Source organism: Allobosea sp. 67-29 (genome assembly GCF_001898115.1).
Classification (GTDB): Bacteria; Pseudomonadota; Alphaproteobacteria; order Rhizobiales; family Beijerinckiaceae; genus Allobosea.
The window spans coordinates 1-110,847 of sequence record NZ_MKSQ01000015.1 but is presented as its reverse complement, the minus strand read 5'-3'; the positions used below and the strand labels follow the sequence as shown (position 1 = coordinate 110,847).

The 110,847-nt window shown below is 68.7% G+C and carries 102 protein-coding genes and 1 pseudogene (1 of these 103 only partly in view); 56 read left to right on the top strand and 47 right to left on the bottom strand.

Annotation, left to right across the window (positions count from 1 at the left end):
• A protein-coding gene (locus BGO20_RS13600) for a histone deacetylase family protein (protein ID WP_291664086.1) crosses the window boundary here: on the top strand, positions 1–459 show its 3' end. The gene continues 585 nt to the left of window position 1, outside the view; the window shows 459 of its 1,044 coding nt (coding positions 586–1,044); the start codon falls outside the window, past its left edge; the stop codon is at positions 457–459.
• Between the two features lie 50 nt (positions 460–509).
• Here the strand turns inward: BGO20_RS13600 and BGO20_RS13595 are convergent, their stop codons facing one another.
• Entirely contained in the window at positions 510–2,066 is a 1,557-nt protein-coding gene (locus BGO20_RS13595; protein ID WP_291664087.1) for an acetolactate synthase large subunit, read from the bottom strand.
• 247 nt (positions 2,067–2,313) lie between these two features.
• Here BGO20_RS13595 and BGO20_RS13590 point away from each other — a divergent pair, with 247 nt between their 5' ends.
• The 5 genes from BGO20_RS13590 (at position 2,314) to BGO20_RS13570 (ending at position 6,770) form a co-directional block, all read left to right on the top strand.
• A complete protein-coding gene (locus tag BGO20_RS13590) occupies positions 2,314–3,273 on the top strand; it encodes an ABC transporter substrate-binding protein (RefSeq protein WP_291664088.1) in 960 nt (319 codons plus the stop codon).
• 10 nt (positions 3,274–3,283) lie between these two features.
• On the top strand, positions 3,284–3,799 hold the full coding sequence (locus BGO20_RS13585; RefSeq protein ID WP_291664089.1) for a mismatch-specific DNA-glycosylase: 516 nt from the start codon (positions 3,284–3,286) through the stop codon (positions 3,797–3,799).
• Complete coding sequence (locus tag BGO20_RS13580) at positions 3,796–4,569, top strand: ABC transporter permease (protein WP_291664090.1); 774 nt, start codon at positions 3,796–3,798, stop codon at positions 4,567–4,569. The genes BGO20_RS13585 and BGO20_RS13580 overlap by 4 nt, the downstream gene beginning before the upstream one ends.
• Positions 4,566–5,345, top strand: coding sequence for an ABC transporter ATP-binding protein (locus BGO20_RS13575; RefSeq protein ID WP_291664091.1), 780 nt, complete (start codon positions 4,566–4,568; stop codon positions 5,343–5,345). The genes BGO20_RS13580 and BGO20_RS13575 overlap by 4 nt, the downstream gene beginning before the upstream one ends.
• Positions 5,346–5,519: 174 nt before the next feature.
• Positions 5,520–6,770, top strand: coding sequence for an SAM-dependent methyltransferase (locus BGO20_RS13570; RefSeq protein ID WP_299858104.1), 1,251 nt, complete (start codon positions 5,520–5,522; stop codon positions 6,768–6,770).
• Here BGO20_RS13570 and BGO20_RS13565 read toward each other — a convergent pair.
• Positions 6,767–7,918, bottom strand: a complete 1,152-nt coding sequence (locus BGO20_RS13565; RefSeq protein WP_291664093.1) for a citrate synthase family protein — start codon at positions 7,916–7,918, stop codon at positions 6,767–6,769. The two genes, BGO20_RS13570 and BGO20_RS13565, sit on opposite strands and share 4 nt — an antisense overlap.
• Positions 7,919–7,994: 76 nt before the next feature.
• Between BGO20_RS13565 and BGO20_RS13560 the strand changes: the two genes are divergently transcribed.
• The gene (locus BGO20_RS13560; RefSeq protein ID WP_291664094.1) at positions 7,995–9,074 is read left to right on the top strand and encodes a citrate synthase/methylcitrate synthase; all 1,080 of its coding nucleotides are present in this window, start codon (positions 7,995–7,997) and stop codon (positions 9,072–9,074) included.
• A 58-nt stretch (positions 9,075–9,132) separates the two neighbouring features.
• On the opposite strand, the gene BGO20_RS13555 is transcribed toward BGO20_RS13560, so the two are convergent.
• From BGO20_RS13555 to hutI, 4 genes are all read right to left on the bottom strand, one after another.
• Positions 9,133–9,693 (bottom strand): HutD/Ves family protein, encoded by a 561-nt coding sequence (locus BGO20_RS13555; RefSeq protein WP_291664095.1) that lies wholly within the window; start codon positions 9,691–9,693, stop codon positions 9,133–9,135.
• A gap of 133 nt (positions 9,694–9,826) precedes the next feature.
• Positions 9,827–11,494 carry a urocanate hydratase gene (gene hutU, locus BGO20_RS13550; protein ID WP_291664096.1) on the bottom strand — a complete coding sequence of 556 codons (1,668 nt, stop codon included), beginning with the start codon at positions 11,492–11,494 and terminating at the stop codon, positions 9,827–9,829.
• A 130-nt stretch (positions 11,495–11,624) separates the two neighbouring features.
• Positions 11,625–13,157 carry a histidine ammonia-lyase gene (gene hutH / locus BGO20_RS13545; protein WP_291664097.1) on the bottom strand — a complete coding sequence of 511 codons (1,533 nt, stop codon included), beginning with the start codon at positions 13,155–13,157 and terminating at the stop codon, positions 11,625–11,627.
• Positions 13,154–14,320, bottom strand: coding sequence for an imidazolonepropionase (gene hutI / locus BGO20_RS13540; RefSeq protein WP_291664187.1), 1,167 nt, complete (start codon positions 14,318–14,320; stop codon positions 13,154–13,156). The genes hutH and hutI overlap by 4 nt, the downstream gene beginning before the upstream one ends.
• 182 nt (positions 14,321–14,502) lie before the next feature.
• Here hutI and BGO20_RS13535 point away from each other — a divergent pair, with 182 nt between their 5' ends.
• Positions 14,503–15,870 (top strand): formimidoylglutamate deiminase, encoded by a 1,368-nt coding sequence (locus BGO20_RS13535; protein WP_291664098.1) that lies wholly within the window; start codon positions 14,503–14,505, stop codon positions 15,868–15,870.
• Between the two features lie 22 nt (positions 15,871–15,892).
• Entirely contained in the window at positions 15,893–16,642 is a 750-nt protein-coding gene (gene hutC, locus BGO20_RS13530) for a histidine utilization repressor (RefSeq protein WP_291664099.1), read from the top strand.
• Positions 16,643–16,722: 80 nt separating this feature from the next.
• Here hutC and BGO20_RS13525 read toward each other — a convergent pair whose 3' ends face one another.
• The gene (locus tag BGO20_RS13525) at positions 16,723–16,989 is read right to left on the bottom strand and encodes a glycine zipper domain-containing protein (RefSeq protein ID WP_291664100.1); all 267 of its coding nucleotides are present in this window, start codon (positions 16,987–16,989) and stop codon (positions 16,723–16,725) included.
• A 280-nt stretch (positions 16,990–17,269) separates the two neighbouring features.
• On the opposite strand from BGO20_RS13525, the gene BGO20_RS13520 reads away from it, so the two are divergent.
• The 4 genes from BGO20_RS13520 to BGO20_RS13505 all read left to right on the top strand — a co-directional run bounded on the left by BGO20_RS13520 (position 17,270) and on the right by BGO20_RS13505 (position 20,410).
• Positions 17,270–17,647 carry a PRC-barrel domain-containing protein gene (locus BGO20_RS13520; protein ID WP_291664101.1) on the top strand — a complete coding sequence of 126 codons (378 nt, stop codon included), beginning with the start codon at positions 17,270–17,272 and terminating at the stop codon, positions 17,645–17,647.
• A gap of 216 nt (positions 17,648–17,863) precedes the next feature.
• Positions 17,864–18,751: a transglutaminase-like domain-containing protein gene (locus tag BGO20_RS13515; RefSeq protein ID WP_291664102.1), complete on the top strand. Its 888-nt coding sequence runs from the start codon at positions 17,864–17,866 to the stop codon at positions 18,749–18,751.
• Between the two features lie 61 nt (positions 18,752–18,812).
• Complete coding sequence (locus BGO20_RS13510) at positions 18,813–19,712, top strand: diacylglycerol/lipid kinase family protein (RefSeq protein ID WP_291664103.1); 900 nt, start codon at positions 18,813–18,815, stop codon at positions 19,710–19,712.
• A gap of 14 nt (positions 19,713–19,726) precedes the next feature.
• Positions 19,727–20,410 (top strand): phosphatase PAP2 family protein, encoded by a 684-nt coding sequence (locus tag BGO20_RS13505; RefSeq protein ID WP_291664104.1) that lies wholly within the window; start codon positions 19,727–19,729, stop codon positions 20,408–20,410.
• 14 nt (positions 20,411–20,424) lie between these two features.
• Here BGO20_RS13505 and BGO20_RS13500 read toward each other — a convergent pair whose 3' ends face one another.
• On the bottom strand, positions 20,425–20,913 hold the full coding sequence (locus tag BGO20_RS13500; RefSeq protein ID WP_291664105.1) for a pyridoxamine 5'-phosphate oxidase family protein: 489 nt from the start codon (positions 20,911–20,913) through the stop codon (positions 20,425–20,427).
• 147 nt (positions 20,914–21,060) lie between these two features.
• Between BGO20_RS13500 and BGO20_RS13495 the strand changes: the two genes are divergently transcribed.
• A complete protein-coding gene (locus BGO20_RS13495) occupies positions 21,061–21,213 on the top strand; it encodes a hypothetical protein (RefSeq protein WP_291664106.1) in 153 nt (50 codons plus the stop codon).
• Positions 21,214–21,327: 114 nt separating this feature from the next.
• A complete protein-coding gene (locus BGO20_RS13490) occupies positions 21,328–22,773 on the top strand; it encodes an aldehyde dehydrogenase family protein (protein WP_291664107.1) in 1,446 nt (481 codons plus the stop codon).
• 86 nt (positions 22,774–22,859) lie between these two features.
• On the opposite strand, the gene BGO20_RS13485 is transcribed toward BGO20_RS13490, so the two are convergent.
• From BGO20_RS13485 to BGO20_RS13475, 3 genes are read right to left on the bottom strand one after another with little or no spacing between them, the layout of a single operon-like run.
• The gene (locus tag BGO20_RS13485) at positions 22,860–23,738 is read right to left on the bottom strand and encodes a transglutaminase family protein (protein WP_291664108.1); all 879 of its coding nucleotides are present in this window, start codon (positions 23,736–23,738) and stop codon (positions 22,860–22,862) included.
• Positions 23,735–26,248 (bottom strand): circularly permuted type 2 ATP-grasp protein, encoded by a 2,514-nt coding sequence (locus BGO20_RS13480; RefSeq protein ID WP_291664188.1) that lies wholly within the window; start codon positions 26,246–26,248, stop codon positions 23,735–23,737. The genes BGO20_RS13485 and BGO20_RS13480 overlap by 4 nt, the downstream gene beginning before the upstream one ends.
• A gap of 11 nt (positions 26,249–26,259) precedes the next feature.
• Positions 26,260–29,661, bottom strand: coding sequence for a transglutaminase family protein (locus tag BGO20_RS13475; RefSeq protein WP_291664109.1), 3,402 nt, complete (start codon positions 29,659–29,661; stop codon positions 26,260–26,262).
• 280 nt (positions 29,662–29,941) lie between these two features.
• On the opposite strand from BGO20_RS13475, the gene zwf reads away from it, so the two are divergent.
• Genes zwf through eda form a run of 3 tightly spaced genes read left to right on the top strand, consistent with a single transcriptional unit; the run spans position 29,942 to position 32,815 of the window.
• On the top strand, positions 29,942–31,444 hold the full coding sequence (gene zwf, locus BGO20_RS13470) for a glucose-6-phosphate dehydrogenase (protein WP_291664110.1): 1,503 nt from the start codon (positions 29,942–29,944) through the stop codon (positions 31,442–31,444).
• Positions 31,444–32,130 (top strand): 6-phosphogluconolactonase, encoded by a 687-nt coding sequence (pgl, locus tag BGO20_RS13465; RefSeq protein ID WP_291664111.1) that lies wholly within the window; start codon positions 31,444–31,446, stop codon positions 32,128–32,130. Before zwf ends, pgl begins: the two co-directional genes overlap by 1 nt.
• A 40-nt stretch (positions 32,131–32,170) precedes the next feature.
• Complete coding sequence (gene eda / locus BGO20_RS13460; protein WP_291664112.1) at positions 32,171–32,815, top strand: bifunctional 4-hydroxy-2-oxoglutarate aldolase/2-dehydro-3-deoxy-phosphogluconate aldolase; 645 nt, start codon at positions 32,171–32,173, stop codon at positions 32,813–32,815.
• A 6-nt stretch (positions 32,816–32,821) separates the two neighbouring features.
• On the opposite strand, the gene BGO20_RS13455 is transcribed toward eda, so the two are convergent.
• Positions 32,822–33,928 (bottom strand): NAD(P)/FAD-dependent oxidoreductase, encoded by a 1,107-nt coding sequence (locus BGO20_RS13455; protein WP_291664113.1) that lies wholly within the window; start codon positions 33,926–33,928, stop codon positions 32,822–32,824.
• Positions 33,929–33,941: 13 nt separating this feature from the next.
• Positions 33,942–35,114, bottom strand: coding sequence for a M20 aminoacylase family protein (locus BGO20_RS13450; RefSeq protein ID WP_291664114.1), 1,173 nt, complete (start codon positions 35,112–35,114; stop codon positions 33,942–33,944).
• A gap of 354 nt (positions 35,115–35,468) precedes the next feature.
• Between BGO20_RS13450 and BGO20_RS13445 the strand changes: the two genes are divergently transcribed.
• Positions 35,469–35,876, top strand: coding sequence for a DUF882 domain-containing protein (locus tag BGO20_RS13445; protein ID WP_291664115.1), 408 nt, complete (start codon positions 35,469–35,471; stop codon positions 35,874–35,876).
• A gap of 10 nt (positions 35,877–35,886) precedes the next feature.
• On the opposite strand, the gene BGO20_RS13440 is transcribed toward BGO20_RS13445, so the two are convergent.
• Positions 35,887–36,855 carry a threonine ammonia-lyase gene (locus BGO20_RS13440; protein ID WP_291664116.1) on the bottom strand — a complete coding sequence of 323 codons (969 nt, stop codon included), beginning with the start codon at positions 36,853–36,855 and terminating at the stop codon, positions 35,887–35,889.
• 218 nt (positions 36,856–37,073) lie between these two features.
• Here BGO20_RS13440 and argE point away from each other — a divergent pair, with 218 nt between their 5' ends.
• Together argE and BGO20_RS13430 are read left to right on the top strand one after the other, a co-directional pair.
• A complete protein-coding gene (gene argE / locus BGO20_RS13435; RefSeq protein WP_291664189.1) occupies positions 37,074–38,219 on the top strand; it encodes an acetylornithine deacetylase in 1,146 nt (381 codons plus the stop codon).
• A gap of 69 nt (positions 38,220–38,288) precedes the next feature.
• On the top strand, positions 38,289–39,875 hold the full coding sequence (locus BGO20_RS13430; RefSeq protein WP_291664117.1) for an ABC transporter substrate-binding protein: 1,587 nt from the start codon (positions 38,289–38,291) through the stop codon (positions 39,873–39,875).
• 37 nt (positions 39,876–39,912) lie between these two features.
• On the opposite strand, the gene BGO20_RS13425 is transcribed toward BGO20_RS13430, so the two are convergent.
• A complete protein-coding gene (locus BGO20_RS13425) occupies positions 39,913–41,172 on the bottom strand; it encodes a peptide ABC transporter permease (RefSeq protein ID WP_291664118.1) in 1,260 nt (419 codons plus the stop codon).
• 182 nt (positions 41,173–41,354) lie between these two features.
• Here BGO20_RS13425 and BGO20_RS13420 point away from each other — a divergent pair, with 182 nt between their 5' ends.
• Positions 41,355–41,870, top strand: a complete 516-nt coding sequence (locus tag BGO20_RS13420; RefSeq protein WP_291664119.1) for a DUF2478 domain-containing protein — start codon at positions 41,355–41,357, stop codon at positions 41,868–41,870.
• 31 nt (positions 41,871–41,901) lie between these two features.
• On the top strand, positions 41,902–42,528 hold the full coding sequence (gene mobA, locus BGO20_RS13415; protein WP_291664120.1) for a molybdenum cofactor guanylyltransferase MobA: 627 nt from the start codon (positions 41,902–41,904) through the stop codon (positions 42,526–42,528).
• A gap of 99 nt (positions 42,529–42,627) precedes the next feature.
• On the opposite strand, the gene BGO20_RS13410 is transcribed toward mobA, so the two are convergent.
• From BGO20_RS13410 to BGO20_RS13400, 3 genes are all read right to left on the bottom strand, one after another.
• Positions 42,628–43,038 (bottom strand): SRPBCC domain-containing protein, encoded by a 411-nt coding sequence (locus BGO20_RS13410; protein WP_291664121.1) that lies wholly within the window; start codon positions 43,036–43,038, stop codon positions 42,628–42,630.
• Between the two features lie 85 nt (positions 43,039–43,123).
• Complete coding sequence (locus BGO20_RS13405; protein WP_291664122.1) at positions 43,124–44,242, bottom strand: Mrp/NBP35 family ATP-binding protein; 1,119 nt, start codon at positions 44,240–44,242, stop codon at positions 43,124–43,126.
• A gap of 31 nt (positions 44,243–44,273) precedes the next feature.
• On the bottom strand, positions 44,274–44,528 hold the full coding sequence (locus BGO20_RS13400) for a sulfurtransferase TusA family protein (RefSeq protein ID WP_362889889.1): 255 nt from the start codon (positions 44,526–44,528) through the stop codon (positions 44,274–44,276).
• Positions 44,529–44,735: 207 nt separating this feature from the next.
• Here BGO20_RS13400 and BGO20_RS13395 point away from each other — a divergent pair, with 207 nt between their 5' ends.
• Positions 44,736–45,935: a molybdopterin molybdotransferase MoeA gene (locus tag BGO20_RS13395; protein ID WP_465246036.1), complete on the top strand. Its 1,200-nt coding sequence runs from the start codon at positions 44,736–44,738 to the stop codon at positions 45,933–45,935.
• A gap of 12 nt (positions 45,936–45,947) precedes the next feature.
• Here the strand turns inward: BGO20_RS13395 and BGO20_RS13390 are convergent, their stop codons facing one another.
• The 3 genes from BGO20_RS13390 to BGO20_RS13380 form a co-directional block, all read right to left on the bottom strand.
• Positions 45,948–46,730: a TIGR02186 family protein gene (locus BGO20_RS13390; RefSeq protein ID WP_291664124.1), complete on the bottom strand. Its 783-nt coding sequence runs from the start codon at positions 46,728–46,730 to the stop codon at positions 45,948–45,950.
• Positions 46,727–47,656 (bottom strand): sulfite exporter TauE/SafE family protein, encoded by a 930-nt coding sequence (locus BGO20_RS13385; RefSeq protein ID WP_291664125.1) that lies wholly within the window; start codon positions 47,654–47,656, stop codon positions 46,727–46,729. Before BGO20_RS13385 ends, BGO20_RS13390 begins: the two co-directional genes overlap by 4 nt.
• Positions 47,657–47,829: 173 nt before the next feature.
• Positions 47,830–51,153, bottom strand: coding sequence for an SEL1-like repeat protein (locus tag BGO20_RS13380; RefSeq protein WP_291664126.1), 3,324 nt, complete (start codon positions 51,151–51,153; stop codon positions 47,830–47,832).
• Between the two features lie 252 nt (positions 51,154–51,405).
• Between BGO20_RS13380 and BGO20_RS13375 the strand changes: the two genes are divergently transcribed.
• The 4 genes from BGO20_RS13375 (at position 51,406) to BGO20_RS13360 (ending at position 57,523) form a co-directional block, all read left to right on the top strand.
• Positions 51,406–51,972, top strand: a complete 567-nt coding sequence (locus BGO20_RS13375; protein ID WP_291664127.1) for a MerR family transcriptional regulator — start codon at positions 51,406–51,408, stop codon at positions 51,970–51,972.
• Positions 51,973–52,163: 191 nt separating this feature from the next.
• Positions 52,164–53,951, top strand: a complete 1,788-nt coding sequence (locus BGO20_RS13370; protein ID WP_291664128.1) for an acyl-CoA dehydrogenase C-terminal domain-containing protein — start codon at positions 52,164–52,166, stop codon at positions 53,949–53,951.
• A 138-nt stretch (positions 53,952–54,089) separates the two neighbouring features.
• Positions 54,090–55,298 carry an acetyl-CoA C-acetyltransferase gene (locus BGO20_RS13365; RefSeq protein ID WP_291664129.1) on the top strand — a complete coding sequence of 403 codons (1,209 nt, stop codon included), beginning with the start codon at positions 54,090–54,092 and terminating at the stop codon, positions 55,296–55,298.
• Positions 55,299–55,321: 23 nt separating this feature from the next.
• Positions 55,322–57,523 (top strand): 3-hydroxyacyl-CoA dehydrogenase NAD-binding domain-containing protein, encoded by a 2,202-nt coding sequence (locus tag BGO20_RS13360; RefSeq protein WP_291664130.1) that lies wholly within the window; start codon positions 55,322–55,324, stop codon positions 57,521–57,523.
• Between the two features lie 110 nt (positions 57,524–57,633).
• Here the strand turns inward: BGO20_RS13360 and BGO20_RS13355 are convergent, their stop codons facing one another.
• The gene (locus BGO20_RS13355; protein WP_291664131.1) at positions 57,634–58,536 is read right to left on the bottom strand and encodes a LysR family transcriptional regulator; all 903 of its coding nucleotides are present in this window, start codon (positions 58,534–58,536) and stop codon (positions 57,634–57,636) included.
• 116 nt (positions 58,537–58,652) lie between these two features.
• Between BGO20_RS13355 and BGO20_RS13350 the strand changes: the two genes are divergently transcribed.
• Both BGO20_RS13350 and BGO20_RS13345 read left to right on the top strand, forming a co-directional pair.
• The gene (locus BGO20_RS13350; protein WP_291664132.1) at positions 58,653–59,426 is read left to right on the top strand and encodes an SDR family oxidoreductase; all 774 of its coding nucleotides are present in this window, start codon (positions 58,653–58,655) and stop codon (positions 59,424–59,426) included.
• Positions 59,427–59,579: 153 nt separating this feature from the next.
• Positions 59,580–60,074: a peptide deformylase gene (locus BGO20_RS13345; RefSeq protein WP_291664133.1), complete on the top strand. Its 495-nt coding sequence runs from the start codon at positions 59,580–59,582 to the stop codon at positions 60,072–60,074.
• A gap of 270 nt (positions 60,075–60,344) precedes the next feature.
• Here the strand turns inward: BGO20_RS13345 and aptA are convergent, their stop codons facing one another.
• Entirely contained in the window at positions 60,345–61,682 is a 1,338-nt protein-coding gene (gene aptA / locus BGO20_RS13340) for an omega-aminotransferase AptA (protein ID WP_291664134.1), read from the bottom strand.
• Between the two features lie 224 nt (positions 61,683–61,906).
• Between aptA and BGO20_RS13335 the strand changes: the two genes are divergently transcribed.
• The 3 genes from BGO20_RS13335 to BGO20_RS13325 all read left to right on the top strand — a co-directional run bounded on the left by BGO20_RS13335 (position 61,907) and on the right by BGO20_RS13325 (position 66,211).
• Positions 61,907–63,592 carry a tetratricopeptide repeat protein gene (locus BGO20_RS13335; RefSeq protein ID WP_291664135.1) on the top strand — a complete coding sequence of 562 codons (1,686 nt, stop codon included), beginning with the start codon at positions 61,907–61,909 and terminating at the stop codon, positions 63,590–63,592.
• Between the two features lie 192 nt (positions 63,593–63,784).
• Positions 63,785–65,239, top strand: a complete 1,455-nt coding sequence (locus BGO20_RS13330) for an EAL domain-containing protein (protein WP_291664191.1) — start codon at positions 63,785–63,787, stop codon at positions 65,237–65,239.
• A gap of 102 nt (positions 65,240–65,341) precedes the next feature.
• The gene (locus BGO20_RS13325; protein ID WP_291664136.1) at positions 65,342–66,211 is read left to right on the top strand and encodes a TIGR01459 family HAD-type hydrolase; all 870 of its coding nucleotides are present in this window, start codon (positions 65,342–65,344) and stop codon (positions 66,209–66,211) included.
• 66 nt (positions 66,212–66,277) lie between these two features.
• Here BGO20_RS13325 and BGO20_RS13320 read toward each other — a convergent pair whose 3' ends face one another.
• Positions 66,278–66,661, bottom strand: coding sequence for a response regulator (locus BGO20_RS13320; protein ID WP_291664137.1), 384 nt, complete (start codon positions 66,659–66,661; stop codon positions 66,278–66,280).
• A gap of 245 nt (positions 66,662–66,906) precedes the next feature.
• Here BGO20_RS13320 and BGO20_RS13315 point away from each other — a divergent pair, with 245 nt between their 5' ends.
• From BGO20_RS13315 to BGO20_RS13270, 10 genes are all read left to right on the top strand, one after another.
• Positions 66,907–67,362 (top strand): MaoC family dehydratase, encoded by a 456-nt coding sequence (locus BGO20_RS13315; protein ID WP_291664138.1) that lies wholly within the window; start codon positions 66,907–66,909, stop codon positions 67,360–67,362.
• A 95-nt stretch (positions 67,363–67,457) separates the two neighbouring features.
• Positions 67,458–68,441 carry a bifunctional riboflavin kinase/FAD synthetase gene (locus tag BGO20_RS13310; RefSeq protein WP_291664139.1) on the top strand — a complete coding sequence of 328 codons (984 nt, stop codon included), beginning with the start codon at positions 67,458–67,460 and terminating at the stop codon, positions 68,439–68,441.
• Positions 68,442–68,647: 206 nt separating this feature from the next.
• A complete protein-coding gene (gene ileS, locus BGO20_RS13305) occupies positions 68,648–71,656 on the top strand; it encodes an isoleucine--tRNA ligase (RefSeq protein ID WP_291664140.1) in 3,009 nt (1,002 codons plus the stop codon).
• Positions 71,656–72,138 (top strand): signal peptidase II, encoded by a 483-nt coding sequence (lspA, locus tag BGO20_RS13300; protein ID WP_291664141.1) that lies wholly within the window; start codon positions 71,656–71,658, stop codon positions 72,136–72,138. The genes ileS and lspA overlap by 1 nt, the downstream gene beginning before the upstream one ends.
• Before the next feature lie 73 nt (positions 72,139–72,211).
• The gene (locus tag BGO20_RS13295; protein ID WP_291664142.1) at positions 72,212–72,862 is read left to right on the top strand and encodes a hypothetical protein; all 651 of its coding nucleotides are present in this window, start codon (positions 72,212–72,214) and stop codon (positions 72,860–72,862) included.
• 120 nt (positions 72,863–72,982) lie between these two features.
• Positions 72,983–74,272 carry a M16 family metallopeptidase gene (locus tag BGO20_RS13290; RefSeq protein WP_291664143.1) on the top strand — a complete coding sequence of 430 codons (1,290 nt, stop codon included), beginning with the start codon at positions 72,983–72,985 and terminating at the stop codon, positions 74,270–74,272.
• Between the two features lie 56 nt (positions 74,273–74,328).
• A complete protein-coding gene (locus BGO20_RS13285; RefSeq protein WP_291664144.1) occupies positions 74,329–75,624 on the top strand; it encodes a M16 family metallopeptidase in 1,296 nt (431 codons plus the stop codon).
• 47 nt (positions 75,625–75,671) lie between these two features.
• Positions 75,672–77,486 (top strand): DNA mismatch repair endonuclease MutL, encoded by a 1,815-nt coding sequence (gene mutL, locus BGO20_RS13280; RefSeq protein ID WP_291664145.1) that lies wholly within the window; start codon positions 75,672–75,674, stop codon positions 77,484–77,486.
• A gap of 188 nt (positions 77,487–77,674) precedes the next feature.
• Positions 77,675–77,962: a hypothetical protein gene (locus BGO20_RS13275; RefSeq protein WP_291664146.1), complete on the top strand. Its 288-nt coding sequence runs from the start codon at positions 77,675–77,677 to the stop codon at positions 77,960–77,962.
• A gap of 160 nt (positions 77,963–78,122) precedes the next feature.
• Positions 78,123–78,602 (top strand): VOC family protein, encoded by a 480-nt coding sequence (locus tag BGO20_RS13270; protein WP_291664147.1) that lies wholly within the window; start codon positions 78,123–78,125, stop codon positions 78,600–78,602.
• 3 nt (positions 78,603–78,605) lie between these two features.
• On the opposite strand, the gene BGO20_RS13265 is transcribed toward BGO20_RS13270, so the two are convergent.
• The 4 genes from BGO20_RS13265 to BGO20_RS13250 all read right to left on the bottom strand — a co-directional run bounded on the left by BGO20_RS13265 (position 78,606) and on the right by BGO20_RS13250 (position 82,445).
• On the bottom strand, positions 78,606–78,977 hold the full coding sequence (locus BGO20_RS13265) for a DUF2019 domain-containing protein (protein WP_291664148.1): 372 nt from the start codon (positions 78,975–78,977) through the stop codon (positions 78,606–78,608).
• Positions 78,974–79,624, bottom strand: a complete 651-nt coding sequence (locus BGO20_RS13260) for a hypothetical protein (RefSeq protein WP_291664149.1) — start codon at positions 79,622–79,624, stop codon at positions 78,974–78,976. The genes BGO20_RS13265 and BGO20_RS13260 overlap by 4 nt, the downstream gene beginning before the upstream one ends.
• A 184-nt stretch (positions 79,625–79,808) precedes the next feature.
• Positions 79,809–80,369 (bottom strand): 16S rRNA (guanine(966)-N(2))-methyltransferase RsmD, encoded by a 561-nt coding sequence (rsmD, locus tag BGO20_RS13255; RefSeq protein WP_291664150.1) that lies wholly within the window; start codon positions 80,367–80,369, stop codon positions 79,809–79,811.
• 3 nt (positions 80,370–80,372) lie between these two features.
• Positions 80,373–82,445 (bottom strand): pseudouridine synthase, encoded by a 2,073-nt coding sequence (locus tag BGO20_RS13250; protein WP_291664151.1) that lies wholly within the window; start codon positions 82,443–82,445, stop codon positions 80,373–80,375.
• A 123-nt stretch (positions 82,446–82,568) separates the two neighbouring features.
• Here BGO20_RS13250 and BGO20_RS13245 point away from each other — a divergent pair, with 123 nt between their 5' ends.
• Positions 82,569–83,033, top strand: coding sequence for a nucleoside deaminase (locus BGO20_RS13245; protein ID WP_291664152.1), 465 nt, complete (start codon positions 82,569–82,571; stop codon positions 83,031–83,033).
• 3 nt (positions 83,034–83,036) lie between these two features.
• Here the strand turns inward: BGO20_RS13245 and BGO20_RS13240 are convergent, their stop codons facing one another.
• The gene (locus BGO20_RS13240) at positions 83,037–83,288 is read right to left on the bottom strand and encodes a hypothetical protein (RefSeq protein ID WP_291664153.1); all 252 of its coding nucleotides are present in this window, start codon (positions 83,286–83,288) and stop codon (positions 83,037–83,039) included.
• Positions 83,289–83,389: 101 nt separating this feature from the next.
• On the bottom strand, positions 83,390–84,133 hold the full coding sequence (locus tag BGO20_RS13235) for a sulfite exporter TauE/SafE family protein (RefSeq protein ID WP_291664154.1): 744 nt from the start codon (positions 84,131–84,133) through the stop codon (positions 83,390–83,392).
• A gap of 105 nt (positions 84,134–84,238) precedes the next feature.
• Between BGO20_RS13235 and BGO20_RS13230 the strand changes: the two genes are divergently transcribed.
• Positions 84,239–85,000, top strand: a complete 762-nt coding sequence (locus BGO20_RS13230) for an ArsR/SmtB family transcription factor (protein ID WP_291664155.1) — start codon at positions 84,239–84,241, stop codon at positions 84,998–85,000.
• On the opposite strand, the gene BGO20_RS13225 is transcribed toward BGO20_RS13230, so the two are convergent.
• The 3 genes from BGO20_RS13225 to purD are packed head-to-tail and all read right to left on the bottom strand — an operon-like array spanning position 84,960 to position 88,090.
• Entirely contained in the window at positions 84,960–85,838 is an 879-nt protein-coding gene (locus BGO20_RS13225; RefSeq protein WP_291664156.1) for a patatin-like phospholipase family protein, read from the bottom strand. The genes BGO20_RS13230 and BGO20_RS13225 overlap by 41 nt on opposite strands.
• Before the next feature lie 27 nt (positions 85,839–85,865).
• On the bottom strand, positions 85,866–86,780 hold the full coding sequence (locus BGO20_RS13220; protein WP_291664157.1) for an alpha/beta fold hydrolase: 915 nt from the start codon (positions 86,778–86,780) through the stop codon (positions 85,866–85,868).
• A gap of 32 nt (positions 86,781–86,812) precedes the next feature.
• On the bottom strand, positions 86,813–88,090 hold the full coding sequence (gene purD / locus BGO20_RS13215; protein WP_291664158.1) for a phosphoribosylamine--glycine ligase: 1,278 nt from the start codon (positions 88,088–88,090) through the stop codon (positions 86,813–86,815).
• Positions 88,091–88,183: 93 nt separating this feature from the next.
• On the opposite strand from purD, the gene xseA reads away from it, so the two are divergent.
• The gene (xseA, locus tag BGO20_RS13210; RefSeq protein ID WP_291664159.1) at positions 88,184–89,776 is read left to right on the top strand and encodes an exodeoxyribonuclease VII large subunit; all 1,593 of its coding nucleotides are present in this window, start codon (positions 88,184–88,186) and stop codon (positions 89,774–89,776) included.
• A 37-nt stretch (positions 89,777–89,813) separates the two neighbouring features.
• Here the strand turns inward: xseA and BGO20_RS13205 are convergent, their stop codons facing one another.
• Entirely contained in the window at positions 89,814–90,626 is an 813-nt protein-coding gene (locus BGO20_RS13205; protein WP_291664160.1) for a dienelactone hydrolase family protein, read from the bottom strand.
• Positions 90,627–90,735: 109 nt separating this feature from the next.
• On the opposite strand from BGO20_RS13205, the gene BGO20_RS13200 reads away from it, so the two are divergent.
• A complete protein-coding gene (locus tag BGO20_RS13200) occupies positions 90,736–90,957 on the top strand; it encodes a DUF2093 domain-containing protein (protein WP_291664161.1) in 222 nt (73 codons plus the stop codon).
• On the opposite strand, the gene lpxK is transcribed toward BGO20_RS13200, so the two are convergent.
• From lpxK to BGO20_RS13175, 5 genes are all read right to left on the bottom strand, one after another.
• Positions 90,928–91,947 carry a tetraacyldisaccharide 4'-kinase gene (gene lpxK, locus BGO20_RS13195; protein WP_291664162.1) on the bottom strand — a complete coding sequence of 340 codons (1,020 nt, stop codon included), beginning with the start codon at positions 91,945–91,947 and terminating at the stop codon, positions 90,928–90,930. The genes BGO20_RS13200 and lpxK overlap by 30 nt on opposite strands.
• Positions 91,947–93,251, bottom strand: a complete 1,305-nt coding sequence (locus BGO20_RS13190) for a 3-deoxy-D-manno-octulosonic acid transferase (RefSeq protein ID WP_291664163.1) — start codon at positions 93,249–93,251, stop codon at positions 91,947–91,949. The genes lpxK and BGO20_RS13190 overlap by 1 nt, the downstream gene beginning before the upstream one ends.
• Positions 93,248–93,994: a lysophospholipid acyltransferase family protein gene (locus BGO20_RS13185; RefSeq protein ID WP_291664164.1), complete on the bottom strand. Its 747-nt coding sequence runs from the start codon at positions 93,992–93,994 to the stop codon at positions 93,248–93,250. The genes BGO20_RS13190 and BGO20_RS13185 overlap by 4 nt, the downstream gene beginning before the upstream one ends.
• Before the next feature lie 142 nt (positions 93,995–94,136).
• Positions 94,137–94,379 (bottom strand): DUF4170 domain-containing protein, encoded by a 243-nt coding sequence (locus tag BGO20_RS13180; RefSeq protein WP_291664165.1) that lies wholly within the window; start codon positions 94,377–94,379, stop codon positions 94,137–94,139.
• Between the two features lie 86 nt (positions 94,380–94,465).
• Positions 94,466–95,290 carry a 3'(2'),5'-bisphosphate nucleotidase CysQ gene (locus BGO20_RS13175; RefSeq protein WP_291664166.1) on the bottom strand — a complete coding sequence of 275 codons (825 nt, stop codon included), beginning with the start codon at positions 95,288–95,290 and terminating at the stop codon, positions 94,466–94,468.
• Between the two features lie 248 nt (positions 95,291–95,538).
• Here BGO20_RS13175 and BGO20_RS13170 point away from each other — a divergent pair, with 248 nt between their 5' ends.
• Positions 95,539–96,060, top strand: a complete 522-nt coding sequence (locus BGO20_RS13170; protein WP_291664167.1) for a DUF6101 family protein — start codon at positions 95,539–95,541, stop codon at positions 96,058–96,060.
• Here BGO20_RS13170 and ubiA read toward each other — a convergent pair.
• Together ubiA and BGO20_RS13160 are read right to left on the bottom strand one after the other, a co-directional pair.
• Positions 96,057–97,025 (bottom strand): 4-hydroxybenzoate octaprenyltransferase, encoded by a 969-nt coding sequence (gene ubiA, locus BGO20_RS13165; RefSeq protein ID WP_291664168.1) that lies wholly within the window; start codon positions 97,023–97,025, stop codon positions 96,057–96,059. The two genes, BGO20_RS13170 and ubiA, sit on opposite strands and share 4 nt — an antisense overlap.
• 18 nt (positions 97,026–97,043) lie before the next feature.
• On the bottom strand, positions 97,044–97,523 hold the full coding sequence (locus tag BGO20_RS13160) for a hypothetical protein (RefSeq protein ID WP_291664169.1): 480 nt from the start codon (positions 97,521–97,523) through the stop codon (positions 97,044–97,046).
• Between the two features lie 192 nt (positions 97,524–97,715).
• Between BGO20_RS13160 and BGO20_RS13155 the strand changes: the two genes are divergently transcribed.
• The 3 genes from BGO20_RS13155 to BGO20_RS13145 all read left to right on the top strand — a co-directional run bounded on the left by BGO20_RS13155 (position 97,716) and on the right by BGO20_RS13145 (position 100,279).
• Positions 97,716–98,462: a 16S rRNA (uracil(1498)-N(3))-methyltransferase gene (locus tag BGO20_RS13155; RefSeq protein ID WP_291664170.1), complete on the top strand. Its 747-nt coding sequence runs from the start codon at positions 97,716–97,718 to the stop codon at positions 98,460–98,462.
• 171 nt (positions 98,463–98,633) lie between these two features.
• Positions 98,634–100,013: a glutamate--cysteine ligase gene (locus BGO20_RS13150; RefSeq protein WP_291664171.1), complete on the top strand. Its 1,380-nt coding sequence runs from the start codon at positions 98,634–98,636 to the stop codon at positions 100,011–100,013.
• 89 nt (positions 100,014–100,102) lie between these two features.
• On the top strand, positions 100,103–100,279 hold the full coding sequence (locus BGO20_RS13145; protein ID WP_291664172.1) for a Flp family type IVb pilin: 177 nt from the start codon (positions 100,103–100,105) through the stop codon (positions 100,277–100,279).
• A 61-nt stretch (positions 100,280–100,340) separates the two neighbouring features.
• Here BGO20_RS13145 and BGO20_RS13140 read toward each other — a convergent pair whose 3' ends face one another.
• Positions 100,341–101,222, bottom strand: coding sequence for a LysR substrate-binding domain-containing protein (locus BGO20_RS13140; RefSeq protein WP_291664192.1), 882 nt, complete (start codon positions 101,220–101,222; stop codon positions 100,341–100,343).
• Positions 101,223–101,396: 174 nt separating this feature from the next.
• Here BGO20_RS13140 and BGO20_RS13135 point away from each other — a divergent pair, with 174 nt between their 5' ends.
• Positions 101,397–101,771, top strand: a complete 375-nt coding sequence (locus BGO20_RS13135) for a YjiS-like domain-containing protein (RefSeq protein WP_291664173.1) — start codon at positions 101,397–101,399, stop codon at positions 101,769–101,771.
• Between the two features lie 159 nt (positions 101,772–101,930).
• On the top strand, positions 101,931–103,826 hold the full coding sequence (locus BGO20_RS13130) for a methyl-accepting chemotaxis protein (RefSeq protein WP_291664174.1): 1,896 nt from the start codon (positions 101,931–101,933) through the stop codon (positions 103,824–103,826).
• 36 nt (positions 103,827–103,862) lie between these two features.
• Here BGO20_RS13130 and BGO20_RS13125 read toward each other — a convergent pair whose 3' ends face one another.
• The 4 genes from BGO20_RS13125 to BGO20_RS13110 all read right to left on the bottom strand — a co-directional run bounded on the left by BGO20_RS13125 (position 103,863) and on the right by BGO20_RS13110 (position 108,003).
• On the bottom strand, positions 103,863–104,738 hold the full coding sequence (locus tag BGO20_RS13125; RefSeq protein WP_291664175.1) for a DUF937 domain-containing protein: 876 nt from the start codon (positions 104,736–104,738) through the stop codon (positions 103,863–103,865).
• Positions 104,739–104,870: 132 nt separating this feature from the next.
• Positions 104,871–106,733: a monovalent cation:proton antiporter-2 (CPA2) family protein gene (locus BGO20_RS13120; protein ID WP_291664176.1), complete on the bottom strand. Its 1,863-nt coding sequence runs from the start codon at positions 106,731–106,733 to the stop codon at positions 104,871–104,873.
• A 125-nt stretch (positions 106,734–106,858) separates the two neighbouring features.
• Positions 106,859–107,509 carry a glutathione S-transferase family protein gene (locus BGO20_RS13115; RefSeq protein ID WP_291664177.1) on the bottom strand — a complete coding sequence of 217 codons (651 nt, stop codon included), beginning with the start codon at positions 107,507–107,509 and terminating at the stop codon, positions 106,859–106,861.
• Positions 107,506–108,003, bottom strand: a complete 498-nt coding sequence (locus BGO20_RS13110) for a MarR family winged helix-turn-helix transcriptional regulator (protein WP_291664178.1) — start codon at positions 108,001–108,003, stop codon at positions 107,506–107,508. Before BGO20_RS13110 ends, BGO20_RS13115 begins: the two co-directional genes overlap by 4 nt.
• Positions 108,004–108,114: 111 nt before the next feature.
• Here BGO20_RS13110 and ispH point away from each other — a divergent pair, with 111 nt between their 5' ends.
• Genes ispH through rnhA form a run of 3 tightly spaced genes read left to right on the top strand, consistent with a single transcriptional unit; the run spans position 108,115 to position 110,516 of the window.
• Positions 108,115–109,086, top strand: coding sequence for a 4-hydroxy-3-methylbut-2-enyl diphosphate reductase (gene ispH / locus BGO20_RS13105; RefSeq protein WP_291664179.1), 972 nt, complete (start codon positions 108,115–108,117; stop codon positions 109,084–109,086).
• Positions 109,087–109,107: 21 nt separating this feature from the next.
• Positions 109,108–110,073 carry a homoserine kinase gene (locus BGO20_RS13100; protein WP_291664180.1) on the top strand — a complete coding sequence of 322 codons (966 nt, stop codon included), beginning with the start codon at positions 109,108–109,110 and terminating at the stop codon, positions 110,071–110,073.
• Positions 110,070–110,516: a ribonuclease HI gene (rnhA, locus tag BGO20_RS13095; RefSeq protein WP_291664181.1), complete on the top strand. Its 447-nt coding sequence runs from the start codon at positions 110,070–110,072 to the stop codon at positions 110,514–110,516. Before BGO20_RS13100 ends, rnhA begins: the two co-directional genes overlap by 4 nt.
• A gap of 89 nt (positions 110,517–110,605) precedes the next feature.
• On the opposite strand, the pseudogene BGO20_RS13090 reads toward rnhA, so the two are convergent.
• Positions 110,606–110,847, bottom strand: a pseudogene (locus BGO20_RS13090) (hypothetical protein); the annotation flags it as partial.

The following is a 110,847-nucleotide window of genomic DNA, read 5'->3' as shown; positions in this document are numbered from 1 at the left end:
ATCGCGATCCTCGACGTCGATGCCCATCACGGCGACGGCACGCAGCAGATCTTCTATCGTCGTGACGATGTGCTGACGATCTCGGTCCATGCCGATCCGACGAACTATTATCCGTTCTATACCGGCTATGACGACGAGCGCGGCAACGGGCCGGGCGAGGGCTTCAATCTCAACCTGCCGCTCGCTCCGGGTGCGGGCGGCGCGGAAATGCAGGCGGCCGTCGATCGTGCCGGCAAGGCGATCCGCGAATTCGGCGCCGAGGCGCTGGTCGTGGCGCTCGGCTACGACGCCCACAAGGACGATCCGATCGGCGTTCTCAAGCTGGAGGCCAGCGATTTCGGCACGATAGGCCGGCAGGTGAAGGGGCTCGGCCTGCCGACGCTGGTGGTGCAGGAGGGCGGCTATGCGATCGAGGCGATCGGCGATTGCCTCGATGCGTTCCTGGGTGGGTTCAAATAAACAAGTAATGACAGTCACCCCGCGCATTGCGGCGCGCGGGGTGATGCAACTTAGATCGCCGCCTCGATCAGGAACGGCCCCTTTTTCGCCAGCGCCGCCTTGAACAGGCTCGCGAACTCCTCGGCCGTCGTCGCCCGAGCCGCCTCCACGCCCATGCCCCTGGCCATCGAGACCCAGTCGAGGGCCGGCTCGTCGATGTTCAGCATCAGCGTGGCGTTGCGGCCGAAATCGTTGACGCCGACGGCGCGCATCTCGCCATGCAGGATCTGGTAGGTCCGGTTGGCGAAGACGACGGTGACGACGTCGAGGTTTTCGCGCGCCTGCGTCCACAGCCCCTGCACGGTGTACATGCCCGAGCCGTCGGCCTGCATGCCGATGACCTTGCGGTCCGGGCAGGCGACGGCCGCGCCGACGGCGAGCGGGATGCCTTCGCCGATCGCGCCGCCGGTGAGCTGGATGTAGTCGTGCTGCGGTGCGCTGTGGCAGTCGTAATAGAAGCTGCGGCCGGACGAGACCGACTCGTCGCAGACGATGCAGTTCTCCGGCAGCAGCGCCGAGACGATGGCGCAGGCCTTGTCTGCGTCGAGCCTGCCGGTCGGCAGGGCGGGCTGTTCCTTCCGCGGCGGGGCGATATAGGCCGGCGCCGTCCTGGTCGCGCCCATCGCTTCGGCAAGCGCGTCGATCGCCGCCGGCAGGTCGTCGCCGGGCTTGGCGAGGGCGGTGACCTCGCAGCCGTCATGGACGAGCCGGCCCGGCTTGCCCGGATAGGCGAAGAAGCCCACCGGCGTCTGGGCGCCGATCAGCACGAGATAGTCGACATCCTTGAGCTGCTCGAGTGCCTTGTCGATCGGATAGAAGATCTTCGGCATGGCGACCCGGCCGGCGCCGCGCTGGACGCGCCCGTTCGACATCTGGCTGAAGATCTTGGCCCCGGTCGCCGCGCAGATGCGGGCGGCCATCTCCATCGGCTTTTCGCGCAGGGCCAGGCCCGTCAGCATGATCGCGGCCCGGGCGCCATGCTTGCGCAAGCCTGCGGCGACCTCGCGGATCGTGGCGGAATCGACGCTCTTCAGCGCCGGCAGCGTCACCGGCTTCAGCTTGCTCGGCTCGACGCTGTTCCAGGCGCAGTCGGCCGGCAGGATCACGGTGGTGACGCCGGGCAGCGTCAGCGAGGCGACATAGGCCTCCTCGATCGCCGGGCCGACGTCGTCCGCCGAGGTGATGCGGCGCACGAAATGCGACATCGGCTGTGCCAGGCTCTCGATGTCGCTGGTCAGCGGCGCGTCGTGCTGGAGATGGTAGGTGGCGTGGTCGCCGACGACATTGATCATCGGCGTGCGGGCGCGGCGGGCATTATGCATGTTGGCCAGCGCGTTCGCCATGCCGGGCCCGCAATGCAAAAGCGTCGCCGCCGGCTTGTCGGCCATACGGGCATAGCCGTCGGCGGCCCCGGTCACCACGCCCTCGAACAGGCCGAGCACGCAGCGCATCTGCGGCTTGCGGTCGAGCGCCGCGACGAAATGCATCTCCGAGGTGCCCGGATTCGCGAAACAAACATCGACATCGTTGACCAGCAGCGTGTCGCAAAGGCGGTCGGCACCGTTCATCCGGGAAACCTCGGTAGAGACTGGAAGAGGACAGAGGCGATGCGCCTCGGGCCGAGAGGGGAAGAAATTGCGCGGCTCATGTCAAACGAGAGAATGTCATGGCTGTCCCTCGTTCCTGTGATCGGCCGCTTGACGGTTTTGCATATGCATTTAACCTGCTTTGGAACGAAGGTTGCATCGCGCTGCCGCCGGGGCCGGAGTGCCTCTTGGTGCGGTGGGTGACGCCGAACAGGGGAAAGGTTCGACCATGACGGGTTTCAGGCGCGCGTGCGCGGTGGCGGGTTTCGGTCTTGGGGCGCTTCTCGCCGCCGGGGGGGCGCAGGCGCAAACCAAGGTTTCGATCGGCATTTCCGGCTGGACCGGCTTCGCGCCGCTCGTCCTTGCCAAGGAGGCCGGCATCTTCGCGAAGAACGGCCTCGACGTGACGATCAAGAAGATCCCCCAGAAGGACCGCCATCTCGCGATCGCGTCCGGCGATGTCCAGTGCGCCGCGACGACGGTCGAGACCTGGCTGGTTTGGGATGCGGCAGGGGTTAAGACCAAGCAGATCTTCCAGCTCGACAAGAGCTATGGCGCCGACGGCATGGTCGTGCGCAAGGACATCGCTGCGATCAAGGATCTGAAGGGCAAGACCGTCGCGGCCTCGGCGCCCGGCACCTCGCCCTACTTCGCGCTGGCCTGGATGCTCAAGGAGAACGGCTTGTCGGTGAAGGACGTCAAGGTCGTCAACATGGAGCCGGGTCCGGCCGCGCAGGCCTTCATTGCCGGCCAGAACGACGCCGCGCTGACCTACGAGCCCTATCTCTCTGCGGTGCGCGAGAAGCCCGAGGCCGGCAAGATCATCGCGACGACGCTCGACTATCCGATGGTGATGGATACCTTCGGCTGCACCCCCGCCTTCCTGGCCGATGAAAAGGCCGCGGCCGCGCTGACGAAGAGCTATTTCGAGGCGCTCGACATGATCAAGAAGGATCAGGCCAAGGCCTATGAGATCATGGGCGCGGATGTGAAGCAGACCGGCGAGCAGTTCGGCAAGTCGGCGGCCTATCTGCGCTGGTCGGACGCCGAGGGGAACAGGAAGTTCTTCGCCGGCGACTGGCAGGCCTTCAACGCCAAGGCCGCGGATCTGCTCCTGGAGGTCGGTCTGATCAAGGCGAAGCCCGATTTTGCCACGCTCGTCGACACCAAGTTCGTCGCAGCGAAGTGACGCTCTTGGCGTGAGTCGGCCGATCCTGCCGGATGTGCTGAAGCCCGGCCTGCATGTCGTCTTCTGCGGCACGCAGGCCGGAGCTGTCTCGGCGATGCGCGGCGCCTATTATGCCGGTCCCGGCAACAAGTTCTGGACGATCATTCATGAGATCGGGCTGGTGCCGGAACGGTTCGCTCCGGAGCGATTCCGCGAGTTGCCGCGCTACGGCATCGGCCTCACCGATGTCGCCAAGCGCAGCTCCGGGCCCGACTCTGCCTTGCGCGGCAATCATTTCGATATCGCCGGGTTGCGGGATCGGATCGCCGCGCATCGCCCGCGCTGGCTCGCCTTCAACGGCAAGCGCGCGGCACAGGCGGCGTTGGGCGTGGCGGCTGGGTCGCTCGGCTATGGTCTGCAGACAGTCACCTTCGCTGGCGTGGGAATCTTCATCCTGCCCTCGACCTCCGGCGCGGCGGCCGGCTACTGGTCGCCCCAACCCTGGAAAGAACTCGCGCTCGCCATGACCGGACACGACAAGGCATGAAACCGCTCAGACCCGTCTCGGCTCCGGCGCGCCTCGGCTATGGCCTCGCCTTCTTCGCACTCTTCGTCGCGTTCTGGTCGGTTGCGACCTTCGGCGGCTATGTGCAGCGGCTCTTCCTGGCCGATCCGCTGACCATGGTCGGCGAGGGCTGGAGCCTGATGACGCGCTACGGCTTCAGCTTCGACATCATGATGACGATCTGGCGCGTCGTCGGCGGCTTCGTCATCGCGGCGATCGTGGCGCTGCCGCTCGGCATCCTGATGGGCGCGTACAAGCCGATCGAGGCCTTCCTCGAGCCCTTCGTCTCGTTCGCGCGCTACCTGCCGGCCTCGGCCTTCATTCCGCTGCTGATCCTCTGGGCCGGCATCGGCGAGACGCAGAAGCTACTGGTCATCTTCCTCGGCTCGGTCTTCCAGTTGATCCTGATGATCGCGGTCGCGGTCGGCTCGATTCGGCGCGACCTCGTCGACGCCGCCTATACGCTCGGTGCCGGCGATCGCTCGGTGGTGCGCCGCGTGCTGCTGCCGAATGCGGCGCCGCAGATTGCGGAGATTTTCCGCCTCGTCCTCGGCTGGGCCTGGACCTATGTCATCGTCGCCGAATTGATCGGCTCCTCCTCCGGCATCGGCCATATGATCACCGACAGCCAGGCGCTGCTGAACACCGGGCAGATCATCTTCGGCATCATCGTCATCGGGCTCATCGGCCTGATCTCGGATTTCCTGTTCAAGGCGGTCAACCAGCGCCTGTTTCCGTGGGCCAAGCTGTGAGCAAGCTCGTCATCCAGAATGTCGGCAAGCTGTTCCCCGCGCAGCACGGCAGCGAGCCCACGCGGGCGCTGATGCCCACCTCGCTCGATGTCGCCGACAACGACTTCATCACCATCCTCGGCCCCTCCGGCTGCGGCAAGTCGACCTTGCTGCGCATCATCGGCGGGCTGGAGACGGCGAGCGAGGGCAAGGTCCTGCTCGACGGAGTGCCGGTTTCAGGACCGGGCGCAGACCGCGGCTTCGTCTTCCAGAGCTACACGCTCTTCCCCTGGCTGACCGTGCAGCAGAACATCGCCTTCGGCCTGCGCGAGAAGGGCCTGGCTGAAGCCGAGCGGCTGAAGATCGCTCGCGACTGGGCCGGGCGCGTCGGGCTTGCCGGGTTCGTCGACCATTTCCCGAAGCAGCTCTCCGGCGGCATGCAGCAGCGCACCGCGATCGCACGCGCACTCGCCAACGACCCCAAGATCCTGCTGCTGGACGAGCCGTTCGGCGCGCTCGACAACCAGACCCGCGCCCTGATGCAGGAAATGCTGCTCGGCATCTGGGAGCGCGAGCAGAAGACGGTGCTCTTCGTCACCCACGATATCGAGGAGGCGATCTTCGTCGGCTCCCGCGTCGTGGTGATGAGCGCCCGCCCCGGACGCATCAAGGCCGATATCGCGGTCGATCTGCCGCATCCGCGGCCCTATACCATCAAGACCAGCTCCGCGTTTGTGGCGCTCAAGGAGAGGCTCGTCGAGGAGATCCGGGCCGAGGTCGTCGCCGCGGATCATTGATCGGCCAACGCAACTTTCCGTTGCAAGGGCCATGTTTCCCCTGCGGGCGACAAGGGGTTTCGCTGCGCTGTCATGCCGCAGGCGAAGGGCAGCCTTGCGCTCAACCGGAGTTACGGCGACAATTTCGCTTGCCATCTTTTGGCGAACAAGGGGGCGCTGCCGAAGGTGGGGCCAATGCGTTCACTGGTTGCAAGGATGTTGTCGCGGCTGGCGATCGAGCCGCGGATCGATGTGGTTTTTCCGGACGGGACGCTTCAAACGGTCGGGCATGGCAATGCCCCCCGCTTGCGGATGCGTATCGTCGATACTCCGACGGAACTGAAGCTTGCGCTCAATCCCGAGCTCGCGCTGGGCGAGGCGGTTATGGATGGGCGTGTGGTCGTCGAGCAGGGTTCGCTCTACGACCTGCTGGACGCGCTCGTCGCCGCGGTCCACAAGGCCCGGCCTCAGGGCTGGGGCCGAACTCTGGAGAGCCTGCGCACCGCGGTGCGACGCTTCCACCAGCACAACACGCCGGCCTTGGCCAAGCGCAATGTCGCGCATCACTACGACTTGAAGAGCGATTTCTTCAAGCTCTTCCTCGATCCGGACATGCAGTATTCCTGCGCCTATTTTGCGACGCCCGGGTTAACCTTGGCCGAGGCGCAACTCGCCAAGAAGCGTCACATCATGGGCAAGCTCGACCTGCAGCCGGGCCAGCGCGTGCTCGATATCGGCTGCGGCTGGGGCGGCATGGCGCTGTCCATCGCTGGCGACACCGGCGCCTCGGTGACGGGCATAACCCTGTCAGAGGAGCAACTCGCCATCGCCCAGGAGCGCGGCAAGGCGTCGGGCCTGCCGGTCGAGTTCCGGTTGCAGGACTATCGCTACCTGACGGAGAGCTTCGACCGCATCGTCTCGGTCGGGATGTTCGAGCATGTCGGCGTCGGCTATTACCGCGACTACTTCCGCAAGGTGCGGGAGCTGATGACGGATGACGGGGTGGCGCTGATCCACACCATCGGCCGCTCTTCGCCGCCGGGCGCGACAAACCCGTTCATCGCCAAGTACATCTTCCCCGGCGGCTATATCCCGGCGATGTCGGAAATGGCGGCGGCGATCGAGAAGGAGGGGCTCGTCGTCACGGATGTCGAGGTGCTCCGGATTCATTACGCCGAGACGCTGAAGCATTGGCGCGAGAACTTCCTGCAGCGGCGCAAGGAAGCGGTGGCGATGTACGACGAACGCTTCGCCCGGATGTGGGAGTTCTATCTCGCCGCTTCGGAGGCCAGCTTTCGGCACGACGATCTGGTCGTCTTCCAGTTCCAGCTCGCCAAGAAGCTCGACGGCCTGCCGATCACGCGCAGCTATATCGAGCAGCGCGAAAAGGAATTTGGCCAGAAGCCGGCGGCAGCTGCCAAGGTTGCCGCACCGGAACCGGCCTAGGCCGGTTCCGGCCCGACATAGCGGGCGCGAGGCCGGATCAGACGTCCGGTCTCGTTTTGCTCCAGCGCGTGAGCGATCCAGCCGGCGCAGCGCGCGGCGGCGAAGAGTTGAAACGGCACGTCCGGCCCGAGCCCGAGTTCGCTCGCGATCGCCGTCAGCACGAAATCGATATTCGGCTCCTCGCCGGTCAGCGCGGTGACTGCGCAGCGCGTCGCCTCATAGGCGGGCGGGAGCGTAAACGCGCTGAGAAGCGCACGGGCCCGCGCGTCGCCATCCGGATAGAGCGGATGGCCGAAACCGGGCAGGGGCATGCCGGTGGCAAGCCGCGCCGAGACCGCCATCTCGACACCCTCGCTCGCGATCTCGCGCATCAGACCGAGCACGCGCGGCGTCATCCCGCCATGCAACGGCCCGGACAGCGTGGCGAGCCCTGCCAGGATGCTGGCTGCCAACGAGGCGCGCGTCGAGGCCGCGACACGGACCGCGAAGGTCGAGGCGTTGAGCTCATGGTCGGCGAGCAATACCAGCGCGCGGCGGATCAGGTCGGCGCCGCGTTCGTCGCAGCCCCAGGCCTGCGCCAGCCGGTGATGGATCGGCCCCTGTCCCGGCCGTCCGGCGATGGCGTCGACGAGCGAGTCGATGACGGAGGCCGCTTCCAGATAGAGCGCCTTCTTCGTCCGTCCGGCCATGGCGGGGTCGCTGGCGGCGCGCGCCGCGATCACCGCGAACATGCGCTGCCGGGCCGGCGCCTCCGGAACGATCGTGAACAGCGGCGGGAATCGCTGCGAGCCGCAATCCCAAAGCAGCCGCGCGACATCCTCCAGCTTCGCCGTTTCGGCCAGCTTTTCGGCATCCTGCCCGCGATACCAGAGCTTGCCGCGCTGGATCGTGGCGATGCCCGAGGCCAGGATCGGTTCGCCGAAGGCGATTGCATCTTCGGCGATTGTCGCGGGCTTGCGCCCCCGCGCCTTGCGATGCTCTAGCCGCGCCACATCCTCGGCGCGGTAGAGCCGCCGGCGCGAGTCGCCGGCATCGCCGCGCGCCTCGATCAGCCCGCGGCTGACATAGGCATAGAGCGTCTGCGGCTTCAGCCCGAGCCGCTGCATCACCTGTTGCGCCGTCAGCCAGTCGGTCATCGGAAAATACATTGATTATATTGTTCAAGATTGATTCTATCGATGAAGCTATCAATCTTCAAGGCCTCAGATGTTGAGGAGAACCGCCATGTCCGATGGCCTTGAAGATGTCGTTGCCGCCCATACCGTGCTCTCGGAAGTCGATGGAGCGGCGGGCCGGCTGGTGATGCGTGGCCATAGTCTCGATGAGCTCGCCGGCCATACCTCCTTCGAGGAGATGGCCGCGCTGATGCTTGACGGCTTCGTGCCGGACCTGCCCGCTATGAAGGATCTGCCGGTTGCGCTGGGCGCGGCGCGGCAGGAGCTGTTCGAGACGGTCGTGCGGAAAGCTGTCGTCCCGGTGACGCTTGGCCCGGTCGAAATGATCCGCGCGATGACCGCGCTGATTCCCGATGGCGAGGATGCCGGCACGGTGCTGCGGCTGCTGGCAGCGCCGGCCGTGTTCACGGCTGCGTCCTTGCGTCTGCGGCAAGGTCTCGCGCCGGTCGCGCCTGATCCGTCGCTGTCGCAGGCCGCCGATACCCTGCGCATGCTGACCGGCAAGGCGCCGACGAAGCAGCAGGCGGCGGCGCTTGATACCTATCTGGTGACCGTCGCCGATCACGGCCTCAACGCCTCGACCTTCGCCTCCCGCGTCGTCGCCTCGACCCGCGCCGGGCTAGTCTCGGCGGTGCTCGCCGGCATCGGCGCCCTGAAAGGCCCGCTCCATGGCGGCGCGCCCGGTCCGGTCATCGAGATGCTCGATGCGATCGGCGAGCCCGGCAATGCGCGCGCCTGGCTGGAAAACGCGCTCGATCATGGTGACCGGCTGATGGGTTTCGGCCACCGCATCTATCGCGTCCGCGATCCGCGCGCCGATGCGCTGAAAGGTGCGATCCGCCGGCTCGGCGCCGATAGCGGGCGTCTTGCCTTGGCCGAGGCGGTCGAGCAGGCGGCGCTCGCCATCCTGCGCGAGCGCAAGCCGAACCGGACGCTCGAAACCAATGTCGAGTTCTACACGGCGCTCTTGCTGGAGGCGCTCGGCTTCACGCCGGATTCCTTCACGTGCGTCTTCGCACTCGGCCGCACGACGGGCTGGCTCGCCCATGCCAAGGAGCAGATCGCCGGCGGCCGCCTGATCCGCCCGCAATCGGTCTATGTCGGCCCGCAGCCGCGTCAGGCGGCGTAGGTTCAGGTAGGGCGCGGAGAACCCTTCTCCCATCCGGGAGAGGGGATCCTGCGCTTACCTATGACGCCGCCAGCCACACGGCGTAGAGTTCTGCCTCGCTGCCGCTCACCCGAAGTTCACCATGCCCCGGCGCGTCGAGGATCGCGCTGTCGCCGGCTCCTAAGCTCACGCCGTTCACCAGCCAGTCGGCCTTGCGGGCGACCAGCACCAGCAGGCCTTCGCTCGCGGGGAGCGAGCCTTCACCCGACAAGCGCTCGACCCGGTGCCGCCAGCGGCCGCGCCGGCTCATCACATTGAGATCGTCGATCGGCCCATCGACCAGCACCCCATCCACCGCCCGGTCGGCCGCGAAGAAGAACGGCGCGGTCGCGCGATCGAGCGCCACCGTCTCGCCATCGCCGAAGGCCAGCCGAATGCCGTTGCCGGTTAATACCGACAAGGTCCGGTCGATGCCGGGGAAGGACGAGAACGGCCCGTCTGCGCCCACATGCGCCATCGATATCCGCCAATCGAAATCGCCCAGCGAGGCGCTTTCCGGAGCCACAGCGATCTCGGTCGTGGTGCCGCCGCCGTTCTTCCACGGCATGACCTTGCAATCGGCGGCGCGGATGATACGCATGATGTGATCCTTGACAGGCGAGCGCGTCGCAACCGCCGTCATTGCGAGGAGCGAAGCGACGAAGCAATCCAGGGGGGACGTAGAGCGCTGCCGCCCCTGGATTGCTTCGCTGCGCTCGCAATGACGGGCGGGCTCAGCCCAAAATCCCCGGCAGGTTGAGCTGCTTCTCGCGGGCGCAGTCCAGCGCGATCTCGTAGCCGGCATCGGCATGGCGCATCACGCCGGTGGCCGGGTCGTTCCAGAGCACGCGCGACAGGCGGGCGGCCGCGTCGTCGGTGCCATCCGCGCAGATCACGACGCCCGCATGCTGCGAGAAGCCCATACCGACGCCGCCGCCATGATGCAGCGAGACCCAGGTCGCGCCGGACGCCGTGTTGAGCAGGGCGTTGAGCAGCGGCCAGTCGGAAACCGCGTCCGAGCCGTCCTTCATCGCTTCGGTCTCGCGGTTCGGCGAAGCGACCGAGCCGGAATCGAGATGGTCGCGGCCGATCACGACCGGGGCCTTGAGCTCGCCGGTCCTGACCATCTCGTTGAAGGCGAGGCCGAGCCGATGGCGATCGCCGAGGCCGACCCAGCAGATGCGCGCCGGCACGCCCTGGAACGCGATGCGCTCGCGCGCCATGTCGAGCCAGTTATGCAGGTGCGTGTTGCCGGGCGTGAGCTCCTTCACCTTGGCGTCGGTCTTGTAAATATCCTCCGGATCGCCGGACAGCGCTGCCCAGCGGAACGGGCCGATGCCGCGGCAGAACAGCGGGCGGATATAGGCCGGCACGAACCCCGGGAAGGCGAAGGCGTTCTCCAGCCCCTCGTCCTTGGCGACCTGGCGGATGTTGTTGCCGTAATCGAAGACGGGTAAGCCCATCTCCTGGAAGGCGATCATCGCCTCGACATGCTCGCGCATCGAGGCGCGGGCGGCGGTCTCGACGGATTTCGGGTTGGCCTCGCGCGCCTGCTTCCACTGGCCCATGGTCCAGCCCTTCGGCAGGTAGCCGTTGATCGGGTCATGCGCCGAGGTCTGGTCGGTGACCATGTCCGGGCGGATGCCGCGGCGGACCATCTCGGGCAGGATCTCGGCGCAGTTGCCGAGCAGGCCGACCGACTTCGCCTCGCCGTTCCTGGTCCAGCGGGCGATCATCTCCAGCGCCTCGTCGAGGCTCGAGGCCTTCTCGTCGAGATAGCGGGTGCGCAGGCGGAAATCGATCGAATCCGGATTGCACTCGACGGCGAGGCAGGAGGCGCCGGCCATCACCGCGGCGAGCGGCTGGGCGCCGCCCATACCGCCGAGGCCGCCGGTCAGGACCCATTTGCCCTTGAGGTTGCCGTTGTAATGCTGGCGCCCGGCCTCGACGAAGGTCTCGTAGGTGCCCTGCACGATGCCTTGCGTGCCGATATAAATCCAGGAGCCGGCCGTCATCTGGCCGTACATGGCGAGCCCCTTCTTATCGAGCTCGTTGAAATGGTCCCAGGTCGCCCAATGCGGCACGAGGTTCGAATTGGCAATCAGCACGCGCGGCGCATCCTTGTGGGTGCGGAACACGCCGACCGGCTTGCCGGACTGGACGAGCAGGGTCTCGTCGGCTTCGAGCTGGCGCAACGCAGCGACGATGCGGTCGAAATCCTCCCAGGAGCGGGCGGCGCGGCCGATGCCGCCATAGACCACGAGCTCCTGCGGATTCTCGGCGACATCAGGATGCAGGTTGTTCATCAGCATGCGCAGCGGCGCTTCCGTCAGCCAGCTCTTGGCGCTGAGTTCGGTGCCGGTGGCGGGGCGGATGACGCGGGTATTGTCCAGGCGGGTCATGAACGGCTCCGTTCGAGTTGCTTGGCCGCGTCGAGGGCAGCGGCGATGATGGCTGACAGGGCGGGCTGTACCGGTGCGGACGCCATCTCGGCGGCGGCCGGGCGCGTGCTTCGATCGGGCTGAGCGGCGCTCATGCGCTGCACTCGGCGAAGCTGTCGAGACCCGCCGCCTTGCCGACCGCGCCGGACAGCACGAACTCAGTCGCGGCCGCGAGGTCGGGCGCGAGATAGCGGTCCTCGGTGAGCGGCGCGATCTTGCTGCGCAGCAGGGCGAGCACCGGCTCCAGCCGCGGGCTGGTCTTGAGCGGGCGATGATGTTCGATCGCCTCCGCCGCCGCCATCAATTCGACGCCGATGACGCTGGCGGCATTCTTCGCCATGTCGATCAGGCGGAAGGCGCCATGCGTCGCCATCGAGACATGGTCTTCCTGGTTGGCCGAAGTCGGGATCGTGTCGACCGAGGCCGGATAAGCCTTCTGCTTGTTCTCGGAGGCAAGCGCGGCGGCCGTGACCTGCGCGATCATGAAGCCCGAATTCAGGCCGGCGTCGCGGGCGAGGAAGGGCGGCAGGCCGCTCATCACGGGGTCGACCAGCAGCGCCATGCGGCGCTCGGAGAGGTTGCCGATCTCGCAGACGCCGATCGCCAGCATATCGGCCGCGAACGCGACCGGCTCGGCGTGGAAATTGCCGCCCGAGACGATCTCGCCGGGGCCGAGCACCAGCGGGTTGTCGGTGACGGCATTGGCCTCGATCGAGAGCGTCGCGGCGGCATTGCCGATGAGGTCGCGCACGGCGCCCATCACCTGCGGCTGGCAGCGCAGAGAATAGGGGTCCTGCACCTTCGTATCGCCGTGACGATGGCTCTCGCGGATGGCGCTGGCGGCAATCAGGTCGAGCAGAATCCTGGCGACCTTGATCTGGCCGGGCTGGCCACGCAGGCTCTGGATACGCGGATCAAACGGGGTGTCGGAACCCTTGAGCGCATCGACCGAGAGCGCGCCGGCGACGAGCGCGGCGTCGAAGACGCGGGCGATCGCGGCAAGGCCGGTCAGCGCCAGCGTGGTCGAGACCTGCGTGCCGTTGATCAGCGCGAGGCCTTCCTTGGCGCCGAGCGCAAGCGGAGTGAGGCCGGCGCGCTTCAGCGCCTCGGCCGCCGGCAGGGTCTCGCCCTTCAGGCGAATCTCGCCGAAGCCCATCAGGGCGGCCGTCATATGGGCGAGGGGAGCAAGGTCGCCGGAGGCGCCGACCGAGCCCTTGGCGGGGATCACCGGCAAGGCGTCTGCCTTAAGCGCATTGGTCAGGGCCTCGATCACGACGGGGCGCACGCCCGAGGCGCCGCGCGCCAGGCTCGCCGCCTTCATCGCCAGCAGCAGGCGAACGACGCCGTCGGGCAGGGCAGGGCCGGTGCCGACCGCATGCGAGACGATCAGGTTGCTCTGCAGCTTGGCGAGGTCGGCATCGGCGATGCGCACGCTGGCGAGCTTGCCGAAGCCGGTATTGACGCCATAGGTCACGGTGCCGGCGGCGACGATCTCTTCGACGATCTTCTGGCCGGAGGCGATGTTCCTGGCGCTCTCGCTCCCGAGCGAGGCGACGGCACCGTCGAGGATCGCACGCCAGTCGGTGAGGCGGGCTGCGCCCGGGTTCAGCGAAACCGTGGTCATTGTCCGTTCCAGATGCGGGTGTGAAGCGGGTTGAAGCCGATGCGATAGGCGAGCTCCGCCGGGCGCTCGATCTCCCAGATCGCGAGGTCGCAGCTTTTGCCGGATTCGAGCGTGCCGATTTCGTCCTGAAGGCCGAGCGCGGTCGCGGCATTGCGGGTGAGGCCCGCCAGCGCCTCTTCCGGCGTCATGCGGAAGAGCGTGCAGGCCATGTTGAGCACCAGCAGCGGCGAGGTCAGCGGCGAAGAGCCGGGATTGGCATCCGTCGCGAGCGCGATCGCGGCACCATGCTTGCGCATCAATTCGATCGGCGGCTTCTGCGTCTCGCGCAGGAAGTAGAAGGCGCCCGGCAGCACGACCGCGACCGTGCCGGCCTTGGCCATGGCGATGACGCCGTCCTCGTCGAGATATTCGAGATGATCGGCCGACAGCGCGCCCATCTCGGCGGCGAGCTTGGCGCCGTGCAGGTTGGAGAGCTGCTCGGCATGGACCTTGATCGCCAGGCCCTTGGCCTTGGCGGCCTCGAACACGGTTTTCATCTCATCCGGCGAGAAGGCGATGCCCTCGCAGAAGACGTCGACCGCGTCCGCCAACCCCTCGGCGGCGACGGCATTGAGCAGCGGCCCGGCGACGAGCGCCGTGTAGTCGCCCGAGCGACCCTTGTATTCCGGCGGCACGGCGTGCGCCCCGAGGAAGGTGGTGCGGACCGTCACCGGCCGCTCGCGGCCGATGCGGCGCGCGACGCGCAATTGCTTCAGCTCCGCCTGCTGCTCCAGCCCGTATCCGGACTTGATCTCGACGGTGGTGACGCCTTCGGCCATCAGTGCGGCGAGGCGCCGGTCGGCCGAGGCGAAGAGCGTATCTTCGCTCGCCTCGCGCGTCGCCTTGACGGTGGAGAGGATGCCGCCGCCTGCCCGCGCGATCTCCTCATAGGTCGCGCCTTGGAGACGGAGCTCGAACTCATGCGCCCGGTCGCCGCCATAGACGAGATGGGTGTGGCAATCGATCAGCCCGGGGGTGATCCAGCGGCCTTCGCAATCAATGGTCTCAGTGGCCTGGAAGGAGGGCGCTTCGCTGCGCGGCCCGGCATAGACGATGCGTCCGTTATGGGCGGCGATGACGCCGTCCTCGATCGCGCCATAGGGCGCACCGACCGCTGCCGACATCGTCGCCAGCCGCGCATTCGTCCAGAGCTTGTCGCAGACAAGCGTCTCACCAGGCGCATTCGCCACCGTGCATCCTCCCGCTACTCTTTGAATTGGAGTCATGATATCTAATTGCATATGCAAATAGCAAGCGTACATTTGCATATGCAAATCGACGAGTAGCGAGACAGCGGAGTGACGCGGTGACCGAGACCCTGCACCTGGCCGAGGCCCTTCTACCGCAAGGCTTCGCCGGGAACGTGAAGCTGACGATCGAAGGCGGCTTCGTCACGGCCGTCGAGCCCGACGTGGCGCCGACCGGGGAGGGGCGTCGCTTCGCAGGCATCGCCTTGCCCGGCATGCCGAACCTGCACAGCCACGCCTTCCAGCGCGGTATGGCCGGCCTCTCGGAACGCCGCGGCGCGCCGGAGGATTCCTTCTGGACCTGGCGCGAGGTGATGTACCGCTTCCTCGACCGGCTCGATCCGGACGACGTGCAGGCCATCGCCGCCCAGGCCTTCGTCGAGATGCTGGAAGGCGGCTTCACCGCGCTCGCCGAATTCCACTATCTCCACCACGACAAGGACGGCCGCCCTTACGCGAATATCGCCGCCATGGGGCAAGCGATCGCCGCCGCGGCTGAGGAAACCGGGCTCGGCCTCACGCTTCTGCCGGTGCTCTATCGCTTCGGCAATTTCGGCCAGGCGCCCTCGGTCCATGGCCAGCGCCGCTTCGTCAACCAGCGCGACGCCTATCAGCGCCTGCTCGAAGACAGCGCTGCCGCGATTCGCGACCTGCCGGACGCGCGGCTCGGCGTCGCCCCCCATTCTTTGCGTGCGGTCGCGCTCGACGATCTCGGCTGGGTTTCGTCCCTGCGCCCGAACGATCCCGTCCATATCCATGTCGCCGAGCAGGTGCCGGAGGTCGAGGCCAGCCTGAAGATCACCGGCAGGCGCCCGGTCGAACTGCTGATGGACACGATCGCGCTCGACCGGCGCTGGTGCCTGATCCATGCGACGCATCTGACCGATGCCGAGCGTGGCGGCATTGCCTTGAGCGGCGCTGTCGCGGGCTTGTGCCCGATTACCGAATCCAGCCTCGGCGACGGCATCTTCGACGGCGTCCGCTATGCGCAGGCCGGCGGCGCCTATGGCGTCGGCAGCGATTCCAACATCCAGATCGATGCGGGCTCCGAACTGCGCCAGCTCGAATATTCGCAGCGCCTGCGCGACCGCCGCCGTGCGCTCTTCGCGGAGGAGACGGCTTCGACCGGTCTCGCGCTCTGGCAGGGCGCCTGCGCCGGCGGCGCGCGCGCTTGCGGCCGCGCCATCGGAGCCATCGCGCCGGGGCATCGCGCCGATTTCATAACCCTCGACACCGATCATCCCGCCCTCGTCGGTAGGGGCGGCGCCGAGGCCGTCGACAGCGCGATCTTCGCCGCGAACGCCCTGCCTTTGCGCGATGTCGTCGTCGGTGGCAGGAGTGTGGTCAGAGACGGGCGACACTCGGCCCGCGATTCGGTGCGAGGCCGCTTTGCCGCGGTGATGCGGCGGCTGCTCTCCGCCGCTTAGGCGAGGCGATTCGGGAACGACGATGATGGACACGCGGCCCGACGCGGTGAAGCTGGACGGCGCCGGACCGGTCTACGACCAGATCAGGCGTGCGATCCGCGATCTCGTCGTCAGCGGGCAGTGGCCTCCGGGCACGAGCGTGCCGCCCGAGCATGCGCTGATGGAGCAACTCGGCGCTTCGCGGATGACGGTGCACCGTGCGCTGGTTCAGCTGGCCCGCGAAGGCCTGATCATCCGCCGGCGCCGTTCAGGCACCATCGTCGCCAGCCCGCCGGCCAGCCACGCCATGCTCGACATCCTGTCGATTCCGCAGGAGGTCGAGAAGCTCGGGCAAGCCTATGCCTATGAGATTCTCTCGCGCAGCGACGGCAAGCCGGCTCCCGACATCGCCGAGCGGTTCGGGCTGAAGCGCTCCGAAAAGGTGACGCACCTCGTCGTGCTGCATCGAGCCGGGGGCAAGCCGCATGTGCTGGAGGAGAGGGTGATCCACCTCGCCGCCGTGCCTGCGGTTGCGACGGAAGATTTCGCACGGGTTCCCCCGGGCGACTGGCTGCTGCAGCACAGCCTCTGGTCGCAGGCCGAACACGCGATCAGTGCCGTTGGGGCGCAATCGGAAGAGGCGGCGTTGCTGGATATCGCCATCGGCGAGCCCTGCCTGCTCGTCGAGCGCAGGACCTGGAACCAGGATCGGCCGGTGACCGCAGTGCGCCTGCTCTACCCAGGGCCGCGCCACCGCTTCGTCGGGCGCTTCGGACCCTACGGGCAGGTCTAGCGCGGCACCCATGAAAAAGGGGCCTGCCTTTCGCGGCAGACCCCTCCTGTTGCTCAAGGCAGTTCGCCTTTGGAACCTGCTCAGCAGTCGTAGACGACGCGGCGTCCCCACTGGTCGCGGCCATAGCACCGCTGCGGCGTGGCCGCCCCGCCGATGATCGCGCCGCTCGCGCCGCCGATGGCGGCACCCGCCAAGGCGCCACCGGCCCGGCCAGTCGCCGCGCCACCGATGATCGCGCCCGCGCCGGCGCCGATCAGTGCGCCGGTCCCGGCATTCTGTTCCCGGGGCGTGCAGGCGGCAGTGCCGATGGCAGTTCCCAGTGCGGCGATCAGTAGCACCTTCTTCATGCGAGTCCCTCCTCTCGATTGCATTTCAGATGTCGCTCGCAGTCCCCAACGGACCGCATGCGGAAAGGTTCCGCACGACCGGGGCGGGAGACGGGCGGAAATGAGGCCGCGGGAGGCTCCAGGGTGGGTCTCCCGTCAGCTTCCCTGGACCTGGTGAGACCTCGCCGGAAAGCGAGCCGAAGTTCCGGAACCTTCGCCCGGAAGACGAGTTGACCCGTCGAGTTTGTCAGCTGCGGCCGTCTGGCGTCAGGCGGCGCAGGCCAATCGGATGGAGCGAACGATGACGATGACCAATGTATCTGCCAGCTCGAATCCGTTGATCGCCGGTGCGCGGGTCGCCGGCACCGACGTTTACAATACGTCGGGAGATCACCTCGGCGAGATCTACGACATCATGCTCGACAAGCAGACCGGAAAGGTCGCCTACGCCATCATGTCGTTCGGCGGCTTCCTCGGCCTCGGCGAGAAGTACCATCCCATTCCGTGGAGCGTGCTCGACTACGATCCGCAGAAGGGCGGTTACGTGGTGCCGCTGACGAAGGAGAAGCTCGAGGCGGCGCCGATGTACGACAGCGAAGGCGAGCCCGACTGGGAGGACAAGGCTTACGGCAAGCGTGTCCACGACTATTACGGCACGATGCCCTACTGGATGATGTAGAGGCAGCCAAGGCGCAGGTCGCGGCGGTTGCTATCCCCCCAGCCGAACCGCCGTGGCGGCGGGATGCGGGCCGAAAGGCCCGCATCTTCTTTTTGCGGTGCTTTTTTCTGCATTGGCCCGGGAACTTTGCCGGCCTGCCGGCGTCTCGTTCGTGGGGGAAATGCAAAGCCGCCGCGCCTTGTTCGCGAAAGGCTTCCCTACCACCAGGAAAGCGCCATGCACATCCGCTACGGCTACCGGATCGAGCTCGTTTGCGAGCACGACATGCCACTCGTGACTCTTCTCGACGTCCATCCGTCGCGCCGCCACGATCTCCTGCGGCCCGACGAGATGCGAGCGACGGCTTTGCGCGACCCCGCGATCCAGCTCGCCGTCAGCCAGCATCACGACATCTTCGGCAACATCTCGCGGCGGCTGGTAGCGCCTCCCGGCGGGGTCAGGTTGGAATCCGAAGGAACGATCTACGATACCGGCGAGCCCGATCGTGTGAGGGAGCTGGCGCAGGAGGTTCCGCCCGCGCGCCTGCCGGACGAGGCGCTCCCCTATCTCCTGGGCAGTCGCTATTGCGAGACGGACATGCTCGCCGATCAGGCCTGGCAGCTGTTCGGACAGGTGCCGGCAGGCTGGACGCGGGTCCAGGCGATTACCGATTTCGTCCATAACCATCTGAGTTTCGGCTATCACTTCGCGCGCAGCACGCGCACCGCCGCAGAGGCCTTCCATGAGCGGGTCGGGGTCTGTCGCGACTTCGCCCATCTTGCCGTCGCCTTGTGCCGCTGCATGAACATTCCGGCGCGCTACTGCAACGGCTATCTCGGCGATATCGGCGTGCCGCCGAATCCCGCGCCGATGGACTTCAACGCCTGGTTCGAGGTCTTCCTCGACGGCGGCTGGCACACCTTCGATGCCCGGCACAACGAGCCGCGCATCGGCCGGATCGTGATCGCGCGCGGGCGCGATGCGGCCGACGTGGCGATGATCAGCTCCTTCGGGAGCCACCTGGTGCAGCGCTTCGAGGTGATCACCGAGGAGGTCGAGGATCTGTCGATCCCGCTCGCACCGGCGATGCCGCCCCAGTTCGACGCACGGCCGGCGGCGGCCTGAGCCGGCTCCTGCGCGCCGGCACCCTTGCGGACGGGTCCGAGCGCCCTATCTCGACGAGGCGATGCGTCACACGGTTGTCGTCAATGCCCGCGCGGGCACCGTTCTCGAGGCCGGGGCTGACGCCTTTTCGTCGCGGCTCGCGGCGGCTTTCGCGGCGCGGGGCTCGGTGGCGGAGATCAAGCTGGTCCCGCCGCGCGAGCTGGAGGGCGCTCTCGCTCTCGCCGTCGACAGAGAGGGTTCCGTGCCGGTCATCGCCGGCGGCGACGGCACCATCAATCATGTCCTGCCGGTCCTGATGCGGGCGCCTCGCCCGGTCGGCATCCTGCCGATGGGAACGGTCAACGTGCTGGGCCGGGATCTCGGCCTCTATGGCGAACTTGAGCAGCAGGTCGCTGCCCTCTGCGCCGGCGAGCCGGTCGAGATGGATGTCGGCCGCGTCAACGATAGGTTGTTCCATTCCCTGTCGGGCCTTGGCTTCTTCAGCCTGATGGCGCGGGAGCGCGAACATGCGCGGCGGCGCTTTCCCTTCAGCCGGGCGGCGGCCTTCAGTCTCGCCGCAGTGCGCTCGATTCTCTTCACCCGCTCCATCTCGGTCGATATTCGCATCGGGCAGGAGCATCTGGTCGTCGATGCCGATGCGGTTCTCGTCACGGTCAACCGCTTCGACGGGCCCGAGTGGCGGCGTGGCCGGCTCGACGGCGGCGTCTTCGAGGTCCATGTCCTGAATGCGGGAGGGCTCTACTCCCGCAGCAAGGCGGCGCTGTCGGTCGTCTCTGGTCGCTGGCGCTCGTCGGGGCATCTGACCTCCTTCTTCGGGGACGAGGTGGTGCTGCAGCGCCGCGACAAGCGTCGCGGCCATGTTACCTTCGACGGCGAGGTCGAGCGCAAGGCGGGCGCTTTGACCTACAGCCTGCTTCCGCGGGCGTTTCGCGTTATAGCGGCCCGTTCGCCGAATCCCTGACAATGGAAGCCCGCATGCCTCGCTCCGGTCCCGGCAGGATTCCTGCCCTGCTGCATCCCCGGCTGATCGTTCCGATCCTGGCGGGGCTGGTCTTCCTGGGGCTTGCTGCCTCGATTGCCTCCGGGCACAGCTTCGCCTTCGATCGCAGCCTGATCCTGCTGCTGCGCGAGCCGGGGAATCCGGCGGTCCCGCTGGGGCCGGCCTGGTTCCAGGAAGCGGTGCGGGACATGACGGCGCTCGGCAGCTTCGTCGGGCTCTTTTTCATGACGACCGCGGCGACGCTGACGCTCTGGCTGTGCGGCTATCGCCACCTCGCCGTCGGGCTCGTCGCCAGCGTGCTGCTGGCGCTTCTTGTCAGCAGCGGGCTGAAGATCGCGATCGCCCGCGACCGGCCGGATATCGTGTCCCATGCCGCGCTGACCTTCACGGCGAGCTTTCCGAGCGGCCATGCCTTCCTGTCCGCCGCGGCGATGCTCTGCATCGCCGGCTTCGTCGGGCTGGCCTCGCGGCGCGACGACATCGCCCTGCTGTGCCTCGTGCTCGCCTGGGTGATGATCATTCTGATCGGCCTCAGCCGGATCTATCTCGGCGTGCATTGGCCGACGGACGTGCTCGGCGGCTGGTGCCTCGGCGTCGTCTGGTCGAGCGTCGCGACGGCTTGGTTCGGTCGCTGGATGCGGGCATCCGATCCGGCCTGAGGCGGCAGCCCCAGCTAGCGCATGTCGATCGTGGCATTGACCCCGAGATCGGGCGTGCGGCCGAGGATCTTGGCGGTCGCCAGCTTGAAGGCGACCAGGACGCTGCTCGACGGCCCTTCCCAGATCTCCGCGGAAATCGGCGTCAGCGCCAGCAGCGTCGCGTCGGGGTCGTCCGGCCCTTCGGGAAACCAGGCGCTCGCCATCGGCGTCCAGATGTCCCGCAGGATCTCGCGGCTCGGCACCTCCGAGGCGCTGCAGCTGATCGCCGCATAGAAGTTGCGATCCTCATGGCTGATCGCGATCGAGACCGAAGGCGAGCGCAGCGCCTCGCCGATGATGCCGGTGTGGCGGTGCGTGATGAACAACAGCCGGTGATGCTCGCGGTCGAGATGGCCGGACATCGGCCGCGTCTTCAGCCCGTCATCCGTGATCAGCGACACCATATAGACGGGGTGGGCGCCGAGCGCCGTCCAGATCCGTTCTTGCAATTCCGTGTCCGGCATCTCCCCCTCCTGACGCCGCATTGTCTCATCTCTCGCGGCCGAAGGAAACGCGCGGCTGCTCGTGGCGTTCCCTTCGTGGCGGAACTTTCGGCCGCTCGAGCGGTTGGGCTCCCGCTGCGGCTCCGGCCGCGTCTTTCGGGAAAGCCCATGCTCGCATCGCGCAATATGCTCGTCATTCTCGTCGTCGCCCTCGTCGCGGCCCTCGCCGTGACGGGCTACTCGCTCTACCAGGAGAAGAAGCGGCCCGACGGGGTCGAGATCAATCTGGGCAAGAACGGCGTTTCCATCGAGAAGAAGTAGGAGCGGGGCGGGTTGCGGCCAGCGGATGGCAGGCAGCCCGCCCGGCATTGGCGTTTCGGCAGCAAAGAGGCTAACACCGCCCGCGAGCATTCACCTTTCGCGGGAGAGAAGCAGATGAACGCGCCCTTCAAGAACCTGATCGCCGGCGAATGGGCCGGCGCGGCTCATGCGTCGCGCAACATCAACCCGTCCAACACCGGCGATGTCGTCGGCGAGTACGCCCAGGGCTCGGTCGAGGACCTGAATGCCGCCGTCGCGGCTGCCAAGGCGGCCTTTCCCGCCTGGAGCCGCACGACGCCGCAGGAGCGTTACGACATCCTGAAGAAGGCGTCCGACGAGATCCTTGCCCGCAAGGACGAACTGGGCCGGCTGCTCTCCCGCGAGGAGGGCAAGACCCTGGCCGAAGGCATCGGAGAGGCGGGGCGCGCCGGGCAGATCTTCGCCTTCTTCGCCGGCGAGTGCCTGCGCAGCGGCGGCGAGATGGTGCCCTCCGTGCGGCCGGGTGTCGGTGTCGAGATCACCCGCGAGCCGGTCGGCATCGTCGGCATGATCACGCCCTGGAACTTCCCGATCGCGATTCCGGCCTGGAAGATCGCGCCGGCGCTGGCCTGGGGCAACTGCGTCGTCATCAAGCCCGCCGACCTGGTGCCGGGCTCGGCCTGGGCGCTGGTCGACATCATCCAGCGGGCCGGCCTGCCCAAGGGCGTGCTCAACCTCGTCATGGGCCGCGGCTCCGTCGTCGGCCAGGCGCTGCTCGAGCACAAGGATGTCACCGCGATCTCCTTCACCGGCTCGGTGGCGACCGGGCGCAAGGTGGCGGCCGCCTGCATCGCGTCGAATCCGATGAAGAAGGTTCAGCTCGAGATGGGCGGCAAGAACCCGCTCGTCGTGCTCGACGATGCCGATCTCAAGACGGCCGTCGAGGTCGCGGTCAACGGCGCCTTCTTCTCCACCGGCCAGCGCTGCACCGCGTCTTCGCGCCTGATCGTCCAGGCCGGCATCCACGACCGGTTCGTCGAGGCCTGCATCGAGCGCCTGAAGGGCGTCGTCGTCGACGATGCGCTGAAGGCGGGCACTCATATCGGCCCCGTCGTCGACCAGAGCCAGCTCGATCAGGACCTGAAATACATCCAGATCGCCAAGGACGAGGGCGGCAAGTTGGTCTGGGGCGGCGAACTGCTGAATCGCGAGACGCCCGGCTTCTACCTCCAGCCCGCGCTGTTCACCGAGACCACCAACGCGATGCGCATCTCGCGCGAGGAGGTCTTCGGCCCCGTCGCCAACATCGTCCGCGTCAAGGATTACGACGAGGCGTTGGCGGTGGCGAACGACACCGAGTTCGGCCTCTCCTCCGGCATCTGCACGACCTCGCTGAAATACGCGACGCATTTCAAGCGCAACAGCGAGGCGGGCATGGTGATGGTCAACCTGCCGACGGCGGGCGTCGATTATCACGTGCCGTTCGGCGGTCGGAAGGGCTCGAGCTACGGGCCGCGCGAGCAGGGCGCCTACGCCAAGGAGTTCTACACCACGGTGAAGACGGCCTACACCTTGGCCTGAGCCTGTCGGCGTCCGGCCGGTCCGGACGCCGTTCAAACGCGAACGACCGGGCGAAGCACCGCTTCGCCGCTGCCGTCTCGGCCGCTTCAGCCGACCGGAATGACATCCACGGCGATGCCGATCTTCTGCGAACCGGGGCCGATCAGCACGCCGTCGAGTGGCGCGACGTCGGCGTAGTCGCGCCCGACCGCAGTCACGATGTGGTCGTCGGCGACGATCAGATCGTTGGTCGGGTCGAGGCCGATCCAGCCGGTTTCCGGCCCGCACCAGAGCAGCGCCCAGGCATGGCTGGCATCCGCGCCTTCGAGCCGCTTCTGGCCGGGAGGCGGAATGGTGCGGATATAGCCGCTGACATAGGCCGCGGGCAGTCCCAGGCCCCGCAACCCGGCGATCATAATATGCGCGAAGTCCTGGCAGACGCCGTGACGCTGGGCGAAGGCCTCGGCCAGCGGCGTCGAAACCTCGGTCGCCTCGGGATCATAGGTGAAATCGCGCCTGATGCGGGCCATCAGCTCGCTCGCGGCTTCCAGCACCGGTCGCGCCTTGCCGAAGCTCTCCCGCGCATAGGCGATCACGGGCGCGACTTCGGGAACGAGTCGGCTGGGGTAAAGGTGCTGGGCCGGCGAGTCGGGCGCGAGGCTGTCGGACGCCAGGGCGAGCGCTGCAACCTCCTCCCAGCCCCGTGTCAGCCCGGGATGCGGCGGGGCAGGGCGCTCGACGACGAGGCGCGCGCGCATCTCGACCTTGAGCTCCCGATGCGGCTTGGTGATCGTCACCATCGTCATCCGATTGCCGAAGAAGCAGGTGGTGTCGTTGCGTTCGGCCGGTCGCGGGGTGATCAGGAGTTCGCTCTTCTGCACGCTCTGGCCCGAGCCGTCGCGCGGCAGGAGCCGCATGATGCAGCGCGCGAAGGGCACCTGCCGGCTATAGCCGTAGGTGGTGACGTGGCGGACGTCGTAGATCACGCGAGGCCCGTCATCCGCGATCCTTCCGGGCCGCTGTTCTGGAGGAAGTAGCGGTCGGCGATGGCGCCGGAGAGCCCCATCAGCAACTGCTCGAACAGGAGGATGCTCGTGCGGTCGAGCCGGCTCGCCTCGGCGGTGCGGCAATCGGCGGCGAGCCGCAGCACCAGCCGGCGCGGCGCTTCGAGCATCCCGTCCTCGGTCAGGGACGGCAGGTCCCGGATCTCGGCATCGAGTCGTTCGATCTGGAAGGCGACCGAACGGGGATTGTACGGATCGAGCATGACGAGGTCGAGCACGGGTTGCAGACTCGCCCCCAGCAGGTAGCGCGAGCGATAGGTGATCTGCGAATCCGTCAGGTCGAGCAGGGCATCGAGGGATTCGCTCGATGCGTCAGTCTCCGCGAATTGCCGGGCGAAGCGGCAGGTACCGATGCCGCGTTCCAGCCGTCGCCCGATGTCGAGGAAGCGCCAGCCAGGGCCGCGCACCATGTTTTCCTGGCTGAGGCCGGAGAAGGCGGCGAGCGTCTTGAGGGCCCGGTCGGCGATCTCGTAGGCCTCGCCCTCCGAAGGCTTGCGTCCATGACCGGGGGTGAGCTGGTCCTGCAGATCGCCGAACAGGCGCCAGGCATCGACCGAGAGCCGCTCGCGGATGACGGAGGCTGTACGCCGGGCCTCGCGTACCGAGGCCGAGGCCGAGCCGTAGTCGTCGAGGCTGTAGAGGGCCGAATAGGCTTGTGTCGCCGGGCTCTGGCTGCGGCCGCGCTGCGCCGCGCCCCAGGCCACCAGCAGGTCCGCCAGCCGGCGGACGGTGCCGCTGCGGCCGGGGACCGGGTCGGAATCGATCAGCCGGCCGAGCAGCGCGCGCACAAGCCGCAGCGTCGCCTCGCCGCGCTCCAGATAGCGCCCGAGCCAGAACAGGTTGTCGGCCGCCCGGCTCGGCAGGGTCCCGGTGACGCGGCGGATGCTGATCCGGTCCGGCGTCGGCAGCAGGGTGACCTGCTCGACCGGCGCATCGGCCGTCACCCAGACGTCGCTGGAGCGAACGCCGTTGCGCAGGCTGACGGCGCGGGCATCGGGCTCGTCGGAGATCCGGCAGAAGCCGCCGGGCATCACCTTCCAGCCGTCCGGCGTTGCTGCGGCGAAGACCCGCAGCGTCATCGGGTGCGGCTCGAGCCGGCCGTTCTGGAAGACCGGCATCGTCGAGAGCTGGACGACTTCCTGCCCGACATAGTCCATGCCGCGCGCCGCGATGCGCTGGCGCAAGGCCTCGCGTTCGGCGGAGGGCAGCTCTCCGGCCAGCACCGGGCCGGTATCGAGGCCGCCGCCGGCGCTGCGGAAGGCGGGGGCGATGCTCATCTCGTCGAGCCGCGCCAGCACGGCGTCGCGCTCGCGCGGCTGGCCGCACCACCAGGTCGCGATGTTCGGCAGGATCAGGTCCTCGCCGGTGATCTGGCGCGCGATCGCCGGCAGGAAGCTCATCAGCGCCCGCGACTCGACGACGCCGGAGCCGAGGCCGTTGGCGACATGGACATTGCCCTCGCGCACCGCCTGGACCAGGCCGGCGACGCCGAGAGCGGATTGCGCGTTCAGTTCGAGCGGGTCGGCGAAGTCGCCGTCGATGCGCCGCCAGATCACGTCGGCGCGCTTGAGGCCGGCGATGGTGCGCACATGCACCCGGCCCTCGCGCATCAGGAGGTCGCCGCCCTCGACCAGCAGGAAGCCGAGATAGCGGGCAAGATAGGCCTGCTCGAAGTAGCTCTCGTTGAGCGGTCCCGGGGTCAGCAGGCAGATGCGCGGCTCGACCCGCTTGGAGCGCGACACCAGCCCGGCCCGGAAGCCCTGGAAGAAGGCCGCCAGCCGCTCGATGTTCATGCTGCGGAACATGTCCGGGAAGGCGCGCGTCAGCGCCAGCCGGTTCTCCAGCGCGTAGCCGGTGCCCGAGGGAGCCTGGGCACGATCCTGCAGCACCCACCACCGCCCGTCCGGCCCGCGGCCGAGATCGGCGGCGTAGAGCTGCAGCGCGCCGCCACCGGGCGCGCCGTGCAGCGGGCGCAGATAGTCGGGGCTGCCGCTGACGACCGCGGCCGGCAGCAGGTCCTTCGCCACGATCTCGCCCGCCCCGTAGATGTCGTCGAGCAAGGTCGACAGCAGCTCCGCGCGCTGGGCGACACCGGCGGCGATCGCCTGCCACTCGGCGCCGGGTATGAGCAGGGGGACGTGGCTGAGCGGCCAGGCGCGCTCGCCCGCGCTCGGGTCGCGCTCGTCGATGTCGCCGTGGACCCGGTACGACACGCCGGTGTCGTGGACATGCCGGTCGGCGAGGCCGAAGCGCTGCAGCAACTCGTCCTGCGACAGCGCGCACCATTCCTGCAGGAAGGGCTCCCAATGCGGCCGGACGGCGCCTGCTGCATCGACGCATTCGTCATAGGCGCCGGGCAGGGGTCGATAACCGGCGAGCAGCGCCTCGCGCCGCTCCGCCTTGGTGCGTCCGGACCGGATACGGCCTTGCACAGCCAAACGAGCTAGACCCCCATGGGGCGCCGCAAATCCAGCGTCAGCGGGAATTCGGCGCTGCGTTCCTCCGGCGGAATCGCCCGAGCCCCGGGACTATGACCGATCGCCTCGAAGCGCGCGAGCCGTCTGGCCTCCGCTTCATAGGAATTCACAGGCGGCGTCTCGTAATTGCGACCGCCGGGATGGGCGACATGGTAGACGCAGCCGCCGATCGAGCGCCCGACCCAGGTGTCGACGATGTCGAAGCTCAGCGGCGCATGCACCGGGATCGTCGGGTGCAGCCCGGAAGCCGGCTGCCAGGCCTTGAACCTGACCGCAGCGATAGCCTCGCCAGCAACGCCGGTCCCGGTCATGGGCATGCGCCTGCCGTTGCAGGTGATCAGGTGGCGGCCGGGCACGAAGCCCCTTGCCTTGACCTGGAGGCGCTCGACCGAGGAATCGACGTAGCGCACCGTGCCGCCGATCGCGCCTTCCTCTCCCAGCACGTGCCAGGGCTCCAGGGCTTGCCGGATCTCGATCTCGACGCCGCCATGGGAAACCTTGCCGAAGAAGGGGAAGCGGAACTCGGCCTGCGCCTCGAACCAGACCGGGTCGAAGGCATAGCCGGCGTCCCCGAGGTCGGCGAGCACATCGCGGAAATCCTGCCAGACCAGCTCCGGCAGCATGAAGCGGTCGTGCAGCGCGGTGCCCCAGCGCACCAGCTTGCCGCCTTGCGGCTCGCGCCAGAACCAGGCGATCAGCGCCCTGAGCAGCAGTTGCTGCGCCAGCGACATCCGCGAATCCGGCGGCATCTCGAAGCCGCGGAACTCCAGCAGGCCCAGCCGCCCGGTCGGTCCATCCGGCGAATAGAGCTTGTCGATGCAGATCTCGGTGCGGTGGGTGTTGCCGGAGACGTCGACCAGCAGGTTGCGGAACAGCCGGTCGACCAGCCAGAGCGGGATCGGCGTCTCGCCGGGCTTCGGCACCTGTGCCAGCGCGATCTCGAGCTCGTACAGCTGGTCCTGCCGCGCTTCGTCGATGCGCGGCGCCTGGCTGGTCGGGCCGATGAACAGGCCGGAGAACAGGTAGGACAGCGATGGGTGCCGGTTCCAGTAGAGCACGATGCTCTTCAGCAGGTCCGGCCGGCGCAGGAAGGGCGAATCCGCCGGCGTCACGCCGCCGAGCACGACATGGTTGCCACCGCCGGTGCCGGTATGCCGCCCGTCGACCATGAACTTCTCGGCGCAGAGCCTGGCCTGCCGCGCCTCTTCGTAGACGCCCTGCGTGATCGCCACCGCGTCGCGCCAGTTCGCCGCCGGGTGAATGTTGACCTCGATCACGCCGGGGTCGGGCGTGACCTTGATGACGTCGAGACGTGGATCGAACGGGGGCGCATAGCCTTCGATGTGCACGGGCAGGCCGGTCTCCTCGGCCGCCGCCTCGATCGAGGCGACGAGATCCAGGTAGTCCTCGAGCCGTTCGACCGGTGGCAGGAAGACGCAGAGCACCTTGTCGCGGATTTCCAGGCTCAGCGCCGTGCGGACGTGCTCGCCGCCGATCTCCTGCTCGGTTCTCTGCTGGGCCGAGCCCGTGGCGACCGGATTCGCTTCGATCGCCATCTGCGGCGCGGCGCGGAAGCTGGTCGGGGCGGCAGGTTCGGGCGGGCTGCCCGCGCCCGGCGCGGGCGCGGCATGCGAGCCGCCCGCCGGCGCCAATGGGCCACGCGGCTCCAGCGGGTCCTGCGGCTGAATATGCGGATAGTCGGCTTTCGGCAGATCGGGCAGGGAGCCGAGCGGCAGCCTGTAGCCGACCGGCGAGTCGCCCGGCACCAGGAAGAGCTTCCCGCGCCTCAGCCGCCATTTTTCCGAGCGCCAGCGCCGGTCGTTCGCCGCCGCCTGCCAGCGCTGCACGGGGATGACGAAGCCGCGCGGCTGTCCCAGCCCGAGCTCGAAGACCTGCGCCATCCGTGCCCGCTCCTCGGGATCGGACAGCCGGGAATCGAGCGGGTCGACATTCTCTGGAAGCTGGGCTTCCTTCAGCAGCCAATGCCCAGTGTCCTCATAGGCCGGGATGATGTAGTCGGCGCCGAGGCCGAGCTTCTCCGAAAGCCGCTGCGCCAGTGTTTCCGCCTGCCGGACCGTTGCGCCCGCCTCGAGCTCCCGGTCGGTGCCGGTCACGGCTCCCGGCTCCCGGGCGATCAGCGCGGCGTTGCGCCAGATCGGCTCGCCGTCGCGGCGCCAGTACAGCGCGAAGGCCCAACGCGGCAGGCTTTCGCCCGGATACCATTTGCCCTGGCCGTAATGCAGCATCCCGCCCGGTGCGAAGCGGTCGCGCAGGCGCCGGATCAGCGTATCGGCGCGCTCGCGCTTGGTCGGCCCGACCGCCGCGATGTTCCATTCCGCCCCGGTCTGATCGTCGATCGAGACGAAGGTCGGCTCGCCGCCCATGGTGAGCCGCACGTCCTGCGCCTTGAGATCGGCCTCGACCTGCTCACCCAGCGCGTCGAGCGCCTGCCAGGATTCCTCAGAGAAGGGCAGGGTGATGCGCGGCACCTCGTGCAGTCGAGCCACGCTCATGTGGAAGTCGAAGGTCGTCTCGGCGTAGCTCGCGACACCCGAGACCGGGGCGGCCGAACGGTAATGCGCTGTCGCTGCCAGCGGCAGATGGCCCTCGCCGGTCAGCAGGCCCGAGGTCGGATCGAGGCCGATCCAGCCCGCTCCGGGGATATAGGCCTCGGCCCAGGCATGCAGGTCGGTGAAATCCTTGTCCGTTCCGCGGGGCCCCTCGATCGGATCGATATCCGCCTTCATCTGGACGAGGTAGCCGGAGACGAAGCGTGCCGCGAGGCCCAGATGCCTGAGCGCCTGGACCAGCAGCCAGCTCGTGTCGCGGCAGGAGCCCGAGCGGACCCGCAGCGTGTGCTCCGGATCCTGCACGCCCGGCTCCATGCGGATCCCGTACGCGATCATGCGCTGCAGCCGGGCGTTGAGATCGACGATGAAGTTGACCGTATTGGCCGGTCCCTGCGGCAGTTCCGCCAGGAAGGCGGCAAGCGACGGGCCGGCAGGTTCGGTCACCAGATAGGGCGCGAGTTCGTCGCGCAAATCCTGGCCGTAGGCGAAGGGAAAGGTTTCGGCCTCGGTCTCGACGAAGAAGTCGAAGGGATTGATCACAGACAATTCGGTGACGACGTCGACCTCGATGCGGAATTCCCGGACGGGCTCGGGAAAGACGAACCGCGCCAGCCAGTTCCCGGCGGGATCCTGCTGCCAGTTCACGAAATGCTGTGCCGGCGTCACCTTCAGCGAATAGCTCTTGATCGCCGCCCGGCAATGCGGCGCCGGCCGCAGCCGGATGATCTGCGGCCCGAGCGTGACCGGGCGGTCGTATCGGTAGTGGGTGACGTGGTTCAGCGCGGCGATGATGGCCAAGACCCGGTCCCCGTTCGTCGTTCCGCGGCTGTGCCGCTGCACGGTCAGGTTAGCCGGGCCCGGGCCGTGCGCAAGCGCCGACCTGCACGGCGGCGGGGCACCTTGGCGGCATTCTGCCCAAGATCTGCGCAGGAGCGGTGCGCCCTCGCGCTGCGGCCTGCCGGCCGGGCAGCATGGCGGCCGCCCGCTGTTTCCTCTTTGCAAGCGGTCCGAACCGTCTCACTCTGGTCGCAGCGATCGGCTAACCGGGGCCGGTCAGCCGTATGGAGTGTCGAGCGTCATGGATGCCATTGCCGATCAGGAGTTGCGCCCCGAGACCATTCCCGAGCGCACGCCGGTCCCGCCTTTTGATCTGGTGATTTTCGGCGCCGGCGGCGATCTCGCCATGCGCAAGCTGTTTCCGGCGCTCGGCCAGCGCAATCGCGAGGGCGTTCTGCCGCCGGAGAGCCGAATTCTCGCAATCGTCCGCAAGACCGAGGATATCGAGGCGCTGCCGAAGGAGATCGCCAAGCGCCTGAACGAGGAGGGCATCCCCAAGGACGACGTCGCCTCCTTCCTCCGCCGCCTGACGATGGTCCTGCTCGATGCGCTGCAGCCCGAGACCTACAAGGCGCTGAAGCAGGCGCTGGGTGATTCGGACCGGGTGCGCTCGTTCTATCTCTCGACGCCGCCGGACCTCTTCATCCCGATCTGCGAGAACCTCGCCAAAGCCCATATCCTGACGCCGACCTCGCGCGTCATTCTGGAGAAGCCGTTGGGGCGCGACCTCGCCTCCGCGCGGCAGATCAACGATGCAGTGGCGCGCATCCTGCCGGAGAGCCGCACCTACCGGATCGATCACTATCTCGGCAAGGAGACGGTCCAGAACCTGCTCGTGCTGCGCTTCGCCAACACGCTGTTCGAGCGCTCCTGGTCGAGCCGCGACATCGACCATGTCCAGATCACCGTTGCCGAGACGGTGGGGCTCGAGCAGCGCGCCGGCTACTACGACAAGGCCGGGCATATGCGCGACATGGTTCAGAACCATCTGATGCAATTGCTCACGCTCTTCGCCATCGAGCCGCCGAACATGCTCGAGGCCGGGGCCGTCCGCGACGAGAAGATCAAGGTGCTGAAGGCGTTGCGCCCCATCGTCGGGCCGGACGTGCAGCGCTACACCGTGCGTGGCCAGTACGGTCCGGGCCAGATCGACGGCCAGCGCGTCAAGGGCTATGCCGAGGAGCTCGGCCACGCCTCCAACACCGAGACCTTCGTCGCCATCCGCTGCGAACTCGACAGCTGGCGCTGGGCCGGTGTCCCGATCTATCTGCGCACGGGAAAACGCATGGCGCAGCGCTATTCCGAGATCGTCGTCACCTTCAAGCCGGTGCCGCATTCGATCTTCGGCAACGGCACCTGCGACCGGCTCGACGCCAACCGCCTCTTCATCCGCCTGCAGCCGAACGACGGCGTGCAACTGCAGCTGATGATGAAGGTGCCGGGCTCGGGCCGGCTCAAGATCGTGCCGCGCCAGCTCGACCTGCGCTATTCGACCGCCTTCGACGAGCGCACGCCCGACGCCTATGAGCGCCTGCTGACCGATGTCATCCGCGGCGACCAGACGCTGTTCATGCATCGCGACGAGGTCGAGCAGGCCTGGAGCTGGGTCGATCCGATCATCGCCGGCTGGCAGGACTATACGCCGCATCCCCATCGCTATGCCGCCGGCTCCTGGGGGCCGTCGCAGGCGATCGGCCTGATCGAGCGCGAGGGCCGATCCTGGGCCGATCCGGACCTGGTCTGATGACGGCCGGAATCATGGCCTGGCATCGCTTCGCGATCCTCGCCGATGCGTCCGAGGCGCTGGCGGAAGCCGTCGCGATCCGGTTGAAGGAGGTCCTCGCAGAGCAGGGGCATGCCTCGCTGGCGGTGCCGGGGGGCACCACCCCGGCGCTTTTCCTGGCCGCGCTCGGCCGGCAGGAGCTGCCCTGGGAGAAGGTCACGCTGCTGCCGACCGACGAGCGCTTCGTGGCGGCCGACGATGCCGCGTCCAACGAGCGCATGCTGCGCGCGCAATTCGCGCCGCTGGCACAGGGCCGGGTCCGCTTCCTCTCCTTCCACGGTCATGGCAGCGATATCGAGGCCGCCGCGGCGCAGCTCTGCGCGGAGCTTGCCGAATTGCCGCCGCTCGACCTGGTCGTCAGCGGAATGGGAGCGGATGGACATGTCGCCTCGCTCTTCCCGGGAGCGGAGGCGGTCTTCAATGCCATGCCCGACAGCGGCATCGTGGTGGCGCGGCCGCCGGGCCTGCCGCCACGGCTCTCGCTCTCGCCCAAGCGCCTGGTCGCGGCCGGCTGGGTGAGCCTGCTCGTCTCCGGCGCAGCCAAGGAGGCGGTGCTGAAGGAGGCCGATGCCCGCACTGCGCCGTTGCCCGTCGACATGCTGCTCGGCCGCGAACGGGGGCTCGACGTCTATTGGGCGAAGGAGTAGAGCCCATCCGCCGCCTGCAAATCGATTGAAAGACGAGATCATGGACGAAGCTGCCGCGATTGCCCGCTTGAAGAGCTGCGGAGTCATCCCCGTCGTCGTGATCGAAGATGCCGCGCGCGCCGTCGATCTCGCCCATGCGCTCGTGGCCGGCGGCATCGATGTCGTCGAGGTGACGCTGCGCCGTCCCGCCGCGGTGGAGGCGCTTGCGGCCATCGCGAAATCGGTTCCGAAGGCGCTGCCGGTCGCCGGCACGGTCGTCACCCCGGCGCAGGTCTCGCAGGTCAAGGATGCCGGCGCCCAGGCCGTCGTCAGCCCCGGTTTCAGCGAGGCTGTCGACGAGGCCCTGCGCAAGGCCGGGCTGCCCTGGCTGCCAGGCGTCGCCACGGCTTCGGATTGCATGCGCGCCGTCGCGGCCGGCCGCGTCACCGCGAAGTTCTTCCCGGCGGAGCAGGCCGGTGGCCCGCCGGCGCTGAAGGCGCTCTCCGGCCCCTTCCCGCAGATGAGCTTCTGCCCGACCGGCGGCGTCGGCCTGAAGAACCTCGCCGACTATCTCGCCTTGCCGCAGGTGATCTGCGTCGGCGGCTCCTGGCTGGTCCCGCCCGATGCCATCGCCTCGGGCGACTGGAACCGCATCACCACGCTCGCGCGCGAGGCCAGGGAAGCGTTTGCGAAGGCGCGGAGCTGACGCCGGTCAGCCCGCCAGCTTGTCCCGCACCATCTCGGCGATCGCCAGCGAGCTGGTCAGCCCCGGGCTCTCGATGCCGAGCAGATTGACCAGCTCCGGCACGCCATGGACCTCCGGCCCGTCGATGCGGAAATCCGGCATCGGCTCGGTCGGTCCGTGCAGCTTGGGCCGGATGCCGGCATAGTCCGCGACAAGCGCCCCGTCGGGCAGCGCCGGCCAATAGGTCCGGATCGCGGCATAGAACCTGTCGCCGCGCGCCGGATCGACGATCAAATCCTGATCGCTCTCCACCCATTCGACATCCGGGCCGAACTTGACCCGCCCGCCCATGTCGATGGTCGCGTGGATGCCGAGCCCCGCCGCCTCCGGCACCGGATAGACCAGGTGCGTGAAGGGTTGCTTGCCGATCAGGGCGAAGTAGTTGCCCTTGGCATAGTGCTGCACCGGCACATGCGCCGGCGGAAAGCCGTCGAGCAGGCCGAGCAGCTTCGGCGCGCCGTGGCCCGCCGAATTGATCACCGTGCGGACCGTGTAGGTCGCAGGTTCGTCTCCGCCGAAATCGACGCTGAAGCCCTCCGCCTCGCGCCGCCAGCCGGTGATCGGCGTGTTGAGCGCCAGCGCGCCACCGGCCGCCTCGCATTCGCCGAGCAGCGAGAGCATCAGCGCATGGCTGTCGACCACGCCGGTCTCGGGCGAGAGCAGGGCGATCTCGCAGCGCACCTCCGGCTCCATCGCCCTGGCCTCGGCGCCGGAGAGCCAGCGCAAGGAGTCCACGCCGGAGGCCTTGGCCCGCGCCATGATCGTCTCCAGCGCCGGCTTCTGGGCCTCCGAGGTGGCGACGATCAGCTTGCCGCAGCCCTTGTGCGGCAGGCCGCGCTCTTCGAGATACGCGTAGAGCTTCCTGCGTCCTTCCACGCAGACGCGGGCTTTCAGCGAGCCGGGCGGATAGTAGATCCCGGCATGGATGACCTCGGAATTGCGCGCCGAGGTCTGGGTGCCGATGCCCTCGGCAGCCTCGGCGATGACGACCTCACGGCCGGCGAGCGCCAGCTCGCGGGCCACCGCGAGGCCGACGACGCCGGCCCCGATCACCAGGCAATCGATGTCGCTCATCGCCGTCGCAGGGTCAGCCGCGCTGCGGCATCGAGATTTCGATCAGGCTCGCCCAGTAGTTCACGCCGACCGGAATCGCCTTGTCGTTGAACTCGTAGGCGGGGTGGTGCAGGCCGGCCGAGTCGCCGTTGCCGATATTGATGAAGGCGCCGGGGCGCTCCTCCAGCATGAAGGAGAAATCCTCCGAGCCCATGGTCGGCGGAACATCGGTGGTGATCGCATCGGAGCCGAACACCTCCTTGGCGACGCTGGTGACGAAATCGGTCTGGCCGTGATGGTTGAAGGTCACGGGATAGCCGAGATGGTATTCCAGCTCGTACTTCATCCCGAAGGCCTTCATCACGCCGTCGACGATCTCGGTGATGCGCTTCTGCGCGAGCTCGCGCGTCTGCGGCGTCAGCGTCCGCACCGAGCCCTTGATCTCCGCCGTCTGCGGGATGACGTTGAAGGCCTCGCCGGCATTGAGCGCGGTGACCGAGACGACGATCGATTCCAGCGGGTCGGCATTGCGCGAGGCCACCGTCTGCAGGGCGCTGACCAGGGCGCAGGAGGCGACGATCGGGTCGTTGACGCGGTGCGGCGCGGCCGCGTGCCCGCCCAGGCCTTCGATCTTGATGTGGATGCGGTCGGCGGCGGCCATCGCCGGCCCCTTGGCGATCTCGAACTTGCCGACCGGCACGCCCGGCTTGTTGTGCATGCCGTAGACTTCCTGGATGCCGAAGCGCGAGATCAGCCCGTCGTCGATCATCGCCTTGGCGCCGGCGCCGCCCTCCTCGGCGGGCTGGAAGATCAGCACGGCGGTGCCGTCGAAGTCGCGGGTCTGCGTCAGGTATCGGGCGGCGCCGAGCAGCATGGCGGTGTGGCCGTCATGGCCGCAGGCGTGCATCTTGCCCGGCACGGTCGAGCGATGCTCGAGATTGGTCTCCTCATGGATCGGCAGCGCATCCATGTCGGCGCGCATCGCGATGACCTTGCCGGAGCCCTGGCCCTTGCCCTTGATCACGCCGACGACGCCGGTCTGGCCGAGGCCGGTGACAACCTCGTCGACGCCCCATTCCTTGAGCTTTTCGGCGACGAGGCCGGCGGTCCGGCGCTCTTCGTACATCAGCTCGGGGTGACGGTGGATGTCGCGGCGGATCGCGGTGATTTCGGGGGTCAGCGCCGCGATGATGTCGGTCTTGGGCATCGTGTCCTCTGAGATGGCTTTGAGCGACCGCGCAGAAAGCGGGTGCCGTGGCGCAAGCTAGCCCAGCAGCCGGCCGCCTGTCCAAGCCGGCATGCGCGCGGGGGATGGGCATTGGGGGAATGGCGGCGCTGCGAGAGGCACTGCCCCAGTCATGAACGGTCACTCACCGAATGTCCCTGGGGCAGTAAAACAACCAAAATTCGGCTTAGCCATGATTTGGCCTCTTACAGCCAATAGCGAGGCGGCCTCTCCGCTCAGATCGTTCGCCATTGCCGATCTGACCTTTCTCACTCTCCCCATCATGTTTGGTTGATTATGCGTCGATTGATGTTGCTTGCGTGCCTGTCCGCATTCTTGCCTGCTGCCGCCCTGGCAGACGAACCGATCCAGAAAATTTCCTTCCAGCCGCAGGTCAAGGGTCTCGGCTGCCTCAAGCCCGAAGCGCGCGCGATGATCACCGAGCTCGTCGCCAAGATCGGTCCCATCCAGATCACCTCGACCTGCGGAGGCCGCCATGCCCGGCATTCGCAGCACTATCTGGGACGCGCCATCGACTTCCGGCCGCTCGCGACCTCGTCGCGCAAGGCCGCTGCCGCCGCCCGCTCGCTGGCGAGCGTCGGCGGGGTCGGCACCTATTCGAACGGCCTCGTCCATGCCGATGTCGGCGCGCGCGAGGCATCCTGGCATGGCTACAAGCGCAGCCGCTACGCCGCGGCCCGCAAGCACAGCCGTTACACGAGGCTGGCCCGCAACAATCGCTGATCCGGTCTCGTCAGATCCCGAATTCGGCGCGCCAGCGCGCGATGTCCTCGAGCGCCACGTTCGATCCGCATAGCACGAGGCAGATCCGCTCGCCGGGCCGGAAGCTCTCCTTGCGTCGGAGTGCCGCGGCGACGACGCAACTGGCCGCCGGCTCCAGCAGGACCCGCCCGTTCTGGAGGACCCAGAGCAGCTCGCGCACGGCCTCGGCATCGGGCACCTGGACGATCTCCTCGAGGAACTGGCGGGCCGCGGCCATGGTCCGCTCGGTCGCGAAAGGAGCGCCTAGCGTGCGCGCGATCGAGGTCGGGCGGATCGGCACCGGCTTTCCGGCTTCCAGCGCCTGCGTCATGGTCGTCGCGCCTTCGGTCTCGACGCCATGCAGCCGGATTGCCGGGTCGAGCCCCTTCAGGGCCGCGCCGACGCCGGCGGCGAAGCCGCCGCCGCCGATCGAGATGAAGACGTGGTCGATGCGCCCGCCGGCGTCGCTCGCAATTTCGAGGCCCAGCGTGCCGTGGCCGGCGATGATCGCCGGGTCGTCGTAGGAGTGGACATGGACCATGCCCTGGGCGGCATAGTCCTCGGCCCTCGCGAAGGCCGCGATGGAATCCTCGCAGAGCTCAACCTCGCCGCCGGCCTGTCGCGTCAGTTCGATGTTGAGCGTCGGTGTCGCCTTTGCCATCAGGACGAGGGCCCGCGCGCCCATCGAACGGGCGACGAGCGACAGGGCGATCGCATGGTTCCCGCCCGAAACCGTGACGACGCCACGTTTCAGCTCGGCCTCGCTCAAGCCCATCAGCTTGTTGGTGCAGCCGCGCACCTTGAAGGAGCCACCGAGCTGCAGGCTCTCGACCTTCACCCAGGTCTCGACGCCGAGGCGGGCCGAGAGACCGGCGCTGTGGAAGGTCGGCGTGCGGCGCACCTTGCCGGCGATGCGGGTCGCGGCAGCCTGCACATCCGCGAGCGTGACGTCGAAATCCATCTTGGTGCTTGTCCTGTCTGTGGCGCGTTGGCCGATGCCGGCACGAGAACGTGCCGGGCCCCTCGGCGTCAAGCATTGTCCGCCTGCGGGGTTGTCGATGGTGAGGGTCAAGCTCTAGCTTGCCGGCACGGAACCTGCCTGTGGCGGGGCTCCGCACTGTGGACGGAACTGCCGCGAGGCCGGGCGCCGAGGCGTTCCGAGGGAGAAGAGCCGTGACGATGACGCCGAAAGAGATGCTGGCCAAGCTGGTTTCGTTCAATACGGAATCGCAACGCAGCAATCTCGAGCTGATCCATTTCTGCCGGGACCATCTCGCCTCCCTCGGCGTCGAAAGCCGGCTCGTCCCCAGCCCGGACGGCCAGAAGGCCAATCTGTTCGCGACGGTCGGTCCGCAGCGCGACGGCGGAATCGTCCTGTCCGGCCATACCGATGTCGTGCCCGTCGCCGGGCAGAACTGGACATCCGACCCCTGGACCCTGACCGAGAGGGACGGCCGGCTCTACGGGCGCGGTGCCTGCGACATGAAGGGCTTCGACGCGATCGCCCTTGCCCTGGTGCCCGAGATGCTGGCCGCGCCGCTGAAGCGGCCGATCCACCTCGCGCTGTCCTATGACGAGGAGGTCGGCTGCCGCGGCGCTCGCGTGCTGATCGCAGCGCTCCGGGACGAGGGGCTGAAGCCTTCGGCGGTGATCGTCGGCGAGCCCTCGATGATGAAGGTGGTGACCGGCCACAAGGGCGTCCTGCGCATGCGTACGACGGTGCGCGGCTACGCGGTGCATTCCAGCCGCGTCGATATCGGGGTCCCGGCTGTCATGATCGCGGGCGAGCTCGTCCACTGGCACACGGCGACGATGGCCGAGAACAAGGCGCGCGCTTCGGCCGACAACCTGTTCGAGCCGCCCTATTCGACGCTCCATGTCGGCGAGATCGAGGGCGGCTCTGCCGTCAATATCACGGCCGAACGCTGCAGCTTCGCTCACGAGGTGCGCGGCATTCCCGGTGAGCAGCTGGACGACTACCTCGCCCGCTACCGGGCCAGGGCCGCGGAGCTCGAGGCGGAGATGCAGGCGATCGCGCCCCAGAGCGGCATCACGATCGAGGTCACGTCCGAAACCGCCGCCATGGGGCCGGAAGCCGATGGGGCGGCCGAGGCGCTCTGCCGCCGGCTGACGGGAGATAATGGCCGGCACGTCGTGGCCTATGGTACGGAGGGGGGCTTGTTCCAGCAGGCCGGCTGGTCGACGGTGGTCTGCGGCCCGGGCGATATCGCCCAGGCGCATCAGCCGGACGAGTTCCTCGCCGTCGAGCAACTGGAGGCCGGCACGCGTTTTGTGCGCAGCCTGATCGCCGAGCTGTCGCGCTGAAGGCCGCGGGCGGCGGCGCGGGAGGGTCGTCGCCCGGTTACCTGGACTGCGAGGGGGGAGGACAAAGGAATGCCGCGCAGGCTGGCAGCCCTGCTGCTTGGATTGCTGCTGGTGCTCTTGCCGGCTGCGGCGGAGGCGTTTGTCTGGGCGCGCTCCAGCGACGCTTTGACGCTCGACCCGCATGTCGCCAACGAGGGGCCGACGGTCGCCCTTCTCCAGAACATCTACGAGGCACTGACCGAGCGCGACCGGGCGGGGCGGCTGCAGCCGCTGCTCGCCGTCTCCTGGCGGATGCTGCTCGAAGACCCGGCCGTCTGGGAATTCAAGCTGCGCGACGACGTCTTCTTCCAGGATGGCAGCCGGTTCTCGGCCGACGATGTCGTCTTTTCCTATCGTCGCGCGATGGCGCCGAACTCCGGCTTCCGCGACTATCTCGCCTCGGTCGTCTCGATCGAGAAGCTTGACGACCTCACGATCCGCATCAGGACGCGGGGCCCGAGCCCGGGGTTCATCGATAACACCCAGGCCATCGCCATCATGAGCAAGGCCTGGGCCGAGCGGAACGGAGCGGTGCTCATCCCCGGCGATGCGGCCTCCGAGGCCAATTTTGCCCATGAGCACGCGAACGGCACCGGGCCCTTCGCGCTGGTTTCGCGCCAGCCGCAGGTCATGACCGAGCTCAGGCGCAACGAAAACTACTGGAACCGGCGGCACGTCGCCCTCGGCATCGGGACCTTGATCTACCGGCCGATTCCGCAGCCCGGCGCCCGTGTCGCCGCGTTGCTCTCCGGTGCGATCGACTTCCTCCAGGATGTGCCGATCCAGGATCTGCCGCGCCTGCGTGCCCAGCCCGGTCTGACCGTGACGTCGGGTGTCGAGAACCGGACGATCTTTCTGGGCTTCGACATAGGCTCGTCTGCGCCGCGGGGCACGCGGGCCGGCGGGCGCAACCCCTTTGCCGATCTCCGCGTGCGGCGTGCCATGAACATCGCCATCGACCGCGACCATCTGCAGCGCGTCGTCATGCGCGGGGAGGCCCTGCCGAGCGGCATCATCATCCCGCCTTTCGTCAACGGCTGGAGCCGCGAGCTCGATACGCCGCCGCCCTTCGCGCCGGGGCAGGCGAGGCAGTTGCTCGCCGAGGCCGGTTATCCGCAGGGCTTTTCGACGACGCTCTACTGCCCGAATGACCGGTACGTCTATGGCGAGGAGACCTGTCGCGCGCTGGTCTCGATGTTCGGGCGGATCGGAATCCGCGTCACCCTCGTGTCCCAGTCCCAGGCGGCGCAGTCGAAGGCGCTCGCGCAGACGCCTGGCCCCGATCTCTTCCTCGCGGGCTGGGGCGCTCCGACCTATGACAGCGAGCATGTGTTCTCGTCGCTCTATCACAGTCGTGACGGGCGGCGTGGCGCCTATAACGCGACGGGCTACGCCGATCCCCGCACCGACGCCCTGATCGGCGAAATCTCCAGCGAGATCGATCATGGCCGGCGCGACGCCCTGATCGCCAGGCTCTGGCAGAAGCTGCGCGGCGAGCAGATCTATCTGCCGCTGTATCACCAGATGCTCAGCTACGCGATGAAGGACGCCTACGACATCCCCGTCGACGTCTCCAACATGCCGAAATTCAAGCTCGTCGCAGCGCCGGCGCGCTAGGTCCTCGTTTATCGCATCCGACAGGAGGCGCGACGATCTAGGAAGCGGCCGGCGGGCCGCCCGCCTTGGGGCGCGTATGGTTTGCCGCCCGCATCGGCAGGGGCACGGCCGGGCGGTCGGTCCGGTATTGCCCGCGCGCGATCGCGCCGAACATCAGCACCACGGCCGTCAGCGTCATCAGCCACCACGGCAGGAGGGGCGCGAAGCCGAACGTGCCGAGCGCGAAGGCGGTGGTGAAGGCGGCCACGCCGCCGGCCGAGAGGGCGCCGGGCATCCGTCCGGCGGCACGGATGGCGAAATACAGGCAGGTCGCGGCCGTCGCGGCGCCGACCAGGCCTAGCTCGTACCAGGTCTCGAACAGCAGCGTGGCCGGCGCGGGCTGCGGCAGCACCCCGGTCATCTGGCCGCGCAGCACGGTGTCCAGGCCATGGCCGGTGATGAGCTCGACCGGCGATTGCCGGATGACGTCCGCCCAGATCGACAGCATCTGCGCGAAATCGCCGCTGTTGTCGGGCAGCAGCGCGACGAGCGGCGCCAGCAGGAAGGGCAGAACCGGCGCGAACAGCATCAGCCCGGCGACGATCGTCGCGACCGCCTTGGTCGCCGCGTCCCGCCCGGCGGTGACGGCACCGAACGCAACGGCACCGAAGATCATCGCCACGGTCTCCCCGTCCTCGAAACGGGTCAGCGCGAGCAGCCCCACGATCAGGGCGAGGCCGAGCGCGGTCATTCCCCGCTCTCGCGACAGAAGCCAGGCCAGTGCCGGCCAGGCCATGATCAGGATGATCGAGACGCCGCGTTCGACGGCTCCCTGCGGCGCCTCGGCATGACGCAGCGCCGCCACGATGATGAGGCCGAGCGCGAAGATCCCGGCAATGCCGGTGCCGAGCGCAGCAAGATTGAGATTCGAGGCGCGCATCCGCTCCGGCAGCGCCGAGAGCCCGACGAAGCCGAGGGTCACGGCGAGGGCGAGATTGCCGGCCTTCTCCGCGGCAGCGCCGGGATAGGGACTCCAGACCAGCGACAGCACGGACCAGGCGATCAACGCGATCAGGATCAGCCCGGGCCGGCTGAGCAGGGCCGCCTTGAGGCCGGCAAGGAACTGACCGGGGTCTTCCACCAGCGCCGCGATGATCAGCAGCGCGATGCCGATCGGCACCAGCACCACGGCAGCGCGGCGCGAGACCAGCGCGGCCAGCGGCAGGACGAGAGCGAGCGTCGCAAAGCCGATGCGGCGCAGCAGCCGCGCGGCATCGGCCGCTGGGTCGAGCTGGGTCTGGGAAGAGGGTCGGTTCATGCGTTCCGGTCGGGTCACAGGCCTTCGGCCAGCCCGGCCGCCCGGATTGAGCCGTCACCACCCTAGCGAGAGACGCTCGGCCCGGCTGTAGGTGCGGCGCAACACTTCTCCGGCTTCTCGCCCAGACCGCATCGCCACCGGGATCTCTGGCGCGGGCGGCAACTTCGTGAGATGAAACGGCCATGACCCGTCTGGCCGCCATCCCCTACGAGAGCGACTTCGGGATCGACGCCTTCATGCAGGCCGTCGTCGCCCGGTTGCGCCGTGGTGGCCTGAGGCTCGGCGGCGTCATCCAGCACAATGACGCGGCGTGCGCCGATCGCTGCATGGCGATGTCGCTGGAGGACCTCGCCGACGGCAGGCGCTTCCCGATCAGCCAGGATCTCGGTGCCTTGGCCCAGGGCTGCCGGCTCGATCCGGCCGGGTTGGCTGCCGCAGCCGTTGCCTTCTCCGGCGCCTTGGCGGAGCGGGTCGACCTCGTCATCGTCAACAAGTTCGGCAAGCAGGAGGCCCTCGGCGAAGGGCTGCGCGACGAGATCGCGCGGGCGGTGATGGCGGGGCTGCCGGTGCTGCTCGCCGTCCGCCGCGATGTCCTGCCCGCCTGGCGTGCCTTCGCCGGCGAGGATTGGGTTGCATTGTCTGCCGATCTGCCGGCTGTCGAGCGCTGGGCCACCGATGTGGTTCGGCTCGCGGCCTGAGCCGGGCGATGATGCCGCCCCTGGCACCTGCATGAGCGGCTCTCCGTCTCGCCCGGTGACGGGGCTGATCCTCGCCGGCGGCCTTGCCCGCCGCATGGGCGGCGGCGACAAGCCCCTGCACATGCTCGCCGGCAGGCCGATCCTTGCGCATGTGGTCGAGCGGCTGCGGGGGCAGTGCGGCCGGCTTCTGCTCAATGCCAATGGCGATCCGGCCCGCTTCGCCGCGTACCGGCTGCCCGTGGTGGCGGACACCCTGGCGGGCTTCGCCGGCCCGCTTGCCGGCATTCTCGCGGGGCTGGACTGGCTTGCCGCCGAACGGCCCGGCGAGGACAGCCTCGTCAGCGTGGCCGCCGATACGCCCTTCGTTCCAGATGATCTCGTCGAGCGCCTGCATGCGGCCCGCGCTGCCGCCGGCACGCCGATCGCCTGCGCCACCTCGGGCGGACGGCGACATCACGCCATCGGCCTATGGCCGGTTGCCTTGCGGGAGGATCTGCGCGCCGCCCTGTCGGCCGGGGAACGGCGGCTCGGCCAATGGGCCGGGCGGCATGGCGTCGCCGTCGCCGAATGGCCGACGGAGCCTCTCGACCCCTTCTTCAACATCAATACCCCCGCCGATCTGGCCGAAGCCGAGCGGCTGATCCGGAGCCCGCGCTAGAGCGTCGCGCGTCTGATCGGACGCCATAACGATGATCCAGTTCAGGGCTCGAGCAGCGCTTTCTTCCGAAAGGCGGATTCGACTTTTCGGTCCGATGCTCTACGCGCGTCCGCCCTCCAGCAGGATCTTCAATGCTGCGAGGTCGCGCGCGACCATCCCCGCATCCGCCGCCATCTCGTCGCCGGACATGCCCGGCCGCTGGAACAGGGTGAAGATGACCTCGGCTCCATCGCCATTGGCGACGACACGCATCGGGTTGTGCATCGCCGGCCCGTCCTCGGGGATGACGGCATGGTCGAGCACGCCGTGACGGTTCGGCTCGCTGAACAGCACCCGCATCCGCCCCATCGGCGTCTCCGCCCGCCATGTCATGCCCTCGACATGCTCGAAGCTGTGGCCGAGCCCTGCTGCCCATTGCGGGAAATGAGCGGGGTCGGAGAGGAAGTCGTAGACCTCCTGCGCCGGGCGGGCGATGCCGACGCTGATGTGCCGGGCGGGAAACACGGCCATCGCTTGCCCTCCATCCTGAATTGATGGGAACATATAGAGAACAATACCGCGATGGCGTCAAGCCGTCGCGATAGTGTGCGGCAGGCTATTCGATGACGATGCGCGGTGCCGCCCTCACGGCGCCGCCGAGCGCCGCCTGAACCTGCCGCGCCAGGGCGACGTAGGCTTTGGCATGGGCACTTTGCGGATCGCTGGCGACGATCGGGCGCCCGCCGTCGGAGGTTTCCCGGATCGGCATGGCGAGCGGAATCTCGCCGAGGAAGGGGACGCCGAGCCGCTCCGCCTCGTGCCGAGCGCCGCCATGGGCGAAGATGTCGGAACGGTGCCCGCATTCCGGGCAGACGAAATAGCTCATGTTCTCGACCAGGCCGAGGATCGGCACCGCGACCTTCCTGAACATCGCTACGCCCCGGCGCGCGTCGAGCAGGGCGAGATCCTGTGGCGTCGAGACGATCACGGCGCCGGCGAGCGGCACCTGCTGGGCCATGGTGAGCTGCGCGTCGCCGGTCCCTGGCGGCATGTCGACGACGAGCACGTCGAGCTCACCCCAGGCGACTTCGCGCAGCATCTGGGTGATCGCCGAGATCACCATCGGCCCCCGCCAGATCATCGGCGTCTCCTCGTCGACGAGGAAGCCGATCGACATCACCTTCAGCCCATAGGCCTCCAGCGGCGCGAGCGTGCGGCCGGAAACGATCTGCGGCTTGCCGGTGATGCCGAAGATCTTGGGCATCGAGGGACCGTAGATGTCGGAATCGAGCACGCCCACCCTGAGGCCGAGCGTCGACAGGGCGACGGCGAGGTTGGCGGCGGTGGTCGACTTGCCGACGCCGCCCTTGCCGCTCGCGACCGCGATGATCTGCTTCACGCCCGGCACGCCGGCGGGCTTCGGTGGTGCGCCGCCGGGGCCGGGGCGATGCGCCTGCTGGCGGGCCTGCATCCCGGCCGAAGGCGGTGCCTTGTCGGCGGTGAGGCCCACCAGCACCTGGGTCACTCCGGGAAGACCGCCGACCGCGCTTTCCGCCGCCTTGCGCACCGGCTCCATCGCATTCGCCTCCGTCGCGTCGATGCCGATCGCGAAAATCACCTTGCCGCCGTCGATCAGGATGTCGGCGACCCGGCCCGATGCGGCGAGAGACTGCCCGCTCGCCGGCAGCTTCACCAGTTCAAGCGCCCGCAGGATGTCGGCTTGGGAAAGGCTCACCTCGATAGACTCCGTTGCTTGCGCGGCAGCCTCAGGCCGCCTTGCGGATATGGAAGACCAGCGTGCGCCCTTCGCCGGGTTGCCGCTCGATCAGGTCTCCCGTCTCGCGCACCAGGTTCGGCAGGTCGATCGCCGCCATCGGGTCGGTGCATTGCACGACGAGAACGCTGCCGGCGGTCGCCGCGCCGAGCGCCTTGCGGACGCGCAACACGGGCAGGGGGCATTTGAGGCCGCGCAGATCGAGCGCAATCGTGTCCATGGTCGCGCCCGCCGGGGTGGTTCGCATCGCCATGCTTCATATGATGGCATTTCCCGCCGGGGCAACCGGCGCGTTGCCGCGGCTTGACCATGCATCTCCGGCGGGGAACAAACGGGAGCGCCGCGGCAGCCGCCGCCAGCCCTGGGAGAGACGGTTTCCGATGACGATGGGTGGCGTAACGCAGCAGGATTCGCCGTGGTGCGCCTGAGCGGCACGGAACCCGCCGATGCCCTGATGCCGGTCGAGGAAGCCGGCGCGCGGGCGGCTGCCCTGGTCGCTCCGGTCGCCGGCACCCGCAGCTTGCCCTTGTCGCAGGCCGATGGCCGTGTCCTCGCCGAGGAGATCCGGGCGGGTCTGCCGCTGCCGCCCTTCGCCAATTCGGCGGTCGACGGCTACGCACTGCGGTTCGACGATCTCGCCACGGGAGCCGCAACCCGCCTGCCGGTTCTAGGCCGGACGGCGGCGGGCGAGGCGCCGGGAACCCTGGCCGCGCCCGGCGTCTTGCGCATCTTCACCGGTGCCGCGATGCCGCTTGGCGCCGACACGGTGGTCATGCAGGAGGATGTCGGCGACGACGGCGACGCCGTCGTGCTGCCGCCGGGCTTGCGACGGGGCGACAATCTGCGGCCGGCTGGCGAGGATGTCGCGCCGGGGGACAGCCTGTTCGCGCCCGGTCATCGTCTGCGGCCGCAGGATCTCGGCCTGCTGGCAGCGCTCGGGCGCGATCACGTGGTGGTGCGCCGGCGCCCGCGCGTGGCGCTGTTCTCGACCGGCGATGAACTGACCGAGCCGGGCGCCCCCCTGCCGCCGGCCGGGATCTACGACGCGAACAGGGCGATGCTGCGGGCGCTGCTCGCACGCTCCGGCGCCGAAACCGTCGATCTCGGTATCCTGCGGGACGACCGCGACCGCGTTGCCGCGCAGCTCGCCGAAGCGGCCGCCGACTGCGACCTGGTCATCACCTCGGGCGGGGTCTCGGTCGGCGAGGAAGATCACGTCAGGTCGGCGCTCGCCTCGCTCGATTTCTGGCGCGTGGCGATCAAGCCGGGCAAGCCGGTCGCGGTCGGCCGGGTCGGCGGCACGCCCTTCCTCGGATTGCCCGGAAATCCGGTCGCTGTCTTCGTAACCTTTGCCTTCGTGGCGCGCCCGATGCTTGCGCGGCTGGCGGGGACCGGTTGCCCGCCGCTGACGCGGCAACAGGTCCGGCTCGGCTTCGCGCATCGCGGCAGGGCCGGGCGGCGCGAGTTCCTGCGCGCTTCGCTGGAACCCGCCTCCGACGGGCTGCCTGTGGCGCGGAAGCATCCGGGCGAAGGCGCGGGCTCCCTGGTCTCGCTGGTGCAATCCGACGGGCTGGTCGAGCTGGCGCCGGACCGGGCCGGGGCCGAGCAGGGCAGCATCCAGCCGTTCCTGCCCTATGCGGCGCTCCTTGGCTGAGTGTCCGTTCCGTCAGTCGCGCCGGAAGACGACGCTGGCGCCCCAGCCGAAGACCAGCGCCAGCACGACGGTGACCAGACCGTAGAGCCAGGGCCATTCGTAGGCGCCGGAAGCCAGGCGCTGCTCGGTACCGGTCTTGATCACCTCGAAATTGGTCTGCTGGCGCGCCAGCGGCACGCCGCCGGCATAGAGCACGACATCGACGGTGTAGGAGCCCGTCGGGGCCGTGGCCGGCACGTCGATCGGCGCGCTGAACAGGGCGCTGGAGAGGAAGGTCACGCCTCGTTCCTCATAGGCGTAGAGCCCCTTGTTCTGCATGATCCTGACGAGGCTTTCCCGGAACAGGGCCGTGGTGCTGTCGTCGAACCAGGCTTGCGCGCCACGTTCGGCATTGACCAGGCCGATGCGGTCGCGCCGGGCGGTGTCTTCGCCCATCATCTCGCTGATCGGCCTGTTCGTCGCGACGAACAGGAACACCGGGTTGTCGGGGAAGCGCCGCTGCGTGCTGTTGATCCAGATCGGCCCCAGGCGCTCCTTCTGGCGCACGAGCAGCATGCGGCGCGGCCCGCGCACCGTGACGACGAGGTCGTAGGGGTCGCCGCGCGAGACGCTGCGCCCGTCGCGCTCGACGAGACCGAAGACGGTGAGCTGGCTGCCGGTGTAGTTCGAGGTGATCTGGATCTGATGGCTGGACATCGCCGCGATCAGCCCCTCGGCACGGCCGGCCGTGGCCGCAGGCAGAAGTGCGGGCAGCAGGGAAACCAGAATGGCCGCGCTGCGCAGGATCCGTTTCATCGCGCGCTCTCCGGAACGACGACCGAGAAAGGTTCGCTCGGCGCGAGAAAGAGTTCGATCGCGAAGCGCAACCCCACCGACAGGATCAGCAGGGCGAGCAGCAGCCGGAAGGATTCGACGTTGAGATTGCGGGAGGCACGGCCGCCGAATTGCGCGCCGATCACCCCGCCCAGCAGCAGCAGGATGGCGAGGATGATGTCGACGGACTGGTTGGTGACGGCGTGCAGCAGCGTGGCGCCTGTCATCGTCACCAGGATCTGGAAAAGTGAGGTGCCGACGACGACGGCTGGCGGAATGCGGAAGAAGTAGATCAGTGCCGGCACCAGGATGAAGCCGCCGCCGACGCCGAGCACCGCGCCGATGAAGCCGATGACGACGGCGAGCAGCGCGATCGGCAGGACGCTGCAATACAGGCCGGAGCGTGGAAAGCGCTGGCGGAAGGGCAGGCCCATCCACCAGGGATGCGTGCCGCCTCGCCGCTTCAGCCGGGCCGGCTTGCCGGCCCTGACCCGCAGCATCGCCCGCAACGCGTCGTAGAGCATCAGCCCGCCGATGATCGAGAACAGCGTGACATAGGAGAGGGTGATGACGAGCTCGAGCTGGCCGAGCCGGCGCATCGTGTTGAAGAACAGCACGCCCAGCACGGTGCCGATGATGCCGCCCGAGACCAGGACGCTGCCCAGCTTGAGATCGAGCGCCCTGCGCCGGAGATAGGTGAGCACGCCCGTGGTGGAGGAGCCTGCGACCTGCGCGGCGACGGTTGCGACCGCGACCGCCGGCGGAATGTCGAGGAAGATCAGGAGCGGGGTGAGCAGGAAGCCGCCTCCCACGCCGAACAGCCCTGAGATGAACCCGACGGCGCCGCTCAGCCCGAGCACCATCAGCACGCTGATCGGGAGCTCGGCGATCGGCAGGTAAATCTGCACTTCTACCCCTCATCGACGGCGTTCGAGCGAGCGCTCTCGCCGAGGTTCCCAGGCTACCCGGGTTGAAACGAACTGTCGAAAACGCAAGACGGGCCGCTTCCGGCCCGCCTCGAGAAACGATTTTTCCTCCTGCCGCGCCAACACGTCGGAAGCATGACGGTTCGGCAGGATGATCAGCTTCGCGCCGGTTTTCCGGGCTTGGCGGTCGTCGCCGTCGGACTCGCATCCCAGCCCTTGGCGGGTGGCGTCACCTCGTTGGCGGCACCGTCGAGCACCTTCGGCTTCCACCCGGCAGCACGCGCCTTGGCCGTGGCGAGCTCGTCGGGCTTCAGGCGCTGGGCGACCTCGTCGCGCTTGCGGGCGGCGTCTTCGTCGCCCTGGGCGGCTGCCACGGCGAACCAGACATAGGATTGCGCCAGGTCGGTCGGGGCGCCGAGGCCGCGGCCGAGCAGAACGGCGAGGTTGTACTGGCTGTCGCGAACGCCGAGCTCGGCCGCCTTCGCGAACCAGGTCGCCGCGGTCGCGTAGTCGGGCTTGCCGGCGGCGCCTTCGGCCGAGAGCACGGCGAGGTTATGCATCGCCTTGGCGTTGCCGCGCTCGGCGGCGCGCTGATACCAGATCCGCGCCAGCGAGAGATCCCGCGGTGCCCCGACACCCTTCTCGAACATGTTGCCGAGCCGGAACTGGGCCGGTGCGAGCCCGGCGACAGCGGCACGCTCGAACAGGCGCAGCGCAAGCTTGGCGTCGCGCGAGCCGGTGGGGCCGTCCGCGGCACGGCTGGCGAGCTCGTAGACGGCGCGTGCGTCGCCATCGAGCGCCGCCTTGCGCAGCCCGGCGCTGCCCAGGCCGGTCGGCAGGTCGCCGAGGCCGGTCACGGCCTGGATCTGTTCGCCGGCGGGCCGGGAGGCGGCCGCGTCGGGCGTCGCTTCGGGCGCCGATGCCTGGGTCCGCGCAGCTGCCGATTCGGGCGCGGCAGGGACCTCGGCCTCCTGGGCCGCGGTCGCGTTCGATGCGGGAGCCGCCGAGGACTGGTCCTTGGCCGGCGCCTTCTCGGGCGCGGCGTCAGGCTTGGCAGGCTGAGATTCCGGCGGGGCGACCGGGGGAGCGACCAGGCTCGGGCTTTCGTTGCTGACGGTCTTCGTGCCCTTGCGCAGCGTGCTGGTGACGACCTGCGCGGTTCCGAGCGCCAGGATCAGCGCGGCCAGCCCGAGAAGCAGCGGGCGCTTGCGCTTGTCCATCATCTCGCGCAGCCGGCCGGGGCCCTTCGCCGACGGTTCCGCGGCCGGGGTGGGCGCGGCGGCCGCCTCGCTTGCGGCCTTCGCCGAACGGCGTGCGGCGGCGATCAGGCTCTGGCGGACCGACTGCGCATCCTGGCCGGTCCCGGCGGAGGCATCCGGACGAGGGCGGCCCGAGCCAGGCTCGAGCGGCAAGTCGAAAGCCGAGTTCGGCATGCCGAGCGTCGGCTCGGTCCGGGCTGGCATGTCGCTTCCGGAAGTGCTCCGGTCCCGCTGCATGGCCGCTGCGCCGGCCAGCGGCTCGCGCGGCTGCGGCGGGGCGGCGCGCATCACAGGGTCCGGAGCGCGGGCGGCCGCGGCGCGTCCGGCGGGCGCCTTGCGGTCGGCCAGCAGCTCGCCCTCGAGGTTCGACAGGCGGCCCATGATCGCTTCGAGCGTCTGGTTCAGGGCGCCGAGCGCGTCCTGGGTCTGGCGTTCCGAGGACACCTGCGTGTCCCTCAGGCCCGTGACGAGGCTCGACAGCTCGGTGATGCCCTTTCCGGGCGCGGCCGAACTGGTCGCCTGTGCCAGCGCGGCCCGCTCGGCCGCGGTCTCGTCGCGCATGGAACGCAGGTGCACCACGAGGTCCTGCAGCGTCCGCTCGATGCCGCTCTCGGCGGTGCGCGTCGCCGCGGCCTCGTCGAGCCGCGCGGCGATGCCCGAGATCTGCTGCTCGAGCGCCTCGAAGGAATCCGCCTTCGCACCGGGCGTGCCGGCTTCGTCGATCTTCTCGGCGAGATGGCGCAGCATGTCCTCGATCGGGCTCAGATCGGTCTGAGCCTGACGGCTCTCGGCCATGCGGGCGAACTCGCTCGAGGCCGCGATGCTCTCGATCCGTTCCGCCAGCGCTTCGATCTGGCGCGTGACGGCGGCCGGGCTATGCTCGGCGAGCCGTTCGATATGCTGCTGGAGGGCGTCGATGCGGTGGTCGAGCTGATCGGCGGGCCGCTGCGTCGCGGCCTCGTCGACCTTCTGCGACAGCCTGTCGATCTGGCCTGCGAGCGCCGCGAGCGGCGCCGGGTCGAAGCCGCGTCCATGATCGGAGAGGACGGCGCCGCGAACATCCTCGATGGCGGCGGAGAGGTTGCGCATCTCGCGCAGGTCCGGCTGGGTCTCGCGCAGGCGCCCCAGCTCGAAGCCGAGCATGGCGATCTGCTGCGAGAGCTCCTCCAGGCGCTGATCGTTGCCGCTCTGCAGGACGAGGCCGCGCAGCTCGGCCATGTCCCGCGCGAGCGGCGCCAGATCGGCGCCGTTGCCGCCGGCGGCGAGGGCGTCGATCTTGCCCGCCAGATGCGCGATCTCGTGCTGGATGTGATGGTAGTCGTCGCCCGCACGGTCGCGCGACAGCCGCGAGACCTCCGCCTCCAGCCGGGCCAGCGGCTTCAGGACCGGTTCGAAATGGTCGCTGCCGGCGAGCTTGTCGAGGCGCTCGCCCAGTGCCGCGATCTTGCTCTCGATGGCATGGGCGAAGTCGCTGGCGAAGGGCGCGGCCGGACGCTGCTGGCCGCCCGGGCGGCGTGTGTCCGGCGACAGCCTCGCGCCGAGGCCGCGCAGATCTTCGCGCAGCGCCGAGATGCGCTCCTGCATCGGCTGCGCTGGAGCTTCCTCCTCGCGGTCGAGCAGGCGCTGGCGCGTGCGGATGTCGGTGACGGCGGCGGCGAGGCCGTCGCGGCTGAAGGCCAGCCGCGGCGCGCGCTCGCTGGCCTGCGGGCGGGCCTCGCCGGCACGGCGCTCGATCTCGACGATCCGGTCGCCCATCGTCTTGATGGCCTCGGCGATGACGTTGGTCGCCCGCTCCTGCCGCTCGGCGGCAGCGCGTTCGCCGGACGCCATCCGGTCCTCGGCCTGCTCGATCCAGCGCGCGATGGAATCGAGGGCTCCGGCCGTGCGGGTGCTCGTCTCGCGCGTAAGCTTCTCGGCCGTCGCGGCCTGGCGGATGAGCGAGTCGATCTCGGAGCGTGACGGGGCGCGGGGCTCGGCGCGGGGCGCGGTGTCGGTCTTGCCCTGCGACAGCTGCGCGAGGCGCTCCGAAAGCGCCGCGATGTCGAGCTGCTCGGGCACCGCTGCCGAAGCTCCCGCCGGCTGCTGCTCTGCACTCTCGACGCGGATCTTGTGGTCGAGCCATTCGCCCAGCGTCATGCCCGCCCTCCGCGCCGCCGCCTTCGCCGCGTCGCGCGTTCTCGGATCGACGCCCTTCACGCTCCAGGGCAAGCTGTTCGCCATGATTGTGCTCGCCTCCAGGGTCTTGCTCCTGCGTGCCGGCGCGGCTCCCTGAACACCGCTGCCTCCGCGCGATCCGGCGATCCATGAAAGGAACGTTGACGACGTCGAGAAGCCGGTCCGCGCATCCGAGATTTCGCCGACATGGTAAACAGCGGGTTAAGAATTCGGCCTCACCCGTTAATTTTTTCCAAAAGCGCCATTCCAAAAGCAGGGTTTCGTTTACATGTAACCGTAACTTACCCCGCGATAGGGATGGATTACCTGACGCTAGGAGAGGGCTTGCTGCATCCTGCTCTCTCACCCACCAGCGACGCTGCCAGTATGAGTCGGCGAAGCGGTCCCTCTTCAAGGATTGAACGCATGTCGCGCCACAGCACGGCTTTGGCGGGTTCCTCGATTCATGAGACCCGCGTGGATACTGCCTCGGACGACGGCGCCGATGCCGGAGGCTTCACGATCAGCGACCTCGCCCGTGATTTCGGGGTGACGCTGCGCACCCTGCGCTTTTACGAATCCAGGGGTCTGATCGCCCCCGCCCGTTCGGGCATGACGCGGATCTACTCGGCGCGCGACCGCGCCCGGCTGGCGCTCATCCTCAAGGGCAAGCAGCTCGGCTTCACGCTCATCGAGATCCGCGCGATGCTTGCCAACGAGGACAAGAAGGCGGGCGCCGCCGAGAAGTCGGCTGCCGTCGGCGGGCTTCACCTGTCCCGCGAGCAGATCGTCGAGCAGCTCGACCTCCTGCGCAGCCAGCGCGCCGAGATCGAGGACGCGATCAAGGAACTTGAGGGCGCGCTTGCGCGGCTCGGATCGGCCTGACCGCCGCCCCCCCAAGACAATTTCCAAACCCCGGTTCGCCGGGGTTTTTTTATGCCTCGGCCTTAGATCGGCCGTCGCGGCGGGCGAATATGCCGGTCGCCCCATTGCAAGCTGCTCAAGATTGTTTATATATGAACTATCTTGACTGGTCAGCCGGGAGGCGCGGCTGCGCGACATGAGGGAGGACGATCATGCCGGTCTATAAGGCGCCCGTCGACGATACGCTTTTCCTGCTCAAAGACGTCTTCAACATCGAGCGCTACAACAACCTTCCGGGGTTCTCGGACGCCACGCCCGACGTGATCGAGGCCGTCCTCGGCGAGGGCGCGAAGCTCTGCGAGGAAGTCCTCCAGCCGATCAACTATTCCGGCGATCAGGAAGGCTGCACCCGCCACCCAGACGGCCGCGTCACCACGCCGAAGGGCTTCAAGGAGGCTTATGAGGCCTATGCCGGCGGCGGCTGGATCGGCCTTGCGATGGATCCCGAGTATGGCGGCCAGGGCCTGCCCTACACGCTCGGCGCCGTGATGAACGAATATGCCTCGGCCGCGAACATGGCTTTCGCCATGTATCCGGGCCTGACCATGGGCGCGATCGCCGCGCTCTACGTCCACGGCTCCGACGAGATCAAGCGCACCTATCTGCCGAAGATGATCGACGGCACCTGGTCGGGCACGATGAACCTGACCGAGCCGCATTGCGGTACCGATCTCGGCCTGCTCAAGACCAAGGCCGTGCCGAACGGCGACGGCTCCTACGCCATCTCCGGCACCAAGATCTTCATCTCGGCCGGCGAGCAGGACATCACCGAGAACATCATCCATCTCGTGCTCGCCCGCATCGAGGGCGCACCGGCCGGCACGAAGGGCATCTCGCTCTTCGTCGTGCCGCGCAACAAGATAGGCGGGGATGGCTCGGTCGGCGCCAATAACGGCGTCTCCTGCGGCTCGATCGAGCACAAGATGGGCATCCACGGCAACGCCACTTGCGTCATGAACTATGAAGGCGCGCAGGGCTGGCTGGTCGGTGAGGAGAATCGCGGCCTCAACGCCATGTTCGTGATGATGAACGAGGCCCGCCTCGGCGTCGCGATCCAGGGCCTCGCCCAGTCCGAGGTCGCCTATCAGAACGCCGTCGCCTATGCCAAGGAGCGCCTGCAGGGCAGGGCGCTGACCGGCGCCAAGGAGCCCGCCAAGCCGGCCGATCCGATCATCGTCCACCCGGACGTGCGCCGCACGCTGATGTCGATCAAGGCCTTCAACGAGGCCGCGCGCGCCTTCGTGCTCTGGAACGCGCTGAAGTCGGACATCGCCCATCGCTCCGGCGATGCGGCCGAGCGCCAGGCCGCAGACGACCAGCTCGGCCTGATGACGCCGGTGCTCAAGGGCGTGCTCACCGATATCGGCTTCGACAACGCGGTGAAGGCGCAGCAGATGTTCGGCGGCCACGGCTATATCGCCGAGACCGGCGTCGAGCAGTTCGTCCGCGATGCCCGCATCGCCATGATCTACGAGGGCGCCAACGGCGTGCAGGCGATGGATCTCGTCGGCCGCAAGCTCGGCCGCGATGGTGGTCGTGGCATCATGGCCTTCTTCAACGAGGTCGGTGGCTTCCTGAAGGAGAATGCCGAGGACGAGGCGTTGAAGCCGCTGCTCGGGCCGCTCCAGATCTCGCTGGGCCATCTCCAGCAGGCGGCGATGTGGTTCATGAACAACGCCCTCGCCAAGCCCGACAATGCCGGCGCCGGCGCGACCGACTTCATGCACCTGCTCGGCCTCGTCTCGCTCGGCTACATGTGGGTCAAGATCGCCAAGGCCGCGCAGGAGAAGCTCACGGCCGGTGCCGACGAGCGGATGAGCGGCAAGCTCGTCACGGCCCGCTTCTTCATGGAGCGCACCTTGCCGGAGACCGCTGCCCATCTGGCGCGGATCACCTCCGGCGCGGACACCACCATGGCGCTCAGCGCCGAGCAGTTCTGACGACAACGCCGTCATACCCGGGCTTGCCCCGGGCATCGCTTGCAGAACCCGCTGGATGACGAGATGGTCGGGTCAAGCCCGACCATGACGTCCGGCACCAGAACGCGCCGCCCGACGGCGCTCCCGGGAGGCCACCAAATGGCAGACGCATTCATCTACGACCACGTCCGCACACCGCGCGGCAAGGGCAAGGCCGACGGCTCGCTTCACGAAGTGACCGCGATCGAGCTCGGCACCCAGGCGCTTCGCGCCATCAAGGACCGCAACGATCTCGACCCGCTCCTCGTCGAGGACGTGGTGATGGGCTGCGTCGATCCGGTCGGCGAGGCCGGCGCCGACATCGCCCGCACCGTCGCGCTCAAGGCGGGCTACGGCAAGGAGGTGCCGGGCGTGCAGATCAACCGCTTCTGCGCCTCGGGCCTCGACGCGGTGAATCTCGCCGCGGCGCAGGTCATGTCCGGCCAGAAGGAGATGGCGATCGGAGGCGGCGTCGAGTCGATGTCGCGCATCGGCATGGGCGCCTCGGGCTTCGGCATCGCGGTCGACCCCAGCGTGGCCATCGACACCTATTTCATGCCGCAGGGCGTCTCGGCCGATTTGATCGCGACCAAATATGGCTTCTCGCGTGATGATGTCGACGCCTTCGCCGTGCGCTCGCACCAGCGCGCCGCCAAGGCCTGGGAGGAGGGGCGCTTCAAGCGCTCGGTCATCCCGGTCACCGACGTCAACGGGCTCACCATCCTCGACCGCGACGAGACGATCCGGCCGGGCACCGACATGCAGGCGCTGGCCGCGCTGAAGCCCTCCTTCGTCCAGATGGGCGAGATGGGTGGCTTCGATGCGGTCGCGACCGCCGCGCATCCCGATGTCGAGTTCGTCAACCATGTCCACCATGCCGGCAACTCGTCCGGCATCGTCGACGGCGCCGCCGCCGTGCTCGTCGGTTCGAAGAAGGCTGGCAAGGCCGCGGGCCTGAAGCCGCGCGCCCGCATCAAGGCCTTCGCCACGGTCGGCTCCGATCTCGCGCTGATGCTGACCGGCCCGGTCGACGTCACCGAGCGCGTGCTGAAAAAGGCCGGCATGTCCGTCAAGGACATCGACCTCTTCGAATTGAACGAGGCCTTCTCCTCGGTTGTGCTGCGCTACCAGCAGGCGCTCGACATCGACGACGCCATCCTGAACGTCAACGGCGGCGCCATCGCCATGGGCCATCCGCTCGGCGCGACCGGCGCGATGGTGCTCGGCACCGTGCTCGACGAGCTGGAGCGGCAGGACAAGCAGACCGCGCTGGTGACGCTCTGCGTCGCCGTCGGCATGGGCGTCGCCACCATCATCGAGCGCGTCTGAGCGGAAGGGCAGGGAGAGAGATCATGAACCTCACCAATTTCCGCTTCGAGACCGACGCCGACGGCATCGCCGTCGCGACCTGGGACATGCCGGGCCGCTCGATGAACGTCATCACCCCCGAGGTGATGGAAGAGCTGAACCAGATCGTCGACAAGGTCGCGGGCGATGAAGCCATCAAGGGCTGCGTCATCACATCCGGCAAGGAGAGCTTCTCCGGCGGTGCCGATCTCACCATGCTCCAGGGCCTGCGCGATCTCTATGTGAAGCTCGCCAGGGAGAAGGGCGAGGCGGTCGCGATGCAGAGCTTCTTCGACGAGAGCCGCAAGCTCTCTCTGCTCTACCGCAAGCTCGAAACCTGCGGAAAACCCTTCGCCGCGGCGATCAACGGCGTCTGCCTCGGCGGGGCCTTCGAACTCTCGCTCGCCTGCCAGTATCGCGTCGTTTCGGACGATGCCTCGACCCGGGTCGGCCTGCCCGAGATCAAGGTCGGGCTCTTCCCCGGCGCCGGCGGCACCCAGCGCGTTTCGCGCCTGATGCAGACCGGCGACGCGCTCCAGATGATGTTCAAGGGCGAGCAGGTGAAGGCGCTGCCGGCGCGCAATTCCGGCCTCGTCCATGCGGTCGCGCCGCGCGCCGACATCGTCCAGAACGCCAAGGATTGGCTCAAGGCCAATCCGCAGGCAACGCAGCCCTGGGACCAGAAGGGCTTCAAGCTGCCCTCGAACAAGGTGCATTCGCCGGCCGGCATGCAGATCTGGCCGCCGGCCAACGCGATCTATCGCCGCGAGACCAACGACAACTACCCGGCCGCCCGCGCCATCCTCTCGGCTGTCTATGAGGGCTTGCAACTCCCGATCGATCTCGGCCTCAAGGTCGAGAGCCGCTACTTCGCCAAGATCCTCAGGACGAAGGAGGCGGCCTCGATGATCCGCTCGCTCTTCGTCTCGATGCAGGAGCTGAACAAGGGTGCCCGCCGCCCGGCCGACGTGCCGCCGTCCAAGCTCAAGAAGGTCGGCGTCATCGGCGCGGGCTTCATGGGCGCCGGCATCGCCTATGTCACGGCGAATGCCGGCCTGGAGGTCGTGCTGGTCGACAAGGACATCGAGGCGGCCGAGAAGGGCAAGGCCTATTCGCACAAGCTGGTCTCCGACCAGATCATGAAGGGCCGCGCCAAGACCGCCGACCGCGACGCGCTGCTCGGCCGCATCAAGGCCTCCGCCGATTACGCCGATCTCAAGGGCTGCGACCTGATCGTCGAGGCCGTCTTCGAAGACCCGAAGGTCAAGGCCGAGGTCATCGCCAAGGTCGAGGCCGTGGTCGGCCCGCGCACCATCTTCGGCTCCAACACCTCGACGCTGCCGATCACCGGCCTCGCCGAGACCAGCCAGCGCCCGAAGAACTTCATCGGCATCCATTTCTTCTCGCCGGTCGAGAAGATGCTGCTGGTCGAGGTCATCATGGCCAAGAAGACCGGCAAGAAGGCGCTCGCCATGGCGCTGGACTTCGTCCGCGCCATCAAGAAGACGCCGATCGTCGTCAACGACACCCGTGGCTTCTACGCCAATCGCTGCGTCGGCAACTATATCCGCGAAGGCCACCTCATGCTGATGGAAGGCGTGCCGCCGGCGATGATCGAGGCCGCCGGCAAGCAGGCCGGCATGCCGGTCGGGCCGCTCTCGCTCAATGACGAGGTCGCCGTCGATCTCGCCTACAAGGTGCTGAAGGCGACCAAGGCCCAGCTCGGCGAAGGCGCGGTCGATCCGGCGCAGGAGAAGCTGCTCGCCGACATGGTCGAGAAGCATGGCCGCCTCGGCCGCAAGAACCGCAAGGGCTTCTACGACTATCCGGAAGCCGGGCCGAAGCGGCTCTGGCCGGGCCTTGCCGATCTCGTCGGCAAGCGGCTCGATCCCGAGAGCGTCGACATGGAGGAGCTGAAGCATCGCCTCCTGGTGACGCAGGCGCTCGAAGCCGCGAAGACCTATGAGGAAGGCGTCGTCACCGATCCGCGCGAGGCGGATGTCGGCTCGATCATCGGCTTCGGCTTCGCGCCTTACTCGGGCGGCACGTTGTCCTATATCGACAACATGGGCGCGGCGGCCTTCGTGAAGCTCTGCGAGAAGCTGGCCAAGGCCCATGGCCAGCGCTTCAAGCCGAATCGGCTGCTGAAGCGCATGGCCAAGACCGGCGAGAGCTTCTACGGCACGGCCGAGAAGCAGGCGGCCTGAGCCAGAGCATTTTCGAGCGAAGTGGATACCGGTTCGCGTGAAGAAAATGCGATAAAACAAAGGTCTGGAGCACTGACGCGTTTCGGAGAAACGTGGCAGTGCCCCAGGGTTCAGTTCGCCAGCCGCGTGCGCAGCAGCGCCACGAGCCAGTCCGCGAGGACCTGCAGCCGGCGCGAGAGGTGCCGGCGGTGGGGATAGAGCAGGGTCATCGGCATCGGCGCAGCCCGGTGGCGGGGCATGACCTCGACGAGCTCGGCCGCCGCGAGATGCTCGGCGACGTCATAAGCCGGGATCTGGATCAGGCCGAGCCCGGCGAGGCAGCAGGCGATATAGGCTTCCGCACTGTTGACGGTGACGCGGCCGGGCAGGGCGCGGCCATGAAGCGTACCGTCCTCCAGCCATTCCCAGGGCTCGATCCGCCCCGTCGACGGCGAGGCGTAGTTGACAGCCCTGTGCCCATCGAGTTCGCCGGGATGCGTCGGCACGCCATGCGCCGCAAGATAGCCGGGGCTGGCGACATTGATCAGTGGCAACTCCCCGACCGAGCGCGCGATCAGCCCTGAATCGCTCAAGGGGCCGACGCGCAGCACGCAATCGATGCCGTCCTCGATCAGGTTGGCCGCCCGGTCGGTGACGCTGAGATCGATATCGATCTCGGGATAGCGGGCGAGGAAATCGGGCAGGGCCGGCGCGATGATCAGGCGCCCGATCCGGCCGGGCACGTCGATCCTGAGCCGTCCGGCCGGGCTTGCGGCGCTGTGGCGGAACAACGCCTCGGTCTCCTCGACATCGGCCACGAGTCGGGAGCAATGCTCGTAGAAGGCCGCGCCGTCCGGTGTCGCCGAGACGCGCCGCGTCGTGCGCTGGAGCAGCCGGGTGCCGATCCGTTGCTCCAGCGCGGCGACCGCCGCCGAGACCGAGGAGCGCGGCAGTCCCAGCGCTTTGGCCGCCTGGGTGAAGCTCTCGCATTCGACGACGCGGGCGTAGATGCGAAAGAGGTCGATGCGGTCCAAATCGGCACTCCAGATTGTTCGAAATATCTGACCAGTGATGTCATAATCGAAATCTTTATAGCCGATTTTGAGACGATATCTTGTCGCCATCGATTCCAGGCGAACAGGAGCATGCGATGGCCGACCACGGCATCAAGGGTAAGACGGTTCTGATCGCCGGCGGCGCCAAGAATCTCGGCGGCCTGCTGGCGAAGGACCTGGCGGCGCAGGGCGCGAAGGCCGTCGCGATCCACTACAACAGCGCTCCGGCCAAGGCCGAGGCCGAAAAGACCATGGCCGCGATCAAGGCGGCCGGCGCGGATGCCTTCGCCTTCCAGGCCGACCTGACCTCGGCTTCCGCCATGGAGAAGCTCTTCACCGAAGCCAAGGCGGCGATGGGCTCGATCGACATCGCGGTCAACACGGTCGGCAAGGTGCTGAAGAAGCCGATGGTCGAGATCAGCGAGGCCGAGTTCGACGAGATGAGCGCGGTCAACTCGAAGACGGCGTTCTTCTTCCTCAAGGAGGCCGGCAGGCAGGTCAGCGACAACGGCAAGGTCTGCACGCTGGTGACTTCGCTGCTCGGCGCCTTCACGCCGTTCTATGCGAGCTATGCCGGCACCAAGGCCCCGGTCGAGCATTATACCCGCGCCGCCTCGAAGGAATTCGGCGCGCGGGGAATCTCGGTCACCGCCATCGGCCCTGGCCCGATGGACACGCCGTTCTTCTACCCCGCGGAAGGGGCCGATGCGGTCGCCTATCACAAGAGTGCCGCCGCGCTCTCGCCCTTCTCGAAGACGGGCCTGACCGATATCCAGGACATCGTGCCCTGGATTCGCTTCCTCGTCTCGGACGGCTGGTGGATGACCGGCCAGACCATCCTCGTGAATGGCGGCTACACCACGAAGTAGGCTCGCCGTCGAATCGGCGGCAGGCTCGCGAGGCGCCTGTCGCCGTTCGATCGCATGATGCGCTTCCGGATAACATCGGGAAGCGGTTTGCCGGAGGGGCCGGTTCCGTGAAGCTCGGAATCGGGGATGCAAGCAGGAAGTCGGAACAAGCCTATGCCGTCGCGGCCGATCCTGAGCTTTCCCGATCCGCGCCTGCGCGTGGCGGCGGCACCCGTCACGCGCTTCGATGCCGATCTGCGCGAGCTTGCGGCCGATCTGCTCGACACGATGCGGGAAGCGCCCGGCATCGGCATCACCGCGCCGCATATCGGTGTTTCGCTGCGGCTGGTGGTGCTGGAGCTGGTGCCGGGCAGCGTACGGACCTACGTCAATCCCGTACTGGACTCGGTCTCGCGCGAGACTATCCGCCACGTCGAGGGCAGCGTCTCGATGCCGGGCGTGACCGATGAGATCGAACGCCATGCCCGCGTGCGGGTGCGCTACCGCGATCTCGACGGGGCAGAGCAGGTCGAGGAGGCGGAGGGCCTGCTTTCCGTCTGCCATCAGCACGAGATCGACCAGCTCGACGGCGTCTTCTGGATCGATCGCCTCTCGCGGCTCAAGCGCGATAGGTTGATCGCCCGCTACAACAAGCTGCGGCGGGTGTAGGGCGGTCGCAAGCCGCTACTTACTTGTTTCCGTATGTCCGCTGAAGGATCGCTAGCAGCTGTTGGCCAGTATCTCTGTCGAATTGGATCGTCTGACTGAGCTTTCCGGGAATTTCGCGATCCGCAGAGCCAAATGTATCGATCTGGATGATGGGGCCTTTGGTTCCATCTCCAAAAATTTTCACCCGTGCACGGACAGTGCTTGGGTGAAGGGCTCCTTCTGACGAGCCCATCTCAATGCTCTCAACACGGGCCATCGAAGCAGCGGGCCTCAGTTCGCAACCGACCGGATCACCCGGCGCAGCTTGCCGACCAGTTCCTCCACCTGCGCCTCCGTGATGATCAGCGGCGGGGAGAAGGCGATCGTGTCGGCGGCGGTGCGGATCATCAGCCCTTCCTCGTGGAAGGCGCGCTCGATCGCCTCGTAGCCGCGCTTGCCGGCTCCGTCGGCGCGCGATGCGAGGTCGACGGCGCCGACCATGCCGAGCGTGCGGATGTCGACGACGTTCGGCTCGCCCCTGAGGCTCATCACCGCGTCGGCGAAGGCGCCTTCCATGGCGCGGGCTCGCTCGAACAGCCCTTCGTCGCGGTAGATGTCGAGCGAGGCGAGCGCCGCGGCCGCCGCCAGCGGATGGCCGGAATAGGTGTAGCCGTGGAACAGCTCGATGACGTTGTCGGGGCCGCCCATGAAGGCGTCGTAGATGTGCTTGCGCACGATCACGCCGCCCATCGGCACGGTGCCGGAGGTCACGCCCTTGGCAAAGGTGATCATGTCCGGGATCACGCCGTAGCGCTCGGCGGCGAAGGCGAACCCGAGACGCCCGAAGCCGGTGATGACCTCGTCGAAGATCAGCAGGATGCCGTGCTTGTCGCAGATCTCGCGCAGCCGCTTGAGATAGCCCTTCGGGGGCGGCAGTGCGCCGGTTGAGCCCGCCATCGGTTCGACGATCACGGCGGCGATGGTCGAGGCGTCGTGCAGCGCCACCAGGCGTTCCAGCTCGTCGGCGAAATGCGCGCCGTATTCCGGCTCGCCCTTGCTGAAGGCCTGCTTCTCGCGGTCATAGGTATGGGGCAGGTGGTCGACGCCGGTGAGCAGCGAGCCGAAGAACTTGCGGTTGTTCGACATGCCGCCGACAGAGATGCCGCCGAAGCCGACGCCGTGATAGCCGCGCTCGCGGCCGATCAGCCGGGTCTTCGAAGCCTTGCCCGAGACGTTCCAGTAGGCCAGCGCGATCTTGAGCGCCGAGTCGGCCGCTTCCGAGCCGGAGCCGGCGAAGAAGACATGGTCGAGATCGCCCGGCGCCAGCGCTGCGATGCGGGCGGCGGCGGCGAAGACCTTGGGATGGCCGTACTGGAAGGAGGGAGCGTAGTCGAGGTCGCGCGCCTGCGCCTGGATCGCCTGGATGATGGGCTCGCGCGCATGGCCGGCATTGCAGCACCACAGCCCGGCCGTGCCGTCCATGACGGGCCTGTTCTCCGGCGTATAGTAGTACATGCCCTCGGCCCGGGCGATCATGCGGGGATTCTTCTTGAACGACCGGTTCGGTGTGAACGGCATCCAGAAGGCTTCGAGATCGTTCGGTGTGGCGATGGGGGCGGCGGCGGTCATCACGGCGTCCTGTGAATTAACGTTCGTTCAACCTAGCAGGTCGATGCAGCGTGTAAATCGCGCCGAACCGCGTCATGGCTGCGTCCGCTGGCGAATGTGCATGTCGGAATTGCAACGTGACGCCACGTCAGCGATGGCGTAATCTGCCCATAGGGGCGTGAACTGAATGGACCCCGATGGGCGATAGTGCCGAAGACAACGCACGGCTGGACGAAGAGGCCGCCGTGTCGCTTCGTGCCGGGCTCGCGCGTATCCTCGCATCCGATGCCTTCAGCGCCGCGCCTCAGCTTTCGGCCTTCCTGAGCTTCGTCGTCGAGCGGGCGATCGAGGGCCGCAGCGCCGAGCTGAAAGGCTACACCATTGCCGTGGAGGCGCTCGGGCGTCCGTCCGAATTCGATCCGCAGATCGATCCGATCGTGCGGGTCGAGGCCGGCCGGCTGCGTCGCGCCCTGACGCAGTATTATGCCGGCGAGGGGCGGCTCGACCCGGTGCGCGTGTCGATGCCGGTCGGCGGCTATGTTCCGGCCTTCGAATTCGGGGCGCCGGAGCCGGTGGAGCCCGTCGAAGAGGACGTCGAGCCTGACGCCGGGGAGGCGCCCGAGCCCGACCCGGCCGCCCGACGCTGGCTTCAGGCTGCTCTGGCGGCCCTGGCCCTGTCGCTCATCGCCCTGTTCGCCTGGTATCTGCAGCCGCTCGACGAGCGCTACACGACGCAGAGCAGTCCCTCGCCGGTTCCTCCGCCGACGGTGGTGCAGGAACGTCCGTCCCTCCCGACCCAGCCGGTCGTGGTAGCCATCGTGATGCCGCGGATTCCGGAGGATGCCAAGACCGCCGACGCGCTCCGCCGCATCTCGGAGGTGTTCGTCGACGTGATGGCGCGGTTCGACGACCTCTTCGTGATCAAGGCGCCCGCGCCCGGCGAACCCGCGCCGGAGGGCGCCGATTACGTCTTCGAGATCAGCGTCGTCTCGACGGACGGCGTGCTCGAGGGCTTCGGCCGCCTGCGCTCGAAGGATGGGCGCATCGTGTGGACGGCTTCCGCAAGCCGTCCGGCCGATGCCTTCCTGCAGGATCAGGACCTCGTCGATGTCGGCCGCCGGATCGGAACGCGCCTGGCGGAGCCGTTCGGCATCATCCACGCCGATTTTCGGCAGAACGCCTCGTCTTCCGCGATGCAGTGCGTCTTCCAGGCTTTCGACTACCGTCGCTTCATGACGGCGGAGCGGCGCGCGGCGGCCCGCCAGTGCCTCGAGCAGCTCGTGCAGCGCGATCCGGAATTCTATCCCGCCTGGGCCCAGCTCGCGATGCTCGGTGCCAACGAAGTCGCGTCGGGCGCGGATGTGGACCGGCGCGCGGCGCTGGACCGCGCCCTCTCTTCGGCTTTGGTCGCGATGCAGCTCGCGCCGTCGGGTGCCCGGGCGCAGCAGGCGATGATGGATGTCCTGTTCCTGCGCGGGACGGTCGGCGATGCGATCAAGGCGGGGCGCGAGGCGCTGAACCGCAACCCCTACGATCCCGACATCATGGCCGATCTCGGCTCGCTCTATGTTCGGCTCAATCGTCCGGCCGAAGGGCTGCCCTTGTTGGAGCGGGCGATCTCGATCAGCCCCGGCCGGCCCCCCTGGTATGATTTCTATACCTATGTGGCGGCCTATCTGACCGGCGCGAGGCGCCTCTCCGAAACCTATGCTGCCGTGCTCGCCGCCGACACCACCCCGCTCAGCCTGCTCGGGCAGGCGTTGCAAGCCGGCAGCAACAACGACGTCGCCAAGCGCGACGCGGCGCTGCGGGCGCTGAAGGAGCGCTCCCCGCGATTCCAGTCGGATCCGCGCGACTACCTCTCCCGGAAGGGCTTTGCCGAGGAGGTGGTGCAGCGGATGCTCGGCGATCTCGGCCTGGGCAGCCGATAGCGCCTCCTGCCCCCATGCCTCTTGCGTCCTGCTCTTGGCGCAGCGGCCCGGGCGCCTTGTTCTGACACGCAAGGAGTCGCGTGCGTGGTATCGCTCGCTTGTCGCCGCGTCGGCGCGTATTCTCACGCGCAGCGTTGTGATTCGTTCGCTTTTCCCGATTAACCCCGACGCGCGAGCGCTGCCTTGGCTCCTGTGCGCCTGAAAGCCCTGCACCCTCTCGCCGGCGCCGTGACCGGCGTCTCGGCCGGCGCCGTCGTGGCCATTCTGCTGCCCGGTGCCCTGGGTACGGCGCTGGGGCTCCTGGCCTCCGGTCTCGGAGTGGCGGCCAGCGTCTGGACGCTGGAACGCCGGAATGCCGCACATCGCGAGCTGCTGCTGGCGGGGCTGGGCGAGGTCAAGGTGCGGCTGGCGACCGGCGCGATCCGGATCGACGCGCTCTCGCAGCGGATCGAGCTCATGCCGATGCGCGACGTCGATGCCGCTCCGGCCAGGGCCGCCATCAATGAATTGACGGCCGAGGTGGGGCTGCTCGGCGATCTGATTCACCAGGTCGCGACGACGCTCGCCGACCATGACGAGAAGCTGACGCGCCTGCCGCCCGCGGTCCCCCCTGCGCCACAGACGGCGAGCATCGCTCCCGAAGTCCGGCTGGATCCCGAGGCGGCCCGCCGGGAGCATGCCGAGAAGCTCGCGGCCGAGCGGGCGGCGGCGGCCGCTGCCGCACGCGAGAAGGCGGAAGCCGAGCGCGCCCGGCTCGTCGGCGAGGCACTCGGCGAGGGGCGGGTCGAGGTGCAGCTGCAGCCGATCGTCTCGCTGCCGCAGCGCCGGACGCGCGGCTACGAGGCCTTGCCCAGCCTGCGGATCGACGAGAACACGCTGCTGATGTCGCATGAATTCCTCGACGTGGTCGAGGAGCGCGGCTTCGGGCCGACGCTCGATGCGCTCGTCCTGACCCGCGCGCTGGCGATCGCCCGCCATCTCGCCTCGAAAGAGGGCGACGTCTTCGTCTCCTGCAATTTCAGCGCCGCAACCTGGAATTCGTCGCGGGCATTGGCGGCTTTGACGCGCATTCTCGATCGCTATCGCGACCATATCGGCCGCCTCGTCATCGAGATGCCGCAGGCTGTGTTTCGCTCGCTCGATCCGACGAGCCTCGGCCTGCTCGGGGCGATGTCGGCGAATGGCGTGCGGTTCGCGCTCGATCAGGTCGTCGATCTGCGCCTCGATCCACGTTCGCTGTTCGACCGCGGCGTCCGCTTCGTCAAGATCAAGGCGGCGCTTCTCGAAGCCCATGCCGATGGGCGCGTGGCGAGCGACATTGCTGCCGGCGATCTCGCGGCGATGCTCACCCGGGCCTCGATCACGCTGGTCGCCGAGGCCGTCGAAGACAATCCGGCCGCGGCCGATATGATCGAGTTCGGTGCCGGCATGGGGCAGGGCAATGCCTTCTCGCCGCCGCGCCCGGTGAAGCCGGATGTTTTCGCCGAGCCCGCGCCGGCCGCGCCCGCCCGGCCGGAGCCTGCCGCGCCGATGCCGTCCGCGGAGGTGCTGGACTATCCGCAGCCGGCTGCCTCCGCCCCGGCGGAGCCGGCCCCGATGCCGGAAAGGCTGCCCTTCCGGGCGGTGCTGAGGCGCGCCAGCGCCTGAGCCGGCGTGCAGCGCATGGACGGACCCGACCAGGGTTCCGTGCCGGGCGAATCCCGTCTAGAGCAAGCCTCCGCCATCCGCCCTCATTCGTGGAGAAACGCCTTGCCGCTGACGGACGCCGAACCGGTCGCCGCCCTTCCGGGGTTTTCGGAGATCGCCGATCGCTTCGACCTGTGCTTCTGCGACGTCTGGGGCGTGGTCCATAACGGCGTGGCCGCCTTTCCCGACGCGGTCGATGCGCTGGTGAGGATGCGCGAGCGCGGCACCAGCGTCGTGCTGATGACGAATGCGCCGAGGCCGCGCGATCTGATCGCCCGCCAGCTCGACGGCTTCGGCGTGCCGCCCGCCGCCTGGGATGCGATCGTCACCTCCGGCGATGTCTGCCGCTCGTTGATCGAGGCGCGTGCCGGCCAGCCGATGTTCCGGCTCGGGCCCGACCGCGACCTGCCGCTCATCGCCGGGCTCGATGCGCCCGAGACGCGCGCCGATGAGGCGTCCTACGTGCTCTGCACCGGGCTGTTCGACGACGAGACCGATACCCCGGCGACCTACGCGGACCTGCTCGAGGGCTTTGCCGCACGCCGGCTGACCATGATTTGCGCGAACCCCGACCTGGTGGTCGAGCGCGGCGGTCAGATCGTGCCCTGCGCCGGATCGGTCGCGCTGGCCTATGAGGAGATCGGCGGAAGCGTGATCTATGCCGGCAAGCCGCACCGGCCGATCTACGAGATGGCACTCGCCATTGCGGAGGAGAAACGCGGTTCGGCGGTCGCACGCGACCGGATCTGCGCGATCGGCGACGCGATCCGCACCGATATCGCCGGGGCCGCCGGGTTCGGGGCCGCCGGCATCATGGTGCTGGCGGGCATCCATGCCCAGGACCTGATGCAGGCCTCCTGGGAGGAGCGGCACGGCTGGTTCGGCCGGCAGACGCATCGCCCGGACTACGCCATTCCGCATCTGGTCTGGTGAGGAGCGAGCGGTCACCGATGGGCGGGGCCGCCGCCCCGGGGAGGGCCGGGGCCCGAAGGCCCCGTCTCAGGCGGCGCAGACCGATTCGATCTTGGTCTTCAGCGTCTGTGCGTTGAACGGCTTGACGATGTAGTTGCTGACGCCGGCCTTCTTCGCGGCGATGACGTTCTCGGTCTTCGATTCGGCCGTGACGATGATGAACGGCGTTGTGGCCAGCTTGTCCTCGTCGCGGACGCGCTGCAGGAGCTCGAAGCCGCTCATCGGCTCCATGTTCCAGTCGGAAATGACCAGCCCGTACTTCTTGTCGCGCATCTTCTCGATCGCCGCCGAGCCGTCTGCGGCGTCGTCGACGTTCTCGAAGCCGAGCTGCTTCAGAAGGTTCCGGATGATCCGGATCATCGTCTGGTAATCATCGACGACGAGGATCGGCATTGACGGATCGAGAGCCATTGAGACGCTCCAGGCATGGCGGTTGCGGCGCCGGAACATACCCGCGCCACGCCGCCCGTTCAGGGCGGCCTCCACTCGTGCTCCGTGATAGCCGCGGCGTATTGCAAAGCCGTTAATTCGATCGCGAAGTGACGCAGCGGCATGTGCTGCGCCGCACCAAAGTCCAATTGCCGCCTTTGTGCGATTGCGAAATGATCGGTAAGTCGAGGCCGGGGGCGGGGACTGCCAGCGCCGCGAGAGACTCAATGACGGTTCAGCCGATGCCCGGGACGCTCTACACGGTTCATGCTTTCGAGGATCTGGCGGTCGGCCAGCGCGAAAGCCTGATGCGCACGGTGATGGAGCGAGACGTGGCACTTTTCGCCGAGCTGTCCGGCGATGCCAACCCGATCCATCTCTGCGACCAGTTCGCGGCCAATACCAAGTTCGGCCAGCGCATCGCCCATGGCATGCTGACCGCAAGCCTGGTCTCGGCGCTGCTTGGCACGCGCCTGCCCGGCCCCGGCGCCGTCTATCTCTCGCAGACGCTGACCTTTCTCGCCCCGGTGAAGATCGGAGACGTCGTCACGGCCCGCGTCGAGGTCGTCGAGCTGGTGGCGGAGCGGCGCCGGGCCCGCTTCTTCTGCGAGTGCCTGGTCGACGGCAAGGCGGTGATGGAAGGCGAGGCCTGGGTTGCGATGCCGCCGAAGGCCCGCCCCTGAGCCCCCCGACCGGCCTGCGGCCTTGACGCCCCGCCGGCCTTGGCCGCAAACACGAGCGTCGCCCGCCTGTCCGGGCAAGTGGACATTCTCGATCGATGCCATCCCAAGCCGATGCGCCGCCGCGCCCAGAGCCGGCGGCCGTGGTCCTCGACCTCGACAAGCCCATCCCCGACAGCCTGCGCGGCGCCGTGCTGGCGCTCGGCAATTTCGACGGCGTGCATCGCGGCCATGCCGAGCTGGCGCGGGTGGCCGGTGCCATGGCGCATGATCTCGGCACCAGGCCGGCCGCCTTCACCTTCGAGCCGCATCCGCGCAGCGTCTTCCGGCCGGAGGAGCCGGTCTTCCGGCTGACCTCGCCGCAGCTCAAGCTCGAAGGGCTGGCGGAGGCAGGCTTCGCCCAGGTCTTCGTGCTGCCGTTCGATCGCGATGTCGCCGCGATCCCCGCGGAACGCTTTGTCGACGATCTGCTCATCGCCCGACTGGGCGCGCGGGGGCTCGTCTGCGGCTACGATTTCCACTTCGGCAAGGGCCGCACCGGCTCGCCCGAGATGCTGCAGGCCCATGGCCTCGCGGTCCGCGTTCCCGTCGCCGTCGTCCCGCCGTTTTCCTGGCAGGGCGAGCCCGTCTCCTCGACGCTGGTCCGTACGGCTCTGGAGGAAGGGGATGTCGCCCGGGCCGCCGCCTTCCTCGGCCGGCCCTGGACCGTGCGCGGGCTCGTCACCCACGGCGACAAGCGCGGCCGCGACCTCGGCTATCCCACCGCCAATATGCAGCTTGCCCGCGATTGCCGGCTGCGCCACGGCATCTATGCCGTGCGGATGCGGATCGACGGCGCCTGGCATGATGGCGTCGCCAGCTTCGGCCGCCGTCCGACCTTCGACGACGGCGCGCCGCGGCTGGAGACCTTCGTCTTCGATTTTTCGGGCGATCTCTACGGCAAGCGTGTCGACGTCGCCTTCGTCGAGTGGCTGCGCGGCGAGGAGAAGTTCGATTCGCTCGCGGCGCTGATCGCTCAGATGGATGCCGATTCCGCCCGTGCGCGCGACATCCTGGCGAAGACGCCGCCCTTCCTTCCGTGATGCTCGCCTGCTAGAAGCCCCTCATGCCCGCCGAACGCGCTCTGCTGATCGATCTGTCCCGGCGAATTACGGGCCCGGCTGCCGCCTCGCACTAGACAGGTGCGGGCGCTTGCGCAGTCCGGGTTGAAGACCGCTTTTCCCGTTTCAAATGCGGATGCGCCGGGGCCCGACGACAGGCCCGCCGTCCCGATTGTCCGAGCCGCACCATGACCGACAGCACCAAGACCGCGAACGCCGCAGCCGCCGACGGCGTCGACTATTCACAGACGCTCTTCCTGCCACAGACCGAGTTCCCGATGCGCGCCGGCCTGCCGCAGCGTGAGCCGGAGCTGCTCGCCCGCTGGGCGAGGATCGATCTCTACCGCAAGCTGCGCGAGGCAGGCCAGGGGCGGGACCGTTTCGTCCTGCATGACGGCCCGCCCTATGCCAACGGCAACATCCATATCGGCCATGCGCTCAACAAGGTGCTGAAGGACTTGGTCACGCGCTCGCAGCAGATGCTCGGCCACGACTCGAACTACGTGCCGGGCTGGGACTGCCACGGCCTGCCGATCGAGTGGAAGATCGAGGAGCAGTACCGCGCCAAGGGGCTGAACAAGGACGACGTCCCGGTTGTCGAGTTCCGCAGGGAATGCCGCGCCTTCGCCGAACACTGGGTCGATGTCCAGCGCAAGGAGTTCAAGCGCCTCGGCGTCGAGGGCGACTGGGACGATCCCTATCTCACCATGGCCTATCCCGCCGAGGCGCAGATCGCCCGCGAGATCATGAAATTCGCCGAGACCGGCCAGCTCTATCGCGGCTCCAAGCCGGTGATGTGGTCGGTGGTCGAGAAGACGGCGCTCGCCGAGGCTGAGGTCGAATACGAAGAACATACGAGCGACACGGTCTATGTCGCGTTTCCGGTGCTGAATGCTCCGGCGCCGCTCGCGGGCGCTTCCATCGTCATCTGGACGACCACGCCCTGGACGATCCCGGGCAACCGCGCGATCTCCTTCCACAACAGGATCGCCTATGGCCTCTATCGCGTCACCGCTGCGCCCGAGAACAACTGGGCCAAGACCGGCGCGACCTATGTCCTCGCCAAAAACCTCGCCGAGAGCGTTTTCAAGGCGGCCAAGGTCGAGGCCTTTGAACTGGTCGCCGATGTCCCGGCCGAGCACCTTGCCGGCCTGACCGCCGCCCATCCGCTGCGCGGCCGCGGCTATGATTTCGACGTGCCGCTGCTCGACGGCGATCATGTCACCGACGATGCCGGCACGGGCTTCGTCCACACCGCGCCGGGCCATGGCCGCGAGGACTTCGACATCTGGATGGCCAATGGCCGCCAGCTTCACGAGCGCGAGATCGAGACCCGCATCCCCTACACCGTCGATGAGGACGGGCGCTTCACCAAGGATGCCCCGGGCTTCGAAGGCGCCCAGGTCATCACCGACAAGGGCGAGAAGGGCAACGCCAACGACGTCGTCATCAAGGCGCTGGTCGAGGCCGGCACCATCGTCGCGCGCGGCCGGCTGAAGCATCAGTACCCGCATTCCTGGCGCTCGAAGAAGCCGGTGATCTTCCGCAACACGCCGCAATGGTTCATCGCCATGGACAAGCCGATCGGCGAGGCCGGCGCGCCGGATGCGGCCGATCCCAAGCCTGTCGCCGGCGGCAATGCCGACACGCTGCGCAACCGCGCCCTGAAGGCGATCAAGGAGACCGAATGGGTCCCGGCCGTGGGCGAGAACCGCATCACCGGCATGATCGCCAACCGCCCCGACTGGGTGGTCTCGCGCCAGCGCGCCTGGGGCGTGCCGATCACCGTCTTCGTCGAGAAGGAGACGAAGGAAATCCTCCTCGACGCCAAGGTCAACGCGGCGATCGCGGCAGCCTTCGAGGCCGAGGGCGCCGATGCGTGGTTCACCGACACGGACGGCGCCCGCTTCCTCAGACCCTTCGGCTACGATCCGGCCAGGTATGAGCGCGTCACCGACGTGCTCGACGTCTGGTTCGATTCAGGCTCGACACATGCCTTCACCCTGGAGAAGCGCGCCGACCTCAAGACCCATCGCGTCGTCGATGGCGGCAAGGATCGTGTGATGTATCTCGAAGGCTCGGACCAGCATCGCGGCTGGTTCCATTCGAGCCTGCTCGAAAGCTGCGGCACGCGCGGCCGGGCCCCCTTCGACGTCGTCCTGACCCATGGCTTCTGCCTGGACGAGAAGGGCGAGAAGATGTCGAAGTCGAAGGGCAACGTCACCGCGCCCCAGACGGTCATCCAGGATTCCGGCGCCGATATCCTGCGCCTCTGGGTCGCGGCGGCTGATTATTCGGACGATCTGCGCATCGGCAAGGAGATCCTCAAGACCTTCGTCGAGACCTATCGCAAGCTGCGCAACACCCAGCGCTGGATGCTCGGCACGCTCGCGCATTTCAGCGAGGATGTCCGCGTCGCCGATCCGCAGACCATGCCGGAGCTGGAGCGGCTGATGCTGCACCGTCTCGCCGAGCTCGGTCCGCAGGTGATGGAGGCCTATCGGACCTACGACTACAAGAAGGTGGTGTTCCTGCTCTCGCAGTTCATGAACACCGAGCTGTCGGCCTTCTATTTCGACGTGCGCAAGGACGCGCTCTACTGCGATCCCCGGTCGAGCCATGTCCGCCGGAGCGCGCTCACCGTCGTCGACCATCTCTTCCGCTGCCTGACGACCTGGCTCGCGCCGATCCTGGTCTTCACCGCCGAGGAAGCCTGGCTGGAGCGCTATCCGCAGGTGAAGGCTGAAGATGGTTCGGTACATCTCGAGCTTTTCGTCGAGGCGCCGGAAACCTGGCTCGATCCCGAGCTGGCCGAGCGCTGGAGCAAGATCCGCCGCGTGCGCCGCGTCGTCACCGGTGCGCTGGAGCTGGAGCGTGCCGCCAAGCGCATCGGCTCGTCGCTCGAGGCCGCGCCGCAGGTCTTCGTCGCCGATCCGGACCTCATGGCCGCGCTGTCGGGAATCGACCTGGCCGAGGTCAGCATCACCTCCGGCATCCGCATCGAGAGCGGCGAGGGACCGGAAGAGGCCTTCCGCCTCGCGGATGTGCCCGGCGTCGCGGTGGTGCCGCATCGCGCCGACGGCATCAAATGCGCCCGGTCCTGGAAGTATTTCGATCCGAAGACGGCTGATCCCGCCTATCCGCAGGTGACGCCGCGCGACGCCAAGGCGCTCAGGGAACTCGGGGTAGGCGCCTGATGACGCCAGCCCGCCGCCTCGGCCTCGCCACGGTCCTGATCGTCTTCGTGGCCGATCAGATCCTGAAATGCTGGCTGCTCTACGGGGTCGGCCTCGCCGAGAACGGCCCGTTCGATCTCGCGCCGTTCCTGACGATCGTGCTCGCCTGGAACCGCGGCATCTCCTATGGGCTGTTCCAGCAGGGAACGGATATCGGCCGCTGGTTCCTGGTGGTCGTCTCCTTCGTCGCCGCCATCTGGCTCTGGCGCTGGATGTGGCGCAGCGAGGCGCGCTTCACCGTCTTCAGCCTGGCGCTGATCATCGGCGGCGCGCTGGGCAACGGGCTGGACCGGGCCTGGTACGGCGCCGTCGTCGATTTCGTGCATTTTCACTGGGGCAGTTTCAGCTGGTATATCTTCAACATCGCCGATGTGGCGATCGTTGTCGGCGTCCTGGGTCTCCTGTATGAGTCCTTCCGGCCGGCTGGGGACAAGACGGCTTGATGACGGTTCCGCCATCCTTTCGCCCTTCGTTCGTGCTTGAGGCGAGGCAGGATTGTCCAAAGGGAGATTTGACATGGCGCAACGCATCCGCGTGACGCATCTGCTGCTCGCCGGGGGGCTTGTGCTGGCGGCTGGGCCCGCCTTCGCTCAGGAAGGCATGCTCTTCAAGAACCTGATGGAAGGCACCTTCGGCGGTGGCGGCCCGGGCGGCGACATCGACTATCGCGAGCGCGCTCCGCTGGTCGTGCCGCCGAATTCGACCCTGCCGCCGCCGCAGCAGCCGGCGAGCGCGCGCAACGCGGCCTGGCCGCGGGACCCGGACGTCCTGCGCCGCAAGGAAGAGAAGTCGCCGCGTCCGTATGTCGAGGATGACGGCAACCGGCACAACCCGATGCTGTCGGCGCGCGAGCTCCAGCGCGGCCGCACGGCGAACGCGCCGCGGGTGGCGCCGCCCCGCTATGGCAACAACGATTCCTATACCAACCAGCTCGAGCCGATCCGCATCGGCAAGGAACTCGCCGCTAAGCGCAACCTCGAGAACGAGTCGAAGCTGACCTACGGCGAGGAGCCGGAGCGCAAGACCCTGACCGAGCCGCCGGTGGGCTACCGCCGGCCGGCCAGCACGGCGACCTTGGGTCCAGGCGCCTCCGGCCCGGTCGAGGACAAGCAGGCATCCGGCGAGCGCGAGTTCGTGACCGGGCAGCGGCCGGTGTTGCGTCCGTAGGCCGAGAGGCCGGCGCTCGCGCCGCCCCTTGCCGAAGTGCGGTTGCTTGACCAAGTTGCATATCGAGGGGCGGGCGCATCGTGCCCGCCCTTTCTTGTCTGAGCGTGGAGACGGCATCCGGTGAACAATCATGCGCGCCAGCCCGGCCTGGCCGAACCCGTCGAATCCTTCCGGCTCGGCAATGGCCTCGACGTCGTGGTGGTGAGCGACCGCCGCGCGCCGGTGGTGACTCACATGGTCTGGTATCGCAACGGCTCTGCCGACGATCCGGCCGGCAAGTCCGGCATCGCGCATTTCCTCGAGCACCTGATGTTCAAGGGCACGCAGCGCTGGCCGGCGGGCGAGTTCTCCAAGATCGTCGCAGGCTTCGGCGGCCAGGAGAACGCCTTCACCTCCTATGACTACACCGCCTATTTCCAGCGCGTGCCGAAGGAGCACCTGCGCGCGATGATGGACTACGAGGCGGACCGCATGACTGGCCTCTCCTTCGACGAGAGCGTCGTCGGGCCCGAGCGCGACGTGGTGCTGGAGGAGCGGCGCATGCGCGTCGATTCCGACCCGGCCGCCCAGCTCGGCGAGGAATTCTCGGCCTCGCTCTTCTTCCATCACCCCTACGGCACGCCGATCATCGGCTGGGAGCACGAGATCGAGCGGCTGAACCGCGACGACGCCTTCGCCTATTACCAGCGCTTCTACACGCCGGAGAACGCGATCCTGGTCGTCGCCGGCGATACGGACGCAGCCGAGGTCCGCAGCCTCGCCGAGGACACCTATGGCAGGATCGCGGCGCGCGGCGCCGCGCCCGTGCGCGAGCGGCCGATCGAGCCCGATCCGCGCGCCTCCCGCCGCGTCCAGCTCAACGACCCGCGCGTGCAGCAGCCCTCGCTGCGCCGTGGCTGGCTGACGCCGACCTATACCAGCGGCACGGCCGAAGAGGTCTTCGCGCTGGAGCTCGTTGCCGAGATCCTGGGCGGCGGCACCACCTCGCGGCTCTACCGCAGGCTTTGCGCCGAGGACGAGCTGGCGGCGGGCGCCAGCGCCTATTTCATGGGCTCGATGGTCGACCGCGCCGCCTTCCAGCTCTCGGTCAGCCCGCGTCCCGGCGTTGCGATGGCGACGCTGGAAAGCGGGCTCGACGCTGCGCTCGCCGCCTTCCTCGCGGACGGGCCGAGCGAGCTGGAGCTCGCCCGCGCCCGCACCCGGCTCGTCGCCGAGACGGTCTTCGCCCGTGACAACCAGGCCTCGCTCGCCCGCATCTTCGGCTCGGCGCTCGCCGTCGGCGAGACGGTCGCCGACGTGCTCGCCTGGCCGCAACGCATCGAGGCGGTGCCGCGCGAGGCGGTGGTCGAGGCGGCGCGCCGCTATCTCAGGCCGGACCGCAGCGTCACCGGCCTGCTGCTGCCGGCCTGACGCCGCCCCTTGAGTCGAAAAAGGCGGGCCGCGAAGCCCGGCCGACAGGAAACGCCATGAACGCGCCCCTTCCGACCCCGAAGCTCAACACCGCCGGCCCGGCCATCGACGTCCAGACGGTGCGCTCGCCGGGCGGCGTCGAGGCCTGGCTGGTCGAGGAGCACAGCCTGCCGCTGATCGCGGTCGATTTCGCCTTTGACGGTGGCTGCTCGCGTGATCCGGCCGACGCCGCCGGCAGCGCCTATCTGATCTCCGGCCTGCTCGACGAAGGCGCCGGCGATCTCGATGCCGAGGCCTTCCAGGGCCGCATGGCCGATCACGCCATCGGGCTCGGCTTCGATGCCCGCCGCGACGATTTCCACGGCTATCTGCAGACGCTCTCGACCCATCGCGACACCGCCTTCGACCTGCTCGGCCTCGCGCTCAACCAGCCGCGCTTCGACGCCGATGCGGTCGCACGCGTCAAGGCGCAGGTGGTCGCCGGGCTGCAGCGCCAGGCCAAGAACCCGGAGACGCTCTGCCGCAACGCGCTCTATGCCTCGGCCTTTCCCGGCCACGCCTATGGCCGTCCCGAGAAGGGTGACATCGACAGCGTCTCGCGGCTGGAAGCGCCGGCGCTCCGCTCCCTGACCCCGGCGCTGCTCGATCGCGCCGGCCTCAAAATCGTCGTGGTCGGTGACATCACCGCCGACGAGTTGGCCGGACGCCTCGATGCGCTGTTCGGTGCCTTGCCCGCCGGTGCGCCGCGCCAGCGACCGGCCGCGCCTCTGCCGATCCAGGGCCTGGGCGAAACCCATGTCATCGACCTCGACGTGCCGCAGACGGTGCTCCGCTTCGCCGGGCCGGGGCTGATGTGGGACGATCCCGATTTCATCCCGGCAAGCGTCCTGAACCATATCCTGGGCGGCTCGGCCTTCACCTCGCGCCTGTTCATGGAGGTGCGCGAGAAGCGCGGCCTCGCCTACGGCGTTTCCTCCAGCCTGCTGCCGCTGCGCGAGAGCGCCATGCTGGTCGGCGGCACCGCCACCCGCAACGACCGCGCGGCCGAGTCGATGAAGGTGATCCGCGAGGAGATGGCGAAGCTCGCCAGCGACGGCCCGACCGAACACGAGGTCGAGGAGGCCAAGCGCTACATCATCGGCTCCTATCCGCTGCGCTTCGACACCTCGCCGAAGATCGCCGGCGAATTGCTGTCTCTCGCCCTGCGCGGCGACACGCCCGACTTTCTCGCCAGCCGCAACCAGCGCTTCGCGGCCGTCACCCTGGCGGATGTAAGGCGGGCGGCGGCGCGCCTGTTCGGCCAGCCGGACCTGCTCGTCGAGGCTGTCGGACGGCCGGTCGGGCTCGCCTGAGCCAGCCGTCCGGGGTTAGGCTCCGGACAGGAGAATCGTCCGTTCCCATGACCGTCCGCCGCCTCGACCCCGTCCTCGTCGACCGCATCGCCGCCGGCGAGGTGATCGAGCGCCCGGCTGCGGCCGTGAAGGAGCTGGTCGAGAACGCGATCGACGCCGGTGCCCGTGCCATCGCCGTGACCATCGCCGGGGGTGGCCGCGAATTGATCCGCGTCGTCGACGACGGTGCCGGCATGACGCCGCAGGACCTCGCACTCGCCGTCGAGCGCCATGCCACCTCGAAATTGCCGGACGGCGACCTCTTCGCCATCGGGACCCTCGGCTTCCGCGGCGAGGCGCTGCCCTCGATCGGCTCGGTCGCGCGGCTCTCGATCGTGACCCGCCGCCACGATGCGCCGCAAGGCTCGGGCCTCGTCGTCGAGGCGGGCGAGAAGGGTGTCGTCCGGCCAGCCGCGGCCGCGCCCGGCACGCGCATCGAGGTCTCCGACCTCTTCGTCTTCACCCCCGCCCGCCTGAAGTTCCTGAAGAGCGACCGGGCCGAGGCGCAGGCCGTTTCGGAGATGCTACGCCGCCTCGCCATCGCCCATCCCGAGATCCGCTTCTCGCTCGAAGGCGAGCATGCCGGAAATTTCGACTGGCCGGCCGAGCCGATCGGCGAGGACGGCCTGCTGCGCCGGCTCGGCCGGGCGCTCGGCCGCGACTTCCCGGAGAACGCGCTGTGCATCGAGGCTGAGCGCGAGGGCTTCCGCATCTCCGGTTTCGCCGGGCTGCCGACCTTCCATCGCGGCACCTCGGCCGGCGTGCATCTCTCGGTCAATGGCCGCCCGGTGCGTGACAAGCTGCTGCTCTCGGCGGTGCGCGGCGCCTATGCCGACGTCCTGCCCTCTGACCGCCATCCGGTGCTTTTTCTCGACATCGGCTGCGATCCCCGCGCGGTCGACGTCAACGTCCATCCGGCCAAGAGCGAGGTGCGCTTCCGCGACCCGGCGCTGGTGCGCGGCCTCGTCGTCTCCGGGCTGAAGGCGGCGCTCGCCGCCGCCGGCCACCGCGCCACCACGACCGGCGGCGCCCGCACGCTCGACGCCTTCCGCGCCGTGCTCTCGATGGGCGGCGGCAACGCGATTCCGCGCCCCGCCTTTCCGGAAACCGCCAGATGGAGCGCGCCACCGAGCGCATACGCCGCGCCGTCGCAGGCCGGCTTCTCCGATTTCGTCGCCTCCTCGGCCGATGCCCGCGCGCATCTCGCCGAGCCCGCGCCGGAGGCGCTCGACCGGCCGCTCGGTGCCGCCCGCGCCCAGCTCCACGAGACCTATATCGTCGCTCAGACCCGCGAAGGCGTCGTCATCATCGATCAGCACGCCGCCCATGAGCGGCTGGTCTATGAGCGGCTCAAGGCCGAGCGCGCCCGCTCCGGCATCGCCCGCCAGCCGCTGCTGCTGCCGGAAGTGGTCGAGCTCGACCCGGTCGATGCCGATCGGCTCAACGCGGCGGCCGGCGAGCTGGAAAGCCTCGGTCTGGTCATCGAGGCCTTCGGCCCCGGGGCCGTGCTGGTGCGCGAGGCTCCCGCGCAGCTCGCCGGCGGCAATCTCCAGCGGCTCGTCCGCGACGTCGCCGACGCGCTCGCCGAGCATGGCCCGGTCTCTTCGGCTCCGGGCTCGCTGGAAAGGCGGCTCGACCATGTGCTGGCGACGATGGCCTGCCACAACTCCGTGCGCGCCGGCCGGCGCATGCGCCCCGAGGAGATGGACGCGCTGCTGCGCGAAATGGAGGTCACTCCCAATTCCGGCCAGTGCAACCATGGCCGCCCGACCTATGTCGAGCTGAAGCTCGCCGACATCGAGCGGCTGTTTGGCCGCCGTTGAGGCCGCGCGCCGCGGGGCCGCTCCCGCGCTCGCGCCTGAGCGATGAGAGAGATATCGGGCCGGCTCGCTGCGGCCTGCCGGATTGGGGGCGCGTCGAGCGGCGATTTGTGCTTCAATGCATTCTGCGGGAGGCGGCGGGCGCATCGGCCAGTCGGATTTCGCCAAAAAGATGCGGGCGGGAGGGAAGCATGAAGACACAGATGGTCTGCCCGGGCTGCCGGGGTCTCCGGTCGGTGGCGAACTTCGCCTATCCCGGGCATGTCGAGGCCTGCCCGCGCTGCGAGGCCAGCGGCTATGTCGCAGTCGCCGTCGCTGCGGCGGTTCCCGCGGCGCAGGCGGCCACGCCGGCCGCTGCGAACGATATCGGCAAGCTGCGGCAGTTGCTCAAGAGCAAATGGGACCTGCTGACCGTCGCGATGTTCACGCCGGCCTCGTGGAGCACGGCCTCGGAGTTTGCGCTCTGCGCCTGGATCTAGGTTCGGTGCCCCGCGTCGTGGCGCTGATTTGCCTGGGGCGGATGGAACGCAGGCAGCCGCGATGCATTTCATCGGAATGCTTCGCCAGCGACCGGGGGCGTGATCGCCTTTGCGCCTCCGGGGCGGGCGGGAGCGATCCGCGAGCCTGAAGGGAAGAGCCATGGCGATTGCCAAGAACACGATCTGCGTCTGGTACGATAGGGATGCGGAAGCCGCTGCCCGCTTCTACGCCGAGACTTTTCCCGACAGCGCGGTGCAGGCCGTCCATCGCGCGCCGACCGATTTTCCCTCCGGCAAGGCGGGCGACGCGCTGGTCGTCCATTTCACGGTGGCCGGCATCCCCTGCATCGGCCTCAATGGCGGCCCGACCTTCAAGCAGAGCGAAGCCTTCTCCTTCCAGATCGCGACCGACGATCAGGCGGAGACCGACCGCTACTGGAACGCCATCGTCGGCAATGGCGGCCAGGAAAGCGCCTGCGGCTGGTGCAAGGACAAATGGGGCGTGAACTGGCAGATCACGCCGCGTGTCTTGACCGAGGCCATGGCGGCCGGCGGCGAGGAGGCCAAGCGCGCCTTCACCGCGATGATGACCATGCGCAAGATCGACGTGGCCGCGATCGAGGCGGCAAGGCGGGGGTGACGCTCAGGTCGGGTGGTAGAAGCCGCGATCGAGATTCCAAAGCGTCATGCCCGCGTCGCCAGCTTGCGGAAACCATTGTTCATCGACGATTGCCTGGAGTTCTCGGCGCGCAGCGATGTAATCGACTGCGAGGTTGGCGCGGGCGGCCGTCAGCCGGACCTGCATGTTCGGATGCCCGAACAATGTCATTAGAATTCGTCTTTGGTCGCCGGGCCTCGATTTCAGTTCGTTTTCGATGGCGAGAATTCGGTCGAAGCGGCGATTGAAACTCGCGATCTCGTTGCCTTCCAAAGCATCATATTGCGCAATGCAAAGATTTTCGAAAAGCTGTTTGAGTTCTGCGGAGGTAAGTGACTTCAGCTTCGATGGAGTCATTTCAGCACCTTGAAACGCCGGAGGGCATCGCGGCCGACTTCCATATGTTCGCCCCAACCTCGTCCGCGGAGATAGTCGCGTGGTGAGAGATTGCCGAACTCGGCATTTCGTGTCGCGTACCATCCCGTGATTTCATGGTGCTTGTATCGCGGGATGCTGACGATATTGCCCGCGCCATCGATGTGGGCACGCGGAAAGCCCTCACGCGATTCCGCGCCTTGCTCCACGATGTGATGATCATCATAGCCCGGCCGCTTCTTGCCGGCCTGTTCCTGGAGCTCGGAGAACGACTTCGGCGCGTCCTGATAGGAGCGGATCGAAGGCCACTCCGTATAAAGCCAGTGTGCGGCCTCGATTGCCGTGACGACCGCGCCGATCGGGCCTGCGCGCCGCAGCGCCTGTCGCGCGATAGCCTTGGCTAGTGCCTTGGCCGCCTTGATCTTCGATGACCTGTCTGCCGAAGGATCCTTGGGCGGATCGAGCGTCGGCCCACCATTGTCGCCGATGCCGGGCTGGCGGCTCTGCCCGCCACCCTCGCCGTTTGTCCATTGGCCCCCCTCGGGGCTGCCCGCCGGTACGCGCGGCTGTTCGGGGTTGAAACCGCCCTTCTCGACGAGCGCCTGTAGACAGGCGAGTGCGCGCATCATGCGCTCGCCGGCAAGCTGACAGGCAAGGGCGTGGCGGCGAGCGGCCCGAGCGTGTCCGTACGGCTCTATCGGTCTTGGGAACGGCATCCGGCGCTTGATCTCCGCGGCGGATGCGGAGACTAAGCGCCGAATTGCGAGCGGGGATAAGTTCTCTACTTTTGCGGCGGATGCCGGCTATGCAGTCTTATTCCGCCCGCAGGATCACCACCTGCGTCTCGCCATAGGCCCGCCGCTCCAGCTCCTCGAAGCCTTCGGGCAGGCCGATCTCGGCATCGGACGCCTCCTCCAGCACGACGAGCGCATCCTGTTTCAGCCAGCCGCCGCCGCGGGCGGAGGCGAGCGCCTTCTCGCCCAGCCCCTTGCGATAGGGCGGGTCGCAGAAGACCAGGCCGAACGGCGCCATGCCGGTGATCGGGCCGAGCTTCGTCGCGTCGCGCCGGAAGATGCGGCTGAAGCCGGCGAGGCCCAGCGCCATCTGGTTCTCGCGGATCAGGCCGCGCGCCTCCATCCCGTCATCGACGAGAAGGGCGAAACCCGCGCCGCGCGAAAGCGCCTCGAAGCCGAGCGCGCCGGTGCCGGCGAAGAGGTCGAGCACGCGCGCGCCCTCGACCGCGTCGCCATAGGCATGGGCGAGCACGTTGAACAGGGATTCGCGCAAGCGGTCCGAGGTCGGCCGGATGCTGCCGATCCCCGGCTTCGGGCCGGTCAGAGACCGGCCGCGCAGGCGCCCGCCGACGATCCGCATCGCCTAGTCGCGCTTGCCGCGCGGGCCGCCGGGGCGAGGGCCCCTGCCGCCCGGACGGCCGCCACCGCCGCCCGGCTTGCCGCCGGAGGGGCGTCCGCCGAAAGGCTTGTCGCCGAAGCTGCGTCCGTGCGGCTTGTCGCCGGCCGGCCGCTCGCTGAAGCGGCGGGCCGGGCGCTCCGCCCCGTCGCGGGGCGCACGCTCGCCACGCTCGCCGCGTGGAGAGCGATCCTGCCAGGGGCGCTCATCGGCGCGGTCACGACCACCGGCTTCGTCGCGCGAACGCCGGGCGGGCCTTTCGCCGACGCTGCGCACCGGAGCCCGTGGCGCGCGTGCCTCGCCGCTGCCGCGTTCGTTGCGGGGCTTGCGATCCGGCCGGCGCCGGGTTTCCGGCTCGGCAGGGTCTTCGCGCGAAGGGGCGCTGATCCGCTCGACCAGCACGCGCCGGCCCTTGGGATCGGCGATGGCCTTGTCGCGCTTGCGCTCGACGGCACCCGTGGCCTCGCGAACCTCGCGCTCGACGCGCGGATCGGCGCCACGGCGCGGCGGCGCCTTGCGGGCGCGCTGCGGCTCGGTCTCGGCATCGCGCCAGACGCCGCGATTCCAGGATTTGTCGCCGCGCAGCTCGCGCACCGCCTCGCGCTTCGTCTCATGCGCTTCGTCACCGGTCTCGCGCCGCCGGCGCGGGCGATCCTCGGCGGCGGGCGCGCGGCGTGGCGCGCTCGGCAGCGCGTCGCGGCGCGGCGCCTCGAAATCGGCGCCGGCCCTGGCCGCCAGCTCGGTGCCGAGCTGGTCCTGCAGCACGCGCGAGCGGATTTCCTCGACCTCGCCTTCCTCGATCTCGCCCAGCTGGAACGGGCCGAAGGAGATGCGGATCAGCCGGTTGACCGCGAGCCCGAGATGCTCGAGCACGGTCTTGACTTCGCGATTCTTGCCCTCGCGTAGATCGACCGTCAGCCAGGTGTTGAAGCCCTGCTGGCGCTCGAAGCGGGCGATCACCGGCCCGTAATGCACGCCGTCGATCTCAACGCCGTCCTTCACGGTGTCGAGCCTGTCCTGCGTCACCTCGCCGAAGGCGCGCACGCGGTAGCGCCTGAGCCAGCCGGTCTCCGGCAATTCCAGCACCCGCGCCAGTCCGCCGTCATTGGTCAGCAGCAGCAGGCCCTCGGTGTTGATGTCGAGCCGGCCGATCGAGAGCACGCGCGGCAGGTCCTCCGGCAACGCCTCGAAAACGGTGGGGCGGCCTTCGGGGTCGAAATTGGTCGTCACCAGGCCGCGCGGCTTGTGGTAGAGCCAGAGCCGCGTGCGCTCGCGCGCCGGCAGCGGCTCGCCATCGACCAGCACGACATCGGTCGGCTTGACGTCGAAGGCCGGGCTTTCGAGCACCGTGCCATTCACGCTGACGCGGCCTTCCGCGATCATCGCCTCGCTGTCGCGGCGTGAGGCGACGCCGGCCCGCGCCATCACCTTGGCGATGCGCTCCGGCTCCTGCGCCGCGATCAGCTTGCCCTCGGTGGGAGCCTCCTCGCGGGGGCGGCGCGGCCGCTCGCCGCGGGTGGCATCGCGCTCGCCGCGTTGCGGCCGAGGGCGCTCGAAGCGCCGCTCGCCGTCGCCGGCTTCCGGGCGACGGGGAGGGCGGCCGAAGCCGCCGCGTGCCGGCCGTTCCGCACCTTCCGGACGTTCCCGGAAGACGCGCTCGCCGCCGCGATCGCTGCGGCGGGGGCGCTCCTCGCCGCTCCGCTCGCGGAAGGGGCGGCCTTCGCCTTCGGGCTTGAAACGTGCCGGCCGTTCGCCCTCCGTCCGGCGCGGACGCGGGGCGCTGCCCTCGGTCGGCTTGCCGAAGCGGCGGGCCGGGCGCTCCTCGCCCTCGGAATGGCCGCGGAAAGAGCGGCGCTCGCCGGCTTCGCGGAAGCCCTTGCGCTCGCCGCCGCGGCTTTCGCCGTCGCGCCCGCCGAAGCTGTGCCCGCCCGCGCCCCTGCTTCCCGGCCCCTTGCCGCCGAAGCCCTTGCCGCCGCCACGGCTGCCGGCGCCGCCGCCCTTGCCCGGGCCGCGACCTCTGTTGTTGTCGTCGTCTTTCATGACTGCTCCTGAGCCGGCCGAGCACATCCGCTTTGCGGGAAAGGCCTGGCTCGCTTATTCGCTATGACCGGCGCTTGTAGCAGAGGCTTTTCCTCGCTGCGAGCACCAAAGCAGGGGTTTTCGATGCCGCAGCCGCAACCATCCTCCGCCATCGACGCCATGGCGCTGGCCTTCGACGAGGCGAAGGCGGCTGCGGCGCGTGGAGAAGTGCCGGTCGGCGCGGTGGTGATGCGCGACGGTGCAGTGCTGGCCCATGCCGGCAACCGCACGCTGGAGCTGAAGGACCCGACCGCCCATGCCGAGATGCTGGCGCTGCGGCTGGCCGGTGCGGCTATCGGCAGCGAGCGCCTGATCGGCTGCGACCTCTACGTCACGCTCGAGCCCTGTCCGATGTGCGCGGCGGCGATCTCGTTTTCCCGCATCCGGCGGCTCTATTTCGGCGCAGGCGATCCGAAGGGCGGGGCGGTCGAGAACGGTGTCAGGCTGTATGACAGCCCGACCTGCCATCACGCGCCCGAGGTCTATGGCGGATTGCGCGAGAGCGAGGCGGCGGCGCTGCTGAGGGAGTTTTTCCGCGAGCGGCGCTGAGCCTCAGGTATCCGACGAGGTGACGCCGAATTTCCGGGCGAGCTGCGTGCGATCCATGCAGGAGACGTCATAGGTCACCTGCCGGCCCTTGAATTCGGGCCGTTTGCCGAAGTCCTTGGTCATCGCGCCGGTGATGGCGTCGATCTTGTCCTCGCAGGCCTGCGCGGTGGTGAAGCCGATCTCGCTGATCCGCGACGTCGTGCAGTGCGGCTCGCCCGAGACACAGGCCATGATGACCATGGTGAAGACATCCATGTGCTTGCTCCTGTCGCTCCGGGTTGAGGCTGCGCCGGTATGGTTAGCCAGCGGTTAACGGCAGGCGAAGCGACGAGCAGGGTCAAGCAAGAGAGGGGCCGTCAGGCGAAGCTGCGCCAGCAGAGATAGCTGCCGAGCGCCAGCAGGCCGGCGAAGAAGCAGATCTTGAAGGTCGCCGGCGAGATGCGGCCGCGGATGAACTGGCCGGCTCCCATCCCCGCGAGCGCCGGCACCAGGGCCAGCAGCGATTGCCAGGCCACGTCGCCGTTGAGCGCGCCCGCGCCGATCAGCCCGAAGGACAGGGCCAGCGTCGAGATGATGAAGGAAATGCCGAGCGCCTGCACGAGCTCGTCCTTGTCGAAGCCGAGCGCCTGCAGATAGGGCACCGCCGGCAGCACGAAGACGCCGGTCGCGGCGGTGACGATGCCGGTCGTGAAGCCGATGACGGGGCCGAGCCAGATCTCCCAGCCGGCGGGCACGCGCAGCTTCGCCGCCTTGAGGCCGACCAGCGCATAGAGGATCAGCGCGCCGCCGAGCCAGAGCGTCGCCGTGCCATGCTTCTGCTGCTGGAGCAGGCCGGCGCCGGCCCAGGTGCCGAGGCAGATGGCGAGCAGCATCGGCCAGAGCCGCCGCAAGGTCGCCGGCAGCTTCGGTCCCGTCGCGATCTGCCAGCCATTGGTGACGAGATTGGGTACGACCAGCAGGGCGGCCGCCTGCGCCGGGGCCATGACCACGCCGAGGATGCCGACCGCGATGGTCGGCAGCCCCAGCCCGATGACGCCCTTGACGAAGCCGGCGAGCACGAAGGTCGCGGTGACGAAGAGGAGGAGAGCCGTGTTGTCCATGCCCCGCTTCTGGCATCGTCGTGCTCATCTGTCGCCGGTCGATGCTACGGCCGTCACCGTAGCGTCCTCGCTTGCGATAGCGCGGCGATAGCGCATCATGCGGCCATGAGCACGTCGAACAGCTATTCAGGCCCTTATCTCGCCGAGATCGCCCATCTGATGGGCGATCCGGCCCGCGCCAACATGCTGCACGCGCTGATGGACGGGCGCGCGCTGACGGCGAAGGAGCTCGCCTGGATCGCGGGCGTCGCGCCGCAGACGGCGAGCGGCCATCTCGCCAAGCTGATGCAGGGTGGCCTGCTGGCGGTCGCCGTGCAGGGGCGCCATCGCTATTATCGTCTCGCCGGGCCGGAGGTCGCACAGGCCCTTGAAGGGCTGATGGTGCTGGCGAATATGGAAGGCAGCGGGCGCCGCCTGCCGTCGCGGGTCGGCGCGGAATTGAGCTTCGCCCGCACCTGCTACGACCACTTCGCCGGCAAGCTCGGCATCGGCATCCACGACGCGCTGATGGCGGGTGGCCATCTCGTCGCCAGCGAGGGCGGCTATGCCCTGACCGCCTCCGGCAAGGCGATCTTTGCCGCTCTCGGCGTCGATCCCGACCAGCCGGGCAGGAGCCGTCGCGCGGCCCTGCGACCCTGCCTCGACTGGAGCGAACGCCGGCCACATCTCGCCGGCCACCTCGCCGCCGCGCTCGCCTGCCGCTGTTTCGAGATGGGCTGGACGCGCCGCCGCAAGGACAGCCGCGCGGTCGCCCTGACCGGAGAGGGGCGATCGGTGCTGGAAGCCGCCTTGCCCGGCTTCCGTTGCGATGTGCCGGAGCCGGCCGTCAGCCCGTCGCGGCGAGAGCCCGTTCCAGCGCTCGCTTGACCTCGTCCTTGATCGGCTCGGCCGCGGCGAGGATCGCCTTCGCCTTGAAGAAGTCGAGCCCGCCGATGCCGTCGAGCCCGCTGCGGATCAGGATGTCGGGCGGCCGCCGCTCGACCATGCGCTGCACCAGCGTGCGCGTCAGGATCTGCGAGGCGCCGACGATCGCCTCCATCGCGCCGGGAACGCGGCCGTCGCTCGTCGCGACGGGCGGCGCGCTGACGTCGATCGCCAGCACGGTCCGGCCGGGCGCCAGCAATCGCTCATAGGGCAGTGGGTTGATCGCCCCGCCGTCGATCAGCACATGGCCCGCCAGCGCGACCGGCCGCACCAGCCCCGGAATCGCGAGCGAGGCGGCGACGGCCGGCGTCAGAGGGCCTTCCGACAACGTCACCTCGACATGGCGATGATAGTCCGCCGCCGTCGCGCTGAAGGGGATCGCGAGCTCGTCGAAACGGTCGGGTACCGCCTCCGGCCAGAACAGGTCGAGCAGGCGCTCGCCGTCGATCAAGACCGGGTTGCCGAGGCCGCGCACCAGATCGGCGAGCTTGCCGACGCGGGCGTCGAGCAGCTTCGCGACCACCCGCGGCGGGTCGCGGAAGCTGGCCAGCACATGCTCGCGCAGGGCGGCGCCGGAAAGCCCGGCGGCGTAGGCGGCGCCGATGATCGCGCCGACGGAGCATCCTGAAATCACCGCGGGCTTCAGGCCGAGCTCATCGAGCGCTTCGAGAACGGGAATCTGGCTCAGGCCCCGCGCGCCGCCGGCACCGAGCACCAGCGCGACGTCGCCGGAGGTTTTCTCGGGCGCGGACCGGAGGGGGGCGGGGTGGCGTGGCGACATCGTTCGAATCTGGCCCCCGCCACCTTCTCAGGCAAGCGGCTGCGCCAGGAAGGGCTTCAACGCTGCGAGCGTCGCCTGCGGGTTCTCCTCGGGCAGGAAATGCCCGCTCTCGATCGCATGGCCCTCGGCCTGCGGCGCGAAGCTCTCGCGCCAGATGGCGAGCGGGCTCGCGCCCTTGGCCGGGATGCCGGCCTCTCCCCACAGGATCAGGGTCGGGCAGAGGATGCGCTTGTGAGCGGCGAGATCGGCCTTGTCCTGTGTCACATCGGTGGTCGCGCCGGCGCGGTAATCCTCGCAGGCGGCATGGATGCGCGAGGGATCGCTGAAGGATTCGGCATAGGATTGCATCGCCAGCGGATCGAACAGGTCGAGCTTCTTGGCCCGGCTCCAGCTCGCGATGGTGTGGTCGAGCCAGCCGACGGGGTCGGCCTTGAGCAGGTTTTCGGGGATCGGCTCGGGCTGGGCGAGGAAGGTCCAGTGATAGACCTGCATGGCGCGGCTTGCGTTCATGCCCTCCCACATCGAGACGGTCGGCAGGATGTCGAGCAGGGCCAGCCGCTCGACCCGGCCGGGATGGTCGAGGGCGAGGCGATAGCCGACCCGCGCGCCGCGGTCATGGCCGATCACGCCGAAGCGGATATGGCCGAGCGCCTCCATCGCCGCGACGATGTCCTCGCCCATGCCGCGCTTGCTGTAGGTTTCCACGCCACCGTCGCCATGCGGCGCCGCCGACCAGCCATAGCCGCGCAGGTCGGGGCAGACCACGGTGTGCGTCTTCGCCAGCTCGGGCGCGATCCTGTGCCATTCGGCATGGGTCTGCGGGAAGCCGTGGATCAGCACGAGCGGCGGGCCTTCGCCGCCGACGCGCGCGAAGATCTTGCCGACCGGACCGTCGATCCAGTGTGCCTTGAACCCGGGAAAGAGGCTGTCGATGTTGGCCATGCCGGGAGCATAGACCCGGTCATGGCACCGTGTCAGCCTTGCTCGCGCTTCACCGCCTGCCAGCCGATGTCGCGGCGGCAGAAGCCTTCCGGCCAGTCGATGAGGTCGACGCCCCGATAGGCCTTGGCCTGCGCTTCGCCCGCGTTCTTGCCCAGGCCCACGACGTTGAGCACGCGGCCGCCATTGGCGACGAGTTCGCCCTCCTTGAGCTTGGTGCCGGCATGAAAGACGAGCACGTCGTCGAGCGCTTCGGCCTTCTCGATCCCGCGGATGACGCTGCCCGTCTCCGGCTTGGCGGGATAGCCCTTCGCCGCGAGCACCACGGTCAATGCCGTCTCCTCGCGCCAGCGCAGATCGAAGGAGCCCAGCACCCCGTCGCAGGCGGCGAGCAGCGCCGGCACGATGTCGCTCTGCAGCCGCGGCATCAGGACCTCGCATTCGGGATCGCCGAAGCGGACATTGTATTCGATCAGCTTCGGCCCTTGCGCCGTGATCATCAGCCCGGCGAAGAGCACGCCCTGGAACGGCATGCCGCGCTTGGCCATGCCGGCAAGTGTCGGGTGGATGATTTCGGTCATGACGCGCTGTTCCATGGCCGGCGTCATCACGGGAGCGGGCGAATAGGCGCCCATGCCGCCCGTATTGGGGCCGGTGTCGCCGTCGCCGACGCGCTTGTGGTCCTGCGCCGAAGCCAGCGCCAACGCGTTGGTGCCGTCGCAGAGCGCGAAGAAGCTCGCCTCCTCGCCGACCATCCATTCCTCGATCACGACCTCGGCCCCGGCCTGGCCGAGCCCGCCCGAAAACATCATGTCGATGGCTTCGTTGGCCTGGTCGAGCGTCTCGGCCATCACCACGCCCTTGCCGGCGGCGAGCCCGTCGGCCTTGACCACGATCGGCGCCCCCTGCCGCGCGACATAGGCCTTGGCGGTGTCGGCGCTGGTGAAGCGGCCGAAGGCTGCTGTCGGGATGTTGAACTGGGCGCAGAGCTCCTTGGTGAAGCCCTTCGAGCCCTCGAGCTGGGCGGCGGCCTTCGACGGTCCGAAGACCTTGATGCCGGCGGCCCGCAGATCGTCGGCGATGCCGGCGACCAGCGGCCCCTCCGGCCCGACGACGACGAGCCCGATCCCCTGCAGCCGGCAGAAGGCGACGACGGCGGCGTGGTCCGCGATATCGACGGCGACATTCTCGCCGCATTGCGCCGTGCCGGGATTGCCGGGCGCGATGAAGAGCTGCTCGCAGAGCGAGGAGGCCGATATCGCCCAGGCGAGCGCATGTTCGCGGCCGCCCGAGCCGATCAGAAGAATCTTCATGGCACCCTCTCTGCTCCGTCACCGGCGCAATACCTGCCCGGCGTCCCGGCGGCAACGCTTCTGCTGGCGGGGCGGTCCCGCTATGGTCCGGCCATGAACAGCGAATCGACACTGCCGGCGGGCAATGCGCCCGAATGGAGCGTCTCGGATCTTTCCGGCGCGCTGAAGCGCACCATCGAGGACGCCTTCGGCTATGTCCGCGTGCGCGGCGAGATTTCCGGCTATCGCGGCCCGGTCGCCTCGGGCCACGTCTACTTCTCGCTGAAGGACACCAACGCCAAGATCGACGCGGTGATCTGGAAGGGCGTCTTCGGCCGGCTGAAGACGCGGCCCCAGGAGGGGCTGGAGGTCATCGCCACCGGCAAGATCACCACCTTCGCCGGCAAGTCGAGCTACCAGATCGTCATCGACTCGCTGGAGCCGGCCGGCATCGGCGCGCTGATGGCGTTGCTGGAGGAGCGCCGCCGGAAGCTCGCCGCCGAAGGCCTCTTCGCCGAGGAGCGCAAGCAGCTCATCCCCTATCTGCCACGTGTGATCGGCGTCGTCACCTCGCCGACCGGCGCGGTCATCCGCGACATCCTGCATCGGCTGGAGGACCGCTTTCCGCGCCATGTTCTGGTCTGGCCGGTGCGCGTGCAGGGCGAGACCAGCGCGGCGGAGGTCGCCAACGCCATCGCCGGCTTCAACGCGCTTCCCGCGGGCGGGCGTATCCCACGGCCCGACGTCATCATCGTCGCGCGCGGCGGCGGCTCGCTCGAGGACCTGATGGGCTTCAACGAGGAGATCGTCGTCCGCGCAGCCGCGGCCTCCGCCATCCCGCTGGTCTCGGCCGTCGGCCACGAGACCGACACGACGCTGATCGACTTCGCCGCCGATCTGCGCTGCCCCACCCCGACCGGCGCAGCCGAAAAGGTCGTGCCGGTACGCTCCGAGCTGATGGCGTTGGTTGCCGATCTCGCCCGCCGCCATGGCGGCGCCATGCGCCGCCTTTCGGACCGGCGCCGCAGCGATCTGCGCGCGCTCGCCCGGGCCTTGCCGGGGCCGGAAGCCGTGCTGTCGGGCCCGCGCCAGCGGCTCGATCTTGCCGCGACGCGGCTCGCCCCGGCGCTCGCTCGCAATGCCCGCGCTCATGAGCAGGCGCTGCTGAACCTGTCGAGGCGGCTCGAGGCTCGCTCGCCGCGGGTCGCCCTGGCAGGATTGCGCGAAAAGCTGAACGGCTTTGCGCGCGGGCTGGCGGCGGCGCGCGGCAATGCGATCGCCAGCGAGCGCGCTCGCATCGCCCATGTCCGGGATCGGCTGGCGACGCTTGAGATGCGCGCGCGCAATGCCTTCGGCCAGAGCCTCGGGCGGCGTCGCGAACGCGGCATCCAGCTTGGCGACCGCGCCACGCGGGCCTTCGCCCAGGGGGTGCATCGCCGCGGCGATCGTCTCGGCTCGCTCTGGGCGCTGATCCGGTCCCTTGGCCCGGAGGCCGTGCTGGGGCGCGGCTATGCCCTGGTCCGCGACGAAGGCGGCGCGCTCCTGCGCAGCGTCGCGCAGGCGCAGCCGGGGCAGGCGCTGACCGTTCAGCTCAGCGATGGGCGCTTCGGCGCCGTGGTTTCGGGCGGCGGCGGAACGGCGCCGAAGCCCGCCCCCCGCGCTGTCCGCAAGGAGCCGTCGGGGTCGGGCCAGGGCGACCTGTTCTGAGCGGCGCCGCGCCGGCGCGCGCCGGGACGACGCGGCGTCAGGGAGCCCTGAGGAAAGCGTCGACGCGCTTCAGCGCATCGGCGCGCGCAGCCGGATTGGTGCCGACCGTCGCCTTGCCCGTCCCGCTCGCCGAATAGGCGATGTTGTCGCGTTCCTTCACATCCAGCCGCGGGTGGTCGAAATCATGGACCGCGCCCGGATAGACCACGAATTCGACCTTCTCGCCGCGCGCCTGCGCCGCCTTGGTCAGGTAGCCGCAGGGTGCCGCGGGGGTCCAGTCGTCGGCCTCGCCCATCAGGATCAGCAGCGGCATCCTGGCGGCGAAGCTCGGCGATTCCGACTGGACCCGGCAACTCGGATAGAAGGCGATCGCCCGCGCGAAGTCCGGCTGGCCATCGGCCGGGCGCCGGTCGCTGCGGATGGCGGTGAGCACGGTCGAGCCGCCGCCGGACCAGCCGATCAGTGCGATCTGGCCGGGCCGGATGTCGCTGCGCTGCTGCAGCCAGATCCGCGCCGCGGCGGCGTCGGCGACGCGTTCGCGCCCGGCTCGCACGCTCAAGTCCTTCACGCCGCATTGCGAGCCGAGGCCACGCGAGCCGTAGCTGTCGGGCATCAGCACGGCGAAGCCCGAGGCAGCGAGCCGCTCGCCCCAGTCGGCGTGGCGCAGCGAGAGCTTGCCTTGCTCGCGCCACAGGCCGCCGCAACCATGCAGAGCGACGACCGCGGGAAACGGCCCCTGGCCGGGAGGGCGGAAGAGGATGCCGTCGAGATGGCCGCCATCCATCGGAATCGAAACGCGTTCATAGCCGCCGGCATGGGCAGCCGAAGCCGTGAACAGCATAAGGCTCATCACGCAGGCCAACAGGCACTGGACACGAAACATCGTCGACCGGAAAATGACACCGCTTGTGCAGTATCCCGGCTTTCCGTTTCGCATTCAATGATTTAATGCGGTTTTGATGAACATCACCGAGCGTCTTCCCAGTCCCGCTCCCGAAGCGGTCCTCGATTACGGACACGGCGAATTCCGCGTGATCAAGCCCGGCGGCTTCGTGCGCTGCGCCGTGACCGGCGCGCCGATCCGGCTCGACGATCTGCGTTATTGGTCGGTCGAGTGGCAGGAGGCCTATGCCTCGCCGGAGGCGGCGCTGCTAAGGCTGCGGCGGGCGGGCCGCGCCTGAGGCGCTGTCGAGCAGGACTCCGATCCGCTCCGGCGTCTCGAAAGCCAGCCTGACCGGCACGACGACGAGCCGGGCTCGGTCGGCTGCCGGCCAGAGGGAAACGAGCTTGGTCATGTCCTTCTCGGTGGTGGCCACGAGCCGGTCGCGCGACCGGGCTTGCGCGAGGACGTCGCGGACATCCGCTTCCGTATAGACGTGGTGATCGCCGAAGGCGCGCTCGGCCGCGACGCTGGCGCCGAGGGCTTCGAGCGTCGCCCTGAATTTCTCGGGCCGCCCGATGCCGGACAAGGCGATGACCGTTTGACCACGCAGGGCGGAGGCAGCCTCCGCGGTGGGCTCCAGCCGCGCCCCGAGCACCGCCTTGCCGCGCCCGCGCGCCAGCCTGGCGACGTTCTCTCCGGCAGTTCCCGGGCCGATCACGATGACGGCGTCGGTCTGGTCGAGCTGCCCCGCCAGCGGAGCACGCAGCGGCCCGGCCGGCAGGCACAACCCGTTGCCGACGCCGCTTGCGCCGTCGACGACGGCCAGCCGCAATCGCTTGGAGAGCGTCGGGTTCTGCAGCCCGTCATCCATCACCACGGCGCTGGCGCCGCGCTCTCGGGCCAGCGCCGCGCCGGCGATGCGATCGCGCGCGACGATCGTGCGAACGTGGCCGGCCATCAGCATCGCCTCGTCGCCGACATCGGCCGGGCCGTGCCGCGACGGATCGACCTCGATCGGGCCTGGCAACCGCCCGCCATAGCCGCGCATGAGGACGAAGGGAGTCTCGCCGCGCTCCAGCAGCATCGCGGCGAGCGCGATGGCGGTCGGCGTCTTTCCGGCGCCGCCCGCGATGAAATTGCCGACGCAGATCACCGGCACGCCGGCACCGTGCCCCGACCGGCGCATGCGCCCGAGCGTGATGGCGCCATAGATCCAGCCGAAGGGGAAGAGGAGCCAGGCGAGCAGCCCCGGCCGGTCGCGCCACCAGAAGCGCGGCGCGCTCAACATCAGGGCGTGCCTTCGCGCTGGCCCAGCGCGACGCGCATCAGCAGCGGCTCGATGGCATGCAGCGTCCGGTTGATCGCGCCACCGAGCTCGCTGGCCGTGTGCCCGGCCGAGCGGGCGGCCTGGCGCGCGCTGGCCGGGTCGCTCAGCCAGCGATGCACGGCGCCGGCCAGAGCCTGGGCGTCCGCCACCTCGCGCGAGCCGCCGTCGCGGTCGAAGGCTGCGAAGATCTCGGCGTTGTTGTGGACATGGGGGCCGTGCAGCAGGGCGCAGCCGAGCTTGGCCGGCTCGATCGGGTTGTGCCCGCCGATGCCTTCGACCAGGGAGCCGCCGAGGAAGGCCACCTGCGACAGCCGGTAGAGCAGGCCGAGCTCGTTGAGCGTGTCGGCGACGTAGAATTCGACATCGCGCTCCGGGCTTTCGCCAGCCGCGCGGCGCGCGACGGCGACCTCGTTGGCCCGGCCGAGGGCCTCGATCTCGACGCCGCGTTGCGGATGGCGCGGCGCGACGATGGTGAGCAGCTTCGGCAGATAGGGCTTCAGCGCCAGATGGGCGGAAAGGACGAGCTCGTCCTCGCCCGGATGGGTGCTGGCCGCGATCCAGACCGGGCGGCCGGTGGTCATGCCGTCGAGGATGGCGAGGGTGTCGGCGTCGGCCGGCGGGGCCGGCACGTCGAATTTGAGATTGCCGGCGACGCTGACCCGCGGCGCGCCGAGCTGCGCCAGCCGCTCGGCATCGGCCTGCGACTGCGCCAGGCAGGCCTCGAAGCAGGACAGAAGGAAGCGCGCCGCCTGGGGCCGCTTGTACCAGCGCGCGAAGGAGCGCTCCGACATCCGGCCGTTGACCATCACCACCGGCACGCTGCGGCGCTGCGCCTCGATCAGCAGGTTGGGCCAGATCTCGGATTCGCAGATCAGGCAGAGCTCGGGGCGCCAGTAGTCGAGGAAGCGGCGCATGTAGCGCGGCACGTCGAGAGGCAGGTACTGATGGATGGCCCCGGCCGGCAGGCGCGCCGCCAGAAGCCGTGCCGAGGTGACCGTGCCGGAGGTCACCAGCACCGTGAGCCCCCGCTTCTGCAGCCTGGCGATCAGCGGCAGCAGGGTCACGGTCTCGCCCACGCTGGCGCCGTGCAGCCAGACGAGCTGGCGGTTCGGGCGCTTGACGCTGGCGTAGCCGCGCCGCTCGGCCAGCCGCTCCGCATCTTCCTTGCCGCGGCGGCGGCGCCATTGCAGCAGCCCGGCCGCAAACGGCTCCAGCAGGGCGGTGCCCAGCCGGTAGCCTCTGATGAGGGCGCCCTTGCCGCTCATGCCGGCGCCCCTGCGGCGGGCCGCCCGGCCTGCTGCTCGCGCAGGCCCGCGCCCGGATCGCGGCTGCCGACGAGTTCGTAGGCCCGCGCGTGGACGGCATCGAGGCTGGTCTGCACGGCGAGCCGCGCCGCTTCCTGCGTCGCCTCGTCGGCGTCGCGCGCGACGGTGATCGGCTCGCCGACCACGATGGCGCAGCGCCCGAAGGGCAGGCCGATCGAGGCGCGGTCCCAGCTGTTGAAATCGATGCGGCGGCTCGTCACCACGGCAACCGCGCGGATCGGCCGGCCCGAGGCGCGCGCCAGCGAGACGATGCCCGGCCCGGCGATGCGGGCCCGCTTCGGGATATCGGCGGTGAGCACCATGGAATCGCCGGCGGCGAGGCGCCGGACCATGGCGAGGAAGGCGCTGGCCCCGCCCTTTTCGCGGATCTTCTTGCCGAGCGCGCCGGAGCCGCGGATCGAGCCGATGCCGAGCTCGCGCAGCGCAACGGCGTTGAAGCCGCCGTCGCCATGGCGCGAGACCAGCGAGGCGGCCGGCATCCAGTCCGGCCGCGCGAACGGGATCATGATGTGCTGGCCGTGCCACATGGCGTAGATGACCGGCAGTTCCGGCCGGACCTGCTCGTAGATGTCGGCGGGCTCGAACACGATCCGGTTCGTCCGCCGCACCAGGCGCAGATAGCCGGCGAGCAGCCGGCCGAGCCCTTCCTGCGCGATGCGGGTCTTGAGGATCGAGAAACCCATTTGCCTCCGGTCCGGAGCAGTGCTGTGTCGAGCGAGGCGGTCGCCGTCTCGCTCGGGGAGGATGTGATCGGCGGGCCGCCACGAAGGGCTTCGCGCCTTGCCGGCAGGCGGAAAGGAGCGGTGCCTGCCTGCTGGTCGGCGCTTAGCCCTTGGCCGTTTCCGGATCGAGCAGGCGGTGCAGATGCACGATGAAGTAGCGCGTCTGCGCCTGATCGACGGTCTGCTGTGCCTTGGCCTTCCAGGCCATATGGGCGCTGGCGTAGTTCGGGAAGACGCCGACAATGTCGAGCTTCGACAGATCCTTGAAGGTGATGCCGTCGAGCGAATCGAGCTCGCCGCCGAAGACGAGGTGAAGAAGCTGCTTCTGATCCGGTTCCGCGCTCATCGTAGTCTCCAGCAGGATGCCCCGCGCCCCCATAAGCCATCCCGCGCGCGGGCGCGAGCGTGAGCCGCGGTTTCGGGTCTAAAAATTCAACGCGGCTGCTGCTGCCCGTGCAGCTGCGCAAGCGTCTCCAGCAGCGGCGTCGCCAGCGCGCCGGCGCTCGCGACCAGCATGCCGTGCACCGGCGCCGGCCGGTTATAGGTCACGGCTCCGCCATCGCCGCTGCTCAGCCGCCCGCCCGCCTCGCGCAGGACGAGGTCGGCTGCCGCGAGGTCCCAGTCGCGCGCGTCGGGCGAGATCAGCCCGGCATCGATCGTCGCATCGGCGATGCGGGTCAGCCGCAGGGCGAGCGAGGGAATCTTGCCGACCGCCTCGAAGGGCTGGACGCGCGCCAGCGCGTCGAGCATCGGCTTCGGCCCGGCGATCCTGGCGTCGGCCAGCGTCCGGACCGAGGACGTGCGGATCGGCTCGCCGTTGCGCCGCGCGCCGCTGCCGGCCACGGCGGTGTAGGTCGCGTCGCAGGCGGGTGCGTGCACGACACCCAGGATCGGCGCGCCCTCGTCGAGCAATGCGACGCAGACCGCCCAATCCGGCGATCCGCTCATATAGGCTCGCGTGCCGTCGATCGGGTCCACCACCCAGACGAAGCGGTGGGTCAGCCGCTGCGCATCGTCGACCGTCTCCTCCGAAAGCCAGGCGGCCTCCGGCAGCAGCGCCGACAGGCGCACGCGCAGGAAGGTGTCGACCCCGATATCGGCTTCCGTCACCGGGGAGCCGCCGCTCTTCGCCCAGGTCCGGGCGGCGGTCTGCGCACCCGGTCGGAACAGATCGAGGGCGAGGCGTCCGGCTTCGAGGCAGCTTTCGCTCGCCGCCCTCATCAGGTCGGCGGCAAGGGGTAGCGTGGATGCGCTCATGGCTTCCCTATCGAATGCGAATGCCACGGTTTCAAGCCGAAAATGCGCTCGCGGAGCGAAAGATTCCGTCAAGCATCATGCAGAAAAGGGGCCAGGACGAGCCCTCCGGGCCGCGAATCACGCTCCTTTAACCGAACCCTTTAAGCGCTCGGACACGCCTGCCGCCCATCTTCGCCTGGCAAGCACGAGAACCCCGCATCGACAGAGGGTTCCGTTGCAGCAGGGATTTGAGAGAGGCGTTATTACCGATGGCCAGCGTCACGCCGGCCGCCGGGGAGGGCGGTTTTGCGCCGCATCTCCCCGGCGGGCCGACCACACAAGCGACCGTCCCGCGCAACCCGATGCCGCGCCAGCCTTCGGCGCCGGGGATCGAGCGCGTCGGCTCCGTCCGGATCCTGCGCGCTTCGGCGGGATGGAGCGGGGTCGCGCTGCGGCTCGCCAACCCGACCGGCGATGACGAGCGCTTCGAGCTGGCTCTGACCGCGGGAGATGGCCGTTCGATCGTCGTCGCCAGCGCCGACCAGGCGGATGCGGTCGCCCTCTGGCGGGACTTCGGTCGCCGCAGCGGGCTGCCGCTCCTGCTCGAATCGGTCGATGGCAGGGTCACCGAGCCGTTTCCGCAGATCGGCCGGGTCGCGCTCGGCCCGGTGCGGATCCGCCGTCGCCACGCCTTCCTGAACGGGCGCCGGCCGCGCTTCCTGACCCGCCGCAAGCCGGGCCGTCTGGCCGACCTGCCGGTCGTCGTCGCCAGCGAGCGGCTGGTCGACTAGGCGAAGAGGCCGCGGGCGATCGTATCGAGCGCGAGCCCGCCTGCCAGCAGCAGCCCGGCATATTCGTTCGACCGGAACAGCCTCAGGGCCTCGGCCGCGCTCGCGCCCTCGATCCGCGAGACCTGCCAGCCGAGATGGGTTGCGAAGGCGGCGAAGCCGAGCCAGGCGAAGACGCCTCCGCCGACCAGCCAGATCGCGCTTGCGCTGAACAGCGCCGCGAGTGCGAAGCAGAGCGCCACCGCCTCGCGGGTATGGTCGCCGAAATAGCGCGCGCTCGATTTGATGCCCGCGATGACGTCGTCCTCGATGTCCTGCATCGCGTAGATCGTGTCGTAACCCACCGTCCAGGCGATCGCGGCGGCGTAAGCGAGATAGGCCGGGGCGTCGAGCCGGCCGAAGACCGCGCTCCAGCCGAGCAGCGCCCCCCAGGAGAAGGCGAGGCCGAGCACGAATTGCGGCATGTTGGTGATCCGCTTCATGAACGGATAGATCGCCACGATCCCGAGCGAGGCGATGCCGAGAAGCACCGTGAAGCGGTTGAACTGCAGCAGCACGGCGAGGCCCGCGAGCGAGAGGCCGACCATGAAAAAAGCGGCTGCCCGGGCGGTGACCTGGCCCGACGGCAAGGGACGCCCGCGCGTGCGCGCGACCTCGGCGTCGAGCTTGCGGTCGATGATGTCGTTGAAGGTGCAGCCGGCTCCCCGCATCAGCACGGCGCCGATCAGGAACAGCAGGCAGTGCCAGGGGTCGGGATAGGGCCGGCCCGCCGCGATCGCCGCGAGGCCCGCCGACCACCAGCACGGCAGCAGCAGCAGCCACCACCCGATCGGGCGCTCGATCCGTGCGAGCTTCAGGAAGGGGCGCGTCGCCTGCGGCGCCCGCCTGTCGACCCAATGGCCGCTGAGCGCGTCGGGGAGGGGGGCGTCTGCCCCTGGAGCAGGGCCGGCATGGATGGGGTCAGACATCGCCGGCGCTTCCCCGGCTTAGAGGGCGCCGCGCGGAACCTTCATCCCGCCACCGGCGCCGCCGGTGATCGAATCCGCGCCCGCGAAGGGGTTGGCGCTCTGCGCCTGCTGCTGGGCGCGGCGCTGCATCGCGGCCTGCTGCTTCACGGCGTTGCAGGCCTGGCCGCGGAAAGTCGCGATCCGCGCGTTGTCGGCCTTGAGTCCGTCGATGAACGAGACCGGGATCTGGCACCAGTCCTTGTTGGCGTTGGCGAATTTGATCGTCTCGTTGCCGTTGTTCACCAGCGTGCCGAAGGTGCTGCAGGCCTCCTGCGGCGTCATCTTGCGCTTGGCCTTCTGCGCGGCGGTGATCTTCGCCACCATCGACTGCCGCGTCGTCAGCAGCTTCTGCAGCGGCTCGCAGCCCGAGACCTGCGCGCTGGCCGGTGAGGCGATCAAGAGCGAGGCCATGGCGAAGCCGAGCGTCGCTGCCAATCCCGAAGCCGTCCTGAGCCGCATGATTCCCTTCTCCGGTTGCCGGCCGCCTCCGGCCGAGCCTTGTCCATGTCCTTAACAGCAGGCGTCGCCGACGCCAACGACTCTTGCGAGTTCGCCTGTCATCTTCAAGGAGGCCCTTGCCGTTAGGCGAGGAATGTGGCGGTTTTCGCGCCGCTCTCAACAGATTTCTTGATGAAGGAGGCGGTCGAGCCGATGTCCACCCCCGATTTCGCGCGCCATCGCCTGTTCGTCGACGCCGCCTTCGCGCAGGATGGCGGGCTGCCGCTGGAGCGCGACCAGTCGAACTATCTGCTCAACGTGCTGCGCCTGAGGCCCGGCGATGCCGTCCTCGTCTTCAACGGGCGCGACGGCGAATGGCTGGCGCGCCTGGCGCCGGAGGGTCGCAAGCAGGCGCGGCTCGATCTCGAGCGTCAGGTCAGGCCGCAGCCTTCCCCGGCCGATCTGCATTATCTCTTCGCGCCGCTGAAGCATGCGCGGCTGGACTACATGGTGCAGAAGGCCGTCGAGATGGGCGCCGGCACGCTTCAGCCCGTCCTCACCCGGCGGACCCAGGTCTCGCGGCTCAACCTCGACCGGATGCGGGCGAACGCGATCGAGGCTGCCGAGCAATGCGGCATCCTCGGCCTGCCGCAGATCGCGGCCGAGAAGCCTCTCGATGCGGCCCTCGCGGCGCTGGAGCCCGGGCGCCTCCTGATCTTCTGCGACGAGGGGCTGGAGCAGGGCAGCCCGATGACGGCGTTGCAGGCCTGCGGGCCGGCGCCGCTTGCGGTGCTGATCGGACCGGAAGGCGGCTTCGAGGAGGGCGAGCGGCGCCTGATCGCTGCCCGGCCGAACACGCTGGCGATCTCGCTGGGGCCGCGCATCCTGCGCGCCGACACGGCGGCGGTTGCCGCGCTGGCGGTCGTGCAGGCCGTGCTCGGCGATTGGGCAGGCGGCTGAGCGCATCCCGTCCGGACCTGTCGCCAGCGCTTGGCGACCTTTCAAGAATGCAAGGTCCGGGTCGTTGTCGCGGCTCGGGCTCTCGCCTATGTCTGTCGTCCCCACGCCTTGAACCCGCAGCCGATGGCCGCCGGGAGGCTAGGCCCTGTTGCCTGTTCTGCCGGAGCGCCCATGGCTCGCGATGTCACCGACTCGACCCCGATCGGCTCCAAGGAGGAGCTGGTTTCCTGGATCGCCGCCGGAGAGAAACCCGAGGCGCGCTTCAGGATCGGGACGGAGCACGAGAAGTTTCCGTTCTACCGTCAGGATCTTGCGCCGGTGCCCTACGAAGGGCGCTCCGGCGCAGGCGGAATCCGCGCTCTGCTCGAAGGCATGCAGCAGCGGCTCGGTTGGGAGCCGATCATCGATGCCGGTCACATCATCGGCCTCGCCGGACCTGATGGCGGTGGCGCGATCTCGCTGGAGCCGGGCGGTCAGTTCGAGCTGTCCGGCGCGCCGCTGGAAGACGTCCACCAGACCCAGGCCGAGCTCGCGGTGCATCTCGCCGACGTCAAGGCCGTGGCCGAGCCGCACGGCATCGGCTTCGCTGCGCTCGGCGCCTCGCCGCTCTGGACCCGCGCCGAGACGCCGGTCATGCCCAAGGGCCGCTACAGGATCATGGCGAACTACATGCCGAAGGTCGGCACGATGGGGCTCGACATGATGTTCCGGACCTGCACGGTGCAGGTCAATCTCGATTTTTCCAGCGAGGCCGACATGGTCCGCAAGCTGCGGGTCTCGCTGGCGCTGCAGCCCGTCGCCACCGCGCTCTTCGCCACCTCGCCCTTCCTGGAGCGCAAGCTCAACGGCTTCCAGTCGCTCCGCTCGGAAATCTGGCGCCATACCGACAACGACCGCTCGGGCATGCTCGCCTTCGCCTTCGACGAGGGCATGTCCTACGAGGCCTATGTCGACTGGGCGCTCGACGTGCCGATGTATTTCGTCAAGCGCGGCGAGACCTACCATGACGTCGCCGGCGCTTCCTTCCGGGACCTGCTGGCGGGCCGGCTGACGCAGTTGCCGGGCGAGCGCGCGACGATGTCGGACTGGGCCAATCACCTCTCGACCCTGTTCCCGGAGGTGCGGCTGAAGCGCTTCCTGGAGATGCGCGGCGCCGATGCCGGGCCGGCCGAGATGCTGACCGCGCTGCCGGCCTTCTGGGTCGGGCTGCTCTATGATCGCGGCGCGCTCGACGCCGCCTGGGATCTGGTCAAGGGCTGGAGCGCCGCGGAGCGGCAGGCGCTGCGCGATGCCGTGCCCAGGCAGGGCCTCCAGGCGACGGTCGCCGGTCGCAGCCTGGCCGAGATCGCGTCCGAGGTGCTGGAACTGTCCCGCGCCGGTCTCGCGCGCCGCGCCCGTCGCGATGCCGCCGGCCGGGACGAGAGTCTCCACCTTGCTCCGCTCGAGGACATCGTGGCGCGCAAGGAAACGCTGGCCCAGCGCCTGGAAGCCCGCTATCGCGGCCCCTGGGGCGGCCGGGTCGAGCCGGTTTTGGCGGAACTGGCCCTCTAGGCGGCTGCTCCCCGGAAAAACGCGACATCCGACGCATTGCAGCGGATGGATTAACGATTTGGCTGCAGCTTGACGCCTAAACTGGCGGCATGGAGCGGATCGTCATCAGCTTTGAGGCCTTTCGTCGCGACGAGCGTGGCGCGACGATGATCGAGTATGGCTTCATCGTCAGCCTGATCTCGCTGACGATCATCGCCAGCGCGACACTGATCGGCCAGTCGGTGACCCGCTTCTTCCAATCGATGGCGGCGGGCTTCGGCCCCTGAGGCACGAGCGCGGCCAGGCCCGCCATCGGCTGCCCGTTCCTCCCCCGAGAATGACGCCTCGCTACTCCGCCGCGGTCTTGAAGCTCGCCAGGTTGTCGAGGCTCTGGATGATGTGCTCGGCCAGGGCGTTGGAGAGCACCGAAGGATCGAAGCGCGTGCGCAGCAGCCCGATCTTGCAGGATGGCAAGGTCGCGAAGCCTTCCGACGGCCCCAGGATGCGCATTCCCGGCCTGACCGCGCTCTCCGGCAGCACCGAGACGGCGAGCCCCGCCACCACCGCGGCGCCCACGGCGGTCGAGTTCCAGCTCGCGTAGAGCACGCGGAAGCGGCGGCTCTTGGCCTCCAGCGCATCGACCGCGGCCTGCCGCCAGTTGCAGGTCGGCCGCCCGAGCGCCAGCGGCAGCGGGTCCTCCTCGTGGACGGCATGGCGCGCCGAGGTGACCCAGAGCAGCGGCTCGATCCGGATGATCTCGCCCTGTCCGCGGCTTTCGACATGGGTGATGATCGCCAGGTCGATGTCGCCGGTGGCGATCCGCTCGGCCAGCATCGGCGTCGGCTCGCACACCACGGTGACCTCCGCCCGCGGGTTCGAATGGGCGAAGCGGGCGAGGATCTCGGGCAGGTAGCGGTCGGCATAGTCGTCCGGCACGCCGAGCCGGATGCGCCCCTTGAGATCGGCGTCGGTGAAGCTCGCGACGCATTCGAGGTTCAGCCTGACGATGCGCCTCGCATAGTCGAGCAGCCGCTCGCCGTCCTCGGTCAGCTTGGCATGGCGGCCGTCGCGGCCGAACAGCGGGCGGCCGATGCGCTCCTCGAGCCGCTTCATCTGCATCGAGACGGCCGATTGCGTCTTGAACACGATCTCCGCGGCGCGCGTGAACGAGCCGGTATCGGCGATGGCGACGAAGGTCTTCAGCTGATCGGCGTCGAGCACATGGGCCATGGCGATCCCCGTCGGATAGTTCATCAATATCCGTGTTGTCAGGCATCATAACCATTCGTTTGGCTGATGACCAGCCTCTCGCTATGTTGGCTGCGTTCCCCGGGATTTCGGCCAATTGGTGCGTCCGGGCTGAGGGGGGCATCGATCCGTTCTCATTCCGTTTGGGAGGCCGTCATGCTGCTCATGACCATTGCCACGAAGTCGTTCTCGTCCGTTCCGGGCGGTATCGTGCGCGTCGCCACCGCCGGAATCCGACTGCCCGTGACGCTGGTGCGGGCGCTCATCCATCGCCGCGAGGTGATGCGCCTCGCCGAGCTCGACGAGCGCGGCCTCAAGGATATCGGCCTCGTCCGTTCCGATGTCGCAGGCGCCCTCGCGACCTCCTGGCTCAAGGATCCTTCGGCGGTGCTGGCCTCGCGGTCCCGCTCGCTCAACGACGTCGCCCAGGCGCGGCGCGAGCACGCTGCCCGCCATGCCGCCGCTCGGCCGGCTGCGCCGGAGCCGGTGCTGGAGCGACAGGACGATTTCATGGTTGCACGCTGCGCCTGACCCCTTGGCGCGGCGTTCCTACGGGCGGGAGCTTCGTGCTTCCGCCCTTTTTTATGGGCGCTGACGGGATTCTTGCCGCGTCTAACGCATTTTTATGCTTTTGCCTGAACTCTGCCCGCGGGGTGCGGCCGGCCGGCCGCCGCATGGACGGGCTCGGGCATGACGTTTTCTCTGCGCCTTGCGGATCTGCGGATCCGCACCAAGATCGCCATTCCGCTGATCGCGATCGGCATCATCAGCATCGGGACTGCGATCTATGCCGGGCATGAATATGCCCGGATCCAGAAGACCTATTCCGATCTGATCGACCAGCGCTCCGGCGCGATTCTGGATTCGGCCCAGGCGACGCTGGTCACGAGCTATGTGCTGCGCGATCTCTACAAGGCGATCGCCTATCCCGAATACATGAAGCAGAACGCGACGAGCATCGCGGACGCACGCAAGGGCTACGATCTCGCGCTCCAGCAGCTGGTCAACGCCAAGATCAGCTTTCCCGAGCGCCATGCCGAGTTCGACAAGCTCTCGCGGGCGATCTCGGAACTGAAGCCGAAGATCGACGACGTTCTGTCCCAGGCCTCGCGCGACGAGGATCTGCCGGCCCTCTCGGTGATGTCCGAGCTCGACCGTGCCTTTGCCGCGATCGTCGCCGACGCGGTCAAGCTCAATGGCGAGATCAAGAGCCAGACCCAGTCCGACGGGCTGGCGCTCGATGCCGAGGCCAAGCGCCTCGACCTCGTGCTGCTGGTCTTGTCCTGCGCCGGCGTGCTCCTCGGCCTGATCGGCGCGATGCTGCTCGCGCGCCGCTCGATCACCCGGCCGCTCGACATGCTGAAGGCGCGCATGGACGATCTGGCGGCCGGCGATTATGCGGTCGAGATCGAGGGGCAGGGGCGCCGCGACGAGATCGGCGCGATGGCGCGGGCTGTCCAGGTCTTCAAGGAGAACGGCCAGGCCGTGCGCCGCCTCGAGGCCGAGACCGCCGAAGGGCGCGAGGCGACCGAGGCGCAGCGCCGCCTGGCGGAGCAGGAACGCGCCGCCCGCGCCCGCGAGCAGGAGATGCTGGCGGCCGAGCAGCTCAAGGTCATGGAAGCGCTCGGCGAGGGGCTCGATCGCCTCTCGCGTGGCGACCTGACCTGCCGCATCGAGGCCGAGCTCGCCGTCGAATACGCCAAGCTGCGCGACGACTTCAACATGGCCGTGGCGCATCTCTCGGAGACGATCCGCACGATCCAGTCGACATCCGGCGACGTCGGCAACGCCGCCCATGAGATCAACACCGGTGCCGACGATCTCTCCAAGCGCACCGAGGAGCAGGCGTCCTCGCTGGAGGAGACGGCGGCGACGACGGAGCAGCTCGCGGCCTCGGTGAAGGCTTCCGCCCATGCCTCGATGCAGGCGGTCGCGCTGGCCGACGAGGCCATGGAGGTGGCGCGCAAGGGCGGGGCGATCGTCAAGGACGCCGTCGACGCCATGGCGCGGATCGAGGCTGCCTCCCAGAAGATCTCCGACATCACCACGGTGATCGACGAGATCGCCTTCCAGACCAATCTGCTGGCGCTCAACGCGGCCGTCGAAGCCGCCCGCGCCGGCGATGCCGGCCGCGGCTTTGCCGTGGTGGCCTCCGAGGTCCGCACGCTCGCCCAGCGCTCGGGCGAGGCCGCCAAGGGCATCACCGCGCTGATCACCGAATCCGGCGCCGAGGTCGCGCAGGGTGTGGGCCTCGTGCGCTCGGCCGGCTCGGCCCTGGAGCGGATCGTCGAGGCGTCCCAGAAGGTCTCCGCCACCGTCTCGGACATTTCGTCCGCCGCCGCCGAGCAGTCGAACGGCATCGACGAGATGAGCCAGGCCGTGGCCCATATGGACGAGATGACCCAACAGAATGCGGCGCTGGCCGAGCAGAGCGCGGCTTCGGCGACAGCGCTCGCCGGCCAGATCCAGCGCCTCAACGAGCTCGTCGCCAGCTTCCGCACCCGCGACGACGCGGCGGAGCTGCAGGCCATGGCCGCGACCATGGCGCTGGCGGAGCAGGACTGGTCGCAGCGCCGGCACGCCTGAGCCGGGCCGCGGGCCGCTTGCGTCCCGCGCTTCCGTTCAGCGGCGCTGGCCGCCGCCGAGCATGGCGTCGAGGATGGATTTCAGCGCGTTCTGGTGATCGTCCTGGATCTGCCGGCCGTGCTCGAACATCTGGTTCAGCGCATCGAGGCCGATCGAGCCGGGTCCGCTGGCGGAGGACGGCGGCGGCTCGTCCGGCTCCGGTGCCGGCGCGCGACGCGGCTGCGGTTGCGGAGCGGGCTCGGAGCCGGCAGCCGCGCCGCCGAACATGCCGCCGAGGATCTGCCCCAGCATCCCGCCGAAAGGGTCGGCAGCCGGGCCGGTCGAGCTGCCCGGAGGCTGCGCCTGGCCCGCGCCCTGTCCGAACATGCCGCGCAGGATCGCGTCCATCGGGTTGGCCGGCATCGGCTGAGGCTGGGGCGCGGGCTGCATGCCGGGCATCTGGCCGCGCATCATCTCGGCGAACTGGCCGAGCAGCCCGCCGAGGCCTTCGCTGCTGGTCGACTTGAACAGGCCGCCCATCAGGATCGAGGCGATCACCGGCAGCATCTGCTTGAGGATGGCCTGGTTGACGCCGCTCGTCGCCGCCGCCTGCGCCGCGATCGCCCGGCTAACCTCGTTCGAGCCGAAGATCTGGCTCAGCACGTCGTTGCCGGCCATCTGGGCACCCTGCGGGATGCCCCCGCCACTGGCCTCGAAGAAACGGGCATAGGGCGATGCCGTCATCATCTGGGCCAGCGAGCCGAAGGCGTAGGGGTTCTGCGTCTGCCGCTGCAGCCCCATCGAGAAGGCCGGCAGCAGCGCGTCGAGCGCGGCCTGGGTCTGCTGGAGGCTCAGCCCATATTGCCGGGCGAGGTTCTGCATCGCCTGGCCGTTCTGGGCCGACTGCATGATCTCGAACAGGTTCATCATCATGGGACGCCTCCCCGGCCGTCGCTCGTGGCCTGCCGACGATAGCAGCGCGCGGCGCCCCGGCAAGTCGCTTGCGCCGGCTAAGGCTCCGGGCGGGTGTCGGCGGGCGCGCTTCGGCCGCGCCGCGCCCGTCGCTCAGCGCTCCGGCTCGCCGACGCCGCCGACCGCGACTTCGGCGCCGCCGTCCTCGATGACCTCCTGGGTCTCGACCGTGAGCGCCTTGGGCTTGCCTTTCGGCTTGATCAGCGGCTCCGGCATCACGCGCGGCACCTGGTTGAGCGCCGCCGCGATGCCCTCGTGGAACTGGATCTCCATCCGCTGTGCATCGCGGTCGCGGACGTGATCGATCACCAGATCCGCCTCGTCGCGGGTGAGTCCGACCGCCTCCAGCGTGACACGGCCGAAATCGAGCGCCGATTCGAAGGTCTCGCGCATCTGGTAGTCGACATTCGCCTTCATCAGCTCGATGGCGTGGATCCGGTCGAAGGCCCGGGCATGAACGCGCACGTTCGGGAACTCGGCCTTGACCATTTCGAGGGTGCGCAGCGCGGCATCCTTGCTGTCGACGCAGATGCAGATGACGCGGGCCTTGCCCGCCCCGGCTGCGCGCAGCACGTCGAGCCGCGTCCCGTCGCCGTAATAGACCTTGAAGCCGAAGCGCGCGGCGGCGCGGATCTGCTCGACGTCGGAATCGATCACAGTGATGTTGACGTGCTGCAGCAGCAGGGCCTGGGTCACCACCTGGCCGAAGCGGCCGAAGCCGATCACCATCACCTGGCTGCCGTCGGCGCCGTCGAAATCCTCGTCCATCGTCTCCGCGCCGATCCGGGCGAGGAGGACGACGTCGATCAGCTTCGCCACGAGCGGGCCGAGCAGCATGCTGATCGCGGCCAGCGCCGTGACGATGGCCGCCTGCTGCGGGGCGAGCAGCCCGTTCGCCAGGCCGAGCGGCAGCAGCACGAAGGCGAACTCGCCGGCCGGCGAGAGCAGGGCGCCTGCCCGCACCGCCTCCAGCGTCGACGAGCAGGACACGCGCAGGATCGAGGCGACGACGGCAATCTTGAACAGGATCAGCAACGGTGCGGCGATGACGAGCAGCAGCGCGTTCTCGGCGACCAGCCTGAGGTCGAGCGACATGCCGACCGCCATGAAGAACAGGCCGAGCAGCACGCCGCGGAACGGCTCGATATCGGCCTCGAGCTCGTGGCGGAAATGCGAATCCGCCAGCATCACGCCGGCGAGGAAGGCGCCCATCGCCATCGACAGGCCGACATGCTCCATCAGCAGCGCCGCGCCGAGCACGATCAGGAGGGCGGCGGCCGTCATCACTTCCTTGGCGCCGCTGTTGGCGAGGACGCGGAAGAACGGGTTGAGCAGGTAGCGCCCGGCGAAGACGATCGCGACGATGGCGGCGATCGCGATGCCGAAGCTGGCCAGGGCCCGCATCGGGCTGCCGGATTCGGTACCGGTTACCGCCAGCAGGGGCAGCAGCGCCAGCACCGGCGCGATCGCCATGTCCTGGAACAGCAGGATCGAAAAGGTGCGCCGTCCATAGGTCTCGTTGCCGTCGCCGCGCTCCTCCAGCAGTTGCAGCGCGATCGAGGTGGCCGAGAGCGCCAGCGCCACGCCGACCGCAACGGCGCCTCCCCCCGACAGGCCGAGCCGCCAGCCGACAAGGCCGATGACGGCGGCGCTGAGCCCCATCTGCGCGAGGCCGAGGCCGAGAATGTCCCGTCGCATCGAGTAGAGGCGCGAGGGCTGCAGTTCGAGTCCGACCAGGAAGAGCAGCAGCACGACGCCGATCTCGGCCGTGCCGCGGATGGCGTCCGGGTCCTGGATCACGCCGAGCAGCGACGGGCCGATCACGATGCCGGCCGCCAGATAGCCCAGCACGGCCGATTGACCGAGCTTGCGGAACAACGGCACCGCGATCACGGCACCGGCGCAGAAGGTCAGGATCGGCGGCAGATAGCTGGCATGGGAGGCGGCATCGGCCATGGGCGGCTCACGCTGAAGGGCAGGCGGCTCGGGGCCGACCGCCCCTATCTAGGCGCTCGCTCCGCGCAGCGCGAGGGGGAAACGCCTCGCGTCATGCGCGCTGTGCATCGACGCGCAATGCTGCTTCACGCGGCCGGCGCATTCTCCCGGAAGGGCTGCATCTGCGCGTCCAGCGCCCGCCGGAAGGCCGGGCGGGCGAGGCAGCGCGCACGATAGGTCTCGAGCCGCGGATAGCGCGCCAGGATGTCGTCCGGCACCTCGCGCAGCACGCAGGCCATCAACAGGTCGCCTGCGGTGAAGCGGCCTTCGAGATACTCCTTCTCGCCGAGCCAGGCCTCCAGTTGCTGCAGACGCTTCTCGACCATGGCGACGATCTGCGGCCGGCGCTCCACGGTCCAGGCTTCGCCCTTGTGGAAGATGTCGGTGAGGGCGAGCTGGCTGACCTGCGGTTCGATCGAGTTGAGCGCGGCCAGGATCCAGCTCGCGACCCGGGCGCGGCCGGCCTCGTCGGCGGGCGCCAGCGCTTCAGACCGGCGCGAGAGATAGAGCACGATCGCCCCGGATTCGAACAGCTCGACCTCGCCGTCGCGGAAGGCCGGCACCTGCCCGAAGGGCTGCCAGGCCCGGTAGTTGTCGGAGGCCTGGTCGGCCGGGCCGATCAGGGCCGCCTCATAGGGCAGCCCGGCCTCCTCCAGTGCCCAGCGCACCCTGAGGTCGCGGACATGGCCCTGCGCGAAGGGCGGGACCCAGCGAAAGGCGGAGAGATGGATGGTCATGCGATGTCCTCCTGTTGTTCCGGTTCGGTGATCGTGCCCGGCCAGGCGGCCAGCGCTTCCAGCCCGGCGCGCAGCGTCGGCGCATCGGGAGCCTCGAGGCTTGCCTCCAGCGCGTCGTGCTGCGCGTGCCAGACGGGGAGGGCGGCCAGCAGCCGGGCGTGCCCCGCCGCGGTCAGCGAGATGCGCCGGGCGCGCTTGTCGTCCGGGTCGGGCGTCACCACGGCGAGCCCCTCGCGCACCAGCGGCTTCAGCGCCGCCGTCAGCGTGGTGCGGTCGGTGCCCAGCAGCCTGGCGACGGCTCCGATGACCGGCGGTTCGGGCCGGTTGAGCGACATCAGCAGCGAAAACTGCTCGTTGGTCAGGCCATGAGGCCGCAGCGCCTCGTCGAAGCGCCGCGCCAGCACCCGCGCCGCCCGCTGCACGTAGAGGCACAGGCAATGGTCGCGAACATGCAGCGTGGTCTGGAACGGAACCTTGGGAGCGTCGCTTCGCATCGCTCCATTGTGTTGATATCAACCTATAAGTCAATGCGTGGCGCTGCTTCCTTGACATCGCCGCGATCCCGCCGAAAGAAGGCGCTGGTCTGACCGGAGAACTCTCGAGACGTGACCAAGCCGCCGCTCGACATCCTGCTCTGTGCCCCGCGCGGCTTCTGCGCCGGGGTCGTGCGCGCCATCGACGCGGTCGAGAAGGCGCTTAGCCTGCATGGTGCGCCGGTCTATGTCCGCCACGAGATCGTGCACAACAAATACGTGGTCGAATCCCTCAGGCGGAAGGGCGCGGTCTTCGTCGCCGAGCTCGACGAGGTGCCGGACGAGACCCGGCCGGTGATCTTTTCCGCCCACGGCGTCGCCAAGGCCGTGCCGGCCGCGGCGAAGGCACGCAACCTCTTCGCCATCGACGCGACCTGCCCGCTGGTGACCAAGGTGCATCGCGAGGCCGAGGTCCATCACAAGCGCGGCCGGCACATCCTGCTCGTCGGCCATGCCGGCCACCCCGAGGTGATCGGCACGATGGGCCAGTTGCCCGAGGGCGCGATCACCCTGATCGAGACGCTCGCCGACGTCGCCGCGCTCGAGCCGCCGCCGGATGCAGCCCTCGCCTACGTCACCCAGACCACCCTGTCGGTCGACGACACCCGCGGCATCGTCGAGGCCCTGCAGGCCCGCTTCCCGGATCTCATCGCTCCGCACAAGGAAGACATCTGCTACGCCACGACCAACCGGCAGGAGGCGGTGAAGCGCGTCGCGCCGCTGGTCGACGGGCTGATCGTCGTCGGCTCGCCCAATTCCTCGAACTCGCAGCGTCTGCGCGAGGTCGCCGAGCGCGCCGGCTGCCCGGTCGCGCGCCTCGTGCTGCGCACCGACGAGATCGACTGGTCGGTCTTCGGCAACCTGCGCAGCCTCGGCATCACCGCCGGCGCCAGCGCGCCGGAGGTGCTGGTCGAGGAGATCATCGACGCCTTCGCCGAGCGCTACGAGGTCCGCGTCGAGACGGTCTCGACTGCGAGCGAGGATGTGTTCTTCCCGCTGCCGCGCGAGCTGCGCGGCGATGCGGCGCCGGCTGCGGCCGAGTAAGCCAGCAGAAAGCGACCGATCTTGGCCGTCTATACCGAAGTGCCCGATGACGAGATGGCCGCCTTCGTGGCCCGCTACGGCATTGGCGATCTCCTCTCCGCCAAGGGCATCGCCGAGGGCGTCGAGAACTCCAACTACCTGCTGCGCACCACGCGGGGCTCCTACATCCTCACCCTCTACGAGAAGCGGGTGAATCCGGACGATCTGCCGTTCTTCCTCGGACTGATGCAGCATCTCGCCGCGCGCGGACTGATCTGCCCGCAGCCGGTCGAGGACAGCCGCGGCGAGATGCTCGGCCGTCTCGCCGGGCGGCCTGCTGCCATCGTCACCTTCCTCGACGGCCTCTCGGTGCGCCGGCCGACCGCCGCGCATTGCCACGAACTCGGCAAGGGGCTGGCGCAGCTCCATGCCGCCGGCGCCGACTTCGCCATGGAGCGCGTCAATGCGCTGTCCGTGCCGGGCTGGCGCCCGCTCGCCGAGCAGGCCGGGGCCGAGGCCGACACGGTCTCGCCCGGCCTTGCCCGCCGCATCGCTTCCGAGATCGCGGTGCATGAAGCACGCTGGCCGCAGGGCCTGCCGCGCGGCGTCATCCATGCCGACCTCTTCCCCAACAACGTCTTCTTCCTGGGGGACAGGCTCTCCGGGCTGATCGATTTCTATTTCGCCTGCACCGACGCCTTCGCCTACGACCTCGCCATCTGCCTGAACTCCTGGTGCTTCGAGGCCGACAGTTCCTTCAACCTCACCAAGGGCCAGGCTCTGCTGGCGGGCTATGAGAGCGTCCGTCCTCTGGAAGCCGCCGAGGTCGAGGCGCTGCCGCAGCTCTGCCGCGGCTCGGCGCTGCGCTTCCTGCTGACCCGCCTCGTCGACTGGCTGAACGTGCCGCCCGGTGCGCTGGTCAAGCCGCACGACCCGCTCGAATACGACCGCAAGCTCGTCTTCCATCAGCGCGTTGCGGACGCCCGCGAATACGGGCTGAAGCGGTGAGCGGTACCGTCGAGGTCTGGACGGACGGCGCCTGTTCCGGCAATCCCGGCCCCGGCGGCTGGGGCGCGATCCTCTCCTATAACGGCGTGGAGAAGGAACTCTCCGGTGGCGAGGAGCTCACGACCAACAACCGCATGGAGCTGATGGCGGCGATCGCGGCGCTGGAAGCGCTGAAGCGGCCGGTCACGGTCGCGCTGCACACCGACAGCCAGTATCTGCGCCAGGGCATCACCGGCTGGATCCACGGCTGGAAGAAGAATGGCTGGAAGACGGCCGACAGGAAGCCGGTGAAGAATGCCGAGCTCTGGCAGCGTCTCGAGGCGGCTCTGGGCCGCCACAAGATCGAGTGGAAATGGGTCAAGGGCCACGCCGGCGACGCCATGAACGAGCGCGCCGACGCGCTGGCGCGCGCCGGCATGGCGCCGTTCAAGCCGGGGCGTTAGGGCGGCAAGCCGTCAGGTGTCGGGCGGCGGCACCGATCTCGTCGATGGCCGCTCGAACCGATGGTCGCGGATGTCCCGCGTGCGGCCCTCTACACGACGGCTGTGATGGCAGGTCTCCCACGACCACCGGAGGCGAGATGGTGCAGCTGAGCCGAACTCGCCGCGTTTGCGATCTCGAGGCGGGGACGCCTGGGTCTTTCGTCGCTCGTCCGGAAGGTTGCGACGAGGTCGTTGAGCTGTCCGATGCGGTCCGAGAGCGCGTTGGCGGAGGCTGCGCTCTGCTCGGCCAGGGCGGCGTTCTGCTGGGTCATCTCGTCGAGATGGGCGACGG

What these genes read in the sequence shown, in the direction of transcription:
- BGO20_RS13595 (WP_291664087.1), bottom strand. Translation starts at nt 2,066, where the DNA reads ATGAACGGTGCCGACCGCCTTTGCGACACGCTGCTGGTCAACGATGTC.
- BGO20_RS13590 (WP_291664088.1), top strand. Translation starts at nt 2,314, where the DNA reads ATGACGGGTTTCAGGCGCGCGTGCGCGGTGGCGGGTTTCGGTCTTGGG.
- BGO20_RS13580 (WP_291664090.1), top strand. Translation starts at nt 3,796, where the DNA reads ATGAAACCGCTCAGACCCGTCTCGGCTCCGGCGCGCCTCGGCTATGGC.
- BGO20_RS13570 (WP_299858104.1), top strand. Translation starts at nt 5,520, where the DNA reads ATGCGTTCACTGGTTGCAAGGATGTTGTCGCGGCTGGCGATCGAGCCG.
- BGO20_RS13565 (WP_291664093.1), bottom strand. Translation starts at nt 7,918, where the DNA reads ATGTATTTTCCGATGACCGACTGGCTGACGGCGCAACAGGTGATGCAG.
- BGO20_RS13560 (WP_291664094.1), top strand. Translation starts at nt 7,995, where the DNA reads ATGTCCGATGGCCTTGAAGATGTCGTTGCCGCCCATACCGTGCTCTCG.
- BGO20_RS13555 (WP_291664095.1), bottom strand. Translation starts at nt 9,693, where the DNA reads ATGCGTATCATCCGCGCCGCCGATTGCAAGGTCATGCCGTGGAAGAAC.
- hutU (WP_291664096.1), bottom strand. Translation starts at nt 11,494, where the DNA reads ATGACCCGCCTGGACAATACCCGCGTCATCCGCCCCGCCACCGGCACC.
- hutH (WP_291664097.1), bottom strand. Translation starts at nt 13,157, where the DNA reads ATGACCACGGTTTCGCTGAACCCGGGCGCAGCCCGCCTCACCGACTGG.
- hutI (WP_291664187.1), bottom strand. Translation starts at nt 14,320, where the DNA reads ATGTCGGCAGCGGTCGGTGCGCCCTATGGCGCGATCGAGGACGGCGTC.
- hutC (WP_291664099.1), top strand. Translation starts at nt 15,893, where the DNA reads ATGATGGACACGCGGCCCGACGCGGTGAAGCTGGACGGCGCCGGACCG.
- BGO20_RS13525 (WP_291664100.1), bottom strand. Translation starts at nt 16,989, where the DNA reads ATGAAGAAGGTGCTACTGATCGCCGCACTGGGAACTGCCATCGGCACT.
- BGO20_RS13520 (WP_291664101.1), top strand. Translation starts at nt 17,270, where the DNA reads ATGACGATGACCAATGTATCTGCCAGCTCGAATCCGTTGATCGCCGGT.
- BGO20_RS13515 (WP_291664102.1), top strand. Translation starts at nt 17,864, where the DNA reads ATGCACATCCGCTACGGCTACCGGATCGAGCTCGTTTGCGAGCACGAC.
- BGO20_RS13510 (WP_291664103.1), top strand. Translation starts at nt 18,813, where the DNA reads ATGCGTCACACGGTTGTCGTCAATGCCCGCGCGGGCACCGTTCTCGAG.
- BGO20_RS13505 (WP_291664104.1), top strand. Translation starts at nt 19,727, where the DNA reads ATGCCTCGCTCCGGTCCCGGCAGGATTCCTGCCCTGCTGCATCCCCGG.
- BGO20_RS13500 (WP_291664105.1), bottom strand. Translation starts at nt 20,913, where the DNA reads ATGCCGGACACGGAATTGCAAGAACGGATCTGGACGGCGCTCGGCGCC.
- BGO20_RS13495 (WP_291664106.1), top strand. Translation starts at nt 21,061, where the DNA reads ATGCTCGCATCGCGCAATATGCTCGTCATTCTCGTCGTCGCCCTCGTC.
- BGO20_RS13490 (WP_291664107.1), top strand. Translation starts at nt 21,328, where the DNA reads ATGAACGCGCCCTTCAAGAACCTGATCGCCGGCGAATGGGCCGGCGCG.
- zwf (WP_291664110.1), top strand. Translation starts at nt 29,942, where the DNA reads ATGGATGCCATTGCCGATCAGGAGTTGCGCCCCGAGACCATTCCCGAG.
- pgl (WP_291664111.1), top strand. Translation starts at nt 31,444, where the DNA reads ATGACGGCCGGAATCATGGCCTGGCATCGCTTCGCGATCCTCGCCGAT.
- eda (WP_291664112.1), top strand. Translation starts at nt 32,171, where the DNA reads ATGGACGAAGCTGCCGCGATTGCCCGCTTGAAGAGCTGCGGAGTCATC.
- BGO20_RS13455 (WP_291664113.1), bottom strand. Translation starts at nt 33,928, where the DNA reads ATGAGCGACATCGATTGCCTGGTGATCGGGGCCGGCGTCGTCGGCCTC.
- BGO20_RS13450 (WP_291664114.1), bottom strand. Translation starts at nt 35,114, where the DNA reads ATGCCCAAGACCGACATCATCGCGGCGCTGACCCCCGAAATCACCGCG.
- BGO20_RS13440 (WP_291664116.1), bottom strand. Translation starts at nt 36,855, where the DNA reads ATGGATTTCGACGTCACGCTCGCGGATGTGCAGGCTGCCGCGACCCGC.
- argE (WP_291664189.1), top strand. Translation starts at nt 37,074, where the DNA reads ATGACGCCGAAAGAGATGCTGGCCAAGCTGGTTTCGTTCAATACGGAA.
- BGO20_RS13430 (WP_291664117.1), top strand. Translation starts at nt 38,289, where the DNA reads ATGCCGCGCAGGCTGGCAGCCCTGCTGCTTGGATTGCTGCTGGTGCTC.
- BGO20_RS13425 (WP_291664118.1), bottom strand. Translation starts at nt 41,172, where the DNA reads ATGAACCGACCCTCTTCCCAGACCCAGCTCGACCCAGCGGCCGATGCC.
- BGO20_RS13420 (WP_291664119.1), top strand. Translation starts at nt 41,355, where the DNA reads ATGACCCGTCTGGCCGCCATCCCCTACGAGAGCGACTTCGGGATCGAC.
- mobA (WP_291664120.1), top strand. Translation starts at nt 41,902, where the DNA reads ATGAGCGGCTCTCCGTCTCGCCCGGTGACGGGGCTGATCCTCGCCGGC.
- BGO20_RS13410 (WP_291664121.1), bottom strand. Translation starts at nt 43,038, where the DNA reads ATGGCCGTGTTTCCCGCCCGGCACATCAGCGTCGGCATCGCCCGCCCG.
- BGO20_RS13400 (WP_362889889.1), bottom strand. Translation starts at nt 44,528, where the DNA reads ATGCGAACCACCCCGGCGGGCGCGACCATGGACACGATTGCGCTCGAT.
- BGO20_RS13395 (WP_465246036.1), top strand. Translation starts at nt 44,736, where the DNA reads ATGCCGGTCGAGGAAGCCGGCGCGCGGGCGGCTGCCCTGGTCGCTCCG.
- BGO20_RS13390 (WP_291664124.1), bottom strand. Translation starts at nt 46,730, where the DNA reads ATGAAACGGATCCTGCGCAGCGCGGCCATTCTGGTTTCCCTGCTGCCC.
- BGO20_RS13380 (WP_291664126.1), bottom strand. Translation starts at nt 51,153, where the DNA reads ATGGCGAACAGCTTGCCCTGGAGCGTGAAGGGCGTCGATCCGAGAACG.
- BGO20_RS13375 (WP_291664127.1), top strand. Translation starts at nt 51,406, where the DNA reads ATGGATTACCTGACGCTAGGAGAGGGCTTGCTGCATCCTGCTCTCTCA.
- BGO20_RS13370 (WP_291664128.1), top strand. Translation starts at nt 52,164, where the DNA reads ATGCCGGTCTATAAGGCGCCCGTCGACGATACGCTTTTCCTGCTCAAA.
- BGO20_RS13365 (WP_291664129.1), top strand. Translation starts at nt 54,090, where the DNA reads ATGGCAGACGCATTCATCTACGACCACGTCCGCACACCGCGCGGCAAG.
- BGO20_RS13360 (WP_291664130.1), top strand. Translation starts at nt 55,322, where the DNA reads ATGAACCTCACCAATTTCCGCTTCGAGACCGACGCCGACGGCATCGCC.
- BGO20_RS13350 (WP_291664132.1), top strand. Translation starts at nt 58,653, where the DNA reads ATGGCCGACCACGGCATCAAGGGTAAGACGGTTCTGATCGCCGGCGGC.
- BGO20_RS13345 (WP_291664133.1), top strand. Translation starts at nt 59,580, where the DNA reads ATGCCGTCGCGGCCGATCCTGAGCTTTCCCGATCCGCGCCTGCGCGTG.
- aptA (WP_291664134.1), bottom strand. Translation starts at nt 61,682, where the DNA reads ATGACCGCCGCCGCCCCCATCGCCACACCGAACGATCTCGAAGCCTTC.
- BGO20_RS13320 (WP_291664137.1), bottom strand. Translation starts at nt 66,661, where the DNA reads ATGGCTCTCGATCCGTCAATGCCGATCCTCGTCGTCGATGATTACCAG.
- BGO20_RS13315 (WP_291664138.1), top strand. Translation starts at nt 66,907, where the DNA reads ATGACGGTTCAGCCGATGCCCGGGACGCTCTACACGGTTCATGCTTTC.
- BGO20_RS13310 (WP_291664139.1), top strand. Translation starts at nt 67,458, where the DNA reads ATGCCATCCCAAGCCGATGCGCCGCCGCGCCCAGAGCCGGCGGCCGTG.
- ileS (WP_291664140.1), top strand. Translation starts at nt 68,648, where the DNA reads ATGACCGACAGCACCAAGACCGCGAACGCCGCAGCCGCCGACGGCGTC.
- lspA (WP_291664141.1), top strand. Translation starts at nt 71,656, where the DNA reads ATGACGCCAGCCCGCCGCCTCGGCCTCGCCACGGTCCTGATCGTCTTC.
- BGO20_RS13295 (WP_291664142.1), top strand. Translation starts at nt 72,212, where the DNA reads ATGGCGCAACGCATCCGCGTGACGCATCTGCTGCTCGCCGGGGGGCTT.
- BGO20_RS13285 (WP_291664144.1), top strand. Translation starts at nt 74,329, where the DNA reads ATGAACGCGCCCCTTCCGACCCCGAAGCTCAACACCGCCGGCCCGGCC.
- mutL (WP_291664145.1), top strand. Translation starts at nt 75,672, where the DNA reads ATGACCGTCCGCCGCCTCGACCCCGTCCTCGTCGACCGCATCGCCGCC.
- BGO20_RS13275 (WP_291664146.1), top strand. Translation starts at nt 77,675, where the DNA reads ATGAAGACACAGATGGTCTGCCCGGGCTGCCGGGGTCTCCGGTCGGTG.
- BGO20_RS13270 (WP_291664147.1), top strand. Translation starts at nt 78,123, where the DNA reads ATGGCGATTGCCAAGAACACGATCTGCGTCTGGTACGATAGGGATGCG.
- BGO20_RS13265 (WP_291664148.1), bottom strand. Translation starts at nt 78,977, where the DNA reads ATGACTCCATCGAAGCTGAAGTCACTTACCTCCGCAGAACTCAAACAG.
- BGO20_RS13260 (WP_291664149.1), bottom strand. Translation starts at nt 79,624, where the DNA reads ATGATGCGCGCACTCGCCTGTCTACAGGCGCTCGTCGAGAAGGGCGGT.
- rsmD (WP_291664150.1), bottom strand. Translation starts at nt 80,369, where the DNA reads ATGCGGATCGTCGGCGGGCGCCTGCGCGGCCGGTCTCTGACCGGCCCG.
- BGO20_RS13250 (WP_291664151.1), bottom strand. Translation starts at nt 82,445, where the DNA reads ATGAAAGACGACGACAACAACAGAGGTCGCGGCCCGGGCAAGGGCGGC.
- BGO20_RS13245 (WP_291664152.1), top strand. Translation starts at nt 82,569, where the DNA reads ATGCCGCAGCCGCAACCATCCTCCGCCATCGACGCCATGGCGCTGGCC.
- BGO20_RS13240 (WP_291664153.1), bottom strand. Translation starts at nt 83,288, where the DNA reads ATGGATGTCTTCACCATGGTCATCATGGCCTGTGTCTCGGGCGAGCCG.
- BGO20_RS13235 (WP_291664154.1), bottom strand. Translation starts at nt 84,133, where the DNA reads ATGGACAACACGGCTCTCCTCCTCTTCGTCACCGCGACCTTCGTGCTC.
- BGO20_RS13230 (WP_291664155.1), top strand. Translation starts at nt 84,239, where the DNA reads ATGAGCACGTCGAACAGCTATTCAGGCCCTTATCTCGCCGAGATCGCC.
- BGO20_RS13225 (WP_291664156.1), bottom strand. Translation starts at nt 85,838, where the DNA reads ATGTCGCCACGCCACCCCGCCCCCCTCCGGTCCGCGCCCGAGAAAACC.
- BGO20_RS13220 (WP_291664157.1), bottom strand. Translation starts at nt 86,780, where the DNA reads ATGGCCAACATCGACAGCCTCTTTCCCGGGTTCAAGGCACACTGGATC.
- purD (WP_291664158.1), bottom strand. Translation starts at nt 88,090, where the DNA reads ATGAAGATTCTTCTGATCGGCTCGGGCGGCCGCGAACATGCGCTCGCC.
- xseA (WP_291664159.1), top strand. Translation starts at nt 88,184, where the DNA reads ATGAACAGCGAATCGACACTGCCGGCGGGCAATGCGCCCGAATGGAGC.
- BGO20_RS13205 (WP_291664160.1), bottom strand. Translation starts at nt 90,626, where the DNA reads ATGAGCCTTATGCTGTTCACGGCTTCGGCTGCCCATGCCGGCGGCTAT.
- BGO20_RS13200 (WP_291664161.1), top strand. Translation starts at nt 90,736, where the DNA reads ATGAACATCACCGAGCGTCTTCCCAGTCCCGCTCCCGAAGCGGTCCTC.
- lpxK (WP_291664162.1), bottom strand. Translation starts at nt 91,947, where the DNA reads ATGTTGAGCGCGCCGCGCTTCTGGTGGCGCGACCGGCCGGGGCTGCTC.
- BGO20_RS13190 (WP_291664163.1), bottom strand. Translation starts at nt 93,251, where the DNA reads ATGAGCGGCAAGGGCGCCCTCATCAGAGGCTACCGGCTGGGCACCGCC.
- BGO20_RS13185 (WP_291664164.1), bottom strand. Translation starts at nt 93,994, where the DNA reads ATGGGTTTCTCGATCCTCAAGACCCGCATCGCGCAGGAAGGGCTCGGC.
- BGO20_RS13180 (WP_291664165.1), bottom strand. Translation starts at nt 94,379, where the DNA reads ATGAGCGCGGAACCGGATCAGAAGCAGCTTCTTCACCTCGTCTTCGGC.
- BGO20_RS13175 (WP_291664166.1), bottom strand. Translation starts at nt 95,290, where the DNA reads ATGAGCGCATCCACGCTACCCCTTGCCGCCGACCTGATGAGGGCGGCG.
- BGO20_RS13170 (WP_291664167.1), top strand. Translation starts at nt 95,539, where the DNA reads ATGGCCAGCGTCACGCCGGCCGCCGGGGAGGGCGGTTTTGCGCCGCAT.
- ubiA (WP_291664168.1), bottom strand. Translation starts at nt 97,025, where the DNA reads ATGTCTGACCCCATCCATGCCGGCCCTGCTCCAGGGGCAGACGCCCCC.
- BGO20_RS13160 (WP_291664169.1), bottom strand. Translation starts at nt 97,523, where the DNA reads ATGCGGCTCAGGACGGCTTCGGGATTGGCAGCGACGCTCGGCTTCGCC.
- BGO20_RS13155 (WP_291664170.1), top strand. Translation starts at nt 97,716, where the DNA reads ATGTCCACCCCCGATTTCGCGCGCCATCGCCTGTTCGTCGACGCCGCC.
- BGO20_RS13150 (WP_291664171.1), top strand. Translation starts at nt 98,634, where the DNA reads ATGGCTCGCGATGTCACCGACTCGACCCCGATCGGCTCCAAGGAGGAG.
- BGO20_RS13145 (WP_291664172.1), top strand. Translation starts at nt 100,103, where the DNA reads ATGGAGCGGATCGTCATCAGCTTTGAGGCCTTTCGTCGCGACGAGCGT.
- BGO20_RS13140 (WP_291664192.1), bottom strand. Translation starts at nt 101,222, where the DNA reads ATGGCCCATGTGCTCGACGCCGATCAGCTGAAGACCTTCGTCGCCATC.
- BGO20_RS13135 (WP_291664173.1), top strand. Translation starts at nt 101,397, where the DNA reads ATGCTGCTCATGACCATTGCCACGAAGTCGTTCTCGTCCGTTCCGGGC.
- BGO20_RS13130 (WP_291664174.1), top strand. Translation starts at nt 101,931, where the DNA reads ATGACGTTTTCTCTGCGCCTTGCGGATCTGCGGATCCGCACCAAGATC.
- BGO20_RS13125 (WP_291664175.1), bottom strand. Translation starts at nt 104,738, where the DNA reads ATGATGATGAACCTGTTCGAGATCATGCAGTCGGCCCAGAACGGCCAG.
- BGO20_RS13120 (WP_291664176.1), bottom strand. Translation starts at nt 106,733, where the DNA reads ATGGCCGATGCCGCCTCCCATGCCAGCTATCTGCCGCCGATCCTGACC.
- BGO20_RS13115 (WP_291664177.1), bottom strand. Translation starts at nt 107,509, where the DNA reads ATGACCATCCATCTCTCCGCCTTTCGCTGGGTCCCGCCCTTCGCGCAG.
- BGO20_RS13110 (WP_291664178.1), bottom strand. Translation starts at nt 108,003, where the DNA reads ATGCGAAGCGACGCTCCCAAGGTTCCGTTCCAGACCACGCTGCATGTT.